Source organism: Bacillus sp. AR13-1 (genome assembly GCF_008042285.1).
Classification (GTDB): domain Bacteria; phylum Bacillota; class Bacilli; order Bacillales; family Bacillaceae_G; genus Bacillus_A; species Bacillus_A mycoides.
The window spans coordinates 1-115,343 of record NZ_QNUA01000050.1 but is presented as its reverse complement, the minus strand read 5'-3'; the positions used below and the strand labels follow the sequence as shown (position 1 = coordinate 115,343).

The following is a 115,343-nucleotide window of genomic DNA, read 5'->3' as shown; positions in this document are numbered from 1 at the left end:
AGCGTTTTCCATCATCCGACTAAAATCACGTTCTCCATACATCCCTGCTAATTCACCAATCGTAAAATTAGTAGTAAATAAAGTGCTTTTACCTATACGGCTATCTACGATTTCGTTTGTCTTCGTTTGCTTCCATGTAACGCCTTCTTTATCTTTCTCTGTGAATTCCGCTCCAAAATCATCGATAATCAAGACATCAACTTTTGCTAGAAGGGACATAAGCTTGTCCTCTGTCATTTCACTGTTTTTATTCCAAGTTGATTTGATTTTGGTAAATAGCTTATTCATTTGAATAAACATTGCACTGTGACCTTTTTTCATAAGTTCTTTGATGGCTGCCACACACAAATGACTTTTTCCTACTCCATAATCACCCGTAATAATGATGCTTGTTGGCTCTTCTTTATTAAATGAAGTAACAAAGTTCATAATCATTTCTTTCGCATCAGCCAATTCTTTTTTAGGTGGTAAATAATTTTCGAATGTGGCTTTTTTGAGTTTGTCATTTATTAAACTGTTATCAGCAAATGAATCATATAAATGAATGATTTCGTTTTTCTTTTTTATAGCTAGTGTTTCTATAGCTAATTTCTGATCTTCTTTTTCTACCGATCTACATTGAGGACAAAATTCCTCATTTGTTTCTATATCTATCAACATGCGCTTACTGCAAACGTCTTTAAATTTTTCTTTCCCTACTAAAAAGACATTCGTGCATCTATTAGATGAAAGTACATATCTTTGACTAGCGTTTTGAGAAGTCGTATTTTTGAATGAATTCATTGTTTTTGTGCTTTTTAGAGCTTGCATTTGAATTCTCTCCTTTTACAGTTTCATTTAAATAATTATCAAAGTGTTTCTGCGCAAATAATGTACTTGGTCTTAAATACTGTTCAAGTGTCTTTCCATCTTTATCAAATTTCCCTAACCACTGCGGCACTTTGTTATCAATGACTGTCTTAAAATCATCAACTGTATAGTCTTCATTCCATCTAGCACGAATGAACTTTCTATGACCTTCTGATTTATGGTTATACTTTTTCTTTGCTTTTTCGTTTAAGTAATCGAGAATTTCCTTATAAGGGATTGCTATTGGCTGTTCAGATTCGTCCGAAGATGAGTCTTCTTCTTCTTCTTCTTCTTCTTCTTCTTCTTCTTCTTCTTGTCCACGATACGTACCACGATTCGTGATACGCTTCGTGGATTCGTGATTAGATAAGAAATCAGCAAATATATTTTTTATAGATGGCTGTTCTATGTGGTTATAAATTGGAACGAGTAACTCAACGTTCTTGACGTCTTTCAATTCTTTTTTTATTAAATCCTCAATTGGTTTACCAGCTCTCTTTAGGTTGTATTTTCCCCAATTAAATATCACCATTTCTCTTGTTTGATCATCATATTTAATCAATTTATGATACTCTTCAAATCGCTGCATCAACGCTCGTACACTTTCCTGCGAGTATCCAGTTTCAAAAGCTATTTGCTTTTTGGTTATTTGATATACACCAATTTGTTTTGTTTGTGGGTTTGTTAATAAATATAGAAAAAAATACTTATCTTCCGGTGTGAATTCTTCTTGTACTTTGACATCATTCCAAAATGATGTATGTACCTGCCTAAATATAGCCATATTAGTTAATCCTCCCTTATGCAAATTGCTATACGTGATTGTCCACTTTTGATAATTCGTTTAATTTCATAATGCGGATAACCAGCCTTGAAATACTGTTCAATCATTTGCTTTAATTCATCCTTGCTCTCTGTTAAGTTCCAAAACCTATTAGGTAATAGCACTTGATATTCAGTTAAACGCATGTACTATTTCCCTACTTTCCGTGATATACTTATAACAAGTGTTTTTTCTTAAAGGACCCATTGCCGTGGGTCTTTTTATTTTGTTTTACGTCACTCCAAGCCCATCTTTTTATCGGTTCGTAAGTAATGTAAAGTAACAACGTGCTACACGCGATAAACATTGCGAATATAACTAATGATGTTGTATCTTCCACTAGATCACCTCCTTTTGCGTTTCAAGCCAAGCTTCTAAATCCTTTTGTAGGAAAAGTAGTTTACGTCCATCTCTAATCACTGGAAACTGTGGGTGGTTTGCTAATTCGTACATTCGACAAACTGCTATGTTTAGATAAGCTGCCGCTTCTTTCACTCTCATTACTTTATTTGGTTGTGCTTGTTGTTGAAATGAAGCTAATGCTGCTTGTATCTCCTCTCGAACAACTTCGCGGATTGATTCTTTAATGATTTGATCTAATCCCATATCGTTTTGCTCCTTCCCAAATTGTATTAATGGTAGTTAATCATACTAACCTTGGTCGCCATGCATTTATGTATGATATCGCCTCATTGAAGTCTTTCTGTAAAATGTTGCAATAACTGTTTACCGCAAATGCTGACTTTACATCTCTCCAGGCTGCTGCAAAAAGTTTCTTTCTGCTGTTATGAACAACTTGATTAATTGTTCCATCATCCCAAAGCTTGTACACTCTTCGATTTAATGCACTTCTTATTACTTGTTGCTGACCGTAATCTACTGTTAATCTTTCATCAAAGAATACTTCTAGCTTTTCTACTCGTCTGTTGAGTTGTGTTGTACCTGTCGCAATTAGTTCTATTTGGCTAAATGGGTCTTGTTTTCTTAATGAATTCTCCATCTCTTCGAATCGAGTTACATAAGCTGCTGTGAAGAGAACTCCTTTTTCTCCAGTTAATTTGTTAGCTACCATGTCACAACCTTTTCGTGTTAGAAGGTAATTTTTATAAGTCTTGTTATTACCTTCAGTTGTGTAGTTTGTTTCAATAAAGAAGTCATGAGAACGCAATTTTGCGTTTTCTAAAACATATATGTAATTCTCGATGCTTCGAAGTAGATCGGAATGTCTTTTTCCAATCATTTCAGCAATTTCTCGACTTTCTACTAGGAGTTGTCCATTCTTGTTAATGATTTGTAATTGATTCATTTTCTTTCACCTCCCTCTCGAACGTTGTCGATATGACAACATTTTGGTCAAAAAAAAGGGCATCTATTGATACTCCAAGAGCTTTTGCTAAAGTAGGTATCTTTTCAGCATCCAATCTTCTCTTGCCATTTTCAATGAAAGAAATCGCTGAAGCATGTCTGAAATCAAGCTCCTTGGCTAGCTTATCTTGTGTTATATTTTTTTGTTTGCGAATATCTCGGACTCTATTACCGAATGTCATATCCGCCTCACCTCCCACTGTTGTCGTTATGACAACTTCTTGTATTCATTATATGTTGTCAATTCGTAAATGTAAACCCTCTTTTGTCATTTTGTAAAAAAAATTTTTACAGATAGTGAAATGTTGTCAGAAAGTATATATACTGTAATTAATGGACAATACTTTGCAATGCGAAATGTTGCAAACTACACATTGGGATATTTTTTATAAAGGGGAATAATATTATTATGAACTTAAACGAAAGATTGAAAGCGTGTCGCGAAAAGAAAGGTTACACACAAACTTTCATCTCTGAGAAACTAGACGTAAACAAAGCAACTTTATCTAGTTATGAATCTGGAAGACGTAAACCTGACTATGGGACATTAACTAAATTAGCAGACATATATGAGGTTTCTGTTGATTATTTATTAGGAAGAGCAATTCATGAGAAGTTAACAGTTAAAGAATCAGAGGAAATCGGTAAAGAAACTAACGAATGGATGAAACTAATCAACCAACTTTCAGAGGAAAACAAAGACTTATTTAAATCGACAATACAAAGCTTTATATCTAAAAATAAAACTCCGTGAGACTTCCAATTGTCTACGGAGTTTTATTTTACCCTTTTTCTTTTTCAGAAAGTTCTTTCAATAAATTGCGTAAATGTTCAACATTTACCCCCTCAGTTTTTTCCATCAATAAAACTTGATTGATCATATCTTCCATTTGTTCTTCCCCCTACATCCTCTTTTAGTTATACACATATTGGAAAGTTTTTGACCATTCGGTCATTTACTTTCCACTCCTTATAAAACACGAATGACGCTATCTATATGATAGCGTCATTATTTATTTTCAGCCGCCTCCTGCTCCAGGATCGACCATCATTCTATATTCAATTGGAGTTTTAGATTGTTGTGATGATTCTTTTTCATTATGTATTGGTGTAAAACCTACACAAGCAATAATTGCTGCTGCTATTACTATTTTTATAGCTTTTAACTTCAAATCTTATCACTCCTTTTCATGATTTTATTATATCATTTTAAGCACTCTCTTGATAGCCCGGAATAGAAAAAATCCCCTAATTTTTCAAAATCTGCAATTGATTCTTTGAAATACTTTTGACCACCCGTTGCTAAGCCTTTATAGTATTTTTGAATTGGACTTAACTTTTTGTTTTCTCTTTCTAACTTATCTAACAAGAGTAAAGCTTGTTCTTTACGATCGGTTACTGCATATAAAAACGCCTCTTCAGCTATATCCGTAGGAGTGATATTTTCCAATTCCTTTCTCCAATAAATTTTCAAGAAATTAAGTGTGTTCTCTATAGCTTTTTTTCTAACTATGCATTTTCGATTTGAAGGATTTTCTAATGTTACTATTCCTTGTTCAAAATAATACTTAGCTATACTATAGTCTTCGAAAATATAGGTTTCTCCTAAAATACAATAAGCTAACGCCTTCATGCATTCGTATTTATTTAAAGGTTCATTAATGATTTCAAAACAATATTTTCTAGCTTGTTCTAAATCATTTGCATGATGGCTACTTGTAGCTAACATCTCTTTCGCTCTAAGAGTAAAAGAGGTTTTCAAAGTTCCTTTTTTTATATCCTCAATATACGGAATCAATTGTTTTGTATATTTCATAACCATTTTATGATCATTAAAATTAAGATGTGAATATATTAACGCAAAGTCAGAAATTATCTTTAATTCATTAGTAGATATTTTCTTTGTTTTTCTAAACTCATCAACCGCTCGAAAAAACTCATGTTTGTTTATAAACCCTTCATTGCGCATTGATAATAATTGATATATTTCTGCTATCTTTTTATTCAATCTTGCATTTTTATTGATATCATTCCGATTTAAAATTTTTGAAATTAAAAACTTTTGCAATTCAAATTCACCATACATATTCAATACTTCAAGTCCCAATCTTTCGTTATTAGGTGACAAATATTCAAAAGACTTCAATAACGATTCTCTTCTAAAGTTAAGATTATTCGGTTCATATAATCTTAATGTTTCGACATAATGCATAAAATCAAATTTAGTACTTTGAGAAAAATAACTATTCACTGTAGTGTGACTAACATTAAATAAAGTTGCTAATTTACGATTCGTGTAACCATTAGATTTTAAGTCTTCGTGCATCTTTTTTAATAGCACTTCCATTTTGTCCTCCCTTTGGACAAAAAAGACACGTCACCCCATTTTTTTACATAAAAAGGAGAACGTGTCACTCTCACTCTAAGTTGTGTTATAATAGTTATGTACAAGATCCGCGACAATGTTCCCTAGTCTGGTTAGGGGGCAGTGTAAGAGTGCTGGTAACACTACTTACACCGTGGGTCTTTTTTCACGTCCAGTTATATTTTATTTTCATAATAACACAAATTTCCCAAAATTCGGTCATGCAGTAATCAGACAATTGTTGAGAAAGTCCGAAAAACGCTATATAACAACGTTTCTCGTGTTAAAAGTAATAAAATATGTAATTTTGCATTTCGTGTTTTAGAACCCTATATGCATATATTACCACTAATCACCCCAAAATAGAACACAAGTTCTCATTTTATTCATTAAAAAAGAGCCGTTAGGCTCCTCCTATGTATACTATATACCTGTTCCTGGGTCTAATTCTGCCTTCCAGCCACCAGAATAAATTACTTTATGCCCACCTGGATCCTTTGTGAATTCTCTCATAGTCTTCTTCCCCCTTTATCTAATCGTATTAATATTTTACTATTATTTAACAATGGATGACAATCATATCCTATAACTGAATTTATTCATATATGGTAGAATATATCCATCGCTGATATGTCCAACTATGTAATTTTCATAGCAGCAAAATTACAACTAGACTTATACAACATGATTCAAAACAAAATGAAGGAGTGTTTTAAGTGAAAGGACATATTCGAAAAAGAGGAAATAAGTACTGTATCGTTATTGATATCGGTCCTGATCCAGAGACAGGAAAAAGAAGACAAAAGTGGTTTTCTGGTTATAAAACAAAAAAAGAAGCTGAAAATGATATAGCGAAGAAGATAACGGAGTTGAATGAAGGTACGTTTGTAGAGCCATCTAAGGTTACTTTAAAAGACTATTTGATTCAATGGTTAGAAATTAAAAAGATGAGTGTAGAAAAGAGTAGCTTATCTAGATATCAGTCTAGTATAAACACACATATTATACCTAGTATAGGCATGATTCCACTTCATAAATTAAATGTTATGCACATACAAAAATGCTATCAATCTGGAGTGAATAGTGGCATTGCAAACAACACTATACTCTTTCAACATCGGGTCCTAAGAGCAGCTTTAAATCTAGCTGTAAAACAAAATATTATTTCTAGAAATCCGGCTACTTTAGCTGTGATACCCAAAACAGAAAAAAGCTCCATCCAGACTTGGACAGAGAAAGAAGTAAAACAGTTTTTATTACATTCACAAGAATCACGATATCATATTGGATATCTTCTTGCAATAACTACAGGCATGCGTTTGGGAGAAGTTCTAGGGTTACGCTGGCAAGATGTTGATTTCAATAACCATACAGTTACAATTAACCAAACATTAGGTCATGATAATAAAATTAAAGCCAGTGCAAAAAATAATTCTTCAAAGCGAACAATCCCTATCCCTTTAGAGGTAATTGAAGAATTAAAGAAGCGCAAACTTCAAATAAATAAAGATAAATTACGAATCGGTCCAGCCTACCATGATTTAGATTTAATCACTTGTAACAATTTAGGGAAAGTCACAACAAGATCAACTTTTACTAGTCACTTTAATAAGGTAATCGAAAATGCTGGGATTAAGAAAATTAAATTTCATGACACAAGACATACACACGCAACTCTATTATTAAAACAAGGAGTCCATCCAAAAGTTGTGAGTGAACGTTTGGGTCATTCGGATATCTCTTTAACTTTAAGAATCTATTCTCATGTTTTACCAAATATGCAAGAAGATGCGGTGAAAGTATTCGCAAAAAACATATTTTGATGCTAATGTTTGCAAAATGTTTGCAAACCCTTTTAAAAACACTTAAAAACATTGATTTAAAGGGGTTTGTAGGCTCACTTTTGTAAAACGATATGTTCTGTATGAACTGATACATCCTTTACTTTATCTTTTATAAACGCTGGCTGTAAGTTATATGCATGTAACTCTTCTACCGGCACCCACTTAAATAAATATTTTCTACCTGCTTCTTCAAGAATATATTGATCCGCCCCATTTGCAGGTAATTCATGCAATTCTACTTCATAATAAAAACTAATCTCATGAAACTTTCGCTCAGAAAGTGTAAAGAAGTTTTCTACTGACCATATTAATCTCTTCACTTCAATAGGTACGCCTAGTTCTTCTGCAAGCTCTCGTTTTAATGCATCTTCACTATTTTCTAGCATTTTCACTCTTCCGCCTGGTACGTACCAATACTCTTCACCTTCATCTTGAAGGATAAGTATTTTACTACCTTGTTTGCAAATTGCTCCGACTCGGTAATTAAAACATGTTTCCTCTACTTTAAACGTAAGATCCACAACAAACCCCTCCAATGTATCATTACAAAACTATTATGTATGTGCTGTACAAATAAGATTACTAAATTTTTCTATTTCATTCAATGATTTTCGAACTTTCCGAAAACTGCACTTACCTTTTTGTCATTACAGGTATTTATACATATGTTACAATCACAATGCATACTAGAAAAGCAATATGGGGGTACGAATGGAAACGTTATTAATCCAGCAAACTGAGAAATCAAATAAGTTTTGGAAAATCGTTGTGAAAGATAGAGACTACGTTGTGTTTTACGGAAAAATTGGCACAGCTGGTAGTGTGAAAGCGAAAGAGTTTGAAACAGAAGAAGAATGCATAAAAGAAGCTAACAAACTAATCGCTTCCAAACGAAAAAAAGGATATACCGACCCTATTCTAGGGGAAGATTACATAAAAGAAAAAACGATAACAGAAGAAGAATTTTGGGAACTACTCGCTCGTGCAAAATCGAAAGGCGAAGACCAAGAAGAACAAATAGAATGGCTCACTTCTCATATCGCCAAACGTACAGTACATGAAATTGTAGCTTTTGACACACATATGCACCATATTTTAAAAGCTTCCTATACGTCTCACTTATGGGCGGTTGTTCGGATGATAGTTTTGATTACTTCCGCGGGTGGTTATTATATCAAGGAAAAGAAACATACGAAGCGTGTATTGAAGATCCAGAACGGTTAATTCCTGTATTAGAAAATTTGAGCGAGTTTGATGTTCCAGAAATAGAAGAACTTACGCTATATTTCGGACAAGAAGTATATTTGGAGAAGACTGGGGATGAAGATGATACATACTTTACACTATACCATGTCTTATCAAATGAAGAATTTGAGGAAGTTGATATCGAGTTAGACTGGGATGAAGATGACGAAGAAGGTTTGAAAAAGATGTTTCCTAAGCTATGGGAAATGTACGGGGAAGAACCGATTGAGTGGTAGACTAATATTAGGACTCTGTTTAACCAATAGACAGAGTCCTTTTTTCATAAGATTCCTATTTAAGCTCTCTTTATTTCATACCACTTATCTAACAGCACCTTTTCTCTTTCAATTGAAATACCTGCCTTTAATTCCCTATCTTTCGTTTCTCTCATCCACTCATACACGTCTGTAACTGTGTCTTCTAACCTTCTAAAAGTAAGACCCTCTTTAACTGCGCTCTCTATATTAATAGAGAATCCACCTTTCCACGGATCTGTTTCACCTTCTAATGAAAAAGTTTCTGGAAGCCACAATGGCATTTCCGTCCATGGCTGTACTTTATTCTCATGCATAAACGATTCATCAACCCAAACGAATGCAGCGTCGCTATTCGTAACCTTTTTACTCATATTTAATAGCTCTTCCATCGTCAGCTCATCTTTCGGACCCGTTACATTAAATGTACCTACTTTATTGTTTTCTGCCATGTTTAGTCCAAAGCTTGCGACGTCTTTTATATCAACGAACTGCACTGGACGGTCTTTCCTTCCTGGAACTAACACTTTTCCTCCCTTTGCTACGCGCTGAATCCAGTATGGAAGCCGATCTGTATAATCAAACATTCCTGAAAGAAGTCCTGCTCTTACATGTAAAACACGCCCCGGCCAATACTTCTCTGCTTCTTTTTCACATAATACTTTAAGCGCACCGTAATACTCATAAGGAGATATTTCACCATTCTCTACAGCTTTTACCTTATCACTTGGTGGTTCAGGTAGTAATTTATAATCTTCTTTTATGTGATGCGGGATCCAATCTTTATATACGGAAAGGCTTGAGATGAATGTATAGTGCTTTATATTATCTTTAAGTACTTCTCCTACATTCCTAATGTGATGAGGAGAAAATCCACATGTATCTATGACCATATCCCATTTTCGATTTTCTAAACTTGAAACATCATCAGTTCTATCACCAATTAACTGCTCCACTTCAGGAAAAATTTCTTTATTTGTTCCACGATTGAATAATGTAACTTCATGCCCTCTATTCAAAGCCTCTTCTACGAAAGCCCTTCCTAAAAAACGTGTACCGCCCAGTATTAGAATCTTCATTCTTTTTCCCCCATTCAATCAAGCGCATGATTAAAAACCTTTTCTTTTGTTTAACGATTTTCCCTTGTAAAAAGTTACGGGTATTTTTCATTTTTTTCTATAGTTAATATAACGTCATCCAAATTTGCAACTTGTGACATAACTTTTTATCGAATTCGACAGTAATGAAGACGATAAAGAGGGGTTGAAAAATATTTCAACTAAGTCATAGTGATAAGTACACATCTACGAAAATACTTATTTATACGAGCAATGCTCCTGTCAATTTGGCAGGAGCATTGTTTTTTCAACCTCTATTTACTTTTATATACTTGAATTGAAATGATCGAAATTAAACTGAGCAACCCCATAAATAAACAAGTCGCGCCTAGAATTGTATAAGAATTTCCGTATCCTTGTAATAAAGCTAAATACGTACTTGTATCCATATGACCGTCCTGATCTGCAACAGATTCACTTGTTGCCTTACTCCCCATTTCTGGTGCATTTATTAGTACATACACACCGATAATAGCTACTAAAGCTGAAATGATTTCTACAACATTAGACTTTGTCATCATACCCTCACCTTTCAAACAACGTCTTTTATCCATCTAGTGAAATCTCTTACTTATATATAATAGCAAAAAATATGGTATAAAATTCCAATTCATACCATATTTTAAACTAAATTTAATTATTTGACTGTACACTAGAAAGAATATATTTTGAAATTAGCTCCCCCCATATATCCTTCGCTTCCGGTATAATCTCAGATGCAATCGCCACCACCAATTCCTTCTCCGGAATACAACAAATCATATTCCCACCATCACCCATGGCACAGTATGAAAAGACCCCATCTTCTTCTCGTAACCACCATAAGTAACCGTATTGATTTGAATTCATCGCTATTGATTCTTGTACCCACGATTTTGAAAGAATTTCCTTTCCATTATGAATACCTTCATTCAAATACATCTGTCCAAACTTAGTCATATCTTTAACTGTTAACGTTAGTCCCCATCCGCCCGTCGAAATACCATTTGGATCGTGAACCCATCCTTTCACATCTTTTCCGAATAAGTCATCGAATTCAAAAGATTTCATATTGTAGTTTGGAATTTCTCTCATGCCAAGCGGCTGAAATAAGTATTCATTCGCAAATTCACGCGCACTTTTTCCTGTTGCGCTCGTAATAATTGCTGATAATAAATGAGCTCCTGCAGATGAATATTTAAAAAATCCAATTTCTCCGCCTTTCCCTACCCTATTTAACGTATACTGCACCCAATCCTTTTGTGTGCATAATTCTTCTAACGGTTCCTGCCAATCTACGAAAGGATGTGGCGCTGTCATTGTAAGAAGGTGTCGTACTGTTATTTCAGATGAATTACAATTATATTCTGGGAAAAATTCTATTACTTTTTGATCAACGCTCTTTATATACCCTTTATCTACACATATCCCAATTAACGCGGAGATTATCGTCTTTGTGACAGATGCTACATGACGTGCATCATCTGGACCGTAACCATTATAATAATTTTCAAAAGTAACATTACCTTTTTGTACAACGAATACACCATTTATATTTTTATAGTTTTCTTTTATAGTCCAATCTAACTGTTCAGCAGTTTTCATCGTTCTTCCCCCTTAATCTATGATTAAAAAGGTTCGATAGGTACATATATATCAACTATATGTTTATGTTCGGGATGCTGCCTTGGATCATTTCTATATACTTCGAAAGGATACGAATCTTTCGGTTTATATCCGCTATTTGGCAACCATTCACCGTACAAGAAATTCCATACTCCTTTATATTCATCTTGGAATATTTCAAAATGACCTACCGCATACTTGCCTGAAGGTATTACCATTATTCCAATGTCGCTCGTTTCTACTGCGGACTCATCTGGAATTGTTATACATAGACTTGTTCTTAAATGATAGTCCTCAGTAAATTCATGATGATCGTGGTAAATGGTTAATACTTTCGTATCCTCAAATACATGATAGTTTTGCTCCGATGCGTAATGAAATAGTTTTTCTATCATTTTCGGAAAATCTATAGCTAAATCTTTATATGTACCTACATGTCTTATGTATGCGACGTTTACTTTGTCCGCTGTTACAATTTCGACCTCTCCTCGAACCTTCTTACACTCATTGTATTGAGAAGTTTCACTTACGTCTTTGCAATTCTTGCTATTGTGATTTCTATAGTGAGACGGACTTACTCCGTAATAACTTTTAAATGTCCGGGAGAAAACTGCTGAATCTGTGAACCCGAAGTAATACGCAATGTCTGTAATCGTCATATCTGTACGATAAGTAAGAAGGTGTGTTGCCCTCTCTAATTTCAAACGATTCACATACCGAGATAACGGCTCATCCATCATCCCTTTAAAAATTCTATGAAAATGAAATTTTGAAAAGCCTGCCACATTAGCTAAATCTTCAATTGAAAGTGAATCATTTATATGTGATTCTATATAGTCTTGCACTTTATAAACACGTCGTAAATACTCGTTTCTACTTTGAGAACTCTCCATATTTATCCCTCCTCACAACAAAAAGGCTAACTTTACGTCAGCCTACTTTACACATTTTTTAAAAATAATACTCTACTCCCGCCGTTCCCATCATAATTTGTATGTACGGATACACCTTCTATTTCATCATCCCCATCTTCAATTTGAAATCCGATTTCTTGATGAAATTCAATTGACTTTTTATTAACTGGTGACGTTATCGCTTTTACAACTTTACGGTTATTTGCACGAGCGACATCGAAGAAATAAGAATATAACGTCGATGCGATTCCTTTTCGTCTAAACTTCGGATTTACACCGATAAAATGAACATATGCTTCATCTTTATATGTTTGTGAAAAGAATCCACATAAGAAACCTAACGTTTCGCCATCTTCTTCAATGATAAAACTCGTTTCTTGAAAGTGAACGAAAAACAACTTCGGCAACATACTAGCCATATCTCTTCCGCCCCACCAATCATTTAATACAGAATGAATCTTTACATAATCTTCCCCTTGAATGTTTCTTACTCGCATGTATTTCTCCCTCTCACTCACTTCATTTTTTCATATATTTTAATAACCGTTTCGACTAACAGAATGAATACCCAAATACCTGAAAATACAAGAACAGACTGGAATATCGATCCAATTATCATAACACCAACTGCACCTGTTATTGAAAATGATATTCCACCAAGCCCTGGATCCTGTATAAGTGCTCCAGCAGAAAAAGCAGTTATAATAGATACTATTAAATAAATAACACTCATTATTTTTAATATTTTTATAGAAAGATACGAGGTTTGTTCTTGCTCCACTTGTGATAATTCGATTTCCCCACTCGCAATTCCTTTTTGCAAACAGTCTTCACATAGAAATTCTTCTTTAATTTTTTTACCACCATGCAATGTACCTGTTATTTCTTTACATCGTGAACACTTTCGATTTATCATGTTGATATCACTCCACTCATATAAGATTATACTTACATAATTCTACATTTACCTTAATATCCCTTTTATGTATTTTATAGAGAAAGGTCGTGTTTTATGATTTCGAAACCGACATTTATCTCTAAAAACCCTACCGTCCAGTATGTATTACGGCCTAGTTGCTATGCGGTTATTTTTAACAATACTTGCTCAAAAATAGCTATCATCGAAAAAGGAGAACATTACTTTTTACCTGGTGACGGTATGGAAAGTACGGAAACGAAAGAAGCATGTTTACATCGTGAATTACTAGAGGAATTAGGTTGGGCGATTGAAATTGATCGTTCTATCGGTAATGCAGCACGATATTTTTATGCCGAAAAAGAAGATACATGAAGTTGAAGTTCATGAAGAAGACCATATTTTACAATGGATGTCTCCATCGCTTGCTATAGAACATTTAATTCATGATCATCAAAAATGGGCTGTTGAACAAGCACTTTTACTACTAAATAAAAAAGGATCTCCTTCTATATGAAAGAGATCCTTTTTACTGTTAGCTTACTTTTTTCAAATTGAGAGCTGTCTTTTTGATTCCGCCTTTTTTTACAACATATAAACCGATAAAGATAATAAGACCGCCAACAAGTTGCATCATATTGATTTGCTCTCCAATTGTTACAGCTGCAAAGATAACTGCGAACAATGGTACGAGATACATATAAACCATTACTTTCGTTGAACCGATTTTACTAATACCGACATACCACATTGCAAGTCCGAAGATTGTCGCAAAGACGATTGAATATGCTAGTGATCCCCAGCTTGGCGTATCTACTGGCCACGTTAATGTATTTACGTTGAATAAACAGTATATAACGAGAGGTACAATTCCAATTAAAGTAGACCATGATGTGACTCTCATTGCGGAGTATTTTGTGATAAGTGGTTGCGCTAAAATGGGATACCATCCCCACGCAATTGCTGCGACTAATCCAATTACATTTCCGAGCCACGCATACTCGTATGTAGCTCCTCCCGTATGCCCTGTTAATAAAACGAATGCTGCACCAATAAACGCTACTATTGAACCAATTTGTACTTTCATCGAAAAACGTTCTTGTTTGTGCAATACTGCTAATATCCCTGTAAATATAGGTGACATCGCAATTAATAATGAGGCGTTCGTTGCTGAAGTATATTTTACAGATAGCATAAACATCGTTTGATACATTGTCGTTCCAACGATACCGACTGCTAGTAATCGTAACCAATCTTTTCTTTCAATACGTAATGAGCGTTCCATTAAAAATGTAATAAGTAATAATACCGGTGATGCTACTAAAAATCGTAAACTATTAAATTGAATGGATGACATATATGCCACGCCATACTTTCCAATTGTATAATTTGCTCCCCATACTAATGCTACTGATACTAGGAGCCATTCCATTTGCCATCGTTTCATCCGAATCTCCCCTTCCCTATTTAGCATAGTAAAATTGGCTGGATATAACACCGTCCAATTGGCTGTTTTTTTACCCAGCCAATTTGTTATACTTAATGTATATAAGATTTGCGGAGGCGTTTGTATGGAATGGAAGCTAGATAACGACAGTAAAATCCCAATTTATCAGCAAGTAGTTGACTTTATTGAGAAACGTATTACATACGGAGAACTTCCTCCAGGAAGCTTCCTCCCTTCAGAACGGAAATTAGCTACACAGTTAAATGTAAACCGAAGTACGGTTACGACTGCTTATAATGAACTACGTGCTATGGGAATTGTAGAAAGTACGACTGGTAAAGGTACACGTGTAAGTACACATATGTGGGGCGTTTCTCCAACATTAACGCCGAATTGGAGAAATTTCGTAGAAGGTGGTACTTTCTTACCAAACTTACCGTTACTTCGCCATATTCGGGCAGAAGTACAACAAAATGAGAACATTATAGATTTCGCAAACGGAGAGCTCGGTTGTAATCTCTATCCTCACGATCAACTACAAACGATTTTACGAGAACAACCGTTAACGCAGTCATTAAGTTACGATCATCCCCAGGGGTATCTCCCGCTAAGACAAGCGGTAGTAAAATATATGAAGGAATATTTAAAAGTTGAAGCGACCGAACAATCGATTATGATTACATCCGGCGCCCAACAAGCACTTCACCTTATCGTACAATGTTTATTAAATCCAGGTGACGCAGTCGCTTTCGAAAGCCCTTCACACTGTTATTCATTACCGTTATTCCAATCGGCAGGTATTCGTATTTTTCCATTACCTGTCGATGAACACGGTATTAATCCAGACGATGTGCAAGAGTTATATAGAAAGCATCGTATTAAAATGATCTTTCTAAATCCAAATTTCCAAAACCCTACGGGAACGATGCTGCATCCAAACCGTAGAAAGAAACTGCTATCACTTTGCGCAGACTTACGAATTGCGATCGTTGAAGATGATCCGTCTAGTTTACTTACGCTAGAAAATAAACAACCTTGCCCTACTTTAAAATCGATTGATGAAAACGGAACTGTCATTTATGTTCATTCCTTATCAAAAATGATTGCGCCAGGGTTACGAGTTGGCTGGCTTGTCGCTCCGCAGTCTGTCGTAGAGCGATTATCAGATGCGCGTCACCAAATGGAATTAGGAATGAGTATATTCCCGCAGTGGCTTATACAACAATTTTTCGAAACTGTACCATTTCAGTCGCATATCGTACCGTTACGAAAACAACTTGCAGAAAAAAGAGACATTATCGTTCGTGCCCTAAACGAGCAACTTCACGATAAAATCTCTTTCTCAAGCCCGACCGGTGGTATATACATATGGGGAAAATTAAACGAACCGATAAACGAAAAACAACTCATTATGCAAAGCTTAAAACAAGAAATCGCCTTTATGCCGGGTAGTATTTTCGGTGCTAAAGACGGTTATATTCGTTTATCTTACGGGAAAGTGAATATTGATCAAATTGAAAAAGGTATTTCTCGTTTGCGTGAGGCTATTTTGGTTTGTGGGAAATAACATTATGTAAAGAAGTCTCGTTTGACAAAAGCAAAATCTACCATTATTATCAACACGAACCTATTCATAGGAGTGATAAAATGAAGATCTACGTTGATGCAGATGCTTGTCCTGTAAAAGATGTAATTATTTTAGAGGCTACGAATGCAGAAATTCCCGTTACCCTCGTTACTAGCTTTTCTCATTATTCTAATGCGGAACAACCAAAAGGTGTAGAAACAATTTATGTTGATTCCGGAGCGGATGCTGCGGATTACCGGATTATGCAGTTAGCAAAAAAAGAAGATTTAATCGTAACGCAAGATTACGGTCTTGCTTCGCTTGCTTTAGCAAAAGGCTGTATCGTTCTACACCATAAAGGCTATAAGTATACGAATGAAAACATTGAACAATTGTTACAAACACGGTATTTAAGTGCAATGGTTCGAAAAAGCGGTAAGCGTACAAAGGGACCGAAACCATTTACAGCAGAAGATAAAGAGAAGTTTAGAGTGCTCTTTAAAAGTATAATCGCACTTTAAAAATGAACCGTCTATTTGCAAGGAAAACTTCGCAAAACAAAGAAGAGAATATCCAAATGAACATTCTCTTCTTGAGGTTTACCTGTTTAAAATGAAGGTAAATTATCTAAGTTATTTTCCTTTATTCCATCAGGTTCACTACGTATAATATCTCTACCATACTTATGAAATACGTCCACATGAACTAACTTCCCTGATTTCGCTTCACTAAGAGCAGTAATATAATCTAACTCTCTCCCGCTACTTGTCTTAAAAGCAATTAAATCCCCATCATCATTTTTACGAACGGCAACAATTTGTTCTGCTCCTGAATTGACTTCATTGTCTACTTCAAATTGAGCTTGCTCTTCTCCTTGATGTAAGTAATCATTATAAACTTTTTCAAAGTCTTTTTTGTCCATAAAACTCACCTCCAAAATATTTTATTAGTATGTTTGGAAGGTGTTGGTTTTATGTGCTTCCTCCATCAAGTTCACAAAAACACACTCCCTCAAAAAGATAACCCGGATCATAATTTTTCAATCTATTACAAATTTATTTTAGAACTTTATAGAGTACCTCTCAATATAAGATACTCAAAACTGATAATATTATATCGAAAACATTTAAGAAATAGAGCTGTTCAGATGAATATCAAATGGAATAGTGAAAACATTATATTTGAGACATTGAGAGAAGCTGAAGTATGGACGGACTCAATCGGGAATGAAATATATGGACGTGTTTATGATGGTTATGTAACACCTGATTATAAGATTGCCTATGTTCTATTGGCTGAGGTCCCTCATTTTAAAGTTCATACAGAAATAGACGTAAATAATGAACCTTAGCTATATAAAGTATGGGTTATTTCATCTGCTAAAACACCATAGCAATTAGTCTACAGTGCTGTTTATTTTAACCTGTATTATAAATACCGATTCCTTAACGTACAGGGAATCGGTTAATTTGCGTCCAAATTGTGTCTAAACGTACAATTTCCCCGAAATGGTATGGTGACCCATGCGCATCAACTTAAGAAAAGTAAACACCCCAAAAAAGAAAAAAATGTACTTTTTTGTTACAGACTAACAAAAAATTACGTTCTAAGGGCGCTATGAACCTTTAAGCTGATGGAGATGTGATGCTACCCAGGAAGTTTCTAAAAAAAATTATTACTCTGAGTTCTTGTTACTTGATTGTACCCATTCCACCAATTTTAACATGTACATTAACTTTAACATCAGCCTTCGATAATGCTTTTCCCCATTTCTTTTGGACTCTTTTCCAATCTTTATATGTATAAGCTCGTGCATACAACCCCAATCCTATAGGATCAATTTCTGCTTTTTGTATTTTCTTTATTAAACGTTCTAAATCACTTTTTAACTGTTTTTCAATGCTTCTTTCTAATCTTTCTCCATCATTCCTAACATTAAAAGGAAACAGTCGTTCTGAAATTGAAATTCTCATATGTACATTTATATTAAACATAAAATGATTTTTGTATTGTACGTTTGTTTTTACTTTGGTACTTTGAGTATTAAAGCTTAACCAATGTTTTTCTTTGCTTTCAGATTGTAGCGGTACGGCAATAGTAAATGGAAATTCTCCCTGTATGTGATTCTGTAAGATACTTAATAATAAATTTTCTTTTGGTGTAATAGTTAGCTTATATCTATTCTGTTCATCAAGTAATGCTGAACCTATCAACTTTATATTGTTATTCTTTTTAAGTGCGCTAACACTCGCCGTCATTCCTTTTTCTTTTGTTTGGTTATGAAAATCTTGAAGAGTAGTTTTTACAGTAATATTTCTTCTATGTGCAGTCTCAATTAATTTTGCCAAATATATAGGAAGACGTGGTTTATTTTTGGGAGCATAATAAATTATGTCTGAAACAGGTCCATCCACAGCAACAATTCTTGTAGTAACCGTATTTTTGGGATCTCGATAAAAAGGATCTAAATAATCCGCCCACTTCTTTTGTTTTAAAAGTCGCTTACCAATCAAAATAAGTTGTGTCTTGCTTCCCGATGTCAAAGCCATAGCCATGGTGTCGAATTTTTCACGAGAGTTTCGCACTGTAACAGATTTCACACCATATTGTTCCTCTTTAATCTTGGCTTCTTTATTGAAAACAGGACTGGATAAGTATACTTTCAAATTATCATTTTCGTCCAAATCTAAACCCAGTATAAGCGTGAGTGTAACATCTTCTACATTCATTTGGTCTAAACACCCAGTGAGCAATATTAGCGGAATTAAAACACTGCATAATATTTTCTGCTTCAATGTGCTTCCCTCCGAAAGTATTTTTTGTGGATTAAGTTATATATCCATAAAAATACAGGGAATAAGAAAGCTAATACAAGTCCAGCTTTCGATGTAAGCTTTTGAAATAGTTCAGATTCATTCCATGAGGGATGGATCCAAAACGTTACTATAATTACTGCCAATAATAAAATAGCTACATGAAGAGTATGATCTTGTTTTCCAATTAGTTGACTAGAACAAAATACAGCACCGTATACACAAGGAATCCATGCAGTAGAGACGACAATTAGATAAATAGCCAATAAAATCATATCAAACCGTTCTAAAAAACGAAATTCAATAACTTTAAGCAAGTTTAGTACAGGTTGATTAAACTCTAAAATTGCATCTGGACTGAAGTACGAAAAGCAGATAAGGATAGTAAATAGATAAAATATAAATGTTAAGGTATTTGCTATAATAATTCCTTGCGTTGCATATTGCTTTTTTTGCAAAAAAGGATAAAGAAAAAATGCAATTTCAAATCCTATAAAGGAAAAGATAGTAGACGGAACAGCCGAAAAGACAGGTTTCCAACCCTCCTTTAATACTGGAAGAAAGTGTAACCAATTGCTATCTTTTAATGGTATGAAGAAAAAAAATGGAATCCACATTGTCATATAAAAGCATAATTCGCAGTATCGACCTATTATCCGAACACCATTGCGTGCAACCAAAAAGGTTGGAATAGAGAATAGAAACACAATAATATAGTCGGGTGTTTTTGGAAGAAGCCAGCCCTTAATATAAAGCATGCCATTAATTAGAACTGTCCATGCGTAAAAAGCAAAATATATCATATAAAGAATAATTACCATGGTACCAATGATTTTCCCAAACAATCGAATAAGAATTTCATATAAGGTATCATTTGGATAGTGTTTGGCTGTTTGAATTAGCAAAATACTGGCAGTCATAGCGCAAAACCAACCAATAAATAGTGCTATCCAGCTATCTGTTCCAGCTTTTTCTGCAAGTACCCTTGGAAGGGACAGAATTCCAGTTCCTACTTGTGAGGCATTAATAATAAAGATGTATTGCATGACAGTGATGTCATTATATGCATATTTTTTCATATTTTCACCCTTTATCAGGATTGGTTTCTTTGTGATTCTTCGTAATATTTTTAGATTTTCTCTTCATTGACCACAAAGGAAAGCGAACGAACGTGTCCTTCATACCTGATATTCGAAAAGGTGACAAAGGACTACCATAAGGAGTACCTAAAGACTCTAAACTTATAAGATGTGCAATTATAGTCATCCAGCCGATAATAATTCCTACAATTCCAAATAAAGCAGCTAATAACATCATAGGAAAACGCAGTAATCTTATTGCCAAACCCATTTCAAAATTAGGAACAATAGAAGAAGCTATAGTTGTAATAGCAACAATAATAATCATGATATTACTCACAATCCCTGCTTGAACAGCAGCTTGTCCAATCACAATACCTCCAACAATCCCTACGGTCTGGCTAATGGGAGTGGGTAAACGAAGGGCAGCCTCTCTCATCATTTCTAAGGTAATCTCCATAAGTAAAGCTTCTATCACCGGAAGAAACGGAACGCGTTCTCTCGATTCTGCAATTGATAAATAGAGCTGTACAGGAATAACTTCATAATTAAATGAAATAAACGCTACATATGTTGCAGGTAACAATAAGGCTATAAAAAAACTTATAAAACGTAGTAATCGAACAGAGGAAGATACTAACCAACGTGTGTTGTAGTCATCTACCCATTGAAAGAAGGAAATGAAATTTATGGGGGCAATCAAAACATTGGGACTTCGATCCACAACAATGGCGAATCTCCCCTGAAGGATGTGTGATACAGTTGAATCTGGTCTTTCGGTCAAGATAAACTGCGGAAAGGGTGAATATGGATTATCTTCAATAAATTCAATTATTTCGCCAGTATTAATAATCGAGTCCACCTTAATATTTTGAAATCTAGTTTCCAATTCCTTAAGTACATCTTGAGAAGCTACATCTCTTAAATATAAAATAGATACTTTGGTCTTCCCTCTACTTCCAATTAAAACCTCTTTTAATACTAACTCTCTATTAGGAATATATCTTCGTATTAAAGCTATATTCTGACTAGATGTTTCTACAAACCCTTGATGCGTCCCTTTTAGAGATATTTCATTTCTAGGTTCTGTTATATCTCTTTGTGGCCATCCTTTTGTATTTAGTTGATACCCTGTGTTTTGACCGTGAATTAATAAAATACTATCCCCTTGAAAAATAGCATTTTCGACTTGATTCCAAGTATTGATTGTTTGAATTTCTCCTATTGTGACAGGTAGACCATTACTAACATCAAATGGGTTATGCATCAAAGGGGGCAGTATATTATTATGAATAGATTGTTTATCTGTTAATCCAGATAAGTATATCAAAGCGGCTTCTGATTTATTTACTAGTTGAAATTGACGAATTACCAAATCAGGAGCTTGTTGAAAAAGCTTTTGAAGATCATTTGTGTTTTGGAATAAGTCACAGCTGATATTATGATTTCCCATAGTTTCTTTCTGAACATTTGAATTTCTGTTCTCCGAATCATTTATAGAATAACGTCCTTGTTTTAAAAATTTAAATATAGAAAACACAACATTGACTCCCCTCGAAAAGACTTTTCAGTATTTTTATTGTGTATAGTTTAAAAGGATTTATACCACTATTTACTTCAGCAGCAATTTTGTTCTTCAAGCAAAATTCCAACTTTGTAAACAATCTATTTTCACCATATCTTTACACTGTATTATAAAATATTTTAAGATTTTATGAATTTGCTTCTACATATCAGGATTGGATCGGAGTAGCCAAAATGCTAGTGTAAAATTTCAACTAGAGTATGCTTTACCAAGTGGTCAGTTTCTACATGTTCATGTAGGATCAGGAAAGTAAAATGAGAAAATTTATGGTTCCATTTGTTTAACGAGAATGCTTTGTGAATAGATCAATTGTTTTTTCAGATACATAGTCCTAATCTTTATCAAACGTCTCTTATTATTGTATATTCTTTAATAAGAATTCTGTAATCTCTTCATTTAGTTCATGATGGAAATATTCTCGATTAAAACCAGGTGGATCTTGCGACGGAAGAAAAGACGCATTCGTCATTTCTTTTGGAAACGGGCTAAGAAACGAAAAATGTCCTGCGTTCTCAACTATTTTATGTTGAATTTTAGTACTGTCAGTTATCCCGTTCAATATAATTTCCGCATGAAAATAAGGTGTAAATCGATTTTTCTCCCCAACAAGCATCAAAATAGGGATGTTTATGCCTTCCAAAGCCCCTTTTGTTTTAAACCAAACTGAAGCTGGCGCTAAAAGAACTAAAGATTTTATTCTGTAATCAGGTGTAACATTGATAAGATGAGATTTCTCATCAAAAGACTCATAAGGGAAAGAGGTTGATATTCCTCCTGATGCTGCTAATGCTGTGTATCCTCCCATAGAATGTCCGATGACTGAAACAGAATCAGGTTTTAAAACCTTTGTAAAATCTTCACTATTAAAGAACCAATCAATCGCCATAGAAATATGTTTTGGCCTAATAGTTAGATTATCGACTGTACCTTCTACTGTATTGTCGTTTCGATTATTGAATGGATGCTCAAGCATTTCCACAACAAATCCGTTACGAGCCAAGTGACGAGCAATCGTTCGATAAACTAATGGTGAACCACCAGTGCCATGAGATATTAAGACCAATGATACTTTAAATACATTTTTACTTTATTTGGATATGTACAATTACATAAAATTATGTATAATTTCGTCTAAAAAAGTCTTTCCATGTCGATTTATGTAGATTAAACTTTAAATATAATAGTTTAATGTTTTTGCTTCACCCTCTTCATAGGAGAAATGAAGGGTTGTTGTCATTTTCGTAATAGTAAGCGCTTATAAAATGTCCAATCATTTCGATATGTAATATTTCATAAAACATTGTTGGTTTATTTTTTAAAATATTCAGGGAAAATAGACGGAATTCAACAGAATAATTTATCAGACAGGGAGAAAATGATCGTATGTATCCAAAATTTATTGATAAAATAGCGTTTTCGAAGGCGCATAAAGAGTTATTAATTAAACTATATAATAAAGAAATTTCAAGAAGCGAGTATAATCAATTGGTAGATGCTTTTTATCGTCCACAACAAAAGTAAATATGAAGTACGTGTTTATTGTTTTATGTCTTTTGTAGAAACAAAGTTCGTTTTTATCATTTTTGGGACAAGCTCTTCTGCTAGGTTGATGGGCATGTGGAGGTACCCCTACTTCAAAATGTTATCTCCAACTTTTTGACACATTGTTTTTCATAGAAATCACGCCACTTCAAAAGGTGTACCCTTTGATACGAAAATAATTCACATTAAATTATTGTAATTTTATATAAATTGTTTAAAATATAACATATATATATCAATGTTATTCAATTGACTTTATAGGATCCACAATGGTGATATTCAGTCTTTGTACAATTGGATTATTAAGTAATATAGTGAAAATAATGAATGGCACAGCGAAAATATTTAACTATGTATTATTTGTATTTATCTTATCAGCAATAATTTATTATTTATAAACTTCTTATCAAGATGGAAGTGCTCTTTTCTAGTCTAATAAAAGTAATATATCGTTTTATTGCAACAAAACTTGAAGAAAGAAATCTTCTCGAAAAGACAGAAGTACTGTATAAATTCCAAAGCACTCGGCAGAAATCAACATTCTATTTTAACAGCAATCTTATTTAGTCTGAAATTTCAATTTAACTACAAAAACGATCCTTTTTGTAGGAACCTACAGAAAAGATCGTTTTTTTAATTCTTATTCTTTGCTGAAATGCTCATTTATGATGGGATCGAGTGATGGACCAAATATTCCCCCTTTTTTAAAACCTACGCGATTTCTTCAAAGTTTCCAATATATCATCTGTAAAGGCAGTATCCCCCTCTGCTTCAGTAAAAAGGTTTGGGTTCCGTAACGACATGATAGGCGTTATTAATAAAACTTAAACTAGAAATTCAAAATGAAATTTATATATTTTTTTGAGTGTTCTTAAAAGAAAGCATCGTCCCCTCACTATTTGATTGTAAAGTGTATTTTATATTGAACATCTTTGATATATCTTCAATATTTTTTAATCCTATTCCCGTTCCTTTGACATTTATATCAAAGCCAATTCCATTATCTCTAAAGGAAACAATATCTTCATCTATAATGATTTTGAGTTTTTTAGCTTGTGAATGTTTAAGCACATTTTGAAAAATATTATCGAATAGCCTTTGAATCCATAACTCATTACTATCCCATATCAACTCTTTATCTTGTGGATTATATACTAATTCAATTTTATGAATGCTATACAAATAGCTCCATTTTTTCATCATATTTTCTATTAAATTATGTATATTCACTTCATCGTTCACAATATAAGTATTCTCTAAGGTCTCTGTAGATTGAATATTAAATTCGTTAGTTAAATTACTTATATATTGTATCTGCTCATACAGTGATTCAAGTACTGGTGCTTGTTCCTCGTACTCACCTTCTAAATAATATAATTGTAATCTAACCGCAGTTAAGGGTGTATTAATATCATGCCGTAATTTATTTAATAGTTCTTTTTTTATTTGTTCCTGTTGTTGTAGTTCTAATTCTCGATAAGTCGTTCTTTCTATAAGCAAGTTTACTGATTTAATCAGTTCCCCCATCTCATCATCGATTTTGACATCTATTATATTAGGGATTTTTTTATCACTTGCTAAATCTCGAATCGTTTGATTTAATACATTAATTTTATTTAATAATGAGTTAATCGATTTTGAAAATAAAAAAGCTAATACTAATAGTGATAATAAAAATATGATTAACATAGTAGGATATGCAAAGGATTCGTGAAAAGGAATGTTTTTGTTTTTAGTTTTAAAGACAACATTATAAATAACTGATACAAAGATACTAATCGACAACAATAACAGTGGTACGCTAACAATAGCGGAGAATAGTAGTAACTGATATTTCTTCTTTAATTTCATTTCTTCATAAAGGTATTTAATCTATACCCTTCTCCATATATGTTCTGAATAATGTTACCTGTTTTATCATCGATTTTGGTCCTGATTTTCTTTATATGTACGTTCATGATATTTTGATTTCTATCTTCGAGTTGCCATAAGTAATCAAAGAAGTGTTCTTTTGTTAGAATTCTATCCCTATTTTCATACAAATAGAAAAATATTTTACGCTCAATCGCTGTAAACACAACTTCATCACGCAAACCATTAATGCAAACCCTTTTATATTCTGCATCTATAAATAAATGTTTAATTTGCGTGAAAGTACCATATTGATTATCTAACATTTTCTGAATTCTTAACAATAATTCTCGAGGATCAAAAGGTTTTATCATGTATTCTTCTCCAATGATAAGACCTTTTAGTTTACTATCCATATCATTCCGAGCTGATAGAAATATGATTGGAATATTTAATCCTAGATTTTTTATTTTCTTTGTAATTTGATAACCATCTTCACCTGGTAACATAACATCCATTATGACTAAATCTATTTCATGAATTACATCAAGAACATTCTTTCCTTCTTTCTCCCAATACACTTTATACTTCTCACGCTGCAAAATTTTTTGTAATAAATCTCCTATCATCAAATCATCTTCAACAATTAATATGTTATATTCTTTCATTATGTAGACCTTCCATCACTAAAATAACAATAGCTTAGTTCTTCACTACTTTATTATTAATAAAATCCGTAGCAAGTTTGTATATTTCATCAGGAGCGTGTAAATAAATACTATGTGTACTTTCAATTTTTTTCACATCAGCTATCAATAACTTGCTAGCAAACTCCTCATAATCTCTGTTTTTTTGCTTTGTATATTTCGAGTTTTTATTTTCCCTAGCAATCGCATCTATAAATAAAATTGGTGTTTCTTTTGGGAATGATAAGGAATTAGATTTGTTACTGTTATTGTAACTTTGTAAAAGTTCTTGCTTCATATCATCATTAAAAGCTTGTTTATATGAGAGCGCTTTATAAATATTTTTTTCCTGTTCGGTTAAAAAGGATTGCTGAATTACTTCGGGATTATAAGTAATAGAAGGAACTAATCGCTGAAAACCAATTTTCGTTAAAATATTCATTCCTTTTATTCTTAATGAATCAACCTCGTCTATTTTATGAGTTACGTACTGATTAGGTAAACCAATATCTAACGCAATAATCCCTTTTACTTCACTTGGGTATTTTTGTGCCCAATAAATAGCCTCTATACCCGATAGAGAGTGTGGCACTAAAATATAGGGAGGTTTATTTCCACTTCTAATAAGCGCTTTTCTCGTTTGTTCTAATATCTTATCAATATCTCTATCATCATGAAAAACATCACTGTATCCATAACCAGCTCTCTCAATTACAGAAATCTTGTTTTCTTTCGAAAATTTACTATATAGGCCTTTCAATTCATAAACAGGAGCGGCAATTCCAGATCCGGCCATAAATACAAACGTATCCTTCCCGCTCCCCTCATTATAAACATTCACATTTTTATTATTGAAATTAACAAGTTCACCTTCATTATTAATTAATTTCGATTCCATTCTTAATTGATAGTTATGATATATAAATACAGCGCCTATTCCAAGAAAAATAATGCTAATACACACAAAAAATATAATCTTTCCTATCTTCAATAATTTTTTCATTTGACACCCCTTTCAACTTATACTGAAAGGGTACAATGTAAAAATAAATTTCTAATAAATTTTTGAAAATTATTATTTTCTCTTTGTTTCTAAAGTATTGGTCATTTTTAATACCTACGCAATTTCTCCAAAGTCTCCAATATATCATCTATAAAGGCAGTAGCGCCCTCTTTCTCTAAAGCTCTGAAATATAAACTTCTTAAGAAAGCTCTAATATTTTGTACTAAAATATCATGTTGAGGATGTGGGATATCTTCAACAATTGCTATACTATGTAGCCAATTGCTCCACTCTTCTTCAGTTAAAATATTTTGGTTACGCAACGACATAATTGGCGTTACTAATCTCTCATCCTCAAAGTGTATGTATACGTAGTCATTCAATCGAATCTTCTGACGAACAGCAGCTAGTATTGCATATGAAAACTCACGATTTTGTATTGTACGTGCTAAAGCATCTAGTGCATCTGCCGCATGTGCAGTAGAATGCGCCCAGCCTTTTCCTTCTACGTAACCCCTTACATCTTCTTCTAAATAGACATATTCCAGAACTTGTTCTGCTACACTGTACAGTTGTTCTTCAGATAACAATGGTTCTCTTTCATGAACAGATAAAATAAGTGGTGGAATTAAAACAGAGAACGCACGTTTAAAAACAGAATCTGTGCCCTTTTCACCAATTTTATAAAATAAATAATCAGGACTAATTGCTTGTAACATTAATCCTCGTAATTCTTTTTGTCTAAATACATCATTTGTAATCCATTTGTGAAGCGTACTATAAATCAAATCATCACGTAATTCAGCATCAGGTGATCCGATATAATCTAACATCCACTGTGCATATGGATATGCGTCTACGTCTTCTGGCACAGCATAATTATTATTTTGAATTTGTTGTAATTCTTCTTTTAGTTCTAGCACTTCTGTCATTATATTCCCTGTCCCCTTTTTACGTTTTTTAACTTATTTTCGCCTTATCCCCTGTAATTCCCCTCATAAATTAAGTCGACTTTTAATATAGTTTTAGTCCCTATCTTTCTATGAACTTGATTCAATTATATAAATTTCTCCCGAGAAATAAAAGGAAATACATTGGAACACCAAAGCTTCTCACTTTGTTTACATGCATTTCATGTAAGTTTAGGCTATAAAATAAAGTATTTTTTTCATTTATATTCAAACGCAGTTACAATCAAAAATTAAATCATTTTAGAACTTGTTTAATAAATTCTGTTTTAGCTTTTGTGTATGCTTCTCTATCTTGGTTAAACTTTTTTGCTAACTCTTGCTTTAGATTTGAATAATCATAAACTAATTGTGGATTTTCTCGTAAGCGGTTACGAAATAAAAGTTGTTGCTCCCATCGTTCAGTTCCTTTAACCATCAAATGCAGATGAGCTACACGCCTATTATTCTTCACTTTCACAAAGAACCTTCTCCAAGGTCTTTCATCTAATTCCGGGCCTACATAATGCCAATCATATATAGCCAATTTTGCTGAAATATCGAGCACTCTATCAAATGAGTCTGTTTCAGCCATTAGATCAATGATAGGTTTTGCAGGTAAACCAGGTATGGATGTACTTCCTATATGTATTACTTTGCTAATACCGAGAGGAGTAAGCAGTTCATAAAGTTGCCGTTCTTCATATCGGCCTTTATCTTGCCAATCAGGATTTGCATTAACTATCTCTACTGACTCATTCGCCCATACAGGCCAATCGTTCGGATTATCTTCTTTATCCACCCGACGCATCCCCTTTCACGAACTTTTTGTTATATAAAAGATTTTAAATTCCTTTAAATACAACTACCGGATCATCAAAATTACTATTCTGAAATATAACATTTGCACATTCTTTCGCATTATGCTCATCTATATACATCTTACAAGCCGCATGATATCTGTTTATAAACATTTTCTCTGCTTCTTCATAACTTCCAAAAGCCTCAGTCTCGCGCTCTGCACCACGTTTTCTCGCAATCTCAAAATCTGTATCTATGAAAATTTTATAGTCAAATAGATACTCAATTTCTTTTTTCAATAAAAATGTTCCATCTACTATTAGCACCATATTTGGCGAGGCCACTAGCGGCGTATTATGTACAGGGATGTCCGTTATTAAGTTATGAGAAATCGTTTCATACTGTAAATTCCCGTTAGGTCCTAAAGGTTTTAATAGCCTTTCTTTGAAAGCTGTATAATCGTGTGCATCTTCATAATACCCTCTTGCTGATTCTTTGCCTTGTGTATAGCGAATCACTCTAGGGTTATGAAAATCGTCAATGCTGGCGCGTATTACTTGTACTCCCCGATTTTTCATTTCCTCTGCCAGTTCGTTTGCAAATGTTGTCTTTCCTGAAGCTGTAATACCACTCACTCCAACTCTTGTTGGATGAGTTAAATTTAAATTTAAAATATGATCAGCAATTTCTTTCATGTATTGTTTTCGGAGCATGACATTCCCTCCTGTATATTGTTTACATAATATAATTGCAGTAAATTAAATTCATCGCTATTTGTTGGTAAATCGATATATTTAAAAAAATCGTTGATATATTTTAAGTTATGATAGATATATTTTTATTGATTTATATTTTCCTTATTTCCCCTTAAACCCTCGATATAAAGCCGTCCGTAACTCTTGTTTGTATTCTTCAATTTCTGGCATATCGAGTTCTTCTGCTAGTCTGATGGCTAGTTCAATATCATATGGTACACGTACGAGTTGAATGGAAAAGCTTGCTGCTTCTTTTTCATTGTATGTTCCTTCAAAAATTAAATAGGAAGCTTGTGTAATTTCAAGTGGATTACCTACACTACCAGCATTACATAACGTTTTCCCTCTAAAATTTTGCACATACGCCTGATGAACGTCACCGTAACAAACGACATCTGGTTTTCTTTCCCCTTCTATATTCTCTGTGAGCTCACTATTTTCGAACATACTAATACGCTCTTCTCTTGTTGCATGTGGTTGAATTCTTTCATACAAACTTCTCGGTGAAGCGTGGAACATACGAATCAGTTTCCCACTCATATAAAACTCGATTGAAAATGGTAAGCTTCTTAAATACTCATTTTGTTCTTCTGACAATTGTTTTTGATGCCATTTTAACGCTTCAAATTCAGTCGGTTTTGTAATGAAATCATCCCAGTTTCCCATTACGGTTCCTTCACATTCTTTACGAACGATTTCAATTACTTCGCTAGAATGCGGACCTTTTCCTACTAAATCTCCAAGACAAATAATACGTTCAATTCCTCTTAATTTAATATCTTTCAGTACTGATTCTAATGCCGGAATATTACCATGTATATCTGAAATTACCGCAATTTTATCCAAATGAATCCCTCCGTTATTTATTGTTTATTATATCCTCATGTTGTAATTGATACCATTTTGGAATATAAGATGAAAAATGATTATGATCTTCTATAATTCGGTTCAATCTTTCTTTCATATCCTCTACTAAATGTGGTGTAGTTCGGTTTGTCCATACGATATCCGCTGGGAATGTCATCGCTGCATATAATGAATACAGTTTCCAAAAGTGGATTGACGGATCGCCTCCGCAATAACCGTGAACTTGTCCAACCGCAAATGGTTTGCTTATTCTTGTAGTAAAAATCGCTACGTTATAAAAATCGTGTATTGGATCGCCAAAATCATATCCACTAAAATCGATAACGATAAATTCATTATTATGAATCATACTATTTGCTGGGTGGTAATCATCGTGTAAAAATGTGATAGGCCGATTTTTCAATAAGTCTTTATGATTTTCTACAAAGGTTAATACTGGCTTCAAATCCAGAAAATTCACCTCATAATCTGCTAATGCCTCTATGTACCTTTCATACTTATTCCACCTAAATATTTCCCATTTATTACTTGCACTTTCTCTTTCTATCGAGTGAATTCTCTTTAATATTTCCCCTGCTTTTCTTCCTGCATTATACTGTTCTTCCACCGATAGCTTGCTTAAGCTCTCTTGACCATTTACACCTTGGGTCCATTCAAATACTTGAACACATTTATTTAATCCCTCAAGTTTTATGAAATGAATTAACTTCGGCGTTGGAATATGTAATAACTCCAATTGTTTCATATACATATATTCTTCTTGTTTTCGTTCATAATTAGAAGAATCACACACTTTTACAAAATAAGTTTCTCGATTCTCTAGGTCAATTTTATACTTCTCTTCATGTGAAAAACCTTTTGTAATAGCTGTACATTTTACAATACGTGACCACTCTAGTTTTCTTTCTATCTCTCTTAACATTTCTTCCACAAAACTCACCTCTATTAATATACGAACAAACTACCTAACACTTCATACTCTCGTTTATTTTCCCCTTTAAACTCCACTGCAAATGGATATTCGCCATGATGCTTCAAACGTTCTAGTACTAGCCCTTCTCCAACTGGTTCACAAAACTGCACATGAACATCACCAAACGATACACTTTGACACTCAGCATTCCATTCTTCATTTTGTATGATTGAATTTGCAGTTAGCTCCATTACTTCTTTCCATTTCCGCACTGTTTCTCGAACATTTTTCACCGTATAATGAATCGTTTCAATTTCTTGTACTTTATTTTTATGTTCAGTGATCGTCCCTATTTTACGTAAATCGTTTCTTCTTTCTTCATCCGTTTCATTCCACTGTATAAAGAATGGTAATTTCGGTCCATTCTCTTCTTGCTTTACAAATAACATTTTCCATTCTAAAAGCCGGCCATCTTTTCTCATCCGTTTCCCTTCAAATGGTCCTATCATATGTAAGCCGTGCTTACTAAATTTAACTGCTAGTTCTTCAATTGCATCTGTTCGAATTGCGATTTGTAGCATCCCTTCTCCATTTTTTAATTTCACCACTGTTTCTTGTACTAATGGATTTTCTGCTTCTTTCGCTTTTTCTTCATGCTGAACTGCTAAAAATTCTATATATGATAAATCAAAATAACATAAACTATTCCAAGTACCCCAAGTCGTATGCTCACCGCCTAATGCAGTATGAAATCCATGCTCCTGCATTTGTTTTGTTGCTTCCTCCGGTGTACAATGCACTGCGTGAACGAGATGATCAAATGCTAACATAGTCTTTCTCCCCTTTCTCTCCATCCTTTTATTGTATATTTTATTTTTCTTTCGTTCAATTCAAAAAACTTTAAAACCCAGTTGATTTATACGATTAATGTGTATTATAATAAAACAAATTTAATTATTGCTGATTGGAAAAACCAAAGGCACTTTTCTCATACGGGAAAAGTGTCTTTTTCATTTATTATTACAGGGGGATTATTTATGCAGAAATTAATTGTCTTTGCTATTATTGGATTTTTCGCTCAATTGATTGATGGCGCACTTGGTATGGCGTACGGGGTAACGTCTACCTCACTATTATTAATGTTTGGTATCGCACCAGCTGTAGCTTCCGCATCAGTTCATTTAGCTGAAGTCGTTACAACCGCCGCTTCTGGTGCATCTCATATCAAATTTGGAAACGTTGATAAATATACAGTTTCCAGACTTACATTACCAGGAGCAATTGGCGCATTTATTGGGGCATGTTTTTTAAGCAATTTACCTGGTGATGTAATTAAACCGTACATTTCCATATTTTTATTTACTTTAGGGGTTTATATTTTATTACGATTCATCATTCAAAAACAAATTGTTTCTTCAAATAAGCGTATGTCTGCTAAACAACTTGTACCACTTGGCTTATTCGCTGGATTCGTCGATTCAACTGGCGGCGGTGGTTGGGGGCCGATTACGACACCTGTTCTTCTTGCAAGAGGAAATGAAGCTAGAAAAGTTATTGGATCTGTAGATACGAGTGAATTTCCTGTTTCACTCGCTGCAACGATTGGCTTTTTCATTTCACTTGGCTGGGAACAAGTAAGCTGGGTTTGGGTATTTGCCCTCATGCTTGGTGGTATTGTTGCCGCACCAATCGCCGCATGGTTAGTACGCATCGTTCCTTCTCATTTACTTGGCGTACTCGTTGGCGGACTTATTATCTTTACGAATATACGTACACTGCTTACTACATTTAAAGTAGATCCAACTATTATTTCACTTTCTTACGTTGCAGTTGGTCTTGTCGTTATTATATCTATTTTTATTGCTGTTCGTAATCATTCCAATCGTTCTAACGTATCGACAGCCGGCTATCCGAAAGATCAAAAACAAATGCTACCATAATTAATAATAATACCGCCCGATTTACTTCGAGCGGTATTTTTTATTTTTCTATTTTCCAATTGACCATCGTTTCAGTACTATTTACTCTTTTCATATGTAATTTCTCTAAGACACGAATAGAGCTATAATTATCAAGGAGTGTCTCCGCTATAATCGTTTCCACTTCCCCTGTTTGAAAAGCCCATTTCATTAATTCACTAACTGCTTCTGTTGCATACCCTTTATTCCAATATTTCTCAATAAATCCGTAACCAATTTCTACCGTATGTTGCTCATTCGGTTTCCCTTTAAATCCTATATCACCTAGAACAACATCATCCTCTTTCCGAATAACATACCACGGTCCCCACGGTAATGAAGCCGCATCTCGTTTCATATTTTCTATATGTCCTACAATATGCGGACCACTATTGTATCCTTGATTATCCGCAATTTGAATCCATTCTTCTGTACACGGTACTATATATAATCTTTCCGTTTCTAATTTCATAATGATATCCCCTTTTCAATTAAACAATACCTCAATTTTATCAGAAATAAAAAGAATATTCATTCTATTTATCGAATTTATACTTATTCTTTGAAACGAATTTAAGGAATAATCCTCTTCTGATAGTTATGTCGAATTATATTTTCTGAATTTTCTTTTAATTTTAAAGGGTTTTCAATATTTTTTGCGAAACATTTGTATAACAATTTTTTCTTTGCTTATTGCTACATAATAGTAGGTTCGGGTGGAGTTTTGCAAGCGTTTCCTATACAATAACCGATATTTTTTGACTTTTCCTAACAAAATTCCTTGCAATATATTCAGAAAGTCATTACAATTGCCATATATTAAATATCTTAGCAATATATAAATCCTCATCAATCCGATGAGGTAGAGGTTGCGACTTTTAAAAGTAAAATGGACGAGACACAGCGAATGTCACTGACTCCGTTTGAAAGGAAAAGTTGCCGAAGTTTATATTTCTTCTCTGGAAATATGAGCTGGGGCTGTCTCCGAAAGGAACAGAACTGTCACGTTTACAAAATTACCGTGTAAACGTGGTGTGCTATCTTAACGGAAGGGTATGATGGGGTGGTTATTTGTGAAACGTTCCGCCTAATTCCTTTGGCGGTTTTTTGTATTTTTCTCCCCCGCTCCTTCCTAACCTACAAGAAAAGGAGTGTTGAACATGAATAGCGCAACAAATCAATCTACCTCTAAAACGCAAACTACACAAGGACAAGGTGAATTAAAACGCGGATTAAAATCTCGTCACCTTACGATGATTTCTCTCGGTGGTACAATCGGTACCGGATTATTTCTTGCCAGTGGTGGTGTTATCCATTCAGCTGGTCCTGGCGGTGCATTAGTCGCATATGCCGCAATTGGAATTATGGTTTATTTTTTAATGACAAGCTTAGCAGAACTCGCGGCTTACATGCCTGTTACTGGATCTTTTAGTACTTATGCAACAAAATTTGTTGATCCATCACTTGGTTTTGCACTTGGATGGAACTATTGGTATAACTGGGCGATTACGATTGCAGCTGAACTAGCGGCCGTAACATTAATTATGAAATTTTGGTTCCCAGATACCCCTTCTCTTATTTGGAGTGGACTTTGTTTAGCTATTATTTTTCTCTTAAACTATTTATCTGTTAAAGGTTTTGGTGAATCTGAATATTGGTTCGCACTTATTAAAGTAGTTACTATTATTATCTTTTTAATTGTCGGTTTTATGATGATTTTTGGAATTATGGGCAGCGAATCTGTTGGCTTTAAAAACTTCACTGTTGCAGATGCACCATTTAATGGCGGCATCATGGCAATTATCGGTGTATTTATGGCTGCTGGTTTCTCATTCCAAGGAACTGAATTATTAGGAGTAGCTGCTGGTGAAACTGCTGATCCAGAACGCAATATTCCGAAAGCAATTCGTTCTATCTTTTGGCGCATTTTATTATTCTATATTTTAGCAATTCTCGTTATCGGTTTATTAATTCCTTATACGACTGAAAGCCTTGCAGCAAGTGATGTTACAGTAAGTCCATTTACACTTGTATTTGAAAAAGCGGGCGTTGCCTTCGCTGCTTCTGTTATGAACGCTGTTATTTTAACTGCAGTACTTTCTGCTGGTAACTCTGGAATGTATGCATCAACTCGTATGCTTTGGGATTTAGCTCGCCAAGGAAAAGCACCAAAGTTCTTAGGGAAATTAGATAGCCGCGGTGTACCTGTTAACGCATTAATCGCAACATCAGTAGTTGGTAGCGTCGCTTTCATCGCTTCTTTATTCGGTGACGGTGTTGTATACATTTGGTTATTAAATGCTTCAGGGATGTCAGGATTTATTGCTTGGGTAGGGATTGCTATTAGTCATTACCGTTTCCGTAAAGCCTATATTGCACAAGGGAAAGATTTGAAAGATTTACCATATCAAGCGAAATGGTTCCCGTTCGGTCCAATCTTTGCATTTACACTTTGTGTTATTGTTATTTTAGGTCAAAACTACGGAGCATTTACAGGAGCATCTATCGACTGGAACGGTGTACTCGTTTCTTACATCGGTTTACCACTCTTCTTAGTACTATGGTTAGGTTATAAATTTACTAAGAAAACGAAAGTCATTCCACTTGATAAATGTGAACTGAAATAAAGTAAAACGAGCAAACAAAATTGTTTGCTCGTTTTTTTAATGCAATGCTTCTCCCTTCCCTATTTCTCCTGTTTTTGCAATAATAGAGGAAATATAAATAAAGGTTGGGATTACATGAACATTCGTATTACTGATGAAGCAAAAGCAGCTATACATAGACTAGTACGTGAAGACAAAAAGATCATTCGCATTAGAGGAACTATGACAAACTCTTGCAGTATTTTCGTTGATGTCGATTTAATTTGGGATACATATAATGCGGATGATGTTGTATATGAAGATGCGGAGCTTATCGTACAAATGGATTCATTCACGACAGATTACACTGGTGATACGGTGAAACTTGATTATAAGACGACAGGTTTTAGTATTACGACTCCTAGTGAGACTTTGGTGTATGGATTGTCGATTAAAAAATAAACATTGTTTTTATCCGACCAATGGGGTGAAAAAATGGGCAAATATGTTCCGTTAAAATTTTTATTTAACAAAGAATTAGCAGAAAAAATGGCTGATTCTATTTGTAAACACGATCCTAATTTCTCTAAAAGAAACTTTGTATCTACCGTAACATATAAAGTTGAAAATTTAGAGTTAAAGCAACGTATAGAAGTAATAGCAGATGAATTACACAATGCATTACAAAAAGATTTTAATGAAGCAATACATATATTACTGAAAACATTAGGACCAGAAAATACAACAGAAGTCGGCACATTTACAAAGGGTTATATGTATATGCCTATCGCAAAATACGTTGAAAAATATGGGCTTAACGATTTTGACTCCTCATTCAACGCAATGTATGAAATAACAAAAAGAAATACTGCTGAATATGCCATTCGTCCTTATCTTGAAAAATACCATGAAGAAACCTTGGACATATTGCAGCAATGGTTACGTGATGAAAACAGCCACATTAGAAGATTAGCTTCAGAAGGTACTAGGCCAAGACTTCCTTGGGCAAAAAAAATAGGAGCTTTGAAAGGTGACTTCAGAAATAATTTAAAGCTTCTTGAGCCATTAATGAATGACCCTTCTAATTATGTTCAAAAATCTGTAGCCAATCACATTAATGATATTACGAAAGAAGATAAAGAACTCGTTTTTCGATGGTTGCGAGAATTACTCGATAAAAACCATCCTGTTAATCCTTGGATTATGAAACATGGATTAAGAACGGTGATAAAAAATGGCACTTTACCAAAAGATTTTTATTTTTAAGTATTTGTAAAGAAAGCAACAATCTATATGAAAACAGCTAATAATAAAAACGTTTATACTTCATTTGGAAGTATAAACGTTTTTTCTCTTTTAAACATTAACCCTGCCTTAAAATCTTATGAAACATTTCCGGTTTATGTTGATCAAAAGCATCTATTAATTCTTTTCCAAATATCGTTATACTCTCCTCCCACGGATGCCCTAAATACCCCCACTTAAAGTCCTTCTGAATAAAGAAATAGTAATCTCCAGTTGGAAAAATCGGGATTGTCCACTCATCAAATTCATTTCTATCGAACTTTAAATGTGAATTTACCCAGTAACATTCATGTTGCCAATCAAGTGCCATTATATATTCATTCGATACTGTATTCTCTTTAAAAACTAGTAATGCTTTTTCTTCCAGATCGTCATATACATTTAAATCTACCGATTCTCCAAAGTAATGAGAAATATCATATGTTATAAAAGGACTTGGCACCTTAAATGATGGGAATATAGACATACTTGGTGAAAACTCAAAATCACTATATACCCTATCCCATATTCGGTCGTACTCTTTGTCTGTAAACTCAATCCAATTCTTCATTAAATATCTACCTTCCCTTTATAGTTCAAAGGATTTTCACTCGATTATCCCGAATATATAAATAATTATTCTCGCAAGGAGCGAATTTGTATGAATCTATTCGAACACGAAACGTAAAACCTCTTCATCTTTACAAGAGGTCCTCCATTTCTCTGTTCTTACTATATCATTCATTAACGAAATAGGAGGACATATTATGAAACGTGATCCATTATTTTCAGCACTATTAGAAAGTGCAAAGACTAACTTTAGCGGCTGGGATTTTTCTTTCATTTCAGAAACTGGCCGTATGAATAGCGAGCCCCTATCATGGTCATACGGTAGCACTGCTTTCCAGCTTATGCAACGTGCAAAATCAATGCTAGATATGGGGACTGGTGGCGGAGAGTTTTTATCTATGTTACAACCGTTCCCGTCAACTATTTATGCGACTGAGGGCTATGCTCCGAATGTCCCAATTGCACGAAAGAAATTAGAACCTTTAGGAGTTATAGTCGTAGAAGTGACTGATGATACTGCTTTACCATTTCAAGATGGTCAGTTTGATTTAATTGTGAATCAACATGAATCCTATTCTGCTTCTGAAGTGAAAAGAAGTCTTTCCACCAATGGAACATTTCTTACACAACAAGTCGGTGGTCTTGATTGTGCGGAACTGAATGAGCAGTTTGGCACACCGCTGAATAGCGAATTTTCAAGTTGGTCACTCGAAACGGCATGTAGTGAATTGAGAAAAAGCGGATTTACAATTTTAGAAGCGAAGGAAGAGTTCCCTCTTCAGCGTTTTTATGATGTCGGTTCTGTTGTCTATTACTTGCAAGCAATTCCGTGGCAAATTCCTGAATTTACAGTAGACAGCTATACCGAGGAATTGTATCGTATACATGAAATCATCTTGCAAAAAGGATATTTCGATGTGAAGCAACACCGCTTTATTATTAAAGCAAATTATGAAGAGTAAAATTTGAATTAGCATTCCCTACAAAAAAGCCAAGTCCCAATAAAGGACTTGGCTTTTTCTTATTATTTTAACGCATCTTATCCTATTGAGAAATGAGATGTTTTTCATATCGTTTTTTCGTATCATCTTCTGTCAAAAGTGTAGTTGTGTAATCAATAATATTCCGGTTATCATATGTGAATGTATGCTCTAAATTGTTTTCTTCTTTTAATACTCTTGGTAAATATCTTTGCAAATTGCTAACTACACCTCTATTATCACCATCTAATATCCAATCAATTGACTTCCATTCTAATATACCTTCATCTGTGCTTACTGGCGTATCAATATGTACTCCATCTGGTAAATCAGTAAGGAATACATACATTCCCTCACTACCCAAAGGTTCGTCTTTAACTTGAAACATAACATTCCCTTTATACGTTACACTTGGAAGCTCTATTCCCGTTTCCTCAAACGTTTCTCTAATAACTCCTTCGTATGGCGTTTCATACTCTTCTATTTTCCCTCCGACACCATTCCACATTCCCATTGTCGGCTTTTTGTTTCTATTTAATAGCAGTATATTATCTCCTTTTCTAATGAAGCAAATTGTGTACTTATACATACGATCATTTCCTTTCATTTACATCTTCTTTTATAAGCAATTCATTTTCCACATGTGTTATTTGACTTATTTTCACGTGAAAACACTCGCCTTATAATCCCTTACCACATAATATATAGTACAACTTTCATACGTAAACTCTTTACGTATGAAAGAATCCTTTTTAGAAAGGAGAATTCAAAATCGATAACATTAGTAGCGAATTTCTAAAACAATATTACGACAGCAACGTTTGGTTACATGGTACACACTGGTTCGGGGTTCCAATCTGCAAACTTCCTTCTGATCTCTTTTTGTATCAAGAAATATTATACGAATTAAAGCCTGATTTAATTATTGAATGCGGAACTTTTTACGGTGGTAGTGCACTGTTTTTAGCTTCTATGTTAGATTTAATTGGAAAAGGTCACGTACTTACTATCGATATAACTCCGCAACCAAATCGGCCATCCCATAATCGAATTACGTATTTAACAGCTTCATCTGTTTCTGTACAGGCCGTCCAATCAATATTAAGTATGCGCAAACCTGATGATGTGATTTTAGTTATTTTAGATTCTGATCATAGTAAAGAACATGTATCGAAAGAACTCTTACTTTATAAATCTATTGTAACCACTGGCAGTTACATTATTGTAGAAGATACAAGTATTAACGGAAATCCTCTCCTTCCTGATTGGGGCCCTGGCCCAATGGAAGCTGTGGAAGAGTTTTTAACTAAAAATAGCAATTTCATAATCGATGAATCTAAACATAAGTTTTTCATATCATTTAATCCAAAAGGTTTTTTAAAGAAGATAAAGTGAAACTTTAATAAGTGGGTTTTTGTGAATCCCCACTTATTTTATGATTTTCATTTTCGAAAAAGGATAGTACACAAATTTCACTTTTCCTATTATATTATCTTCTTCAATATATCCTAAACCATTTCGACTATCCTTACTTTGTTCACGATTGTCTCCCATTACAAATAACTTATTTGGCGGAATCTTTGTCTTTTGAAAATTATAAAACACTTGTGTATTGTTATATAAATCTTTATTTATATAAGGTTCATCTTGCTTTTTGTCATTTACGTATACAGTTCCATTCGTTATGTTAATTATGTCACCAGGAAGCCCTATTACACGTTTCACATAATATTTCGACTCATCCTCTTCCTTAATAATGACGATTTCTCCATGCTGTAAGCTAGAAAAGTGTACAGCGGCTTTATTTACAAATACGTAGTCTTCTTCATGTAAAGTTGGCTACATTGATTTTCCTTCCACCTTACATAAAGTAAAAGACTGGTACGCTCCTACTAGGACAAATATAAATAGTATGTACTTTCCCCAACCTCTCTTAATCTCCTCTTTCATATCCATTCCCACCTTATCAAAACACTTTTCAACTCAAAAATATATCACTGCACCTGTTCATTTGCGCAGTGATATGCTACAATTTGAAGTTTTTATTGTGCCTTACTCGGCTATTGTGCTACTGGGACTGGACTTGCACCCGATCTCTGCGTTTTTAAGTCAAAATATGCATCCAAAACCTCTTTACCAATTGCAGAATTAATACCTGATTTATCATTATTTACCCATGGCACAACAACAGAAAAAGCAACTTCCGGATCAGCATCATATGGCGCATACCCGGCGAGAGTTAAATTATAACATTTTTTTCGATAGTTGTTTTCATCTCTTCCAATATCACTTTCTCCACCGTACACTGTTTCTGCTGTTCCTGTTTTCCCAGCCGGTTTATACGGTAAACCTTTAAAAGTTCCAGCACCGGTCCCATCTACCTCTTGGAAAACTCTTCTAAACCCTTCTTTCACATGATTTATATATGAAAGATCCATATCCACTCGATTTAACACGACTGGTTCCATCGATTGCATAACTTTCCCGACTTCCTCTGGTCTATTCGGTTGCTCTCTAATTTCTTGTACAATTTGTGGTTTCATTCGGTAACCACCATTTGCAATCGTTGACATATATTGCGCAAGCTGAAGCGGCGTATATGTATCATATTGTCCAATGGCATAGTCAAGTAAAAAACCAGGTATATTATCTGTTCTACCCATTTGACCAATCGATTCATTTGGAAGGTCAATACCGGTTGGTACACCTAAACCAAATTGTCTAAAGTAATAGCGCATTTTATTGAATGTTTCTTGCCTAATATCTAACGGATTGTTTGGTACATAATCAATCCCCGCAATCTTTAACGCCGTATTAAACATGTAGACATTGGATGAAACTTGCAATGCTCTTAAATCATCAATATCTCCAAAGTCTTTCCACGATTTCTTCGGCTTCGAACTTCCTTTAAAGTACATTGGTGCATCCAAGAAATGCGTATATGGCTTAATCGCTTCTGTTTGATATCCCGCTAATACCGTAGCTCCTTTCACCGTTGATCCTAACTCGTAAGAACTTATCATCGTTCCTAAAGCGTAGTCTTCTATTTGCATCCCGCCATCTTTATTTACAATTTTCTTTCCTGCTAATGATAGAATTTGACCATTTTTCGGATTCATCATAACGACGAATGCACGATCCATCATCGGTTCAGAAGAATGAAATGCCCTTAAATTCCTTTCAAGACTTTCCTCCACCTTTTTCTGTAAATCCATATCAACTGTTAACATTAAATTATTTCCACTTTTTCCTTTTGTCACTTTTTCAGTCCGAATAATATTTCCAGCTTTATCCGTAATATTTTTAGACTGTTCTTTCGTTCCATGTAACACATCTTCGTATTGTTTTTCGATGTAACTCTTACCAATACGATCATTTCGGTTATAATCTCGCACTAAATAATAGTCTAATTGCTCCCTTGGTAATCCCTCATTCTCAGTAGAAACACTACCAAGTACAGAACGTAGTATTTTGTCATTTGGATATTCGCGCTCCCAATCCACAGTCGTATCTACGCCTGGCAAGCTCGATAATCCTTCACTCACTACTGCATATTCATTTTGACTTACATCTTTTTTGACGATTTGTGGCGTCATTTTATATCCCGCATTCATTTTGCTTTTAATTGCTAGTACTTCTATATCCTCTTTCGAAAGCTCGTTTAATTCTTCTTGTGTAATTCTTTCTCGTCTCAACTCTTCTACTTTCTTATCTAAGTCTTTCTCTTCTATTTCCTGTTTCCTAAATTTACTCTCATCTTCTTTCGTTACTTTTGTTGCTGCACGTTTTTCATTTAACTGCATCCAAAAGTCTTTTTTATCTGTCTCTGTTAACTTGTCCATATCTTCTTGCGGCATTTCAATTAGCTTTGCTAAATTTCTTGCCACTATTAAAACCTCTTTTGAGTCCACTCCTTTCATCTTCGTATATGTAACAGTTCGTAACGGTTTATTATTTACAATAACTTTCCCTTCCCGGTCAAACATCTTCCCTCTCGGAACTGGAGTACTCACCGTTACATCTTCCTTTTTATTCACTTCATTTCGATACGTTTCTCCGTCGATGATTTGTACTTTACCTAATTGAATAATAATAGCTGAAAATAAAAGAAAAACGATAAAAAATAGTACATTTAACCGAAATGGAATATGAGTCTTTTTCTTTTTCGACTGTTTCTGTTTCTCCTTTTTCTGTCTCATTTTGCTCCCTCGCTTCATTCTATTAACATTTCTCTACATAGAACATACGTTCACTACAGTGCAATCAAATACATCATTATGTATCAAATTTAATTTTATGATATATATAGAATTTTATATTAATTACAAAAGAAATAAAAGATTTAATTTTCAGTTTTTGTATTTCATATCCTATTTATTACCATTCCCCTTAATACGCAATAACATGAATATAATTCATACAAAAAAACTGAGGTGGACATCATCCACCTCAGTTTCTTTACGAAAACAAAAACTTATTTAATCGAAGATAACCCTTTGGCAAATTCACCAATCTTATTTTGAAAAATAAAATCAAAATTGTATTCTTGTCCCGTTAATTCTTCATTTACTAAAATTGTTGTTGCGCCTACTTCCCTCTTTGCGATTTCTGGGAATGACGCGACAGGCTGTACTTTGAGTGACGTCCCCATTACAAGAAGTACATCTGTTTCATATAAACGTTTGATCGCATTTTGATACTGAGGTAACGTATCTCCGTATAAAACAACATCTGGATTTAGTATGAAATTACACTTCTCACAACGCGGCACTTCATGATCAATCATATATTGTAAATCATACCCCGTTTTACACTTTGGACAATGCGCTGTTTGCAGTGTTCCATGTAAATCAATTACATGTTTACTACCACCTACTTGATGTAAACCATCAATATTTTGCGTTAAAATCGTTATGTCTTTTCCTTGTTCTTCTATCTCTGCTAAAAAGCGATGCCCAAGATTTGGTTTATATTGATGAAACGTATTAATTTGAAAGATTTCTTTATAATGCTTCCAAAACTCTTTCGGATTTCTATTATAATAGCCTCTCGACAAATACATCTCTATATTCGCATCAGCATATAATCCATTTGCTGAACGAAAATCAGGGATTCCACTTTCCGTACTTGCACCAGCCCCTGTTAACACTGTAATTTTCTTTGCTTTTTCTAATATCGAACGTACTTCCTCATATTGCTGCACAAAAATCACCTCTATGTATTTTCCTATACTTATTATACCAGTTGTTTACAGTAGGTGTTGTACAATTCGGTTTACTTACTACGTTGCATTATCTAAACCCAAACCAATTTAATGGTGTAAGAAAGTTATATTGGGATCAACCATCCTACACTATCACTTCTCATATTGCAAAGGATGGTAGAGAGTTTATTCATCCACAAGAAAATAGAAGGTTAACCGTTCGAGAATGCTTAAGATTAATGAGTGTTCCAGATACATACGTTATTCCGCCTCATATACCATTAAATCAACAATATACACTTATTTTAGTAATGGCGTAGCATTCTTAATAGCTAAAGCACTCTCACAATCAATTCTGGATTGTTTAGAGGTAGATTCAGTGAAAGGTGTGTCTAATGAGTAAATGACGATTTTTCAATTCATTTAGAAAGCAGCCAGAAGGCTGCTTTTCTTCATCGACGGGCTTAGATAGTTATGGACTACTGGGAACCTCTTAAGTTATACTTGTATAATATAAAAATTAATAAGGGGTAATATTAACATTATGAAAGAAAAAAACGAACTTGTTCAAAGTATTCCTCAAACAGGATTTTTTGGGCATCCAAAAGGATTATTCTCTTTATTCTTTACTGAGTTTTGGGAAAGGTTTTCTCATTACGGGATGAGAGCTATTTTACTGTATTATATGTACTATTCGGTCTCAAAAGGTGGATTAGGAATTGATCAATCTACCGCAACCTCGATAATGGCAATTTACGGTTCCTTACTGTTCATGTCTAGTATTATCGGTGGATGGATATCCGATCGTTTATTTGGTCCAAGTAAAACCGTATTCTTTGGTGGCGTTTTAATTATGATTGGCCATCTTATTTTAGCTTTACCGGGTAGTAAAAGTGCGTTATTTATCTCTATGGTCTTCTTAGTTCTAGGAACAGGGTTGTTAAAGCCTAACATATCGAACATCGTAGGAAGTTTATACAGTGAAACAGATGCGCGTCGTGACTCAGGGTTCAGTATATTCTACATGGGTATTAACTTAGGTGCCTTACTTGCACCTTTAGTTGTCGGAACATTAGGTCAGCAATATAATTTCCACCTTGGTTTTGGAGTTGCGGCAATTGGTATGGCAATTGGGTTAGGGGTATTTGTTGGAACAAAAAAGAAAAACCTTGGTCTAATCGGTACACAAGTACCTAATCCATTATCAGATTCGGAAAGAAAAAAGACTATTAAGTATTTCAGTGTTGGTCTGGTTGTATTAATATTGCTAGGTGTGGTTACAATTCCAACTGGGTTGTTAACTATAAATCGTTTTACATTCCTGATTAGTATCTTAGGGATTGTTATTCCAGCCTATTATTTCATTTATATGTATCGTAGTCCTAAAACAACAAAAATAGAGCAATCTCGTCTTCTTGCGTATATACCACTCTTTATTGCAGCTACAATATTTTGGTCTATACAAGAACAAGGTGCTATTATCTTAGCGACATACGCGGATCAACGAACTCAATTACAGTTCAATGGAATTACATTGCATTCCGCTTGGTTCCAATCATTAAGTCCAATCTTTATCGTAACGCTTGCACCGATTTTTGCATGGATTTGGATAAAGTTAGGCAAGAAGCAGCCTTCAACGGCAAAAAAATTCGCTATTGGATTGCTATTTGCAGGTTTATCATTCTTAGTTATGATTATTCCGGCTTTAATCAACGGTACTCACTCTTTAGTGAACCCTATGTGGTTAGTCCTTAGCTTCTTTTTAATTGTAATTGGAGAAGTTTGTTTATCTCCTTCAGGGTTATCAATAACGACGAAGCTGGCTCCAGCTGCTTTCTCTTCGCAAACCATGAGCTTATGGTTCTTATCAACTGCGTCTGCGCAAGCAATAAATGCCCAAGTTGTTAAACTGTATAATCCTGCAACAGAATCAATTTACTTTGGTGTTATTGGTGCTATCTCCATTTTAGTTAGCATCCTGCTGTTTGCATTATCATCAAAAATCCAAAGTTTCATGAAGGGACTTCAATAACGGTCTCTTATTGAAATAAACAAATACAAGTTTCTATGTGAAGAGTAGCCAAACGGGTTACTCTTTTTTGTAAAGGTTAGATAAATATTGCATTCTTACCGTACTTATATTTAAATTTATCAGTTTTGAAAAATCATAGTACAATTAACAATTCTGATGATTATCTCTTACCCAGTTATACTTTACTAATGGAAAAAATTCACTCTGTTTGTTTTACATAAAAATGGTGTGATATTTTTATCACACCATTTTAAAATCATTACTTTGTATATCTTTGAGTTTATCAGAACTTAACTTTTTATCCATTCATATAGACGAAAATTCTACATCATTAAGAAACTATTTAAAAAGTTGCCTTTTATTTGGAACAATTCCATATTTGTTAGAATACTCCCATTGCAACCTTTCCCTTTATATTCTATACTGCATCTTCAATTACAAAATACAAACACACAAAGAGGGCTGCATCAGCCCTCTTTAATTAACATGCTTTTTACTTAATGCGTCGCACCGCCGCACGCTACAATATCTACTTCCACTTCCGTCGCTACCTCAATTGCCAACTCTATCCCTTTACGAATCGTAGAAAGTGACATACTCGGTTGCCCTGGATAATTGCTCGCTTGCTCTGGCAAGAACGGAATATGAACAAATCCGCCTTTTATTTTCTTATCATGTTTCTCTAGTTCGTGCATGAGACCATAGAATAAATGATTACAAACGAATGTACCTGCGGTTTGTGAAACAGATGACGGTATACCTTCTTCGCGAAGTTTTTTCACGATTGCTTTCATCGGAAGTGTAGACCAATACGCAATAGGTCCTTCTTCTACAACCGGCATATCCACCGGCTTGTTCCCTTCATTATCAGCAATTCTTGCATCATCAACATTAATTGCTATTCGCTCTATCGTAACATCTGGTCTGCCCCCAGCTTGTCCAATACATATAATAATGTCAGGCGACAACTCTTCTATATACGCTTTTAATACTTGTATCGATTTATGAAATACCGTTGGAACTTGTTTACTTATAATCTTGTATTCTCCAATTGTTTTTTCATGTAAACTTTTTGCGACTTCCCAAGCTGGGTTGATGCTTTCTCCGCCAAACGGATCAAATCCTGTTACTAATACTGTTTTCATAGTTTCACTCTCCTAATTAGAAACGATATACAAGGCCGTACATTATAAACATATTTATAATGAAAATGGACAGAGCAATTGGTACTTGCGCCTTAATGACAGCATTCTTATCTTTCAATTCTAAGAGCATTGCCGGAACGATGTTAAAGTTTGCCGCCATTGGAGTAATCAGTGTTCCGCAATATCCAGCAAACATACCGAGTGCTGCCATAATTGCTGGGTTCCCGCCGTGCATTTGAACAATTAAAGGCAAGCCAATTCCGCCAGTAATAACCGCAAACGCAGCGAAAGCATTTCCCATTACAACTGTGAATAGCATCATTCCTAAACAGTACGCCATAACAGCAACGAATGGATACTCTGTTGGTAACACTTGTCCGACTAAATCAGAAACGACCTGGCCAACGCCAGATTTTGCGAAAATACCGCCAAGCGCTGCTAACATTTGTGGTAAAATAACAGCCCAGCCGACAGCCTGTAGTAATCTGCTTCCTTCTTGAACAGGCGTTGTTATTTTCGCTTTTGTAATACGCATCGCTGCAACGAATGCGAGTAATGCACCTAACGCTAATGCAACTAACGTTACTTTATCAGGATCAACAAGAGAGACATTTCCCCATTTGATTTTCCCTAATGTCAGTGTACCGATAATTGTAAAAATAGGTATTAACAGTGCAGGCATAAAAATTTTATTCTTTAATTTCTCAGCATGTTTCACACGTTCTTGCACTGGTACTTCTTTCTCCTCGGATTTTGTTACTTTATTTAATGAAGCTAACACGACCATAGCGAGTACGATACAGCCAACGTAAAACGAAGGTATTACATTTCCAAATAAAAATGTAACTGCAAACAATGCCCAAAATAAGCTAGAACCGAATCGGTTTGGATGCTCACGATCAAATGCAATACGAACAGCGATAAATGCAACAATTATACCTAATACATAATAAATTGTATCCATTGTTATGATGTTCATCTTATATAGCCTCCTTCTCTTGTTTTTCTTCTGCCTTCATTGTTTTCTCTATATACTTATCAAACCTTCTAAACCTAATCCAGCTCACAATAAGGGCAGATATCGCAGTTGGAATACCCCAAAGCGCCATATCCCATACACCGACATGCATACCTACTGAATCGAAGAATCCTTTCATTAATAAAATGGCACCAGTTGCGATAAAAATATCTTCTCCGAAAAACCAAGCTGTGTTTTCCGTAGCTGCTGCGTTTGCTTTAATCTTTTCTCTCAATTTTTCAGGAAGTTTACCATATTTACCTTGCGCAGCTCCTTCTGCCATTGGCACAACAAGTGGTCTTACCGTTTGCGCATGACCACCAATATTCAGTCCAAGTGCTGCTGATGATTCTCTTATCGTAAAATATGACATTAATACTCTTCCAGTTGTTGCTCCTTTTGATTTCGTTATAAGTGCTTCTGCTCTTTCTTTTAAACCATAACGCTCTAAAATTCCGATTACCGGTAAAGTTAATATGATTGGCATAGACATATATCTGTTTTCTATGAAAAATTTACCGAACATGCTAATCACATCATAAAAACTTAAGCCTGAAACCATACCAGTAACAATACCCGCAACCATAACTACTAACAGTGTATTTAGCCTAAATAAAAACCCAACCGCAACAAGTAAAATCCCAATTAATTTCACCAATTTTAACACTTCCTCTCATTTTTAATCCCGCTAATTAAAGTTTCACTTTATTTGGTGCGCATATAGAAATACCATTAAGTTCGAATGTTCTGTATATTTTTTCCGCAAATTGGACTGCTTTCTCTCCGTCCCCGTGTAAACATATCGTTTGCGCTTGAACTGCTACTTTATCCCCATTAACCGATTCTACATACCCTTCCTTTACCATTTGAAGTACTTGTTTTATCGCTTCATCTTCATTTTTTATAAGAGCATTTTCTTCTGTACGGCTCGTTAAAGTTCCATCCTGCTTATACGTGCGATCAGCAAAAGCTTCTTGTACGAGAGTTATATTATATTTTTCTGTTGCCTTTATAAATGCCTCACTATTCGCTAATCCGTAAAGTAATAATCCAGGATTAATATGATAAATTGCCTTTGCGATTGCATCCGCAATTTCCGAATCAGTTGCCGCCATATTATATAAGGCACCGTGCGGTTTTACATGTTGCATTTTCCCTCCAGCAGCTTTAACAAATCCGTCTAATGCGCCAATTTGATATAAAACATAATCGTATACTTCACTTGCTGAAACATGCATGTTCCTTCTCCCAAATCCAATTAAATCAGGAAATCCAGGATGTGCCCCTATTGCTACGTTATGCTGCAGAGCTTTTTCAACCGTTTGCCGCATAACGGCCGGATCACCAGCATGAAAACCACAAGCAACGTTTATAGAGGAAACGAACGGAAGAATTTCATCATCATTCCCCATTTTATAAGCTCCAAAACTTTCTCCTAAATCACAGTTTAAATCGATTGTAGTCACGATGTTTTCCTCCTAATCTCAGCTTCGTAAAGCGATGAATTTCTTTAATAGACTCATACTTGTTTCCTGCTTTATATATAATTGTGCAGCGTCTTCCATAGTTATTTTTTCAAAAGTTACATAGTCTCCTGGTTTCAGCTGCGCTAGAAGAGGTAAATCTACTGAAATTACATTTCCAATTCTCGGATAACCACCTGTCGTTTGTCTATCCGCCATTAATATAATAGGCTGTCCACCATTTGGTACTTGAATTGTTCCGAATGTAACTGGGCTCGATAAAATTTCTATCTCTTCAACTCTATTTAAAACATCTCCGTCAAGCCTATATCCCATGCGATCAGCATAATTGGACACTTTATACTCTTTTGAAAAAAACGACTTTATACTTTCTTCTGTAAATTGATCATATTCAAAGTCTGTTATGACGCGAAGAATAGGATGCTTCTTATATTTTGGTAAAGCATTGTTACAAATTGCCCACTTCGTTTTTATACGCTTTTCTTCTTGTAAATTTTGAATGAAACGACTTGCAACTTCTGCCCCTGTACCAATTTGAAAATAATCTCCTTTTTTCAGCATTCTCCCTTCAATACCGCCAAGAGCAGCACGTATGTAAGTACTTTTACTTCCCATCGTACGATTAATATTTATACCGCCCGCAAAAGTCACATATGCTCTGCAACCGCTTTTCGCTTTTCCGAGGCAAAGCATGCTTCCTTCTTCAGCTAATATAGGGTGCCATAATGGAATGCGTTCTCCATTTAATAACGGTTCCATATCCGCACCGCCAATCGCGAGCAATGTCGTTTTCTTTATTAACAATTTAGGTCCCATTATTGTAATTTCGAGTCCAGCCTCATTCTCCTCATTACCTACTAACATATTAATCATCCTGAGCGCATTTTTATCCATAGCCCCGCCAACAGGTACACCGTATTGTTGATAATGAAATCGTCCTAAATCTTGGACTGTTGTAAACATTCCTGCATGCAAAATCTCTACATCCATTCTTTAGCCCCCTCAAGCGATACGTACTCTCCTTTTGTTATTGGTATAAATCGTAAATACATACCACTTTGAATATATGTTGGTGTTTCTTCTTTTGGATTAAATAGAGAAATAGGTGTTCGGCCGATAATATTCCAGCCTCCTGGTGTTTCAAGCGGATAAATACCCGTTTGATTTCCGCCAATCCCTACTGAACCAGGAGCGATTTGTAACCGTGGTGTTTCTTTTCTAGGTGTTTCTAGTTCTTTTGATAATCCCCCTAAATAAGGGAATCCAGGTGTAAAACCTAACATGTACACGAAATATGTTGTTTCACTATGTATTCGAATAACATCCTCTACTTGTAATCCTTGATAATGCGCAACTTCTTCTAAATCAGGTCCATATTCTCCCCCGTAACACACTGGTATAGAAATATGTTTCACATCTCGGTTCACTTCTTCTTTATAAGAATCAGACAGCTCCCGTATATACTGGCAAACGTAATCATATGTTCTTATATTTCTATCATTTTCCTTCCATACTTCGTACAAATTGTAGTACACCGCTAATGAAGTAAACGACGGAACGCATTCAACCATTCCTGCAAATGGATGCCGCCTCAGCGCTTGAAATAACCGTTGCACTTTTTCGTATATATCCATCCCAATTTCTTCACCAAATGTAACAATAATTGCTTGATCCCCTAACGCAGAAAATTTCATCCCACTCCCTCTTTCTATGCCAAAAAGCCGAGTTCTTTCGAAATGCGGTATGCTGTTTCTTTCACTTTCGCAGTAAAATATGAAATGTTACTTTCGCTATACTCAATTGCTAATCCCGAAATACTAATGCCGGCTACAACCGTTCCATCACTTGCAAAAATTGGTGCTGCTATAGCTGCTGTATGATTTTCTAATTCAGAATAACTAATTGTATATCCAGCTTGTTTTGCCATATGTAATACTTCTAACAAATGCTCCTTATTCACAATCGTTCCATCTGCAAACTGCTTTAAATCCGTTTCCTCTATGTACTTTCTTTTCTCTTCCTCAGAAAAATACGATAGTAAAATTCTCGGACATGCACCCGCATACAGTGGAGCCCTTCTTCCAACCGCCGTATAAACACGTACTGGCTGAGCTCCTTCCATCTTCTCAACATAAATCGCGTCATTACCATCTTGAATAATTAAATTTACTGCTTGCCCTAAACTATCTCTAAGCTCTTTCATATAAGGAATCGCAATATTTCTTACGGATAACCTTTGTGAAACAAGTTGACCAAATCGTAAAAAAACGACTCCGAGACGATACTTGCCCTTTTCTGTTTTTTGTAAAAAGTCCATTTCTTCTAACGAGCCAATTAAACGATAAACAGATGTTTTCGGCATATTCGTAAGCTGAACCATCTCTGTCAAACTTAGCTCCTCATGCTCATAAAACAACTCTAAAATATCCATTGTCTTAACTGCCGTTTTATTTATACTCATTCTATCTCCTTCTCGTTCCGAATTTCGGAACTTCAATTCCGTTTTTCGAAACAAATATATAATTTAAAATTATAAAATATTCTTTCAATTCTATCAATATTTTTTTTACAAACAAAAAAAGTATTGAAGAATATTTCTCCCATACTTTCGCTTTACTTTATAACGCTCTCACTTGTTTCAACGGCCAGAAAACAGCTTGTCCTTTTCCGACAATTTCATCTTCTGAAATAAATCCAAACATACGACCGTCTTTAGAAACTTCACGATTATCTCCTAAAACAAACACTTGGCCTTCTGGCACTTTCGTTTTCCCTGTGATTTGTTCTAACGTAAAATCAGGAGTTAATACACGACCAGACGCCTTTTCTTTAAATTCTTTTAAATACGGTTCTTCCATCGCTTTTCCGTTTACATATAAAACATCATCTTTATACTCAACTGTATCACCCGGTAAACCAATTACTCGTTTTACTAAATCGTATCCTTCTTTTCCGTGGAAGACGATAACGTCAAAACGGTCTAATCCACTTATACTATAACCAATCTTATTCACGAGAACTCGTTCGTTATTTTCTAAAGTGGGCATCATCGATTCCCCTTGTACTAATGAAGGTGTAAATAAAACACCGCGAATAATAGCGATTAATACAAGGGTAAATCCTATCGTTTTAGCCCATGAGAATAATTCTTTCTTCGTATTTTCCTTCATCGTTTCTCCTCTTTCTTAAGTGTTTATTTTATTATTTGAACTAATTCTTGTACTAAATTAGGATCAATTTCAGAAAAACATGATTTCCCTTCTCTTACCGCTGTACCGACATGAGCTTGAGAAATTCCAGTTTCATCTAGCAATTGCTTTACATTCTCTTTCGTTACTCCACTTCCGACAACAAGCTGTATATTCCCTTCACTTCCCTTCTGCATCTCTCGAAGCACCGGAATATTATCTACTACATTTCCTTGTCCGCCTGAAGTTAACACGTGAGTAACTTTATTGAATTTCTTCAAAACTTTCATCGCTTCTACTGGATTTTCTGTATCATCTATCGCACGGTGATACGTTACATTTATTCCATCTACAACAGATAATAAATCTACTAATTTCTCTTCATCAACTTCATTTTGTTCATTTAACACACCTAATACAACACCAGCAGCTCCAAGATTTTGAGCAACTACAATATCTGCTTTCATCATTTCAATTTCTTCTTCCGTATATGTAAAAGACTTCGCATGCGGACGAATCATAACATGAACTGGTATTTGCACTGCTTCTACTGCTTTTTTTATAAAAGCATAGCTCGGTGTTAAACCACCTTCTGTATATGATGAAATGAGTTCAATTCGATTTCCACCAGCCTTTTCAATTCGCTTCACATCTTCTAAACAAGTTGCAATAACCTCTAGCATGAGATAACCTCTTTTCGTACTTTTTTCTTATTATACAGTAGGTGAAATAAGAAACATAGCATTCCACTATAAAACTATAAAAAGAAGAATGAAAAGAAAGATTTATTGAATTGATAATAAATATCATATATGTTATGTTTTTCTTAAAATTATACATTCTTATATTCTTATAAAAGGATAGAAATATATACTTCTTACAAAAAAACGGTTCGTTATCTCTAGTTCATTTATTGTAATTGCATCACTTTGCGCGATTACTTTATTAACAAAACCAAATACAAAACTAGCCTCCTCACCTTCAAGTATAGAAACAGAAACGATTACCCTTTCATCAATCAATAAAGAAGAAACTCAAACCTTTCGTTCATCTTCATTTAATAACTCAACTGTATTCAGAGGCGATACTGGTACAGGCTTTGACTTTAGCGGCCAAGGTGACTTACATATTACGATTAAAAATACTGGTACAAACAGTTTTACCTATTCAATTAAATTCAAAGAAGATCGTTTAGTAAAACACACGTTACAGCCAAATGAAAGTAAATCCTTTCCTTTACGTTCACTCATCGCCAATCCTTTACCAGGTGAGTATTCATTATTTGCACATAATCAAGACGGTTCTGAAAGTAGTATGAATCTTGAAGTGCAGCCACAATAGAACAAAATAAAAAAGCTATCCTCTTATCAAAAGGATAGCCTTTTTATTTTGTAAAACGAGAATTCCCTCTTCTTTGAACAATGACATAATACATGGAATTATATCAACGATTCACCGACAACGAAAAGCCTGTTCCTGAACGGAACAGACTTTATATTTCTTCATTACGACCGAAACGCCGCATCCGCCAGCATAGACAGTGTTACATCATCCATCGGCGGATTGTGTAGTCCTGCTCTGACGTTTAAATAATAGTGATGAAGCGGATTTTTTTCTGATAAACTTTTCGCTCCTACGATGCGCATTGCTTTATCTACAATAGATATCGCCGCATTTGTTACCGCGTATTTCACTGCCGCAAGTTCTGCTTGCAATGATAATTTATCTTCTGCCTCATCGTATTTTTTCGCAATTTGATATAAAAAGACACGAGCTTGCATAAGCTCAAGTTCTAATTCTCCAACTAACCTTCTAACATTCGGTAATAAACTTATAGAATGATTTAAACTGTTTGGCTTGTATGATACCGCAAACTGAACTGCATAATTTCTTGCTGATTGTGCAATTCCTAAATAACATGCTGGTATATGTAGCAACCAGCCAATACCCTTAGCTTTAACTTTTGAACCCTTTATATCAGTGAAAAAGCGATCTGGTATCTCTACATTTTGTAAAACGAGATCATGGCTCGCAGTTCCTCGCATTGCGATGCTATCCCACGTTTCTTCAATTGTCACGCCTTGCGTATTCTTTGGAATGACAAACTCTCCGATACCTTCCTGGCCTTCAATACTTGCTGAAATGATAAAATAATCAAGTACCGGTGCCATTGTCGTAAACGTTTTTCTTCCATTTATAATCCACTTCTCACCTTTTTTGACAGCTAACGTCTCTGGTTTCCCGCCGCGCGTAGGACTACCTGTATTCGGCTCTGTCGCTGCTCGATTAAAAAGCGCACCATTACGCACTTCTTCACAAAACCAAGTGAACATTTCCTCATTCCAAGAACGATTTTCAGCTAATTCCTTTACAATGCCAAGGTGCCATCCAATCGATAATGCGGTAGCACCGCAGCCTTCTGCTATTTTCTCTTGAAATAAAACGAAGTCATATAAAGAAATCGCATTGCCTCCCAATTCTTTTGGCAACGTTAATTTCGTATATCCGATATCTTTCAAATTATTAATATTTTCATACGGAAATGATCCTAATTCACTTAGTTGATGCTCCCTTTCCATGAACTTCGGAATCAATTTATTTATTTTCTCAATAACTAAAGATTGTTCTTCTGTTTCAACAAATGAGAGTGCCATACATAATCTCCTTTATGTTCGATTCATAAACCGTTCATTTTGTCATTATGATTATATGAAGTTACTTCTCTATTGTTTCACTATTCCGATAAAAATACAATGCTTTTGAACAATAAGAAAAGTTCCTATAAAAAGGATAGGTTCTTTTCTTATATTAATCCCCTTTCAATGCCTTTAATGGCAAAGAGGTTACATATCCAATATACGAGCATAATTCTTTAAAAAAGAAAGGGATTTCTGTATCTAACGTTTTATACGCTGACGTTGGAGTTGGTGATGCATACGCTTCAATTTTAATATGTTTTGCAATTTTCATTGCACGTTTCATATGAAGTGGATCACTCACAATCGTATATGTGCGTATTCCGTTCTCTATTCCAACTTGCTTTGCATTCTTTAAATTGTCCTCTGTGAAAAGGGATTTTGTTTCAATTAGAATATCCTCTTCTTTCACACCATGTTTCAGTGCATACACTCTAGCAGTACGCGCTTCCTCAAGCTCTGCCTCAAACTTTGTACCACCTGTGAAAATAATCTTTTTAATATTACCGTTCTTATATAAGGAAATTGCATGATTAATTCTTTCTTTAAATACAGGAGATGGTTTTCCGTTCCATGAAGCTGCTCCCAGCACGATACCAGCATCTGTCTTCACACCATCATCTGTTTTAAAGCGATAACTCCAAATATCGTAAGCTGCATAACTTACATATAAAATAATAGAACAAATCATAAGCAAGAATACTTGCAAGATTTTTCTTTTCTTACTTTTCTTATTTTCTTTCATTTATAACTGCCTCCGTACATCATCCATACTTCTATATAAAAACGTATATATCAAATCATTTTGTTTGAATTTGTTTAAAAGAAGGAATTTTTCTTATCATATATATGCATTAAAGGGTTTTCATTTAAAATTGAGGATTATCAATTCATTTTTCGTTTGCGGTTTTCATTACATTTGTGTAATTTATAAGTTTATTACCATACAACTACATTGTAACGAATTTTTTATCATAATGGAATGATGAAACAAAAGAAGTAACTGTTTTGTAAGAAAAAAGGTATATTTTTCATCTTGACGATCAATACACCTTTAATAATATGAATTATCGTTTTTCTTTATATGACTCTAATTTTTCTAATAACCTTTCCTTTACAGCTGGCCATTCATTTGCAATAACACTATATACAACTGCATCTCTAACATGCCCACTCGGTAATTTTCTTTCGTTTCTAAGTACACCCTCTTTTACTGCGCCGAGTCTTTCAATTGCTCTTTGTGCTTTTTCATTTCGTGCATCCGTCTTAATTTGTACCCTCCGCATATGCAACTTTTCAAAAGCATATTGTAATAACATATACTTACATTCTGTATTCATACTCGTACGTTGCACACTTGGGTCATACCACGTTTTCCCTAATTCCACCGTCTTATCTTCAACTGAAATGTTATATAAGCGTGTACTTCCTACTATTTCATTTGTCTTTTGATCAACAACAACAAATGGCAAATCCTTCCCTGCCCCATAAGCTTTTATCGCCTTTTGAACATATTGCTGCATATCTTGAACAGTATCCATTTTAGAGATTAAATACGCCCAAATATCTCGATTTCCTTCCACGATTGAAAACATTTTTTCGACATCATTGCTATCCATTAACCGTAACTTTGCTCTTTCGTGAATAATTTCCATTTGTAAGCCCCCTTTGTTGTAACTATATCACACTCCGTCACCGTTATATCTTTATATAAGAACATAAAATTATTTTTATATTAAGTAATAAAAATATATATTTAAAATAAAAAGTGCGATGCCTTTTATTCAAGCATCGCACTCATAAATTGAATTGAAATTTACTTCTTTTCCATTACTGCAAAATAATTATTTTCGCTATCTGCAAAATTAAATATTCTACCTGAAGGCATATTTACAATTTCTCCGACTGTAACGTTTTTGTTTACTAAATCACTATATAAACGATCGAATTCTTTTGAGAAGAACATTAAAGAAGGTGTGCCAAGATTTAACTCCGGCTGCATTTTAGCAATTAGCTCCTTATTATGGAGAATAATACTTGTTTCAGCTTCTTTAGTTGGAGCAATTTCAATCCATCGCATTCCTTGACCGTTATCTTCCTCTGAAATGACACTAAACCCTACTTTCTCTGTCCAAAACTCCTTCACTTCATCTTGGTTATTCACATACAACATGATTTGACCAACATTATTAATCATTTATTTTAACGCTCCTTTATAAACAATTTTTATTAAACTCCATACACTTATACCTAATTATCACCGAAAATAAAGTTGCGGTGCAAAAATCTATTTCAGCGACTCCAATCGCTCATTCAAACGATCCCAAGTTTCGGTGATACCTTGTAGCATGCCCATGTCCATAACGGTCTTAAGGGCTTCTTCGGAAACATATTCAGCACGGTTTATTAGCTTTGTCTTTCCACCTAAATCGATGAATTCCAATGTCATCTCGGTTGACGGCATAGAATCATTTACATTGCCTTCAGCATCTGAAAAGTAATCAGTGTAGACGATTTTTTCTGGCTCAATAATCTCTTTATAGACTGCTTTTCCCCATGATTCCATACCAAAAAATTGCTCCAAGTTCTGATTGACACACTTCATACAGTAGTGCCAAACGCCTCCCGGACGGAAGTCGACAGTGCATGCTGGAATTTCCCAACCTCTTGGTCCCCACCAATGTTTCAAATGCTCTGGTTCTTTAAACATACTGAATACAAGATCACGCGGCGCATCGAAAACGCGCTCCAGTACTAATACCCGATCGTTCTCTACTCTTGATACCATTGTATTGTTTGACATGTTAATTCCTCCTTAAATATGAACTGATTTTATGACTTTTCCTTGTTTTGCAATTCCTTCAAATACTCATCTAAATTATCGAATCTCTCTTCCATCACACGCTTAAATGACTGCACCCAACAATCAAGTGCTTGGAAAGGCTCAGGTCGGAGTTTGTAAATCCGGCGATTAGCTTCAGCCTGCACTTCCACAATCCCTGTATCGCTTAACACTTTTAGGTGTTTCGAAGTTTGTGGTTGCCTTAATCCCAAATGTTCGGCGATTTCCCCAACGGTTAAGGGACCGTCACGCAAGAGTTCAACGATATTCATACGATTCGGTTCAGATAAAGCGCTCAACGTCGTCATATTCACGCCCGGAATTTTCCCCGACATATCACTCACCTCGTTAAGTGATGGTCTCCGGTTATAACACATCAATATCATCACTAATATTTTTTTCCTGTTGAATCGATTATAACCAAATAGGAATATTCCCGTCAAGGAATATTCGGAAACTAAAGTAATACCAAATCGTTACTTAATAATAAAAATGGATTAAAAACATTTCACAAGCCTATGTTTTACGATAAAGTGATGCTTTAGTCAGTGGGTTTTGGAACGATTTCCGCGAAGGCTTTGTTTTTATCTGGTCCAAGAAAGCTTTAACACTTTTAATACTATTTAACGCTACAGTATTTTTTTTCATATTTTTATTTGATAGTTTAGTTGTTTTATTGGCAAAAGAAATGGACATACGTGATAGTTTGTTTGGAATCTTTATAAGTATCGTTGGGTTAGACGCTTTAGTCAGAGCTATAACCATTGGAAAATAGGGAAATACAGTAAACAAAATGAATATCTTAAACGGTTCAGCTATATTACTTGGAGGAATGTTGATCCTTACTGGACTTGGAGGGTTCGGCTTTTTATCGAGTAATTTATTTTTATCGTTAATCATTTGGTTTTTTATTGGTATATTTATCGCTTCTATCTCTGTATGCTATAGTTACTTACTTCAAACCCCTGCAAGATTAATGGGAAGAGTAACTAGTACCGCAAATACAATGGTGCACGGCGCTATGGTGATTTCACCTACATTAGGTTCACTTTTAGCCCTATGGATAAAAGTAAGCGGAGTTTTTCTACTCGCAGGAGTATTAATCACACGTATTGGTATGATTATATACTTAGCTCATACGTTATTTATGAAAAAATCATCTAGAGTTACTTTAGAACATAATTAACGTTATGCCATTTTCTGATTTTAATAATCAGAAAATGGCATAACTTCAGAAACTTAACTCTACATGTTTAAAGCAACAAATAAGCAATCGGCGTAATAATAAGCAACGTTAAAATCGTTCTTTGCACATATAAAATAATAAGTTCAGATACTTTTAACGGAATATCTGTCGATAATATGCAAGGGATTGATGCGGAGAAAAACAAAATGGATGAAACGGACACAACCGCAATAACAAACTTTGTAACAAGCGGTGCACTTACAACTAAAAGAGAAGGTAAAAACATTTCTGCAATACCAACTGATACTGCTTTAGCAGCTAGGTCTGCTTCTGGTAATTGTAATAGCCACGTAAATGGATAGAAAATGTAACTTACCCAATCAAATATTGGCGTAAACTTTGCTAAGACGATACCAATTAATCCTACTGACATAATTGATGGTAAAATCCCCATCGTCATTATAAATCCGTCTTTTAAATTCACTGCGATATTTTTCATAATACTTGGCGCAGACTTCGATACTTCTAATGCATCTTCCCAAGCTCGCTCTAACATTTTCTCTTTATAAACGGGCTCTGGGAACCCTTCTTTCGTAATATATGTATCTGGTTTTCTACTAAGAGGCGGGATTCTTACGGTGATAGCGGTCACGATGAATGTTACAACAAGAGTAGTCCAAAAGTAAACATTCCATAAATGCATAATATCTAATGTTTTTGCGATGATGATCATAAATGTTGCGGATACTGTTGAAAAACCTGTTGCGATAATTGCTGCTTCTTTCGTCGTATACTTTCCTTCTTTGTAAACACGGTTCGTAATTAATAAGGCTAACGAATAGCTTCCTACAAAGGAAGCAACCGCATCAATTGCTGATCGCCCAGGTGTTTTCCATAACGGTCTCATAATTGGACGACAAAACGTGCCGATAAACTCAAGCAATCCGTACCCGACTAATAACGCTAAAAATGCTGAGCCAATTGGAACGAGTAAACTTACTGATATAACTAACTTCTCATACAAAAACGGTCCAACATCTGGCGCAAAGAACCATGCTGGTCCTACTTTCAAACAATATAATACGCCGAAAACAACACCTACTACTTTTAAAATAGAAAAACAAATGTCTACAATAGATGCATTCCATTTCTTCGTATAAAACGGATAAATCGCACCCATTGCCATAACAAGTAGTGCGTAATAAGGTACTACGCTCGGAACCGAAGTCCTAATCCATGATACGATATGATCAATCATAATAGACGAAGCACCGTTTATCGTAACAGGAACAAAAAACATAAACACACCAACTAGACTAGCAAGTATAAAGCGAAGTATAATCCCCTTCTCTCGCCCTGTCTTAATTACATTACTTTTTAACTCAATTTCATTCAAAATTAGACACCTCCTATCATCTAAATATTCTGTATATTAACGTCAGATTCCTTCTTTTAATTCGAATATTTAATCATGTAAAAAAGCCTATTTTGAAATATACAATCAAAATAAGCTTTTTCTATTACCTCTTATAATCATCCACAATTACTTGAATTACACGATAAGATTCTTCTGCCACTATCTTATTACTAGTCTTATTCGCATCATATGTAATTAACGCCTTCCAAAGCGCCCATCCTCTCGCTCTATTCCACGTTTCTTCATCCATGCGTAATACTTCTTTAAATACGTTTCTACTATTCTTATCAAAAAACGTCCATGCCATCGCTGCATCACAAGCCGGATCTCCTACTCCTAAAATACCAAAATCAATTACGGCACAAAGTTTTCCATCCTTAACGAGTAAGTTTCCTGGTGCAACATCTCCATGAATCCAAACTGGTTTGTGGTCCCATGTTGAACGAAGTGCTACATTCCAAAGATGCTTTAATAATGTCTCATCAAAAACATCCTTATTATTTTCAATAGCCACTCTCGCTTCTTCATCGTATACAGATATAAGCCCGCCTCGGTAAAAATTATGTTCTCCAGCTATTGGCCCGTTACTCGCATCAATTGATTGTAACTCTATTAAAAACGAGCCTAAGTCCGCCGCAAATTCATTTAAGTCACGAACATTTTCTTTCGTAACGGTCTCCCCCTCGATCCACTTATTAATAGACCAAGGCCATAGATATTCTTCAGATGGACTCCCTTTCACAATTGGTGCAGAAATTGGTAAAGAAAGTTCCTTACTTAATATTGGAAGCCACTTATTTTCTTTCTCTACTTGCGGTGCATATGCTGCATCACTTGGTAATCTGACACTCATCTCGTCCCCTAGGTGAAACGTTCTATTATCATGACCGCTAAGCTTTACAGGTTTCACTTCTAAATGGGCCCATTCGGGAAACTGTTGTTGTATTAACTGTTCAACTAAACTTACGTTAATTTGATTCATTCACTCTCCTCTTTTCTTTTGAAACTTACTAAGTCCATCCGTACTACCGATATATTCAAAACCGCATCGCTTATAAAAACCATTCAACGTTTGGTTATGCCCAACACAATCTAACTTCAAATACTCTTTATCACTTTGCACATTCTCTTCTATCCAATGCAAAATCCATTCTCCTATTCCATGCCTCTTATACTTCCGTTTCACCGCAAATCTATGAATATATAACGAATTAGGAATTTCCTCTTTACCAAAAATATATTTATCCCAATCATTTTGTTTAGGTGATACGGTAACCGTACCGACAATCTCATCTTCTTTCACAATAACGTACGTATATTTCTCTCTTATACCTTCTAATATTTCAGCGGTAGCTTCTCCTCCTAAAAGATACTGCCACTGATCCACTTCTTTATGTTGTAACCATTGTGCTACTTCTTTTAATAGAGTGATAATGCTATTACTTTCTTCTTCTGCAGCAATTCGAATTGTATATTCTTTACTTATATTTCTCTCCATATTGCCATTCCCCCTTCAAATTACTACCATACTGACATACGAGTCCTTCCATCATTCTCGTCTGTAACATATTCAACATAAAACCCTTGATCAATTGCGTTTTCATACATCATTTCAATCTCTTCTTGGTTTTTCGCATAAACCTGTATGTAATCACCATCCGCTACTAATACGACTACTTTACACTTACTCTCTTTAAATTCTTCATATGTTTCAATATCTACTACTTCCTCTCCTTTTGGATACGCTTTTAAATCTGCAAAAATGAGATAATATATGTTGTCTTTTATTAATTTTTTCAATTCTAATCCACTCATTACCTTGTTATCTTCTGAAAATAATTCTGTTCCTAATCCATCAGGCAATATGAAATAAGATTCCTCGTTTTCCACTCGCCAATCAAATGAAGTAATATCAATTGGCTTTAACACTTTCCAAAGTAAATTATCATTTTCATTTGGAATATCTACAAAAATTCCTCTTTTCATTTGTTTGCTCCTAGCTTATTTATTTTCGTTCCATACATTATATACCAAATTCAACTACTATATTTTGTCGATACCTATGTAACTTGTATTTCACCGCGAAAAAACCGTCCCACTACTTATGAAACGGTTTCTTTCTACTTACATTTAAGTTTTTCATTAAATTATTGCACTGCGTTTTAAAATAATTTCTAATATGTTCAGCACATCAGCCATTCATTTTGAACACTCACTTCGACTTCACAAAATAATATAAAAACCACACCGCATGATTTTGTTCATCTGCAGCTATTCTGCGCAATAACTCTTTCATAGATGCATCTGCTGCTTCATCTGAAATTTCCAAGTAAAAATCTACGGTCTTTTGCTCATCTTGTATAGCGAACTCTAATCCCTGTAAGTACGTATTAGGGCAATTTTCCGTAATCTGTGGTTTCGGCTGTCTGCCAGTTAAATTCGTATAGATTTGTACAAAATGATGAAAATGCCTTATTTCATCATTACGGATTTCAAGAATTTGTTTTTGTTCTACTTGATTTGGAGCCATGTTAGCTAATTTTGCATAGCAGCTTATAGCGCTATACTCTCCGTTTATAGCTTTTTCAATATCACTAATTAGCTTATCATTCTGTCTATACCAATTATCATAATTCGAATTATACATCGTATCCCCTCCATTATTTCGCATAACATTTTATGCATTTTGAAATAGTAGGAGCATGTATACAAAAAAGAACCGCAAATCCAAACTCTTCGATTACCTTTAAAATATTGAAGAACCTATCTATCACTGCTTTATTTTCTTATAGAGTAATAATGAGTTCACAAAAAAAACGGTTCACTATTAGTGAACCGTTTTTTATCTATTACACGTATCATTCCATTTTATTTATACACAATTTTAAAATACGAATAAATAGTTAACACATAATATCCAACATAAATTATACAATATGCACCACTACTAATTAAAATAGGAATAATGATGTTATATATAGGCATGTTGTTTATTATTGGTATCGCAAATAAGCTATGAACAAGTCCGACTATTAGAGGTGAAATAAAACTAAAGCTAACTTGCTTCGAAATTGACTTTCTTACCTCTTTTTTCGTAACACCTATTTTACGAAGAGTTTCATAATATCTCTGATTAGCATACGCTTCAGATAATTGTTTATAATATATAATTGAACCTGTCGCCAATACAAATATAACCCCTAAAAAACTTCCAATAAATAACGCAACTCCATACAGTTGCATAAAATCTCCATTTGTTTCAGATTGCCCTACATAATACCCTGCTGCGACTGTACTAATTGCAGTTAAAGCTGTAGCGCTTAATATAGCAATTATTGCAAGTAACTTAGCGTTTCCTTTTACTCGGTATAGTAATTGCGAAATGTTTATTATATTTATACCGCTATAAAATATTTCTCTTTTACTTCTAATTTTCTTTAAAACAATAACTGTATAAGAAGTGAATAGAAAATATGTCCCAAAAACAACTAAAAACAAAATAAAAACTGGAATCATTATAGGATTTATAATAGGGTTCATAGGATCAATGGGATTCCGCACAATATTTACTACTTCACGGAAGAAGCCTGCTAGTATATATCCTAATCCCATTAAAATAAGACCTATATACGCCCTAGGTACAGAACCTTTTGGCATCCGTTCTCCTTGATGATTAGCTTGAAACATTTCAATCAATGGAAATTTATAAATAATGCGAGAGTTTTTCCATGCTGTATATAATAAAATAGATAAAAAGACGATGAACGTGTCTATTATCGCTTTTATAGATAACTCGAAATGAATAGGTACATTTAATTTCATTAAACTCATTAGCAGTTCTAAAAATAACTTAAAACTCATACTGCCAATCAGTATGCCAACTACTAAAGCAACGCCTCCCATTATCATAGTCTCACAAAATAACATCGTACCAATTTGTTTTTTAGTTATTCCTAGTAAAGAATATAATCCTACCTCTTTTTTTCGTTTCCTTATAAAAAAATTAGTAGAATAAATAATAAATATAGCTATAAAAATAATGAGAATCACTTTTGAAGATTGAAGAACACTATTAATCATCACATTATTAACCATTTCTTTTTTTATTTGAGTACTATATCGAAGTGATGCAAATATAAAATAGATAAGCATACTTGAAGCTAACGATACAAAATAGAGTATATACTCTTTAAAATTACGCCGTATGTTACGTTGAACTATATTAAATAAATTCATTTATCTTAACCTCCAGGAAATGATTGATGCAAAATATTACAAAGGGCAATGCTAGATAAGGTCACCAGCCATCCCTCCAGAAATGGAAGACATTACATCAATGATTTGTTGAAAAAAAGAGTGAATACTCGCAGGAGTATTTACTCTTTTTTGAAAACACCTTACTAAAAAATTACCCTTTTCACTTATTCATACCGCAGACACTCAATCGGATCCAATTTAGCCGCTTTATTAGCCGGCAGTATGCCAAAGACAATACCAATTGACATCGATATTCCAACTGAGAGTAATCCAAGACTTACAGAAATAACTAGTGGCCATTCACCTATTGACGAAGCGATCCAAGCAAAAAACATACCTAATCCAAAACCAACCGTCCCGCCTAATGACGTTAAAATACATGCTTCGATGAGAAATTGTGTTAATATTTTTCCTCTCGTTGCACCGAGCGCTTTTCGAATACCTATTTCACGTGTACGCTCTGTAACGGATACAAGCATGATATTCATCACACCAATACCACCTACGATTAAGGAAATTCCAGCAATACTAGCAAATACTATTTTCATCGTTCGTGTTGACTCTTCTATTTTTTGACCATATGCTTTCGTATCCTCGACTGTAAAAGAATGCTCAAATTCTGGGGATTTCAATTCATCCAATACAGATATAGCTTGTTTTTCTACAGCCTCTCGCTCACTTGGAGAAGTTAACTTAATTTTCACTGTATCGTATTCCTCAATCCCTGCAATTAAAGGTGCATTGTCGATAGATGTATATCCTTCATACAATTTAAATTGACGTTGAAAACCGTCTTCATATTTGTACACCCCAACAACCTTATATGGTTTTCCTTTTATATCTATATACAAATCATCTTTCCAATTATCAAATAGTGTTTTAAATAAATCTTCAGCTACAATTACAACAGGAATTGGCTTTTTTAGTTCATCCGGTGTTAACTCTCGCCCATGTACCATTTTCATTTTAGAGTCCTGCATAAAGTTTCCTGTTCCCCCATTTAAACTAAAGGAAACATTTTTTGATCCCGTATATACTTTTACGTCCATATGCACATTGGGATACACATCTTTTACACCTCGTATCACTTGCAATTGCTTTACCATATGTGGTGTAATTTTTGCTTTTTCTGTCGGAGAATCCGGGTTGAAGTATTCTATTTTAAGTTCATCCATATGCTGATTCTCTGCAAGTTCCTTTTGCATCTTTGCAGTCTGTCCATCTCCCATTGAAATAATTGTAATAATTGCACTGATTCCAATAATAATGCCTAGCATTGTTAATATAGATCGCATTTTATGCGCAAAAATAGAAGATATGGCCATGCGTATATTTTCATTCGTATTCAAATTTATTCTCTCCAATCTTGTACGATATTGCCGTCACGAATTACAATTTGACGTACTGCTGCTTCTCCGATTTCACGATCGTGAGTAATCATAATAATCGTTGAACCTTGTTTATTTAATTCGTAAAAGAGCTCCATAATTTGTTCACTCGTTTTCGTATCAAGTGCACCAGTTGGTTCATCGGCTAAAATAAATTTCGGATTATTTACAATCGCACGCGCTACAGCAACGCGCTGTTTTTGACCACCTGATAGCTCACTTGGAAGATGGGTAGCACGGTCAGCTAACCCAACTTTCGTTAAAGCAGCTAACGAACGCTCACGTCTTTCTTTTTTATCAACTCCTGCATAAATAAGAGGTAATTCTACATTTTGAAGTGCTGTAAGCCTTGGTAGTAACATGAAATTTTGAAATACAAAGCCGATTTCTTTATTACGAACGTGTGCAAGTTCTGTTTCAGACATGGTTGAAATATTTTGACCAGCTAGCTCATACGTATCTGCCGTTGGTTTATCTAAACAACCGATAATGTTCATTAAGGTTGACTTACCAGAACCAGATGGTCCCATAATGGAAGTGAATTCCCCCTGGTTCAGTATTATATCGATTCCATGTAATATTTGGACGGACTCTGTACCGTTTTGAAAAGATTTCATGATGCCTTTTAAATGAATCATTTTGTGTTAACCTCCATACCATCTTTTACATTTTTCATAGGTTCAGAGATAATTTGTACACCTTTTTTCACTCCAGAAACTTTTGCTTCATGATTCGTTTCAAATTCAACCGTAACCACTTGTTCTTTCACTTTTCCATCTTTTACAACGAAGACAACATCTTTGTCACCTTTTTTCACCATACTGCTTTTCGGAACGATTGTACCTGTTGCTTCACCTGTTTTGTTTGTCACGTTTACGTGGAAACCGATTTGTAATCCTTCACTATCGTTCAATGTAACAGTGAATGGATAGCTGGAAACTGTTTTATTTTCATCCATATTTTTTAATGGTGTGGATCCGATTTCTGTAACTTTTCCTGTCCACGTCTTACTAGATACAGTTTTTGATGAAACTGTTACTTCTTGCCCAATCTTCACACTCGCAAGCTCATATTCAGACAGTTGGCCTTTTACTTTAAATGGACCAGCGTGACGAAGCGTAATTCCGCTCATACCAGCATCATTATTTTTGACAATGCCATCAATTACACCATCAGCCGGGCTCGTTACAGAAAGTGTGTTCACTTTCTCTTTTGCTGATTTAATTATTTCATCAGCTTTTTCTACTTCAAACTTTTTCATTTCAAGTTGCGATTCTAATTGTTGCACTTCGATTTCTGATGCTTTTAACGCTTCCTCAGGAAGGCCAGCGTTTTTATCTTTTTTTAGTTTCTGCTTCGCTGCATCCATTTGTTTCTGATGCAATGTTACTTCTTTTTGTGCGATTTTCTTTTGCATTTCCGCTTTTGTTACACCTTGTTTAGTAATAGGGTCATTATATTTAAAAAGAAGCTGTCCTTTTTTACTTCATCACCTTTTTTAACAGCTAATTCATTCGTACCTTTTGTTGGATCGAATGAAATTGCTTCTATACCATTTGGGATAACTTCGCCACCTAATTTTTGCTCATTCTCTATTTGTTTTTCTGTCACTTCATATATTTTATAAGTTTTAACTGGTTCAGATTCTCCTGCAAATGTCATATAAGACCCGACCCCTAAACCAATTGTAATTACACCAACGATGACTAGTTTTTTTGCTTTCTTCATAATATCCTCACTTTTTCATGTGTTTTATTTTTAGAAACTGTATGTCCTCTTCTTTAATAGTTTTTGATATATAAAGCCCCGTAAATACTATGTACAATATAAAAAGCCCCACTTTTTCATTACCAGTTCCTCCTTGACCTAACCTACGTATAGGATAGAAAAAACTAGTTAAATAAAAAGCGGGGTAAACATTAAATTTTTATTAAATTCTTGAACTCTCTTTTTTTGGCAATCTTACTTCAAATATTGTTCTAATTATATTACTTTCTGCTGAAATCGTCCCATTATGCTGTTCAACAATATTTTTAGCAATAAATAACCCAAGGCCCGTACCGCCCTGCTGCCCTGTTCTTGCTTTATCACCTGTATAAAGCATGTCAAAAAGATAAGGCAAATCTTCTTCTGGAATGCTATCTCCGTAATTAATAATTTGTACGATAACCTCTCCATTATCAATATATCCATTCATATCAACAAATTGTCCATTATCTCCGTATCTAACTGCATTTGTTACAAGATTTTCAAATACTCGAGCTAACAAATTCCCGTCACCGTAAATATATAAATGAGGATTAACATTCAACCTATCTTCTAAATGATGTTTCTCCAATAATGGATACAATTCCTCATCTAACTGTATAAGCAGCTCACTTATATTAATTGTTTTTTTTTCTAACTTTAGCACGCCATAATTCATTCGCGTAATTTCAAATAACTCATCAATTAAACTTTCAAGTCGCTGCGATTTCGCAAATGCAATCATAGAAAAACGTTTAATCTGCTCCTTTGACAAATTCTCATCTTTAAGAATTAAATCTAAATAACCTAAAACTGATGTTAAAGGCGTTCTTAAATCATGTGCTAAGTTAACAATGAGCTGATCTTTACTACTTTCTGCAAAATCACCTCTCTCAACCGCCTCTTTTAATTTTTCACTCGCTATATTAATTTCACGCGCAATCTCGCCAAATTCATCATTTGAAGTAATATGAACTTTCTTTGTAAAATCACCGTTAGCAAGATGGTGAATACCATTAGAAATTTCATTAAAATATTTTAAGTATGGTTTTGTTAAAAAGAAAAAGAATACAACAGATAGTGGGATAAAACACATTAAAAAGAATTTAATATCTACGATTGGTCTAAATTGGGCTAAGTAATCTTCGTAATGTACCATCGTTCTATAATAAAGCTGTAATACTTTATAGATTATATATGTTCCGCCAGCTGCTAACACCATGCTTAGCGCAAACAAAGCAATCATTTTAAAACGAAAACTTCTCATCATGTTAGCCATTGAAAGTATAACCTACCCCCCATACCGTTTTTATTAACTTATTCTTTCTTGTATCCTCCCCAATTTTTTTTCGTAAAGTACGAATATGTACCGCAACTGTACTTCCCCCATCATAATAATCATCCGCCCACACTTGCTGAAGGATATTTTCCACACTGTACACTTTTTTCGGATGGCTCACTAATAAATATAAAATATCAAACTCTTTTGGGGGTTAATTCAATTTGTTCTCCGTATACATTTAGCTTTCGTTGCTCAAGATTAATAACCACTCCGCCTACTTCTAAAACGGATTTGTTCTCCTCTACTTTCGGTTGATTTAACGTAAGAAATCGACGTAGTTGTGCATTTACACGCGCAACTAATTCAATTGGGGCAAAAGGCTTTGTCATATAATCATCCGCACCTAGTACAAGACCTGTCACCTTATCAAAATCAGATGTTTTCGCGCTTAGAAAAATGATTGGCATATTATACTTCACACGAATTTGTCGCGTTACTTCATAACCATCCATTTTTGGCATCATAATATCTAAAATAACTAAATCAATTGGTTGCGATTGAATAATAAGAACAGCTTCTTCTCCATCAGTAGCTTTCACAACATGATAACCTTCTTTCTCTAAATGTATCCCAATTAATTCAGCAATTTCCACCTCATCATCCGCTATTAAAATTGAAATCTGCTTCATTTTGCTCTTCCCCTCATTCCTTTTTCATACGTCCAATTTTAAACTAGTCTATTTTGTTTATATCATCTTAAAAGAACATTATTATGAGATTCTTACTTTTTAGAGATAACTTCGAGTACTATATTTCTTCTGCATTTTTTTTGCATGTTTATGTTTTGTTAACTTTGCAACACCCTCTACGATTTCACATTTTATGGTAGAAAATGTAGAAAAACTAACAAAACTAAAGTATATCAGAGATAATAATTATATAGTACAACAGATTTTACAGTAGGATCCCTTCATATCAAGCCTAGCTAAGTGACAGTTAGTTTCACAAATAACTAACTTCCTTTCATTATATCAATATATTTTGTACCCTTACTTGTATTTCAACATAAAAACCGCTCCACTACTAGTGAAACGGTTTTTCCTTTACTTATTTTTATGCATTCACTTCAGTTTTTTGCTCCTTTACTACACTACGTTTGAAAGCTGTTCCAAGTATAATAACCACGCTTACTACACCAATCCAAACGAGTACAGTAAGAGGAGTATTCCAAGCTAATCCTTTTCCAAAGAAGAATATTTCTCTAAGCCCTTCAATCATAAATCGCATTGGCAACCATGCGTACACCCAATCTTGATAAAATGGTGACATCATTTCAGGCGCTAATGCTAATAGCGGTGCCCCAAAGAAAAGTAATAGAGCGAATATACCTATACCCTTTAGTCCAACTAATGAAAGCACCGCAGAAATCATTAAGAAGAAACAAAAAGAAGTAATGGATAAGAACAAAGCCGTATCCGTGAAATTCGGGATATTTAATCCTACCATTCCATCCGCAATCCATGTAAGACCAAATCCAATTACAAGTGTAGCAATTGCTCCTGTTACTATTTGTTTTAGTTTCAATACGAAGTTCTCTTTTCTTGTACCCACTTGCGTTTTACTTATCGCAATAAAGATAATTGCTGCGCTCGCTAAACTTGCAATCCATAACGGCTGGAATAAAGACATTGGCGAGTTACCGTTCGCACTATTTTTGCCGATTTCATTCACATTTGTCACTTTCTTCGTAATAGGTGTTACTACATTTGAAACTTGGTCTGCTGTTAATGTAGCTCCTTTTGCTTTCAATCCTTCTAATAGTTGTGTACGAACAGTATTGTTCATATTATCAACGATCGCATTTAACATTTGTCCTGCCATAGTTGATGCTGCTGTATTCATTCCTTGATTGATGAATATTTCTACCTCTGGCGAAGATGGCTGTGGTGTTCGTAATGATGCTTGTTTTGTGCTAAAGTCTTTCGGAATAACCAATGCTGCATAATATTCTTGATTATTTAAGCCTTTTTGAACTGCTTCTTTATTTTGCACTTCTACCCACTTTACCGCAGGTTCTTCCTCTGATTTTGATGTCTTTTTCATATTATCAACAATCGTTTGCCCCATATTCATCTTCGGTTGATTCGGAATTTCTACTCCTTGATCCTCATTTACAATTGCGATTGGTAAGTTTTTCGGCTTAGGTTGAACGGTTGGAAATAATGTTAATGAAAAAATAAAAACAACAAGTAGTGCAATAACTGGAGATAACAATAAAAGTTTGTTTTTAAACATTTTCTTTTCTCCTCCTTTAATTTGATTTATAATAACCAACAACGTGTTGTTTATTTATATTTGAATTATATGTTCGAGTTGAACCTTATACAATAATCAAAAATCGTGAATGTGTCGGTTATAAGACACATCCTTGAAATGTGTTGGCTAAAATTAAGGAGGGACATACTTTGCGCGATAGTAATTTAGATTTACGTGTTATTCGTACGAAAACTGCCATACGAAATGCATTAGTGGAATTAATTGAGGAAAAAGGTTTTGACGCCATTACAGTGAAAGATATTACTACGAAAGCAAACATAAATCGTGGTACATTTTATACACATTACCAAGATAAATTTGATTTAATGACAAAATGCCAAGAAGAAATTATGTATGAATTTTCTAGCATTGCTAAACAGAGATTACCGGAAGTTATTGCTGATCTTGGATCAAGCCCTTCCCCAACAATGCCATTTATACTTATCGCTTCTATTCTTGAATTTCTAAATGAAAATAGTGATTTTATGAAAGCTGTACTAAGCCCAAAAGGAGATTTATCTTTCCAAACGAAACTGAAAGACTTTATGTGGAAAACACTATTTGAAGATACGAATGGTCCTCTCATTAATAAGGAGAATTTACTTGTCCCAAGCCAATACTTAGCTTCTTATATGGCATCTGCTCATATAGGTGTCATTCAACAATGGTTAAATAACGGACAAAAAGAAACACCTGAGGAGATTGCTCGTATTTTATCAACAATCGCAGTTCATGGACCTTTTTATGCGGCTGGTTTAAAGAAATAAGTCCGCTATATAATAAAAGATCATCCACTATAATAGCGGATGATCTTTTATTTCATTACAACACTTCAATATAGCCTTCTGTTCCATGTACCCGAATTCGTTGTCCGTCTTTTATTAATTTCGTAGCATTCTCTACCCCGACGACTGCTGGTAATCCATATTCACGTGCAATAACTGCTCCGTGTGTCATCAGTCCGCCAACTTCAGTGACTAACCCTTTTATAGACACAAACAATGGTGTCCAGCCAGGATCAGTAAAGGCAGTAACTAATAAATCTCCATCTTCTAAATTCGCATCTTCCATATTTAAAATAACGCGTGCTCTCCCCTCAATCACTCCTGAAGAAACAGGCAGACCTACGATTGCTTCAGCCGGGAGATTTTCTCGTTTGTACTTCCCAGTAATGATTTCTCCATCAGACGTCATTACACGTGGAGGCGTTAGTTTTTCATATAATTTGTAATCATTTTTTTGTTTATGAATAAGCTCGTAATCTAGTTTATTCGTAAGGACAACTTCGTGAAGTTCTTCAAAAGTTAGATAGTATATATCTTCTACTTCATCAATAACTTTATTTTGCACGAGTTGCTCGGCTTCTTTCAATATTGCCTGCTTATATATAAAATAGCGATTAATCATACCGTATTTTGGATATTCACGATAACCGATAAAATTCCGGATGTTACGAATCATTCGCTTCGTCTCTTCTACTTTTTGTTTACCATCCGGCAAATGCTGCAATCGATCTACTAACTCTTCTTCTTTTTTCAAAGCTTCCTGCAGTCCTTCTTCAAATTTCCGTTTACTAGCACCATCTTCAAAATCTCTTATATTATTTAAAATCATCGGGATAATGGTTGTTGGCTTTTCACTCCAGCGCGTTTTCGTAATGTCGATTTCTCCGCTGCATCTCATTCCGTATTTATTTAGAAAAGTTAGAATGGCATCTCTAGCTTTTTCTCCGCCTTTAAATTGAACGAATTCATCTAAAAAGTTATCATTTTCTACATGTTGTAAATACGCAATAACTTCTGGATATGGCCGAATCACATCAGCAACATCGAGTAATGCTAGCCCCATTTCAGACGTAATATTGTTTTGTACTGATTGAGAAAGTGTGTCTGCTGCATTCTTTTCGCCTAGCCATTGCTCCATTTTTTCATTGATCCATGTTGAAGCATCCATACCTGCCATAATGACAGCCATACTTTGCGGATGAAATAATATTTTCTTTAATTGCTGCATATCTTCCAAAATAAAATCAAGTACATCCACCCCTGATTTCGTTTGCATGTTTCGTTTTAACTCTTCGATTGATGCTTGATTCATCTTTATTAAATCCGTAACGATTGCTCGATTGTTTTCGATTTTTGGTTGTGAACTTGCAGGTGGTCCACTTTTACCAACACTCTTTTCTTTTTCATCATCTGGTAACAATGTAATAAAATCATCTCGCTCGACTACAGTTGTTAATGCATCTTTAATAAGCGGTTCCGAACTCCCTATCATATTTAATAAAAGTTCTCTACTAGTAGGCGAAGCCAATCTTTGTGCAACATCAACAAACAACCTTCCTCCAGCTTGAAACCTCTGTCCAAAAGATGTTAACTGGAATAAAGACATTCCTAATGGCTTCAAGGGGTCGGTCATCATTTGCTGGTGACCAACCGATACATACACATGATTTTCCCCATCATTTACTTCTGGTATTGGATATAAAGTCGTGATTGGGCGACTTTGGACAATATAAAATGTATCATCCACTAAACACCATTCAATATCTTGCGGACAACCAAAATAAGCTTCAATCTGTCTTCCAATCTGTGCTAGTTGTAATATTTGTGGTTCAGACAATGTTTGAAGCTTTTGCAGAGCCGGATCAATCTGTTTCGTCTCCGTTCCGCCATCTTTTAAAGCATAAATAGCTAATTTTTTAGTTGCTATCATCTTTCCGGTAATTTTGCCTTCTTTTACTTTATAATTATCGGCAGAGACCAGTCCTGATACTAATGCCTCACCAAGTCCAAAACTGGCATCGATTGATACTATCTTTCGGTTAGAAGTAACCGGATCAGCAGTAAATAAAATGCCCGAAGCCTCAGGGAAAACCATTTTTTGAACGACAACACATATAGAAACTTGATTATGTTCAAAATCATTTTGCATGCGGTACATAACTGCTCGCTCTGTAAATAAAGAAGCCCAGCACTTTCTTACATGCTGCAAAATCGCTTCTTCTCCGATAATATTTAAATACGTATCTTGTTGACCAGCAAATGAGGCATACGGTAAATCTTCAGCCGTAGCACTAGAACGCACGGCATACGCATGTTCATTTCCAAAACGTGAGAGATAATGAGCTACCGCTTCCACTACTTCAGAAGGGATTTCTACTGCCATAATGACTTCTCTAATCTTCTTACTAATTCCACCGATTTGGGATCGCTCTTCCATTTTCAACTTTGTTAGCTGCTGCAACAAAGTTTGAAGCTCGTCATTTTGCTCGATGGTCTTTTCATACCCTACCGTTGTAACACAAAAACCTTCTGGCACTTGTATACCTTGAATGTTTGATAATGCCCCTAAATTCAATCCTTTTCCGCCAACGAGCGAAAGCTGCGTTTTTTCTATTTCCTGAAAATCGAGAACGAAAGAACTCATGTAACATCTCTCCTTACTATGTGTGTGTTCTTGATTGTAGCAGTAGTAAATGAGAATAAACAGTCTATTTCGAACTTGATTTACATGATATAATTAAGTTAGGAAGAGATGATTTTTTATTTCTCCCCCTCTAATTCACTTCAATTACATCAACAAACTTAAACATCCTTTGATTATGAAAAGCATCGGTACAAGTAATCGTCTTATTTAATGGATTTATATCAGCTACTGTTATGTAATTTTTATATAGATAGCCCTCTTTATAATATGTAAGTAAAACCTCTTCTTCACCTAAATATGAAATTAACAGCTTATTTTCAATCCTTTCTTTTGCATCTTGCGTTAAAATTGGACGCGGGACTTTTGTTTGCTCCTGTATCATTTCTTTAATACAGACGAACTGTTCTGGCATACTAGCAAACGGTTGCCACTTTACCATTCCTCTTCCTTTTGGCATATTAGCATTCTTCACGATTTGTGCCCTCCTAGTAATGTGTTTCTATATCTTGCTGTTGCGACGCTTGTGTAAGAAACCCCACGTAAAATACTGTTCTTACCAAATCGTGTTCGAATTTCGTCCATAACCTTCGTTAATCTCATTTCTTTTTCTCTTTGTATAATGTTATCGAAAAGCGAAATTTGCTCTTCTCCTTCATGTATTAAATTTGTTAAGGAAAGACTTATCGAGCGAATCGGCTCTCCTGTATGCCGTTCGTATAAAAAATATGTACAAACGTTGTAAATATCCATCGTTAAATTTGTTGCTCTGTTTAACGTATATGCTTTTTTTATTCCTCCTCCGTATTCCTTGCTATACCCGACTGAAAAATGTATCGTTTGCGCGTATTTCTTTTCCCTTCTCAACCTATAACAAACTTCTTCTATATGCTCTAATAAAATAACTATGAACTCTTCTATCGAATAATCCGTAATAATATTTGGCTTTTCGCTATAGATGTTGTCGCTGGAACGTATTTCTCTGCTATTCTGCTAAAATCAATCCCGTTACTATGTAGATGTAATTCTTCCCCTATTACACCGAAAGATTGCTTTAAATATTTCAAAGGATACTGAGCTAATTCTCCAATTGTATGTATACCTTTTCGATTCAATTTCATTTCAGTTTTATACGATATACCCCAAAATTTACTGAGTGGTCTAATACTCCATAACTTCTCGGGTATATCGTCATACGTCCACTGTTCTATTCCATCTTTATTCTTTTTCGCCTCAACATCCATCGCTACTTTACTCAATAATAAATTCGGACCAATACCAATCGTACTTTCAATCCGTGTACGTTCATATATTTCTCGCTTGAACTTTAATGCAAACTCGCACGGATTACTCACAAATAAATGAATACTTGCAGTCATATCCATGAAAAACTCATCGATACTATATTGATGAAAATCTTCCGGCGCAACATACTGTAAAGCTAAGCCTGTTATGTAAGTTGAACACTTCATATACGTATGCATAATCGGATTCACAATAATAATATCTGGCCGCTTCGGTATTTCGTACAACCGTGCCATTTTCTTAATTCCTAACGCTTTTAATGGCGGTGTTGCCGCTAATACGATTGATCCACTACGGTTTACATCTCCTACGACAGCCAATTTTGTATATCGTGGATCAAGTCCTTTTTTAATGCAGGATACACTTGCATAAAAGCTACGAAGATCTACACATAAAATAATACGATTCGGTAAAAGAGAATAATCATACAAGGTTATCACTCCTCACGAAAGAACATTCGTTCTCATTATATACGAACTTACGTTCTTTTTAAAGGTATTTTCATGAAAATTTTGGTTAAAATAACCTTACTTAAAAAAATTTTTTAAGAAAAACTTAAGAAATTCCCCGCTATATTCATAAGAAGTTTTTTCTATACTGAAAAACGTAAATACGTAAAAGGAGAAACAATCATGAAGAAATTTGTACTTTACATAATAGGAATAGGCCTCCCTATATACTTACTACCTTTCATATTACGCGGAGATTTAGACAGATTTAATCCGATTGCTGAAGAAAAAAATGTATACGCTATTACGGAGGAATATGGCGTTCCAGATTACCATCATAAAGGAAGAGCTATGTACTCGCTAAAAGGTGTTGATGAATTAAGGAATGAGAAGGAATATAAAGTAGGAACGAACACTCCTAATGATTTTATAAGAAAAACTTACTTAAAAATTCATGTGAAAGGTAAGTATGTCTATTCCTACGACATTATTTCTGAAAAGGACATTCCGGAGAAAATAAGGGGCCAATTGGAGATAGCAAATAAATAAAAGAGCCAATTCGTACGAGTTGGCTCTTTATTATCTCTCCCACCTACCGTTAGGCTATCTTCCTACACATGCTTGAGATGGGAGAATCCTTTCGGTAAATTTATTACATTCGCTATCATTGTTTTAATAACCATTCTTCAATTACTTTCACTGTTTCATCTCGTTGTGCTTTTGACGTAATTAAGCTCGCATTATCACCTTTTTGCTCACCATACATGCCAAAATGAGCATGGTTTCCGCCTTTTATCATGTGCATAGCTGTATTCTTTGACATTAACTTTTTATTGCTCTCTATTTTTTCTACAGTTGCTAAAGCATCTACTTCCCCATAAATTGATAACATTGGAATCGATTTAGTAGAGAAATCATCTGCAGGATACGAACCTAAGAAAATGATCCCGTCTACCTTGTCTTCATGTTGAAAGGCATACTTAGAAATCATAGCTCCTCCCATTGAATGCCCCGCAACATACCATTTTTGAACTTCAGGATACTGTTCAATTACACTGTCTACTGCATTGATTCCAAGTATCGCTAAATTTAATGGTAACTTAGGCATTACTACAACATGCCCCTCTTTTGCAAGAGCTTTTCCTAAGTAACTATAAGCCTCAGCTTCTACTTTAGCTCCTTGATAAAAAATAACCCCTATTTTAGCATCTTTCTCTCCAAATACTATATTACCTTCATCTTTTTTATCATCTACTAACGACAAAGCCTCTTTCGTTGGTTTATAAGTAAACTGAGACCAAGTCAAAAACGTAATACTTCCTATAAGTAAAATACCTAGTAAAGAGTAAAGAACAATTTTCATCCACTTCTTCACATATATGCCCTCCCTAAGATGTGTATATTTTATACTTTAAATGATTATTTATATAATTGTCGAATAATCTTAACTAATAAATTTAGAAAAAATAATACGAGCCCTCAAATGCCGTTTTAAAATGAGTTCAATATATTCATCCTAAAACACAGGCTTCATACACAAAGTAAAATTCCATAAAGAAAAAGCCGATTTCTTTATCGTATAGGAAATCGACTTTTGGCTTAATTATTGATTTAGTAATAAAAACACCTTTTAAAATAACTATGTTTATACTATAGACGTTGATCTTTTTGGAAGTTTAGACGAAAATGATCCTCATCATTATATACCCCAAATTCATACCCTTGCTCTTTATAAAATTTAATAATTTCAGGAAGAGCTTGTAATGTTTGTGCTTTTTCATGCATTAAAACAACTTCTACTTCTTCTGTTGTCTGTTTTTTTACATTTTCGATAATCTGAGTTGGATTATCTTTTAATTTCCAATCATTTGAGTCTACTGTCCAATCCCAAACTTTTATTGCTGCTTCTACAATTTGATTCCGAATTTCCTCTCCCTTTAATCCTGGTGCAGATCCATATGGCGGACGGACTAGTTTAGGAGTTGTGCCCGTAATATTATGGATAAGATCTAACGTTTCTTTCATCTCTGGTACAAATTGTCCCTTTTTGTATAGCTTATCACTATTATGTGTCATACTATGTGCACCAATATAATGTCCTTCTTTTACTGCTCGTTTTACATTTTCCTGAAAACCTGTATTTTGTAAATTACTACCTTGCATAAAAAATGTCGAAGCAACATTTTGCTCTTTTAGTACATCTAAAAATTTCCCAGTCAATTCGCTAGGACCGTCATCAAATGTTAAATAGACAACTTTTCCTACCGGTTTTCCATCAGGTCTTTTTTGTTTTGCTGGTGATGTTTCCTTTTTCTTTTCTTGTTGTTGCGTATTAACTTGTTTCATACTTTCATTAGCTACTCCCTTCGCTGGGATAGAGTGCCATTTTCCAATTAAAAAGAAGGTGAAAAAGGTCGTTGCTAAAACAACTCCTAGAGATATTATTACCTTAGTTAATCGACTTGTTTTTTTCTTATTTTGTGATTCTTTCATTATTTTTCGATCCTTTCCCTATTAATTTTCATATTCATTATTTATAAGGCTGAGCCTTTACTCGACTGAATCATTAGTTTCACCCGGTGTTTACAATAAATAGATTAATAGAGATGGATAAAGATAAAATGCAGATAATGTCGAAATCAGTTAAAGAATAGCGTATTGCATCCACTCTTTAGAAAAATATTTGTTTTTAATTTGAAAACTGGATATACACCCAAAATAAAAAATACTACTCTTCCTAATTAAGATTTAGAAAGAATAGTATTTTTCTATTTGCCTATTTTATTACATCGTAAAATAATTAATAATGCCATCCACAATTCCTTTTTGCGATTTTGCTTGGAATTCTTCTGAATTCATTCTTTTTTCATCACTCGCATTAGATGTAAACCCTAATTCTATTAGGATAGCCGGAGAAGAATTTTCTCGTAAGACAAGAAAATCACTGCCTTGAACACCTCGATCTCGGCTGTCTATATTTTGATCAAAAATAGCTTCTTGTACGATCTTAGCTAATTTTTTATCTTTCCTTTTATTAGATCCATAATGAGTTGTTATTCCTTTTACATTTGTATCCTCAAAAGCATCATGATGAATGCTAATATAAAGATCCCCCGCATGTTCTTTCACTACTTTGACACGCGCTTGCAATTCTTCCTTTTGTTTTGTTTCTGAAAGTAAACTCGCATCTTTTTCACGCGTCAATATAACTTTTGCATCCGTTCTTTCTTCTAATTCTTTCTTTATATTTTGTGCTACTTTTAAATTAAGCTCTTTTTCAATCGTTCCAAATTTCTTTCCTTTCGTCCCTCTATCTCCTCCACCATGCCCTGGATCAATTACAATTGTTTTTCCTCTTAATCGTAAATCCTCTTGTGATATATTTTTATGCCCCTTAGCATGTATGAAACTAACTCCTGTGCCCATTATTAATATTATAAATAAAAGCAATGTCACTCTTTTTTTCATTTTAACAATCTCCTTATCAGCTTTTCATTCCCTTTCTAATGAAGATATTAATGAATGCTGATAAAGATAAAATGCAGATAATGTCGATTTTGTTTAAAAATGATAAAAACGTGTAGAATGAAAATTCTACACGTTTTTATTTAAGTAGAAGAAAAATAACACTCCATCTTCTGTATTCGAAACACCATATTCCGCACCATGCAGCTCTAATATATTTTTTGAAATAGCAAGGCCCAATCCTGTTCCACCTTTGGAGCGTTGACGAGACGTATCTCCTCGATAAAAACGATCCCATATTTTCTCTAAATGTTCTAGTTCAATATGTGCTCCTTTATTTTCTACACATACTTTTACACGTTCATTCTCTTCTATTGTAGAAATAATAATATTCTCCTGTTCTGGTGTGTAACGAATCGCATTCGTAATAAAGTTAGTAACCACCTGTTCTATTCGATGTGGATTTGCAACTACCTCAATTTTAGAAAGTTGTTTATGCACATGTAATTGCTTAGCTGTTATATCCGAGGTTAATTGCTCACATATATAATCAATCATCTCATCAATATGGAAAACATCCATTTCCATTTTATACGTACCAGACTCGAATTTTGCTAACTCCAGCATATCAATAATGAGCATATCCATTTTATCTACTTCTTTTGACATTGCTTTAAAGTAATAATCCTTTTTATTACTAGCAACACCATCCTCCAAAATTGAAATACAGCTCTTCATAATACTTAAAGGTGTTTTTAACTCATGTGAAACACCCGCGATAAATTCTTTACGTGTATTTTCTAATTGCTTTTCTTTCTCTATATCTTGCTGCAATTGATTAATATACGAATGCAAAGCCTTAGAAAGTGTATTAATATTTTGTGATAAAGCACCTATTTCATCCTTTGTAGTAATAGGTATCGTCTCTGAGAAATCTAAACCAGCGATTTTTTTTGTAGTATCATTTATTTGTAATAGTGGTTTGGCGATTTTATTTGAATAATAGAACGATATCAAAACGATTAAAATCAAAACAAAGATAATTAAATATACATAATAATCCTTTATCATTTGCACAGCTTCATCAACTGGTTGCAATGATGTCATAGCAAATATATAATTTACCTTACCATCTGCATCTATTGTTGGTTTGATTAATAGTTTATATTTAATATCATTTTCTTCATAATCCACTATTTCTGTAGAAGTAATATTATTTGGTTTTTGATTTAATATTAAATCAACCTGAAATTGTTTTATTCTATCTATTAACACACGATTTCCATAAATAGAGTTACTTCCTACAGTACCCTCTGGTAACTGCACGTTCTTAATACTTCCTGCTAAATATAACTGTGAATTTTCTTTTGAAGATGCGACTTTTGGGCCATATAACTTCTCTGACAACTGCTTGTTCTCCAAACCAATATTCTTCTCTTTTATTGTTAACATCGCAGGGACTACTGCATCACCTTCCTGCACTCCATCGATAATAATATGACTCCCCTGTTCTAAACTATCTTTTATCCTTTGTATATCTTCTAAATTAACAAAACTATACAACGGTATCTGAATTAAACGTTCAGAAAAGGTGTTATTTCCGTTAGGATCTAACTGAATTTCTAAAGAAAAATCACTTGCATATTTTATATTCCCTACCCTATCTAGCGTTGTAATCCATGTCGCATTATCTTGGTAGAAATTTTGTTCCAACTCTTGAATCCTTTTCGCGTCATCTCCAGCTTTTATATATGCCTTTTCAAAGGATTGAATATTCGTTTTAATATCATTAACTTTTCGATTCGAATAATATTGCTTAAAAAATATGGTTTGTCCAATAAAAATAGTCACTAAAATAAGTGTGCATAATGCCGTAGTTAATATAAATAACTTTAATACAATTCCTTTTTTCATACCTGTCCCTCAAATTTATAACCAGTTCGCACAACGGTTACAATACAAGTCGCTTTTTGTCCTAATTTATGACGCAAATTACGGATATGACTATTAACAGTACGATCATCCCCAGCGAATTCATAACCCCAAATTTTAGTGATTAGTTGTTCTCTCGAAATCACAATCCCTTGATTTTGCATGAAATACGTTAATATTTCAAATTCTGTATGTGTCATACTTATGTCTTCCCCATCTACAGTTACTGTACGAGAAGGGAAATGTACATGGATACCACTACTAGTTAATGTGTCTTCAGTAGATACATTAATAGTGGAAGAATATCGGCTTTCAATTAATCGTTTTGCCCTTGCCAATAAAATAGGAGGACTATATGGTTTTGTAACATAATCATCCGCTCCCATTTCAAATCCGAGTAAGGTATCATCTTCATCCACCCGAGCCGTTAGCATAATAATAGGTACATTAGATTTCTTCCGAATTCGCCGGCAAACCGCCCAACCATCTAATTCCGGTAACATAATGTCTAGAATAATTAAATGTACCTCATGTTCTTCAAATATAGATAACGCTTCTTTCCCATCAATCGCCTCTAAGACGTTATACCCTTCGTTTAGTAGGTAATCCTTCATGATTTCACGTAAAATATCTTCATCTTCTACAATTAAAATTGTTCTTTGCATATTTCATCTTCCCCACGATTAATTTTATTTTTATAAAGAAATAGTTCATTTTATATTTTAACCAATTAGAAATCTTTCACTATTTCTGTCACTACTAAATGCAACATAGTTATATCAAGATAATAGCATACTGATATAAAGATAAAATGCAGAGATAACTGTAATTCTTCAACAAATAATGAAACTCATCTTGAATCAAAAAATCCATACAAAAACGCCATCCTTTCTGTATATTTCTACAAACAGGATAGCGCTTTTTCATTTTAAAGGTCGCATTCTATGATAAATTATATTAATAAAGTAATATCAACTATACGTAATAATCGATATTTAATCGATATTAGAACTTATTACTTTATATTTATCTTCTTTTGCAACATCTATAATTGCATCAATTTTTTGTTGTTCATTATTCAGCTCATGTCCTTCGATCCAAACTTTATATCCTATTTCTCCCACTACTCCAACTTTAGTTATAACAACATCTAACTGTTTTTCTTTTTGAAAATATTCAATAGCAGTTGCCTTTGCTTTTTCTTGAGTTTTTGGAAATTCTTTGTCACTTAATGGATCTTTCGTTGTTAATGTAATGTAAGAGACAAAACCAATAATAATTAAAGTTATGGTAGAAAGTCCAACTAAAACTATTTTTTTCATTCTTCTTCATCCTTGTCTATCTTTTTTTAAAGATCAACATAACATTTATCGTTTTTCAATAAAAAAATATTGTATTTTACTATTTTTTTATTGAAAATCTCTATAACTTAGACAAGTATAAAAAGCATTCCTCTCACTATCCTGATCTTTATCTCAACTAATCTATTAAATAATGTAGATTTATAATAGAGTTTGATCATTATTAAAGAAATACAAAAATAAAAACCCCAATTTCTCTATATTAAAATCGAGAAATCGGGGTTTAGTCACTTAAAAATATTTTTTATTTAAAACCAGTAACTAATTAATAGTCCTGCTGATAATAAGAAGCCAAAAATCGTATTTGTCATCGCTGTTGATTTCATTGCGATGCGCATATACCCGGGATCCTTTTTGGAAGCTTTGAATAGCAGAGATTGGCTTTTTCAAACCTAGGAACATAACTAATGCCCAAGGGCTTATATAACCCATCAACACAATTACGGCAATCCATAAATAAGCAATTAAAAAGGCTACAGCTAGTGTTACCACTGCTTTTTCTCTCCCAAGGAGGATTACCAACGTCTTTCTTCCACCTTTAATATCTTCTTCGATATCTCGGATGTTATTCGACATGTTAATTGCACCTACTAAAATTCCAATTGGAATGGAAATCAATATACTTTCAATCGTTATAGTATTCGTTTGAATAAAGAAAGCAATGAGTACAAAACATGTCCCCATTAACAATCCAGAAACTAATTCTCCAAATGGAGTGTACGCAATTGGTAATGGACCACCTGTATATAAATAGCCAACCGCCATCCCAATTAAACCAATGACAACTAACCACCAGCTGCTATTCATACAAATATAAATGCCAATAAATGCTGCTACCACATACAATAAAAGCGCAACTGCTAATACATTTTTTGGCTTCAATCCATGACGGACAATTCCACCACCGATGCCAACAGAATCAGCGGTATCTAATCCACGTTTGAAATCATAGTACTCGTTAAATAAATTCGTTGCTATTTGCAACGCTAAACATGCAACCATCATCGCAATAAATAATAGCCAATGAATTTCGGCAACATAAAGTGATGACACTGTCCCTAAAATTACAGGAGAAAACGTCGCCGTTAATGTATGTGGGCGCGTCATCTTCCATATTAATTTAGCGGAACTAATTTCTTTTTCATTCCCCATAACTCTGTTCAATCTCCCTACATTTTAAGTATAAATTACTAGCAGTATCTTTCTATCTATTTCTTGATTCACATCCATTAATTATATCAAATAAATGATACCCCTCCTAACAAATCTAATAATAGTAAAGTGAAAAATTAAAAGTTGAATTACTATTAAGCTAACAAAACTAAATTTCTTTAAATGTGGTACCGTCACCTGCCCATCAACTTAAGAAAACAGATCCACCTTAAACGAAAAAACGAGCTTTTTTATTGCAAGTTAGGGCAAAACCTCATTCTGGAGGTAGCTCTATTTTCTTAGCTTGATAGCGATGTGATGTAAAATTAAGATTGTTCAAGTCGGAGCAAGGCACTCTATGATTGATTTCATTTTATAAGAAATCCACTGCAGAAAAAGAAAAATTTTATTTAGGAACTAATACCTCACATCCAAAAACAAGTGATACATGTACTAATTCTTATTTAATTTCATTTTTTATTAAGGCAGATTAAAAATGAATTAAAGGTGTGTGAAAAAATGGAGGAATTAAATCAAGTTTTAAACACTTCTGAAAAAATTCAGATAGATAATGAAAGTACATCAGATGTAGAACAATTATTAGACTGTTCTACTCCTTGTCAAAACGTCATAAATACTTCTGGGACAATTAGATTAACGGCCGGTACGAGTAATCCTTCATCAATTATTTTTCCAGAGCCATTACATGTTGGTGATACTTTCCCTGTAATTACAGATCCATTTTATTTAAAACTTAATGTTGCTCAATGTGATGCTCAAGCATCTGTAACTACTCCTTGTGGTGTTATAGAATGTAATGTTTCTGTATCTCAAATTACTGCAGTTGGAAATTTACCATTCTATTTTGGATTTCCAGCTCAATTTTTTCCATGTACAGGTCCAAGAACAGGATTTAGTGCATATTTAAATGATGTTGTACAAATAAACAATGTTCTTTGCTATAACTGTGATGGATCTTTACCTCTATTATGTGTAAATGGACTTTCACAAGTAAATGGTACAGCAACTTTAGTAAGCATTCGTCGAGATAGTTCTTATATATATTTTGATTTTAATGTGGAGATTGTCTTACCTGGTTGCTAAAAAATAAAAAGCACTTATCTTTTTTTGAAGTGACCCCCAAAATCGGAACACATATCAAAATACCTAAACCACCTGTTCCCTATATTCTTTAGGGGATAGGGAACAGGTGGTTTGATTTTTCTTGAATTCGCACACAATTGTAGTATTTTTAATTCCAAGTGTCTCTATAATGGTACGATTTGAATACCCATTCTTTTTCATTTGAATCACTTTCCACTTTATTTCTTCAGAGTAATGAACTCTTGTCTTCAAACGAAAAACACCTCCTGAATTCGCATACTTAATATGCAAATTCAGGAGGTGTTTTTTCATGTACCACTATTCGGATTCACTTCACTACAGCAAGCACCCTATTATTACGCCAATAAAAAAGAATTCAAATTACTTCCAAACAACACCTCGCCTCTCGTATTCCATTCTATATTCAACAGCAGCTGCAATTTTTGGACTTGCAAACCTTTCCGTGATCCAAAGACCTAAATCAATTCCTGAAGTAACTCCTCTTGCAGTAATAATATCGCCTTGATCCACAATTCTGTAATGAAGAAGTTCTGCTCCATATTGACTAATTTCATTTTGCGCCAAATGATGCATTGTTGCCTTTTTATCATTCAATATACCGGATACAGCTAGTAACATACCTCCTGTACAAACTCCAGCAACAATTGTTCCTTCATCGTGCATCTCTCTAATCATTTTGGTCAAATTACCAAGCTCTGCTTGCTTTCGTGCCCCATGTTCAGCTTTATGATTCCAGCCACCACCAGGTACAATTAACAAATCTGGACGATTATCCATTCGTAAAAAATCATGTAATTTAACCGTAACTCCAAACGAAGTAGTAACCTCTTGTTTTGGTTCACTAGAAACTAATTCAACCGTAAACGGAGCCCCTTCTTCTATCGCTCTTTTCAATACCTCAAAAGGTGCAAAGGAGACAAGCTCTCCAAAACCGTCAAACACTACAATTTGTATTTTCATTTTTAGAACACCTCATATGCTTTGTTTTATAAATCCCAAAAGAGAAGAAATGTTATCTACAAATTAAAACAATGAAGACAACCTTTCTCCCCTTACTCTATAAACTTTCAAATGTTCCTCTAATTCTCTCCCGTCACCTAATAGACTCATCGTCTTTTTAACGAAGTTCCAATTTAAACTACCGGATAACCATAGCAACGAAGAAAGTCTTTTATAATCATTTGAAGTTAAAATGTTATTAGCTTTATACCCTTCTAAAAATGCTCTAGCAACTTCCGGACATACTTTATGCGACTGTATTCCTTTCGTTCGAGAGTACCATTTTATTAAAAAGGCTAACCCTTCAATACGGTCAACATAACTAATAGATTCAAAATCTACAATTCCTTTTACCTGTTGACTTGAGCCCCATAAAACATTCAAAGGATTTAAGTCTGTTTGTACAATAAACTCTAATTCACTCGTATATGCGCAGTCTATATGATATTTAGCAAGATCTATATACTCCCGCAATTCCTTACATGCGCTTGTCTTGCTTTCTAACATATTAATAAACTCAACATACCCATCCAAATGAGATTTCTTCTGAAAAATCGCGCTTTGAAATGCACTAGAAATATCATGAACCTTTCTTGCTTCCTTTCCAAATGCTTCTGCGATAGCTTCCGTACAGAGTGTAATATGTTCTCCTTCAATCCAATTAGACAATATAAATCGGTATTGTTCATCATTCCAAGCGACTAATGTAAATGACTCCCCTGACCTATTTTTATTAATTTGCATAAAAAGGACTCCATGCTCGCGTAAATAATACGTAAAACGTACTTGCTCTATCAGTTGTTCGTTTGATAACGCCCCAAAAGCTGGATTGATTGTTCGCTTGCTATTGATAAACCGTGCGGAATATCGCTTTCCATTCACCATAATTTTATAGTGTAAATCTGTATTCCAGCTATTTTTATGTAGCTCTTCTTCCACTGCTAGTGAATGAATTTCTTTAAAATAATTTATTAATACGTCTTTTATTATGTGTTTCACCCTTTTTTCCTTTCATGTGAAAAAATTTTTATTACACGCTATTTTTTATGATTACTATCTCGATTACTCTAAAAACCAAAATTTTATTCATTGTTAATTACCAATAGTGTTTTTTTCTATATATAAATTTAATAGAGACAGACTACCATTCTAACTATATCATTCTTACATAATATTCTGCATTCGTTGAGATAGTTGTTGTAAACCAATGCAGTAGTGACTATGTATAGAAAAAGAGCCAATCCCCTATACGATAGAAGATTGGCTCTTTCCTTTATTTACTCCCCTGTTTCAGAAAATCGCTTTATACGTTCTCCAATTTCATCGCGAACACGTTGAAATTCAGACCATTCTTTTCCTGCTGGATCATCAAATCCCCAGTGAACACGATTAACGTGAGGAGGTGTCGAAGGACAAACAGAATCCGCATGGCTACAAAGGGTAACAACTAAATCAGCGTTATTTAAAATATTTACATCAATTATATCCGATGTTTGATTCGTTATATCGATATTTACTTCTTTCATCGCTTTAATAGCATTTGGATTTACTCCGTGTGCTTCGATTCCTGCAGAATATACATTCCACTTATCGCCTAAATATTGTTTGCCCCATGCTTCTGCCATTTGGCTTCGGCATGAATTTCCTGTGCATAAGAAATAGATTGTCTTTTTGTTTTTCATGTTGTTTTCCGCCTTTATTTTTAAATTATACTGGTTGATCATTAAAATATTTACGCTTAAACCAAAAAGCAACGTTTACAAGTGCAATCATTACAGGTACTTCAACTAACGGCCCGATAACAGCTGCAAATGCTGCGCCTGAATGAATACCAAACACACCAACTGCTACAGCAATCGCTAACTCAAAGTTATTACTACCTGCTGTAAATGCTAACGTTGTAGTCACCGGATAGTTTGCACCAATTTTTCTTCCCATAAAGAAAGAAACAAAAAACATTACAATAAAATAGATTAATAACGGAATTGCTATTCTTACTACATCTAATGGTACGCTAACAATCATTTCCCCTTTTAAAGAGAACATAACGATGATTGTAAATAGTAATGCAAGTAATGTAAGTGGACTAATCTTCGGTATAAACACCTTTTCATACCATTGTCTTCCTTTTAACTTAACGAGTACAAAACGTGTCAACATACCTGCTATAAAAGGAATTCCCAAATAGATAAATACTGATTTCGCTACTTCTCCCATTGTAATATCGACAATAGCCCCTTCAATTCCTAACCATTCTGGAATGACTGTTACAAACACGTATGCATAAACAGAGAAGAATAACATTTGGAATACGGAGTTAAAAGCCACTAAACCTGCTGCATACTCTTTATCCCCATCTGCAAGGTCGTTCCAAACAATTACCATTGCAATGCAGCGTGCTAAACCAATCATAATGAGTCCGACCATGTATTCTGGCTTATCTGGAAGAAAAATAATTGCTAAAACAAACATAAGTACAGGACCAATAATCCAGTTTTGCACTAAAGATAAAACCAATACTTTTACATCTTTAAATACCCGGCCCATTTCCTCGTAACGAACTTTCGCCAACGGTGGATACATCATGACAATTAAACCAACAGCGAGCGGGATGGACGTCGTTCCAACTTGTAATGTATTTAGTCCGTCTACTACACTAGGAAACACAAACCCTAAACCAATCCCAACAGCCATAGCTAGAAAAATCCATAGTGTTAAATATCGATCTAGAAAAGATAAACGTTTCATTTTATTTTCCATCTCCTATTAACAACAAGAATTTTTATCTACTACGTTAGAAGTCGTGCAACAAGATGGATCTTCAATTTTATGAACATCACTATGTGCTTTTGTATAAAAGAATTCCCACTCGTTACCATCAGGATCCGTTACCCAAAACTTATCTTGAACTGCATAGCAACAAGTCGTATCCATCTCATCACGCGCAAAGAAACCTTCTTTTTCTAATCTTTCTTTATGTAATGTAATTTCTTCAGCAGTATCCACTTGGAAACCGAAATGATTTACCTGATTTCCCTTCACTTCATCTCGTACGTTCAGCGTGAAATTAAGTCCTGGCATCTCTAATAAAAATTTTGCATAATCTACTTTCACCTTAACTGGTGACACATCAAATACCTTTTCGTAGAATTCGATAGACTCCTCTAAATCCGTAACATTTATACCAACGTGAACATATCTCATAGCTTACTCCTCCTCTTTATATGTTATTAATCAATTTTTTTTGATTAATAGTATAAAATTTTAACAACAGCTACCTTTTCCTGTTTTTCTAAAAATACAGCACAATTCTTCTGATAATAAATTATTTACTTCCGCATCATTTAAATCATAATAACTCCACGTGCCTTTTGTTTCTTTTACAATTAAACCTGCATCTAATAAAATCTTTAAATGATATGACAACTTAGATTGCGTCATTTCAAAAATCTCTGTTAAATCACATACACACGTCTGGCCTCGCTGACAAAGCTCATACATAATCTCTAAACGCTTTTGATCCGCCAACGCTTTAAACTTTTTTTCATAGAGCTGAAAATCTTGTGCCACCGTAGTTCACTTCCCTTCATCAACTTTTTTTGATATTTATAGTATATACGCTGATTAATTTATTACGCAACTAATTAATCAAATTTTTTTGATTTATAAAAACTTCCTCACATCATATCTTTGCTACAACTAAAAAGGACCATAGCCTTTTCAAAAATAAAAAACTATGGTTCTTTTTACAACTTGATAGTTACAATATTTCCGAGGAATGGAGTCTCTATAACTGTTTTAAATTTTAATTTGACCATTATAGAGTAGTGCCCCATCACCATCAAGCTAAGAAAAACAAATACCCCCAAATGAAAAAAATCGATATAACTCTTCGGCAAATAAAGATAACTCTTGTTTTTGGTGCATATTCATAAAAAGCACGTCACCCTTTCTCATTAACATAAGAGAATAGTAATGTGCTTTTAATTTCAAAAATAGTCTAAATCCTTAAGTTGATGGTTGTGGGGCGGGACCCCATACCCATCAACTTAAGAAAAAGAAATGCCCCCAAAACGAAAAAATGAGCGGCTTCTCAAAATAGCTATCTGTAGAGAAAGAAAATTTTAATTTAGGGGGATATGAAAATATTAGCTTGATGGGTATGAAGTAGTGCCCCTATAAACAAAATCCTCCAGAAACATCTAAAATTTGCCCTGTTACCCAGCGGCTATCAGAAGAAGCAAGGAATGCTACTACATCTGCAATATCTTCAACTTGCCCTATTCGTCCGAACACAGATGAATTCGTAGCAAAATTTCGTATTTCCGGATTATCTAGCAATTTCGCATTTATATCTGTCTTCGTATATCCAGGCATAATTGCATTCACTGTTATACCTCTTTCTCCAAGATGTTTAGCTAGAGGAAGTGTCATCGTATTTAGTGCACCTTTACTTAAACCGTATGCAATGGACCCTGCAAAACCAAGTCTTACTTCAGCTGATGAAATGTTAACAACTCGCCCCTCCGCTCGTAATAACGGTAATGTTTGCTGAATTAAGAAGAACGGTGCTTTAATATTTACAGACATAATTTCATCAAAAACTTCTTCTGTCGTATTTTCAATTGTTCCTTGTGTACCTATCCCTGCATTGTTTACTAAAATATCAATCTCTGATGTACCAACTCTTATTTGTAATTCATTCTTCAATTGTTCTACTATCTTTTTGACACCATCAATTGAATTGAAATCCGCTTCAATTAAGAATGCCTTTCCTCCATTTGATTCAATCTCACTAATTGTTTCATCTGCAGCTGCTTTATTTCGGCCATAGTGAATTGCAACTAATACACCGTCGTTTGCCAATCTCATCGCAATCGCACGACCAATACCGCGACTCGCCCCTGTTACTAACGCTACTTTCCCATCAAGATTCTTCATTTTTTCCACCCTTCCTAAATTTCCGTTTGATAAAGTGAAACTTTAATCAGTGGGGGTTTTCTTCATCCCCCACTGATTATCAGCCCTCACCAATCGGGCTTTTACGGGCAGTTAATCTCTCACCTAACCACTTTGCTCCAGCTGAATTTTGAGGTGGGAGTTTTACTGCCCGCAAATAGCGGGATAAATCCTATACTTATATTTTTAAGCAAATACTAATAATTTTAAATATAGATTTATAGGTAATTTAGTTCCTTCACTTATGATATTATAGTTATAATTTACGATTTACTTTAGAAAATAAAAAGGGGGGCTATCCAATGCAAAACGCAGTAAAACTAGATGAAATTGACCATAAAATTATGAACTTGTTGTATGAAAATGCGAGAATTTCTGTTTCAGAAATAGGACGTATTATATCCATGACGCAGCCTGCTGTAAAAGAACGCATTAACAAGCTTGAAGATCAAGGGGTTATAGCTGCTTACCGAACGAAATTTGAGCCTTCCAAAATTAATAAAAACATCCAAGCATTTATTATGTTCAAAACGAGTCAATGCTCTGATTTCATCCAATATTGTAATGCCGCTCCTGAAGTAACAGATTTATATCGAATTAGCGGGGAATTTAATTATATGATGAAAGTCATGAGCGATTCGATGGATTCTCTCGCTGCATTTTTAGACTCTTTAATGCAATTTGGATTATCATCTCCTTTAATTGTTTTAAAGAGTGAATTTGAAGAGAAATTGTCGTTCTGATAAAAGGATACGTATTAACCTCCGCTAACATTAAAAGTTGCTTCTTTGTGAGAGAAATCAAAAAACAAATGATATAATCTATTTAAAATCAAATGATCAAACACAATTGTTATAGATGGTTAGGAGAAAATTAATGAACGAAAAAACAGGCTATGTTTGTAAATTTTGCGGAGTATTTCACGATGAACTCCCTATATGTTATGGGAATGAGGCTCCCGATTATTTTTACTATATCCCTGAAGAAGAGCTAGAGAGTCGAGTTGAAATGGATGAAGATCTATGTGTAATTGATGATGAATATTTCTTTATGAAAGGTTGTATTGAAATTCCAGTTTTAGATGGAGAGGGACCTTTTATATGGGATGTATGGGTATCTTTAAGTGAAACAAACTTCCAAAAGACGCTTGATTACTGGGAAACGAAAGGAAGAGAAAACGAATTAGAGCCAATGTTTGGTTGGTTATCTACCCAACTTCCTTGTTATCCAGATACAGTAAGTTTAAAAACAATGGTTCATACTAGAGAAATCGGTTACAAACCTTATATTCAACTCGAACTAACAGACCATCCATTATCTATTGAACAAAAAGATGGTATTAAACTAGATCGCATCCAAGAAATTGCTGAAGAAATTTGTTATCAAAATAACGAAGAAATAAATGATTAGTAAATAAAAAAGAACATTGAAAAATCAATGTTCTTTTTTATTGCATTTTCACTTATTAATCAGATTTCTCTTTGAAAAGAGAACACTCAACTGTATTTTAACCACCTACCCCTGATTCCTCTGCTCCTCCCTAAACTCCTCCTTCACCTTTTCTAACAAACCTTCTTCTGTAATTAATCGATACGCCGTATTTGCTAGTGCTTTTGCGGATGTAATTAGCGCTTTATCTCCTAATTCTGAACGTGCCGCTTCTCTAAATTCATTCGTATGTGCAATTAAGTCATCTGGACCGATTTTAATGTACGGATGAATTGTCGGTACGACTTGGCTTACATTTCCTGCATCTGTTGAGCCAATTCCTACTCTTTCTTTACGGTTTACATCTTCACCTAGTAGTTCTAACTCTTCCGCTACAACGTCATTAAATGTTTTTGTTACGAGTAGTTCATCGATTTCATTTTGGAATTGATGAATTTTTACTTTTGTACCTGTTGCTAACGCTGCTCCTTGTGCGATGTTTCTTACTTTCTCTGTTACTTCCGCACATCTTTTTCTCGTTGCTGCGCGGATGAAGAACCTTGCTGCGGCGTAGTCAGGAATAATATTAGGTGCTTTCCCGCCCTCAGTAATAACACCATGAATTCTCACATCTGATGGGAGTTGTTGGCGAAGTGCATTAATACTGTTATACAGCTGGATAATCGCATCTAATGCGTTAATTCCTTCTTCTGGTGAGGCCGCTGCGTGAGCTGTTTTTCCGTAAAAATGAAAATCTAGTGGATCAACTGCTAGTGACGGACTCGTTGGAGCTGTTTTTCCGCTCGGATGAATCATAAGCGCCGCATCAATGTTTTTAAATAAGCCAGCTTTCACATAACTCGATTTTGCGCTACCATTTGGCCCGCCCTCTTCTGCTGGTGTTCCGAACACGACAACTTCTCCGCCGATTTCCTCAAGCGTTTCTGATAACGCGATCGCTGCTGCAACGCTAATTGTTCCGATTAAATTGTGACCACACGCATGACCGAGTCCTGGTAAAGCATCATACTCAGCTAAAAATGCGATAACTGGTCCTTGTTTCCCGGAACTTTTTCGCGCGATAAATCCTGTTTCATGACCAGCTATATTGTGCTGCAATTGAAATCCTGCGCTTCCTAACAACAAACTTAACGTTCTTGATGCGTAAAACTCTTGGTTACCAATCTCCGGATTCGCATGAATATTATGACTTGTTTCTATGTACTTTTCCTTATTTCTTTCTATACTCTCTTCAATTGTTTTTCTTTGTGACGTTACTCCTGTCGCTCCCATTTTTCTTCCTCCTTTTATTTTCACGTAAAAAAGCCTCTTTCTAAAAGATAGAAAGAGGCTTCTGTATATACAGTCAAAATGAGCTTCTTTCTTATCTTTCAAGTTACCTTGCTGGAATTGGCACAGTATTCATAAAGAATCCGCTGCCGAGGTGTCATAGGGCCAGTCCCTCTACCTCTCGTGATAAGAATTTTCATAAAATTATATTAAATTATTTTCATTCTAAGTTCATTCCAGACAAAAGTCAAGGAATTCCTATATGAATTTACCGAATATCTAAAAACCCTTTTAATACGCCAATTGTTTCAGGTGCTTGTAATCTTGCACATATGTACGGAAATTCCATACTACCTTCAAACATCATTTGAGATGTAAGAGGTGCTCCTGCCCAAAAGATTTCATCATCGATTACGATAAACGGGAATGCTTTATTTTGTCTTTGTAACTTTACATTTTTTAACGGAACTGGTCCATCACTATACACTGTTATTTGCGCATTTGTACGCATTAACGCTTGCCAGACTCGCTTATCCACTTGCTTTGTACTTGGAAGTGAAATAATAATTTTTCGTTTTGCGGCTAAAATATCTTTCAATAACCCTTTCGGCTCTTCAAGATTCATTTCCATAAACCAGCGTAAACGTTTCGAAATTTTCCGCTCCCACAATTGTCTTGATGTCGTGCGATCATATACATCTCCGTGACGTTCTATATGAGCTGTTAATTGTGATAACGCTTGTTTTCTCGAAAGATTTTTACGCATGTAGTGGCAATCTGATAATTGAATGAACTTCCCTCTCGCTCTCGTAACTGCAACGTTGACGAGGCGATGATTTTTATGGTCAAAGAATAACACGCCAGGTCGTTCTTGCGGATAACTATCTACCGTATCAAAAATCATCATATCTCTTTCAGACCCTTGAAACTTATGAACTGTCGCCGCTAAAACTGGTATGTTTTGATATTTCGTTTTCTGCAACATTTCTCTAATGCACGTTGATAAAAAGCGGGACTGTGCCCTGTAAGGCGTAACTACACCGATAGATTGAACACCGTCTAACAATCCAATTAACATCATTTGCATCGCTACTAAACCAGACATAATATTAAAACGAGAACCGGAAGCAGCGTCTTTTAAAGAAAAGGCTCCCATTAAGCTCGTATCAAATAAAACACTCGCCTCATTTGCGAACGGTTGCAGTTTCGCAAGTTCTTTACGCTCTGAAACAGATGGATGATCGTATACTCTGTTTTTATAAATAAATGAATTCGTAAACTTCGATATATCCGTATGCATACGTCTTTGCTCCTGCAGCATAAAAAGGTTCGGATGTGCTTCTGATTTATTTACAGAATCAACAATCCCTGCATGATAAAACATATCTTCACCGAGCCATTTTCGAACGAGTTCATGGTTCGCCATCGCAATCGGAGGTAACTGTAAAAAGTCACCACAAACGACAATACGTTTCCCAAGTGAAGCAGCTAATGCGATTTGCGGAACATAAGCCATACTTACTTCATCTACGACAACTAAATCAAATGTACGCTCATAAATAAGTGAATCAATTGCACATTTCGATAAAGTCGCACCGATTACTTTCGCATTTTCAATGTATTCTTTTTCTACTTCTTTAATTTTCGCTTTTTGCTTTCGAAGATCACTTTCAATCTCTTGTATACGCTTCTTATCAGCAGAAGTCGCTTTATATGATAAAATCTTTTCACGAAGATCTTGTCGTGTCTCTTCTAAATAGAGTCTTTCTTCTCCCCAAGATCCATTCGTCGTTTCAACTAACTTCGATGCAAGTAACGTTTCATGATTTCGTATATGTTCATGTTGACTATAACCGTAACGAACAATTTCGCCAGGCGTCCATTTCTTTTTCTTCTCAATTTGCTTCGTTACCTCGCTCATTAATACGTCTACTGCCGCATTACTATGAGCTAACACAAGTACCGATTTTCCTTTTTGATAATGAGCCGAAATAATACGTGATAAATTGTACGACTTCCCTGTTCCCGGTGGTCCCCACACGTACGTTGTTGGATTGTAAAAAGAACGATACGCCAATTCATTTTTCGTATTTTTCATCTTTTCAAGATGTTTCGGACTGCTCGTCCCATCAACAAGACGCTTTATACGATTACGTTTTAGCTTATCTTTATGTGCCTCTTTCAATCGCTCTTGTAGTTGTTCTAACAATTGCCACGGTTCACTGTATAAAACCGCTTCTCGTATTTCACCTTGTATATAATCATTTAATTTCAGTTCTATTTCTAATCCATGTACAGATAATACTTCCCCCGTCGCTTCCTCACCATCGAACTCAATTCGAATTGGTGAACCTTCAGGTAAGCTTACTTCCGAAATAAGCTGAAATACGTATACTGTACTTTCATAATCTGTATATAAAAAACGACCGTTCATGATAGAAATTTTACTACCACCTATCGTTTTCCAATGTTTAATTTCATACGCTAATGCATAATGCCACTCTTTCATCGTTGCCGATAATGAAGGAGTTTGAGTAGTTGTATTCATCGTATAATCTCCTTCCTTCTCCCCAAACATACTTTCTCACTATACCATATAACACGCTAAAATTTGTAAGGTTTTTATCTTGCTTATTTTCTTAATTTTCAATAATATATTGTATATAATTTTCAGAAAGAAGGAATCTACATGCCAGTTAGAAGAATAGAACACGTTGGACTTATGGTTGCAAACTTAGAAACATCTATTTCATTTTATGAAGAAGTAGTCGGCTTACAGCTCATTAAACGTATGGGGCACCCGAATCCAGACTTAAAACTCGCTTTTTTAGGTGTAGAAGAATCGAAGGAAACGATACTCGAACTCATTGAAGGCTACAACTCTTCTCTTCCGGCAGAAGGAAAAGCACATCATATTTGCTTTAAAGTGGATTCATTAGAGGATGAAATCGAAAGACTAAAGAAACACAAAGTAACCTTTCTACTAGGAGAAGAAATTGAAACATTACCAGATGGAACACGTTACATATTCTTCGCTGGCCCTGACGGAGAGTGGATTGAGTTTTTTGAGACGGAGAGATAAAGTGAAACTTTAATGAGGTGGGTGTCCATTCCTCCTTTTTTATCCCACACCAATCGGGCTTTTGTGGGATAAAAAAGAGCCGGAATTTGGTCTTATCCCTGTCAAGTAGACAGTATTAAAAACCCCTTCAACCTGAAGACTCACCTAGATTAAAAAACAATCATTTTGTTAGGAGTAAGGAATGATAAATACAATCTATATTATTGTTTTTTGGATACTTATACTATTCCCAATCCTGTATGTAATCATGATAAAGCATTGGAATATAAAAGTAGTTGCCGTATTTATTGGAAGGATTCTATTAAGTATCGTCTTTTTCTTAAATGGAATGTATGTAGGACTGCAACGAAATTGGGCAGAGCCCCCTATGAAACAGAATGGGATTTCTTTATAAAGTCTTTATTAAATGGAAAAACTGATGCACTTATACACTTGTTACTTCTAATTATTATCGTTACTTTCGGCTTAATAATTATATTTTTTCATAGAAATAAAAAGAAATAGGGTGTTTTCCCTATTTCTTTCTTTACTGGGGTACCGCCCATAACCATCAAGCTAAGAAAAGCGAATACCCCAAAACGAAAAAAATGACCTGAATTCTCATAAATAACTGTTGTAGTGATATAAAATTTTCGTTTTAGGGATACTTCAAAATATTAGCTTGATGAACATGGGGACGAGCCACTAAAATACAATTCCGCTAGAAATTTCCGCTCTATATTCCCTTTTATTTATGATAGTTGATTAACAACACTTTCCAAAAATTTGTCTACCTCTTCTTTTGATGTATCCGGTGTATGATAACCAATCGTAAATGTAAGTCTCCCATTATAAAAGCTTGCACCCATTGAAAAGAATGGCGCATACATAATGGGTGATGTCATATACCCGTCCTCAGCTTGAACTTCACCAAACTGAATAGGTTCATCAGCGATCACCCCGAAATTTGTCAGTAACGGCAACGCCATCCCCATCTGTAAAGCCTGCTCGTATTGCTGATTATACATTTCCTTCACCACAGATAGCTTCATACCTGCCAGTAGCTCCATTCCTGCTGCTGAAGACAGACCTGGATTTTGAGACTTTATTTTATCCATTGATTGTTTAATTCGAACGAGAGTCTGATTAAATGATTCATTATCCTCCATTTTAATCACTGGCATTTCCATGCCGGATAAGTTGCAAATAGCACCAGTTGTATAATTAGGCAGATATCGACGTAAATCAATTGTTAAACCGATCATTTTTTCTGCGGTGCGAGGTTCTGCATACACAGTGAAATGTGATAAAGCTCGGAAGTAGGCAGTCATGATTACATCATTCAAGGTAGCCTGTTGTGCTTTTGTCCATTGGGTTAGACGTAGAGATTGCTCATGGCTCAACCGCCGTACAGACATTTGAGGGGATTTATTTTTGTTGGGTTGAGATGGAAAAGACCATAACGATGCCTGTTGTTCTTGGCTAGGACGATACGCGCTTTTTATGTCCGATATTCCAGCATATTTGAATACATGTGATTGATCTCGAAAACTCTCATTTCCCTCACCAAATTCCTTCATAATTTGATTCTTAGATTGTCCCAAGGAAAGTTGAGTATAAATTGCTCCAAGCAAATTAATATATTCCTTGACCCCTGCGCCATCTGAACATAGATGAGATAATTTCACAACTAACATATCTGTTGTAGTACCTCGTAATAATTTTGTTTGAACCATAGGCCCCTGAATACGATCACCGGGTTCCTTAATAAAATCTATTGCCATTATTTCAAGTTCTTGATTATTTCCTTCTGCAAAAAGGCAAATAGGTGAGTTAGTGGCAGATGAATGTTCCTCCCAGTAAGGGATATCATTTTCTACAAACCGGCTGTTCAAAACCGGCTGCAATTGTAACGTTATCCTTACTGATTGTTCAAGTATTTCCTTTGATATACCTACAGGAAAATAAAGAACTGCATTAATTTGTTGATCTGCAGAATAAAGACCTAATACATAATTCATTCGATCTTGAGGTGTTACTGAAAACTTTCTTTGTTCCATAATTCCGTCCCCCTTTTAAGACTTTTTTTGCATAACCTTATTCTCCATATGGTTGTAAATTTTCTTCAAGAGTAAATAATTATTATTTTTTGAACTTTTCACAAAAGTATCTTTTCCGTACTGGTTCCATTCTTTTTACGGCTCTTTGTAGGTGATATAACCATTATTTTATTATTATTAACACTTCCTACCTCCCTCTTAAAATCAAACGAAAATCGATTTAGTTTATATATATACAAACATTTTACAATGTCGTTTGGTAATTATCAATAAAAACAAATTATTTTTATGTCTGTTAATAAAAAAAATAATATAATACGTTTAGGTGTTACTTCATAATAAAAAGGTTGATGGGCATGGAGGACCACCAACCTTTTATCATATTGCTTTAGATGTTTGTATTCATTATTACATTGTTTACGAATAACTCCTGTTTGCACTTGTATCACCTCATCATTTTCAAACTTCCAAACTAACTAGGTCTTCATAAAGTGAAACTTTAATCAGTGGGGGGTTTTGTCCATCCCCACTGATTATTAGCCTTCGCCAATCGGGCGTTTACGGCCAGCAGGGCTCCCACCTAACTCCTTTGCTCCAGCTGAATTTTGAGGTGGGAGTTTTACTGCCCACAAATAGCGAAAAAAAGGAGCCGGAATTTTGGCCCCTTTTTTCGCAAGTGCAGCAATGGTTTGAAGAACCGTAACCTTCAACCTAAAAATTTACCCAGATTAAAAAACAATCATTTTGTGAGGAGTAGAAAATGATGAATACAGTCTATATTTTTGTTTTTTAGATGAGTGTATTTCTTAACTTGATAGCGATGTAGCTGGCCCCTTTTAGAATAGTAGAGTATAAACGTGAAAAAACTTCTAACAAATTTTGTTAGAAGTTTTTTAAAATACGTGATATTTTATTTATCAATATTTCTTCAGTCTTCATTATTGATTTCTATCGTGCCTGTTCTAGCACTAACCTTTAAAATATTTAATAGATTCTCAGGTGTCTTGATTTCCACTTCATATTCAAATTTAGATTGTGCTAAGTTGTCATCTTCTAATTCGAATTCTTTTTTCACATTAATAATTTCTCCATTTGTATGAGCTAAAGAAATTTCACGAACTTGTTTCTCTGTATAGTTTTCATTCTTTTTCGCATAATTGTAACCCATACCATAATATCCACCAACAATAGCGATACCGATTATTAAAATAGCAATTACACTTATAATTATTTTCTTTTTATGTTTTAACATTTCCATCCACTCCTTAATAATTAATCATTTATTCCAAATCTTGCTTCAAGTACATTTTCTGCTTGCTCTAATTGATCTTCAAGTATATCTTGTTCTCTTTCTTGTATTTGATATTGTTCAACAGTTATCGTCCCAGCGTGAAAATCTGCTTCTAGCTGATCATCAGATAGATCTATCTTGTCATCTAATTGGTCAATTTCTTTTTTTGCTGCTAAGTACGTATTTAAGTTATCTTCTTTTGCTCCAACTGGTTTCGTATTATTTGCCTTTTCTACAATAGATGTGACTTCGTTTTTGAAATCTTGTGTTTGCTTAGTATCATTCATAGCAGGCCCTGTTTTGTGTGGTTCGTGTTGTAGTTGCGTACCTTCTTTTTGTGATGTATCGTTTTCTACTTTCAGTTGTTGTATTTCTGTATCGTTATCAGCTTGAGTAGAACAAGCTGTTAAGAATAAACAAGACATTGCTCCAATCATCATCCATTTTCCCATTATGTTCTCCTCCCTTTACATGTGCACCTTATCCATGTCCTTATATTACTGAACAAACATTAAAGGAAGATTAATGTGCCAAAAAATAAAGTGAAACTTTAATCAATGGGGGTTTTGTCCATCCCCCACTGATTATCAGCCCTCACCAATCGGGCTTTTACGGGCAGCAGGGCTCCCACCTAACTCTCTCGCATTCGCCGAATTTTGAGGTAGGAGTCTTACTGCCCGTTAATGCGGGATAAAATGATATAATTAAATAGTTTCTAATCTTTCTTTAATGTTTCGGAATTATAGTGATACATATAAATAAGAAGAAAAGGAGAATGTTAATGCGAGTTCTTATTGTCGAAGATGAAAAAGACTTACAAAATATATTGGTAAAACGATTAAATGCAGAATATTATAGTGTCGATGGATGTGGGAATGGAGAAGATGCTTTGGATTATATAAGCATGGCTACCTACGATTTGATTGTGCTTGACATTATGATTCCCGGAATAGATGGTTTACAAGTATTACAAAGATTACGTGCGGACAATAATACAACTCCTGTCTTGCTTCTTACAGCTAAAGATACAATTGATGATCGCGTAACAGGACTCGACTTAGGTGCGGACGATTATTTAGTAAAGCCCTTTGCTTTTGATGAGCTGTTAGCAAGAATTCGAGTGTTGATGCGAAGAAAAACAGGAAATACATCTAATGTGTTTGAAATCGCTGACCTAGTGGTGGATTGCAATATGCATAAAGTAACAAGAGGAGATCAAGTTATCAATCTTTCCAGTAAAGAATTTGCTATTTTAGAATATATGATTCGTAATAAAGAAGTTGTGTTGACACGAGATAAAATTGAGCAACATGTGTGGAATTACGACTATGAAGGTGGCTCGAATATTATTGATGTTTACGTCCGCTATCTTCGCAAAAAAATTGATAGCCAGTTTGAAACGAAGTTAATTCATACAGTACGAGGAACTGGTTACGTATTGCGAGTAGAATCATGAAAAGACTATCAATAAAAATGAGAGTGACCCTATGGTATACGGGGCTAGTTGTAATTATTATGGCACTCGTGTTAGCTTTTATTTTAACTTCTTCAGATAAAGTTTTGCTTTTTAATATGAAAAATCAATTGAAGAGCACAGTAAAAGAAAGCATTGAAGATATCGAATATAAGCATGGACAGTTAAAGATTGACGATGAATTTGAGGCCTTAGAAGATGGAGTAAATATCATCATTTATAGTAAACAAGGTGAGCTGATGGCAGGACATAATCCAACAACCTTTAATAAAAAGGTATCGCTTAAATCCGATGAAATACAAACCATTAAAGACGGTAATAAGGAATGGATAGTATATGATTTTCTCCATAATGTAGGCGGCGATGAGCAAGTCTGGATTCGTGGCATAATGACCATGAATCAATTATCATCAACCATGAATACGCTTATTGTGGTAACACTCATCTCATTTCCATTACTTATTCTCATTGCGGCAGTGGGAGGATATTTTATTACGCAAAGAGCGTTTCGACCTGTGCAACAAATGAGTGATTCAGCCAGTGAAATTGGTGATGGTAAAGACCTTTCGAAGAGAATTAATTTACAAGGTTCATCGAAAGACGAAATGTATCATTTAGCACAAACCTTTGACAAAATGTTTGAGCGATTGGAGACATCATTCGAAAGTGAAAAACAATTTACATCTGACGCATCTCATGAATTAAGAACACCAACATCTGTTATTATTTCGCAATGCGAATACGCTTTATCGCAGAGGAATAATCCGAAAGAAATGGAAGAATCGTTAGAAGTAATTTTAAGGCAATCGCGTAAAATGTCCGTGTTAATCTCGCAACTCTTATTATTAGCACGAGTTGACCAAGAAAAGCATAATACTTTTCAATTTGAATGTATCAATATGAGTGAATTAACGGAAATCGTTGTAGAAGAGCTTTCATTAATGGTTCAAGAAGCTTCGATTAATATAACAACACATATAGAGGAAGACCTGTTTATTAAAGCAGATCAAACATTGATGATGCGTTTATTAATGAATTTACTAACGAATGCGATTGCTTATAGCAAAGCGAACGGCACTGTGAATATGCAACTGTTCCGGGATGAAACCAACATAATAGGTAAAGTCTCCGATAATGGCATAGGCATCAGCGAGCAACATATTGCGAAAATATGGGACCGCTTCTATCGAGTTGACGCAGCACGAACATCTTCAAACAATGGAAACACAGGTTTAGGATTGTCGATGGTAAAATGGATTATAGAACTACACGGAGGAGAAATTACCGTTGAAAGTGAATTAGGAGAAGGCAGTACTTTTACATTTAAACTACCAATTGAAAACCGAGCATAATGTATGCTCGGTTTTAGCTTTAGAATACAGATTGATTAAAAATCTCTCTTCAGTCCTTATTTAAAAGTAAATACAAAAACTCCATTTTGAAAAAAAGCGATCAAAATGGAGTTACTCTTTTTAGCTATATATGAGATTTTATAAAACCATCTACTTAAATCTATTTTCCAAGTATACCATTCAACAATCTGAAATATTCTAATCAGCACAATCACTCATTTAACTAAAAAAATTGGTTAATTGCATAATGCTCTTCTGACTTTCCTTGCAAAAATTAGTGGATCATCAACGTCTTCGATATTAACGTAAATTAAATTTGGATCATCACATAACCACTCATTGTGTATAGACGAAACAATTATTCCTTGTTTAATAATTGTAGCAACAAATTCAGTGACTTCCTTTTGTAAGAGTGCTACCCGCCCTAGACATAATGCCCGTCCAGTTTTATTATCTCGTGATTCGAATGAGAAGGAAGTTGTTACTCTAAAACGTTTCCCCAAGATTGTTGCTTGTATTTCATCTCGATTTATTGTTGCCACGCATTTTCCACCGGCGAATCCTTCTTGGCCGCCGATAATTCTTGCAAACTGTTGACAAATTGATTCCTCATTAATCGCCATACCTTCAATCATCCCCCCTTTTACTGTTAGGTTATGAATGAATACATAGGTCTGAAACGGTAATGAATCTATTCTATTACAAAAAAGATAATGGCAATCTAACGAAAACTGTTAGCTCAATTATTCTTGATCATTTGAATTAACTCGGCTATATATGTTAAGACATTTTTAGAGAGCATAAAAAAGACACCCTAAGGTGCCATCCTCCGACTTGAGAATCATATCTATGTATGGAGAAATTTAGAAAAGAGAAACTTCTAACTATAACTTATAGAGCTCTTATACCATGAATTACTTACATACATATTTCCTTATTTACCGGAAGAATAATCCCCGTTATATTACTTTCTGATCAGTCTCGTTAAAGCCATCCCAATAAATCCAGCACCCATCCCTATTAGCCATCCAGCATGAGTATCACCTAATATAGATCCCACTCCTCCGCCAAGAAACATGCAGCCAACGAATACTAATCCTCCAATTCCCCAATTCGGCCGTTCCATAATTCAATCACATCCCTTCAATAAAACATATGCGATTAACTAGCCTAACTTTCTTGCATGAGATAGTTAATTATTTTGCTTAGGTTTAGCACTTTCAGGGAATTCAAAAGATGCGGAAATTGAGCCATTTGAATGGATTGCAGAAGGTGAATTTAATTTTTTTATATTATAATAACTTAACGAAATCTGTTAGCTCAATTATTCTTGATCATATGAATTGTTACCAGAGTTTAAATAGTGCAGAATTTTTTTGTTATAAGGTGTTTTTCCTTTTCAGCTTGATGGGTATGGGGTGCTACTCCATCGCTATTAAGTTAAGAAACACATTCTTTCCCAAATGTTCAGTTAAAAAATGTCTTAGACTGCATTTAGTTGGTATAACTAGATTCCTCTATTCTAGTTTTCTAAATGTAATACTGGAAAAGATTTAACCTTGTCATTGGAGGGCACATATATTCATGACAATTAATTAAAATAGATCCTGCACTATGAAATAAATTTTTAGATAAACCAAAATAACAAGCAAAAAGCCCCTTCAAATTTGAAGGGGCTTTTTAGTATATAGAAATTAGCTTAAATCAAAGATAACATTTCTTGAAAAGGGGGCATTTTTATATTATTCAGGTTTATTGAGGAGCCTTCGTTTGAAGCAACTTTAACCCCATACCAATAAAAATCATTCCAGTTACTTTATTTAGAATCATCCCTACCTTTTGATTTCCTCTTAATTTTTTTGTGACATATGAAGAGAAATAAGCAACAAATAAACACCACAATAATCCAGTGACTGTAAAAGTAATTCCTAAAATGATAAAAGGCATAGGGCCTGAAGCCTTTGTATCTATAAATTGCGGAAGAAACGCAATAAAGAATAAAGAGACTTTTGGATTCGTGAGACTTGTTAAGAGTCCTTGTAAATATATCTTTCTAATGTTCAATTTATTGGATGAGGCTTGGAAAGCTACATTTGTTTTATCAAGTATCATTTTAATCCCTAAATATACAAGATAGATAACACCTATAACCTTAATGGTGTTAAATAACACAATGGATTTTGTAAGTATAATAGATAAACCAAAAGCAACCAATAATGTATGAACTAAAGAACCAGTAATACTACCAAAAACAGAATACACACCTGCTTTTCTACCTTGTGAAATACTTCTTCCCACAATATACATGGTGTCTGCGCCAGGAATTAGATTTAATAAAATCCCTGTTAGTAAAAACACTTCGTAATTAATAATACCGTACATTCTAGCACCCCTATCTATTTTTTTGGTGCCCTTATTGATATTAAATTAAATAAAAGAAAAAGAAAAGTGTTTTCTATTTATTCAATAAAATTAATGTTTTTTTAATTTACAACCAATAAAACTGATGGAGTGTATCATTCGTATCGCGGACCTAAAACTCACTATTGAATAAGTAAAACCCCAGAAATCCAAAGGTCTCTGGGGCTTCATTATATATTTAGCTCTTTTTGCTTTTTGTTTTGTTTGTGTCTATGCAGCAATTTTCGACTTATGAGAGAAATCAGTAATAAGATCAGTATTAGTACGAAAAGTTGCATAAATGATAAATCAAAATATTTGGCACCTGTAACTATTAAAAGTGTAGAAATCGTACCTTTTACAATGAAAAAAATAATAATCCATAATCCGCCTTTTTTCCAGTTCATTTTTATTTTACCCTTTCCTACGCTTAAATTCTTAAATGGGACACCTTAATAGAAATCTATTATATTAATAAAAAAGTAAACTTTTTCACAAAAATCATGTCCAATTACATGCGACGATTTCATAATAAATGAAAATGATATTCAGTGTCAATTTTATTGACTATTTGAATATCTATTTATCATCTCAATCTCTTTCTACTTCGTTTCTTATAGGCAATGAACTCTTGTTTTCAAACAAAAACACCTCCATTGAATTTGCACACTAAATATGCGAATTCAAGAGGTGTTTTTTCATGTACCATCAGATAAGATTTCCTGCTTTATTTATTTCTTGATACGTAGCTATTTTCTAGTACACAATAACTGGATCATTAGTGTTCAAACTATCATATACAGTTTTTGCAACATTAGGAAGAAGGTTTACACACCCGCCTGATCCCCCTGTTAAATAAGCATTATTTGCCCAGTCTTTTCGCCAGCCTGCATCATGGAATCCTTGGCCGCTATTTGTGAATGGAACCCAGTAATCTACCTTAACTGCATAATCAGCTTTACCTACTGCGCTGCCTTTGAGCGTGTATGGTGTTCGTTTATATAAGACGTACCACACACCTGGTGATGTATCTTCACTCGTGCTATGTTTACCAGTTACTACATTTGTTGTGACGACTAATTTCCCATCTTTATAAATCCAAATTTGTTGATCTGCAATTGAAACTTCCGCATACGTGTCTCCGATGCCATTATTCGATGTTGTTTCATAACCGATACCTTCCTTCTCCCAACCATTTCCATGGATATTAGAAGCAGATAGCGATTTTTCACCCTTTTCAAAAGCTTGTTGAACTTGTTTTGTTTCTTTTTCAACATCTAGTGCCCAGCCGTAGCCTTGTCCTTTTACTGATATGACCGAACCGGAATGGGTTTTAAAGCTGAAATTTTTATTTAATGTTGATTTAGCATTATTAATTTCAGCAATCTTATTTTTAATGTCGCTCGCATCGATTGTAACTTTCATATCCTTTGACATAGAGGCATTCTGAATTAAATCTTTCGCTTTTAAAGGATACACTTCATTCTGCACTTTATACTCAACAGACTGCCCAAGAAGATTCTGTAGTGCTTTCTCCTCTTTTTTGACAATCGGATCGTCTTCTTTAATAGGCTGTATGTATGTAGACTTCAGATGAATTTCACTTTTATACTTCTGCTTGTCGTAATCTTTCAGTAGACTAGTAACGTCATACTGTTTTCCATCAACGCTCTTCGAAATAACAACTTTTCCTTGTTCAAGCTTCGCCATAGCATCTTGAGGCGCTTTTAATTTTTCATTCATAGAGATGAGCTTTTCTTCTACAAGTTTTTTCATCGTTTCACTACGATACTGATCCGCCTTTTCCGGTAGCACTGAATATTTTTTTTCCTTTGAGGAAGGGAAAAATGTCCACTGGCTTTTTAATAGTTTCTTAACTTGAGGCAAATCTTTTTCCGTAAGTTCCGTTTTTGTATCTTTTTCATCTAAAATTTGTTGTTGATCAACATAGACTTTGTTTTCTAGTCCAGATGTTTTTAATTTCTGTATTGCCTGATCAGCGTTCAGACCACCGACTTTTGTGTCATTAATCGTAACATTTGAATTGAAGTGAGTTGTCTGATAATAACTCATTCCTCCAATGAGAAGTACAATTACACCAACACCCGCTGCAATAAGCTTCCAATTTGTAAAACGTTTGCTTGATCTTACTCGTTTTCTCTCAACTTCTTCAACTGATTCATTTATTGGATTATTGTTCATCAATCTTTCCCCCGTATACATTAACGTCAATCGATTTTACACTAAAACCATTGACTAGTGTACCTTATTTTTCCTAAAATTTCATTATTTTTAAAAAGATTTTATCGCATTTAATTAATTAAATTCGGGTTTTTCAATAGTACGATACATTGAATAACCCTTTACAAGTAATAAACTGAAACTTTAATCAACTGTTACACCAAGGGATTTAGCTAAATCTCTTGTGAAAGCTTTTTCTCTTTACGTAAAATACGAAGTATGTTCTCCATTTTTATGAACATCACCCCTAATTTTGCCAAAAACTTTTACATTATTAGTTTATATAATTCTGTTATTAATGTTAATTTTTTTTACATATCAAAAAAATAAACGATAATCCTTCTACATCTTAGATAGAAAGAATACCGTTTTTTCGTTTAGAGTATTTGTATATACTTCCAAATATTAAGACGCTAGCATGGATGATGCCCCCAGGTATGAGAATCTAAAGTATTTGAATAAGAAACTTTACTCCGTTCGTTATAGTTATTTACATCATAATATAATTATATATATTTCTATCTTAAGGACTGAAAATAGCTATTTAAAAATATAGTTGCTAATTTTATTTCAATCTTCCTTGCACCCAAGTAGCAATATCATTTATAACATACTCAGGGATATTAGCAGGACTATAATATTCATCCGATTTACTTAATTCTCCATCTTCTTCTGTAAAGAAGTGATTTAACTTTGAATATAGTCGATAATCAACGTTATCTCGCTCTTTTAATTGTTCTTTCCAAAAGGGAATTTCAATTTTTGAAGGAACTCGATAGTCTCTTTCTCCTTGAAGAATAAGAAGCGGTGTTTTTTGTTCTTTTGACATTTCTGCTGCTTTAATTTTACGGATTGAATCCCAATATACTGGTGGTCCTAAAGAAAAATCCTTTGGAGGATTCTGACTAGAGAAATTAGGATCCTTTAATAATTCAAATTGCGATTTGTAAAATTTATATTCTTCTGGTTTCATTTCTCCAATAGAAAGACGATACTCAAATTGATCTAAAACATTGTCTATGAATGCCTTGGCCGCCCCTCCCATCACAATTGCCCCAGCAATATTTTGATTTTGATTTTTTTCAATTATCCTCGGAATCATCATTCCACCTTGACTATGACCAAGAATATAAATTTGATTCTTATCTATCATAGGTTCATTTTGAAGAAAATAAGTCACCAAAAGAGCATCATCTGTTGTCTCTTTATCAACTGTATAAAAAGGACTAAGTTCTGTTTTCAATCCATGTTCATAGGTTCGTTTATTATAGCGAAGGACAGCAATTCCTTTCGAAGCAAGACCTTCAGCTAGATCGCGAAATGGTTTTAAAGCATACGTTGCTGAATCCTGATCGACTGCTCCAGCTCCATGAACAAGAATAACCGCTGGAAAAGGGCCCTTTCCCTTTGGAACAGATAATGTTCCTGGTAATGGAAATGCACCACTTCCAACTACTACTTCTTTATCAATAAATGATTCAGGTTTACTATATGATGGCCGATCTGCAACAGGACTAAACGACATACTGAGTTGAAAATCATCTATTTTTCCAGATGGATCTAGTTTAATTAATAAAGGTACTGTAAATTGTTCAAAAACTAATTTAATCTCAACATTTGTATGAACAGAATTCGTCTCTTTTTGTGTCACCTCTCCAATTCCCATAAAAGAACCTGCTGGTAATTTCGTAGGAAGTTCCTCCCAATAGTTCTTCAGCCATTTTTCAGATATTATTTTCTGTAATGATCGAGAAGTTAAATCAAATGCAGATTTATAATCTTCAGTATGCATAGAACGGATAAATGAAAGAGCAGTAGATATAACAGGATTTTCATCGTCAATATTGTCTATTTTTTTTATATTTGTGTTTGTTTCCTTTAATTTCGATTTAATTTGGTGGTTGAACGGATTATTATATGTATTTTGATATAAACTTGTTTTCAATACGTCCTTATTCCGTCCCTCATACAAGTTTGAATAATCCTCGAAATTTTTAGGTGAAATTACTTCCTCCGCATATGAAACCGAAGGAATGGTTATTGCACACATTGCACTGACAAGTAATAACTTACTCCCTATTCTTTTTTTCGTGCTCATATTTATTAATTCTCCCTTCACAATTAAAATTTTTAATACAGCATGCCTAGTACTATAAGGAAATAGAAATTTTACAGGCGATTAATAATCTATTTTACAATCCCCTCTAACGGGTTAAAAAGCTATTATAAACAAACTTTAATATAAAATGCCTTCTCCCTCTTTTTCCACATGTATGTTAACTCTAGAAATTACTTCTTTTCTTTAAAACACTCTTTTTACTGGTTTATTTTTCATATATAAGTCGTACCTGTTTCCCCCTTCGTGCTACTTTATATTTTTATCATATACAATGAAAATCTCTTTTTCCTTACCTATTCCTTACAAATCCCTTACATTCGAAATCGCTTTTATAATAGTGCTGTATGAACCTCTGTGCCTGAAAGCGCAAAAAAAAGAAACACCAATGTTATTTGCTTTGGTGCTTCTTTTTCACGCTTTAAATTTTGATTATTTTTCTTGCTATGTAACACAAATTACATTGTGCTGTCTGGAACACTCCTAACGTTGTTAAAATCACTTGTTTCAATAGTAAAATTTATACTAGAGGGTACTCATATCCAACAGTTTAAGAAAAAGAAACGCCTCAAAACAAAAAATGAGCTGACTTCTCAAAATAACTAAATGTAGAGACAGAAAATTTTCATTTAAGGGTGACTTCAAAACCATTAACTTAAGAAACGGATATTCTCCAGAACGAAAAATAAGAAGGATTCTTTCAAAATACTAGCTTGATGTACATTAATTGGCACCATAATATGATTGAATTAAACTCATTACAAACAGCTAAGAAAGTGATTGCTGGAATAGAAGTTATGCTTATAATCAAAAAAGGACAAACTCCCCAAGGGGAAAAGTTTGTCCAATACCATAATCGCTCTGGTTTAATAATATTTAATTCAGTTCCGCTAGGAATTTTTCATTCTTTTTTCATATCCCACTATTTTTGCATCAGAACTAACAATAGTAAATTAGAATAACGACTTAATACTCGCTAGGACAGTAAGGATACCTATAACAATAACAAATACATTGCTCATCTTCCCTCTATATTTAGCTAGTACAGGCACTTTACGAATTGCATACATTGGTAATAGACATAAGATAGCCGCAACTAACGGACCGCTAAGGGCATCAATGATTCCAAGAATACTTGGATTTGTATAAGCAACATACCAGCATGTTAATACGACAAAAGTAAGAATCATTGTCTTAACTGTTTTTTCTCCTATATCTTTCCCACGTTTTTTACCGGACTTGATAATCATGTCACGCATTACCTCATACGCCCCTATATAATGGCCAAGGAAAGACTTTGTAATAGCCACAAATGCAATGATAGGAGCCGCAATAGTGATTACTGGTGAATTAAGCTCATTAGCAAGATATGATAGGATTGACAAGTTCTGTTCTTTTGCCACCTTAAGATCATCTGGAGTCAAACTTAAAGTACTGCTCCAAACAAAGAACATAACAACAGCGAATGTCATGATATAACAAACTTTTTGTATTTGAGCACACTTGGCATCAGTAGCATCTATTCCATACGTAGCTCTCTGTTTCATAACGAATGACGAAATCATAGGAGAATGATTAAACGAGAATACGATGATTGGTAGTATCATCCATATTGTTCCAAAATATCCCGTTCCAGTTGAAGCAGTAGAAACACTTGAAAAACTTAGCATTGACGTATTCCACTGTGGAATTAAAGATATTGCGATAAAAAGTAGAGAAACAATGAAAGGATATACTAGCATGCTCATTATCTTTACAGTAATATCTTGACCAAAATTTAGTATAGCGATAAGACCGAGTACTAATACAAGCGATAAAATGGCCCTTGGAGGCTCCTGCATGTGCAATTGATGCACGATAAAACTACTTGCAGTATTTGTAAGTGCAACCGAATACATCAGCACGATCGTATAAATTGAGACGAAATATACTATGTTAAAAATGATACTTGCCTTATTTCCGAAATACTCTCTTATAGTACCCGTAATCCCCTCATCAGCAGAATTAGAAGCGTATATCATTTTAGCAAGCGCCCTATGTGAGTAATACATAACTGGATATGCAAGTATGGTAATTAACAGTAATGATAATAAACCACCTGAACCTGCATTAATAGGTAAGAAGAGTACTCCTGCTCCAATTGCTGTTCCAAAAAGACTCAATGCCCAGGTAGTATCCTGTTTATGCCACTTTTTAGGGTCTGGATATTTCTCATTTTTTACTGCAGTATTATCAGCTTGAAATTCTATGTTTTTTGCAGTATTCCCATTCATATAATAATTCCTCCTAGTTTCCTATTCTTACTTCTCTATTTAAGGCATCGGAATATAGACCGTTCTTGAAAAATGAATTGCTTATAAAGTGCGCCACATCGTATATCCTTCTTCTAAGTTAATCAAAATCAAAAAATTAGCGAAGCATCAATCTGACGGGGTTGTTACAACTTGCAAAATATTCCAATTGTATAGTAGTATATTTTATTAGTAATTCCCCCAATATACAGACATCCTTAGGCGAACAATAGAGAATAGATTGTTAACTATTTCACAATATACCCGATGATTGTTCATTGATTTGATTGTTTCTCTCCAAAGATTTTATTTTTAATGGCAATCCCTGTAGGTGTTGCTGCAATTCCACCTAAACCTGTCTCTCTTAATTCGCGAGGCATCTGTCTTCCAACTCTATACATCGCTTCAATAACTTCGTCAGCATTGATGATATTGTTTACGCCGGCTAATGCGATGTCCGCTGCTGCTAAAGCATTTGCCGTTCCAATGGCGTTTCTCTTTACACAAGGAATTTCTACCAAACCAGCGACCGGATCACAAACTAAACCGAGTAAATTTTGTAATGCAATCGAAAAAGCTACAGAAGATTGCTGTGGCGTTCCACCTGCAGCTTCTACCGCAGCTGCAGCCGCCATCGCTGAGGCACTGCCTACTTCAGCTTGACATCCTCCGTACGCTCCTGAAATACAAGCGTTGTTTGCGACTATCGTTCCAAATAACGCTGAAGTAAATAGAAAATGAATCATATCTTCATGACTTAACTGCAACGTATCTTTAATACTAAATAGGACTCCCGGAATCGTCCCACTCGCACCTGCTGTTGGAGTTGCACAAATAGCTCCTAATGCAGCATTTACTTCATTAACACCGATAGCACTTTGGATCCCTAACACCATCAAATCTCCAGAAAGGGTTTTCCTATTTTCTCGATAGTTTTTAATTTTAACAGCATCACCTCCGGTTAAACCAGTTGGAGAAAATACACCGTCGCCCTCGATACTTTTATTTATAGCATTTTGCATAGTCGCTAAATTTCGTTCCATTTTACTCCAAACTTCTTCATAAGTAGATTTAGTTTGTTCAATTTCCTGTTCAATTGCTAATTCATAAATTGTCTTTTGGCTTTTATTAGCTGCATCCACAATTTCTTTTATGGCCATATACATATTTTTTCACTCCCTAATGTAACTAAAGAATAATGAGCTTAGCTATATTGCTTAAATTTCCTAATTCCTCCTGGAGATTACCAGGCAATAGCGAATCCAATGCGAATGCATATAAATATTTCCTATTTCCTTCTAAACTATGAAAGTTATTAATTTCTACATCATATTGTTTAAAGATCCTGCGTAAAACAAATTCAAAGTCAGCTCTTTCGGAAATTGCAATAATGACTGGCAATGGCCCCTGCAGATCTAAACTAAATCCGTCAATTTCAACATGTTTGATTTCAATTAATCCACCGCCGACAGAAATACCCATCGTTCTAATACTTCGACTTTCATCCTCTAAATATACATCTGCCGTATTTGGATGATCAGCAGGACTATCACCCGCTTTTTCAATAAAGGTAATGTCGATTCCTTTAGATTCTGCTATTTTAATAGCATCTGGCACTTCGCTGTCATCGGCTGCAAATCCTAGTATCCCAGCAATAATCGCAAAATCAGTTCCATGTCCTTTATGGGTTTCAGCAAATGATTCATAATACCTTACCACGACTTTTTTTGGAAGACCTTGAAATAATTTATTGGCTACTGTTCCAATAGCCAAAGCACCTGCAGTATGTGAACTTGAAGGACCTATCATTATGGGCCCAATCACATCAAAACAACTTTTGTATTTAACAACCTTTTTTTCTTTAATAGATGCTACATTCATGTTCATATAAGCACCCCCATAATTTATTATTTTTAATTGCAGTTGAATCTAAGTTACTAAAATGACTGATTCAAAACAAGACCTTATTGAAGGCGCTTTCATTCTCGTGTCAAATACACTTTTCCTTTTGATCACATACCTTTCTTAGAGTAATCATGTCAGTATGTCCAAATTTAAAAGGTTATTTACAATGTCATTAGGATTTTTGCAAAAAAACTAGGTTTGATACTTTCTCTAGAGGTAATAAATTCTTTCTCGACGCCCTCATTATAGCTTGTATATTTATAGCTTGTATATTTATGATTTCTATAATTTTTTTATTTTTAGAAAGATTGAATAAACAGAATCTTGAATGGGTAATAGATTACACTTAGCATGTAGCAATTGTGTCCTTTGTTTGAAGCTGTATTAGTTAGTAGAAAAGCAAAAATAACACAGAGTTCCTTTCATTAACACATTGATTATATTGGAAAATCATTATAATGATACTTATATTATCCTTTGTTGAAACATTTAATTTTGGACATGAAAGCTGTTGCAATAAATGATTAATA

Annotated in this window: 115 protein-coding genes, 11 pseudogenes and 2 riboswitches (1 of these 128 running past the window's edge); of the genes and pseudogenes, 28 read left to right on the top strand and 98 right to left on the bottom strand. The window is 34.5% G+C overall.

The genetic code is table 11. The annotated features are described in order from the left end of the window. The 7 genes in view from DN408_RS28695 to DN408_RS28670 are tightly spaced (at most 40 nt apart) and all read right to left on the bottom strand, a layout consistent with a single transcriptional unit that may run on beyond the window. Window positions 1-783: the 5' portion of an ATP-binding protein gene (locus DN408_RS28695; protein ID WP_370458405.1), read on the bottom strand. It extends 60 nt beyond the left edge of the window; the window shows 783 of its 843 coding nt (coding positions 1-783); the start codon lies at window positions 781-783; its stop codon lies off the left edge, out of view. Continuing rightward, window positions 746-1,633, bottom strand: a complete 888-nt coding sequence (locus tag DN408_RS28690; protein WP_147740485.1) for a conserved phage C-terminal domain-containing protein — start codon at window positions 1,631-1,633, stop codon at window positions 746-748. Before DN408_RS28690 ends, DN408_RS28695 begins: the two co-directional genes overlap by 38 nt. Before the next feature lie 5 nt (window positions 1,634-1,638). Then, window positions 1,639-1,818 carry a hypothetical protein gene (locus DN408_RS28685; protein ID WP_147740484.1) on the bottom strand — a complete coding sequence of 60 codons (180 nt, stop codon included), beginning with the start codon at window positions 1,816-1,818 and terminating at the stop codon, window positions 1,639-1,641. 29 nt (window positions 1,819-1,847) lie between these two features. After that, entirely contained in the window at window positions 1,848-2,012 is a 165-nt protein-coding gene (locus DN408_RS31685; protein WP_179957920.1) for a hypothetical protein, read from the bottom strand. Then, a complete protein-coding gene (locus DN408_RS28680) occupies window positions 2,012-2,278 on the bottom strand; it encodes a helix-turn-helix domain-containing protein (protein WP_147740483.1) in 267 nt (88 codons plus the stop codon). The genes DN408_RS31685 and DN408_RS28680 overlap by 1 nt, the downstream gene beginning before the upstream one ends. Window positions 2,279-2,318: 40 nt before the next feature. Further along, the gene (locus tag DN408_RS28675; RefSeq protein WP_147740482.1) at window positions 2,319-2,978 is read right to left on the bottom strand and encodes a Rha family transcriptional regulator; all 660 of its coding nucleotides are present in this window, start codon (window positions 2,976-2,978) and stop codon (window positions 2,319-2,321) included. After that, a complete protein-coding gene (locus DN408_RS28670) occupies window positions 2,956-3,219 on the bottom strand; it encodes a helix-turn-helix domain-containing protein (RefSeq protein WP_147740481.1) in 264 nt (87 codons plus the stop codon). The genes DN408_RS28675 and DN408_RS28670 overlap by 23 nt, the downstream gene beginning before the upstream one ends. Window positions 3,220-3,446: 227 nt before the next feature. Here DN408_RS28670 and DN408_RS28665 point away from each other — a divergent pair, with 227 nt between their 5' ends. Next, window positions 3,447-3,791: a helix-turn-helix domain-containing protein gene (locus DN408_RS28665; RefSeq protein WP_147740480.1), complete on the top strand. Its 345-nt coding sequence runs from the start codon at window positions 3,447-3,449 to the stop codon at window positions 3,789-3,791. A gap of 265 nt (window positions 3,792-4,056) precedes the next feature. On the opposite strand, the gene DN408_RS31680 is transcribed toward DN408_RS28665, so the two are convergent. After that, complete coding sequence (locus tag DN408_RS31680) at window positions 4,057-4,209, bottom strand: hypothetical protein (RefSeq protein WP_179957919.1); 153 nt, start codon at window positions 4,207-4,209, stop codon at window positions 4,057-4,059. A 32-nt stretch (window positions 4,210-4,241) separates the two neighbouring features. Further along, window positions 4,242-5,384 carry an AimR family lysis-lysogeny pheromone receptor gene (locus DN408_RS28660; RefSeq protein ID WP_147740479.1) on the bottom strand — a complete coding sequence of 381 codons (1,143 nt, stop codon included), beginning with the start codon at window positions 5,382-5,384 and terminating at the stop codon, window positions 4,242-4,244. A 734-nt stretch (window positions 5,385-6,118) separates the two neighbouring features. Between DN408_RS28660 and DN408_RS28655 the strand changes: the two genes are divergently transcribed. Next, the gene (locus DN408_RS28655; protein WP_147740478.1) at window positions 6,119-7,225 is read left to right on the top strand and encodes a site-specific integrase; all 1,107 of its coding nucleotides are present in this window, start codon (window positions 6,119-6,121) and stop codon (window positions 7,223-7,225) included. A gap of 74 nt (window positions 7,226-7,299) precedes the next feature. Here the strand turns inward: DN408_RS28655 and DN408_RS28650 are convergent, their stop codons facing one another. Next, window positions 7,300-7,767 (bottom strand): NUDIX hydrolase, encoded by a 468-nt coding sequence (locus DN408_RS28650; RefSeq protein ID WP_002013562.1) that lies wholly within the window; start codon window positions 7,765-7,767, stop codon window positions 7,300-7,302. Between the two features lie 178 nt (window positions 7,768-7,945). On the opposite strand from DN408_RS28650, the pseudogene DN408_RS28645 reads away from it, so the two are divergent. After that, a pseudogene (locus DN408_RS28645) lies at window positions 7,946-8,727 on the top strand (DUF4240 domain-containing protein). A gap of 59 nt (window positions 8,728-8,786) precedes the next feature. Here the strand turns inward: DN408_RS28645 and DN408_RS28640 are convergent. The 6 genes from DN408_RS28640 to DN408_RS28615 all read right to left on the bottom strand — a co-directional run bounded on the left by DN408_RS28640 (window position 8,787) and on the right by DN408_RS28615 (window position 13,298). Then, window positions 8,787-9,824: an SDR family oxidoreductase gene (locus tag DN408_RS28640; protein WP_078178772.1), complete on the bottom strand. Its 1,038-nt coding sequence runs from the start codon at window positions 9,822-9,824 to the stop codon at window positions 8,787-8,789. 293 nt (window positions 9,825-10,117) lie between these two features. After that, window positions 10,118-10,417, bottom strand: coding sequence for a hypothetical protein (locus tag DN408_RS28635; RefSeq protein WP_078178773.1), 300 nt, complete (start codon window positions 10,415-10,417; stop codon window positions 10,118-10,120). Between the two features lie 79 nt (window positions 10,418-10,496). After that, complete coding sequence (locus DN408_RS28630; RefSeq protein WP_003190155.1) at window positions 10,497-11,447, bottom strand: serine hydrolase domain-containing protein; 951 nt, start codon at window positions 11,445-11,447, stop codon at window positions 10,497-10,499. Between the two features lie 23 nt (window positions 11,448-11,470). Continuing rightward, window positions 11,471-12,361 (bottom strand): AraC family transcriptional regulator, encoded by an 891-nt coding sequence (locus DN408_RS28625; RefSeq protein WP_002013572.1) that lies wholly within the window; start codon window positions 12,359-12,361, stop codon window positions 11,471-11,473. A gap of 47 nt (window positions 12,362-12,408) precedes the next feature. After that, the gene (locus DN408_RS28620) at window positions 12,409-12,879 is read right to left on the bottom strand and encodes a GNAT family N-acetyltransferase (RefSeq protein ID WP_033730739.1); all 471 of its coding nucleotides are present in this window, start codon (window positions 12,877-12,879) and stop codon (window positions 12,409-12,411) included. Between the two features lie 17 nt (window positions 12,880-12,896). After that, a complete protein-coding gene (locus tag DN408_RS28615; RefSeq protein WP_002013574.1) occupies window positions 12,897-13,298 on the bottom strand; it encodes a DUF3980 domain-containing protein in 402 nt (133 codons plus the stop codon). A gap of 96 nt (window positions 13,299-13,394) precedes the next feature. On the opposite strand from DN408_RS28615, the pseudogene DN408_RS28610 reads away from it, so the two are divergent. After that, window positions 13,395-13,815, top strand: a pseudogene (locus DN408_RS28610) (NUDIX domain-containing protein). A gap of 18 nt (window positions 13,816-13,833) precedes the next feature. Here the strand turns inward: DN408_RS28610 and DN408_RS28605 are convergent. Then, entirely contained in the window at window positions 13,834-14,745 is a 912-nt protein-coding gene (locus DN408_RS28605; RefSeq protein WP_002120365.1) for a DMT family transporter, read from the bottom strand. Between the two features lie 124 nt (window positions 14,746-14,869). Between DN408_RS28605 and pdxR the strand changes: the two genes are divergently transcribed. Both pdxR and DN408_RS28595 read left to right on the top strand, forming a co-directional pair. Next, window positions 14,870-16,312 (top strand): MocR-like pyridoxine biosynthesis transcription factor PdxR, encoded by a 1,443-nt coding sequence (gene pdxR, locus DN408_RS28600; protein WP_002168109.1) that lies wholly within the window; start codon window positions 14,870-14,872, stop codon window positions 16,310-16,312. Window positions 16,313-16,392: 80 nt separating this feature from the next. Continuing rightward, window positions 16,393-16,833 (top strand): YaiI/YqxD family protein, encoded by a 441-nt coding sequence (locus DN408_RS28595; protein WP_002127967.1) that lies wholly within the window; start codon window positions 16,393-16,395, stop codon window positions 16,831-16,833. Window positions 16,834-16,919: 86 nt separating this feature from the next. Here DN408_RS28595 and DN408_RS28590 read toward each other — a convergent pair whose 3' ends face one another. Then, complete coding sequence (locus tag DN408_RS28590; protein ID WP_016101130.1) at window positions 16,920-17,234, bottom strand: DUF3892 domain-containing protein; 315 nt, start codon at window positions 17,232-17,234, stop codon at window positions 16,920-16,922. A gap of 231 nt (window positions 17,235-17,465) precedes the next feature. On the opposite strand from DN408_RS28590, the gene DN408_RS28585 reads away from it, so the two are divergent. Continuing rightward, window positions 17,466-17,663, top strand: coding sequence for a hypothetical protein (locus tag DN408_RS28585; protein WP_033712249.1), 198 nt, complete (start codon window positions 17,466-17,468; stop codon window positions 17,661-17,663). A gap of 340 nt (window positions 17,664-18,003) precedes the next feature. On the opposite strand, the gene DN408_RS28575 is transcribed toward DN408_RS28585, so the two are convergent. From DN408_RS28575 to DN408_RS28565, 3 genes are read right to left on the bottom strand one after another with little or no spacing between them, the layout of a single operon-like run. After that, on the bottom strand, window positions 18,004-19,107 hold the full coding sequence (locus DN408_RS28575; protein ID WP_002168107.1) for a Ger(x)C family spore germination protein: 1,104 nt from the start codon (window positions 19,105-19,107) through the stop codon (window positions 18,004-18,006). Next, a complete protein-coding gene (locus DN408_RS28570; protein WP_103458768.1) occupies window positions 19,104-20,204 on the bottom strand; it encodes a GerAB/ArcD/ProY family transporter in 1,101 nt (366 codons plus the stop codon). Before DN408_RS28570 ends, DN408_RS28575 begins: the two co-directional genes overlap by 4 nt. Before the next feature lie 4 nt (window positions 20,205-20,208). Further along, window positions 20,209-21,744 (bottom strand): spore germination protein, encoded by a 1,536-nt coding sequence (locus tag DN408_RS28565; RefSeq protein ID WP_002120381.1) that lies wholly within the window; start codon window positions 21,742-21,744, stop codon window positions 20,209-20,211. Window positions 21,745-21,813: 69 nt separating this feature from the next. On the opposite strand from DN408_RS28565, the pseudogene DN408_RS32590 reads away from it, so the two are divergent. Beyond that, window positions 21,814-22,039, top strand: a pseudogene (locus DN408_RS32590) (IS4 family transposase); the annotation flags it as partial. 105 nt (window positions 22,040-22,144) lie between these two features. Here the strand turns inward: DN408_RS32590 and DN408_RS28560 are convergent. Beyond that, complete coding sequence (locus DN408_RS28560; protein ID WP_002168106.1) at window positions 22,145-22,852, bottom strand: alpha/beta hydrolase family protein; 708 nt, start codon at window positions 22,850-22,852, stop codon at window positions 22,145-22,147. Between the two features lie 320 nt (window positions 22,853-23,172). Here DN408_RS28560 and DN408_RS31675 point away from each other — a divergent pair, with 320 nt between their 5' ends. Then, a complete protein-coding gene (locus tag DN408_RS31675) occupies window positions 23,173-23,310 on the top strand; it encodes a hypothetical protein (protein ID WP_000283272.1) in 138 nt (45 codons plus the stop codon). Window positions 23,311-24,180: 870 nt separating this feature from the next. Here DN408_RS31675 and DN408_RS28555 read toward each other — a convergent pair. The 9 genes from DN408_RS28555 to DN408_RS28515 all read right to left on the bottom strand — a co-directional run bounded on the left by DN408_RS28555 (window position 24,181) and on the right by DN408_RS28515 (window position 31,984). After that, window positions 24,181-25,182: a sensor histidine kinase gene (locus DN408_RS28555; RefSeq protein WP_033734115.1), complete on the bottom strand. Its 1,002-nt coding sequence runs from the start codon at window positions 25,180-25,182 to the stop codon at window positions 24,181-24,183. Further along, window positions 25,179-25,850, bottom strand: a complete 672-nt coding sequence (locus DN408_RS28550; RefSeq protein ID WP_078179244.1) for a response regulator transcription factor — start codon at window positions 25,848-25,850, stop codon at window positions 25,179-25,181. Before DN408_RS28550 ends, DN408_RS28555 begins: the two co-directional genes overlap by 4 nt. A gap of 34 nt (window positions 25,851-25,884) precedes the next feature. Continuing rightward, window positions 25,885-26,871, bottom strand: coding sequence for an alpha/beta fold hydrolase (locus DN408_RS28545; protein WP_003190124.1), 987 nt, complete (start codon window positions 26,869-26,871; stop codon window positions 25,885-25,887). Window positions 26,872-26,978: 107 nt separating this feature from the next. After that, the gene (locus tag DN408_RS28540; RefSeq protein WP_016127204.1) at window positions 26,979-27,803 is read right to left on the bottom strand and encodes a DUF2785 domain-containing protein; all 825 of its coding nucleotides are present in this window, start codon (window positions 27,801-27,803) and stop codon (window positions 26,979-26,981) included. A gap of 274 nt (window positions 27,804-28,077) precedes the next feature. Then, complete coding sequence (locus DN408_RS28535; RefSeq protein ID WP_078178854.1) at window positions 28,078-28,620, bottom strand: GrpB family protein; 543 nt, start codon at window positions 28,618-28,620, stop codon at window positions 28,078-28,080. Window positions 28,621-28,663: 43 nt separating this feature from the next. Next, entirely contained in the window at window positions 28,664-29,332 is a 669-nt protein-coding gene (locus tag DN408_RS28530) for an AAA family ATPase (RefSeq protein WP_016127206.1), read from the bottom strand. Window positions 29,333-29,476: 144 nt separating this feature from the next. Beyond that, on the bottom strand, window positions 29,477-30,220 hold the full coding sequence (locus DN408_RS28525) for a metallophosphoesterase family protein (protein WP_002013591.1): 744 nt from the start codon (window positions 30,218-30,220) through the stop codon (window positions 29,477-29,479). A gap of 13 nt (window positions 30,221-30,233) precedes the next feature. Beyond that, window positions 30,234-31,172, bottom strand: a complete 939-nt coding sequence (locus DN408_RS28520; RefSeq protein WP_078178855.1) for an aminoglycoside phosphotransferase family protein — start codon at window positions 31,170-31,172, stop codon at window positions 30,234-30,236. 14 nt (window positions 31,173-31,186) lie between these two features. Continuing rightward, window positions 31,187-31,984, bottom strand: a complete 798-nt coding sequence (locus DN408_RS28515) for a VOC family protein (RefSeq protein WP_059038078.1) — start codon at window positions 31,982-31,984, stop codon at window positions 31,187-31,189. Between the two features lie 207 nt (window positions 31,985-32,191). Here DN408_RS28515 and DN408_RS28510 point away from each other — a divergent pair, with 207 nt between their 5' ends. After that, window positions 32,192-33,094, top strand: coding sequence for a sulfite exporter TauE/SafE family protein (locus DN408_RS28510; RefSeq protein ID WP_002127976.1), 903 nt, complete (start codon window positions 32,192-32,194; stop codon window positions 33,092-33,094). A gap of 40 nt (window positions 33,095-33,134) precedes the next feature. Here the strand turns inward: DN408_RS28510 and DN408_RS28505 are convergent, their stop codons facing one another. Beyond that, window positions 33,135-33,584, bottom strand: a complete 450-nt coding sequence (locus tag DN408_RS28505; protein ID WP_002127978.1) for a GNAT family N-acetyltransferase — start codon at window positions 33,582-33,584, stop codon at window positions 33,135-33,137. A gap of 383 nt (window positions 33,585-33,967) precedes the next feature. Continuing rightward, window positions 33,968-34,160, top strand: a riboswitch (Lysine riboswitch). A 112-nt stretch (window positions 34,161-34,272) separates the two neighbouring features. On the opposite strand from DN408_RS28505, the gene DN408_RS28500 reads away from it, so the two are divergent. The 3 genes from DN408_RS28500 (at window position 34,273) to DN408_RS28490 (ending at window position 36,963) form a co-directional block, all read left to right on the top strand. After that, complete coding sequence (locus DN408_RS28500; RefSeq protein WP_050000600.1) at window positions 34,273-35,739, top strand: amino acid permease; 1,467 nt, start codon at window positions 34,273-34,275, stop codon at window positions 35,737-35,739. A gap of 114 nt (window positions 35,740-35,853) precedes the next feature. Continuing rightward, window positions 35,854-36,159 carry an iron-sulfur cluster biosynthesis family protein gene (locus tag DN408_RS28495; RefSeq protein ID WP_002127979.1) on the top strand — a complete coding sequence of 102 codons (306 nt, stop codon included), beginning with the start codon at window positions 35,854-35,856 and terminating at the stop codon, window positions 36,157-36,159. Window positions 36,160-36,192: 33 nt separating this feature from the next. Then, window positions 36,193-36,963: a DNA alkylation repair protein gene (locus tag DN408_RS28490; RefSeq protein WP_016127208.1), complete on the top strand. Its 771-nt coding sequence runs from the start codon at window positions 36,193-36,195 to the stop codon at window positions 36,961-36,963. A 97-nt stretch (window positions 36,964-37,060) separates the two neighbouring features. Here DN408_RS28490 and DN408_RS28485 read toward each other — a convergent pair whose 3' ends face one another. Continuing rightward, window positions 37,061-37,552, bottom strand: coding sequence for a DUF2716 domain-containing protein (locus DN408_RS28485; protein WP_002165521.1), 492 nt, complete (start codon window positions 37,550-37,552; stop codon window positions 37,061-37,063). Window positions 37,553-37,748: 196 nt separating this feature from the next. On the opposite strand from DN408_RS28485, the gene DN408_RS28480 reads away from it, so the two are divergent. After that, on the top strand, window positions 37,749-38,513 hold the full coding sequence (locus tag DN408_RS28480) for a class I SAM-dependent methyltransferase (RefSeq protein ID WP_002127984.1): 765 nt from the start codon (window positions 37,749-37,751) through the stop codon (window positions 38,511-38,513). 82 nt (window positions 38,514-38,595) lie between these two features. Here DN408_RS28480 and DN408_RS28475 read toward each other — a convergent pair whose 3' ends face one another. After that, entirely contained in the window at window positions 38,596-39,120 is a 525-nt protein-coding gene (locus DN408_RS28475; RefSeq protein WP_002127986.1) for an NUDIX hydrolase, read from the bottom strand. A 182-nt stretch (window positions 39,121-39,302) separates the two neighbouring features. Here DN408_RS28475 and DN408_RS28465 point away from each other — a divergent pair, with 182 nt between their 5' ends. Further along, window positions 39,303-39,926 (top strand): cephalosporin hydroxylase family protein, encoded by a 624-nt coding sequence (locus DN408_RS28465; RefSeq protein WP_078178857.1) that lies wholly within the window; start codon window positions 39,303-39,305, stop codon window positions 39,924-39,926. A 33-nt stretch (window positions 39,927-39,959) separates the two neighbouring features. Here the strand turns inward: DN408_RS28465 and lepB (DN408_RS28460) are convergent. The 3 genes and pseudogenes from lepB (DN408_RS28460) to DN408_RS28450 form a co-directional block, all read right to left on the bottom strand. Beyond that, a pseudogene (gene lepB / locus DN408_RS28460) lies at window positions 39,960-40,481 on the bottom strand (signal peptidase I). 110 nt (window positions 40,482-40,591) lie between these two features. Continuing rightward, window positions 40,592-42,748: a peptidoglycan D,D-transpeptidase FtsI family protein gene (locus tag DN408_RS28455; RefSeq protein ID WP_179957918.1), complete on the bottom strand. Its 2,157-nt coding sequence runs from the start codon at window positions 42,746-42,748 to the stop codon at window positions 40,592-40,594. A gap of 257 nt (window positions 42,749-43,005) precedes the next feature. After that, window positions 43,006-43,734, bottom strand: a complete 729-nt coding sequence (locus DN408_RS28450; RefSeq protein WP_002127990.1) for an NAD-dependent protein deacylase — start codon at window positions 43,732-43,734, stop codon at window positions 43,006-43,008. A gap of 41 nt (window positions 43,735-43,775) precedes the next feature. Between DN408_RS28450 and DN408_RS28445 the strand changes: the two genes are divergently transcribed. Both DN408_RS28445 and DN408_RS28440 read left to right on the top strand, forming a co-directional pair. Continuing rightward, complete coding sequence (locus DN408_RS28445; RefSeq protein WP_033708078.1) at window positions 43,776-44,054, top strand: DNA cytosine methyltransferase; 279 nt, start codon at window positions 43,776-43,778, stop codon at window positions 44,052-44,054. 224 nt (window positions 44,055-44,278) lie between these two features. Next, entirely contained in the window at window positions 44,279-45,766 is a 1,488-nt protein-coding gene (locus DN408_RS28440) for a peptide MFS transporter (RefSeq protein WP_002127991.1), read from the top strand. Window positions 45,767-46,263: 497 nt separating this feature from the next. On the opposite strand, the gene pcp is transcribed toward DN408_RS28440, so the two are convergent. From pcp to DN408_RS28360, 16 genes are all read right to left on the bottom strand, one after another. Continuing rightward, the gene (gene pcp, locus DN408_RS28435; RefSeq protein WP_002127993.1) at window positions 46,264-46,911 is read right to left on the bottom strand and encodes a pyroglutamyl-peptidase I; all 648 of its coding nucleotides are present in this window, start codon (window positions 46,909-46,911) and stop codon (window positions 46,264-46,266) included. A 16-nt stretch (window positions 46,912-46,927) separates the two neighbouring features. Further along, window positions 46,928-47,890 (bottom strand): DUF979 domain-containing protein, encoded by a 963-nt coding sequence (locus DN408_RS28430; RefSeq protein WP_001021656.1) that lies wholly within the window; start codon window positions 47,888-47,890, stop codon window positions 46,928-46,930. A 1-nt stretch (window position 47,891) separates the two neighbouring features. Then, the gene (locus DN408_RS28425; RefSeq protein WP_147740476.1) at window positions 47,892-48,587 is read right to left on the bottom strand and encodes a DUF969 domain-containing protein; all 696 of its coding nucleotides are present in this window, start codon (window positions 48,585-48,587) and stop codon (window positions 47,892-47,894) included. A 34-nt stretch (window positions 48,588-48,621) separates the two neighbouring features. Next, window positions 48,622-49,395 carry a 5-oxoprolinase subunit PxpA gene (pxpA, locus tag DN408_RS28420; protein WP_078178936.1) on the bottom strand — a complete coding sequence of 258 codons (774 nt, stop codon included), beginning with the start codon at window positions 49,393-49,395 and terminating at the stop codon, window positions 48,622-48,624. Window positions 49,396-49,413: 18 nt separating this feature from the next. After that, a complete protein-coding gene (locus tag DN408_RS28415) occupies window positions 49,414-50,403 on the bottom strand; it encodes a 5-oxoprolinase subunit C family protein (RefSeq protein WP_016120458.1) in 990 nt (329 codons plus the stop codon). Then, the gene (gene pxpB, locus DN408_RS28410) at window positions 50,394-51,107 is read right to left on the bottom strand and encodes a 5-oxoprolinase subunit PxpB (RefSeq protein ID WP_002168087.1); all 714 of its coding nucleotides are present in this window, start codon (window positions 51,105-51,107) and stop codon (window positions 50,394-50,396) included. The genes DN408_RS28415 and pxpB overlap by 10 nt, the downstream gene beginning before the upstream one ends. A 14-nt stretch (window positions 51,108-51,121) precedes the next feature. After that, window positions 51,122-51,874, bottom strand: coding sequence for an IclR family transcriptional regulator (locus DN408_RS28405; protein ID WP_002137090.1), 753 nt, complete (start codon window positions 51,872-51,874; stop codon window positions 51,122-51,124). 157 nt (window positions 51,875-52,031) lie between these two features. Continuing rightward, window positions 52,032-52,583, bottom strand: coding sequence for a signal peptidase I (gene lepB, locus DN408_RS28400; protein ID WP_002013664.1), 552 nt, complete (start codon window positions 52,581-52,583; stop codon window positions 52,032-52,034). A gap of 23 nt (window positions 52,584-52,606) precedes the next feature. Continuing rightward, on the bottom strand, window positions 52,607-53,284 hold the full coding sequence (locus tag DN408_RS28395) for a copper homeostasis protein CutC (protein ID WP_078178935.1): 678 nt from the start codon (window positions 53,282-53,284) through the stop codon (window positions 52,607-52,609). 159 nt (window positions 53,285-53,443) lie between these two features. Further along, the gene (locus DN408_RS31670; protein WP_033730751.1) at window positions 53,444-53,623 is read right to left on the bottom strand and encodes a hypothetical protein; all 180 of its coding nucleotides are present in this window, start codon (window positions 53,621-53,623) and stop codon (window positions 53,444-53,446) included. 483 nt (window positions 53,624-54,106) lie between these two features. Continuing rightward, window positions 54,107-55,255 (bottom strand): acyl-CoA dehydrogenase family protein, encoded by a 1,149-nt coding sequence (locus DN408_RS28385; RefSeq protein WP_078178934.1) that lies wholly within the window; start codon window positions 55,253-55,255, stop codon window positions 54,107-54,109. A 154-nt stretch (window positions 55,256-55,409) separates the two neighbouring features. Beyond that, window positions 55,410-56,042, bottom strand: a complete 633-nt coding sequence (locus DN408_RS28380) for a YdcF family protein (protein ID WP_002128006.1) — start codon at window positions 56,040-56,042, stop codon at window positions 55,410-55,412. Window positions 56,043-56,364: 322 nt separating this feature from the next. After that, complete coding sequence (locus tag DN408_RS28375; protein WP_002185500.1) at window positions 56,365-56,952, bottom strand: GNAT family N-acetyltransferase; 588 nt, start codon at window positions 56,950-56,952, stop codon at window positions 56,365-56,367. Between the two features lie 161 nt (window positions 56,953-57,113). Next, window positions 57,114-57,494 carry a VOC family protein gene (locus tag DN408_RS28370; RefSeq protein WP_002013657.1) on the bottom strand — a complete coding sequence of 127 codons (381 nt, stop codon included), beginning with the start codon at window positions 57,492-57,494 and terminating at the stop codon, window positions 57,114-57,116. Window positions 57,495-57,584: 90 nt separating this feature from the next. After that, window positions 57,585-58,100 carry an SRPBCC domain-containing protein gene (locus DN408_RS28365; RefSeq protein ID WP_002013656.1) on the bottom strand — a complete coding sequence of 172 codons (516 nt, stop codon included), beginning with the start codon at window positions 58,098-58,100 and terminating at the stop codon, window positions 57,585-57,587. Window positions 58,101-58,129: 29 nt separating this feature from the next. After that, window positions 58,130-58,474, bottom strand: a complete 345-nt coding sequence (locus tag DN408_RS28360) for an ArsR/SmtB family transcription factor (RefSeq protein WP_000014568.1) — start codon at window positions 58,472-58,474, stop codon at window positions 58,130-58,132. A gap of 458 nt (window positions 58,475-58,932) precedes the next feature. Between DN408_RS28360 and DN408_RS28355 the strand changes: the two genes are divergently transcribed. After that, complete coding sequence (locus tag DN408_RS28355; protein ID WP_002128009.1) at window positions 58,933-59,325, top strand: MFS transporter; 393 nt, start codon at window positions 58,933-58,935, stop codon at window positions 59,323-59,325. Window positions 59,326-59,392: 67 nt separating this feature from the next. Here the strand turns inward: DN408_RS28355 and DN408_RS28350 are convergent, their stop codons facing one another. From DN408_RS28350 to DN408_RS28290, 12 genes and pseudogenes are all read right to left on the bottom strand, one after another. Then, window positions 59,393-60,721 (bottom strand): YjiH family protein, encoded by a 1,329-nt coding sequence (locus DN408_RS28350; RefSeq protein ID WP_002128010.1) that lies wholly within the window; start codon window positions 60,719-60,721, stop codon window positions 59,393-59,395. A 124-nt stretch (window positions 60,722-60,845) separates the two neighbouring features. Further along, complete coding sequence (locus tag DN408_RS28345) at window positions 60,846-61,724, bottom strand: aminoglycoside phosphotransferase family protein (protein ID WP_003190061.1); 879 nt, start codon at window positions 61,722-61,724, stop codon at window positions 60,846-60,848. Then, window positions 61,725-62,240, bottom strand: a complete 516-nt coding sequence (locus tag DN408_RS28340; protein WP_003190059.1) for a GNAT family N-acetyltransferase — start codon at window positions 62,238-62,240, stop codon at window positions 61,725-61,727. Between the two features lie 23 nt (window positions 62,241-62,263). Continuing rightward, entirely contained in the window at window positions 62,264-62,728 is a 465-nt protein-coding gene (locus DN408_RS28335) for a DUF2691 family protein (protein WP_003190057.1), read from the bottom strand. Between the two features lie 226 nt (window positions 62,729-62,954). Next, window positions 62,955-63,389: a ferritin-like domain-containing protein gene (locus DN408_RS28330; RefSeq protein WP_002013647.1), complete on the bottom strand. Its 435-nt coding sequence runs from the start codon at window positions 63,387-63,389 to the stop codon at window positions 62,955-62,957. Between the two features lie 221 nt (window positions 63,390-63,610). Next, on the bottom strand, window positions 63,611-64,978 hold the full coding sequence (locus DN408_RS28325) for an FtsX-like permease family protein (protein WP_078206970.1): 1,368 nt from the start codon (window positions 64,976-64,978) through the stop codon (window positions 63,611-63,613). A 185-nt stretch (window positions 64,979-65,163) separates the two neighbouring features. Continuing rightward, window positions 65,164-66,348, bottom strand: coding sequence for an ABC transporter permease (locus DN408_RS28320; protein ID WP_033730761.1), 1,185 nt, complete (start codon window positions 66,346-66,348; stop codon window positions 65,164-65,166). A gap of 2 nt (window positions 66,349-66,350) precedes the next feature. Continuing rightward, entirely contained in the window at window positions 66,351-67,025 is a 675-nt protein-coding gene (locus DN408_RS28315) for an ABC transporter ATP-binding protein (protein ID WP_078178908.1), read from the bottom strand. After that, window positions 67,022-68,115: pseudogene (locus tag DN408_RS28310) on the bottom strand (efflux RND transporter periplasmic adaptor subunit). Before DN408_RS28310 ends, DN408_RS28315 begins: the two are co-directional and overlap by 4 nt. A gap of 202 nt (window positions 68,116-68,317) precedes the next feature. Further along, window positions 68,318-69,412 carry a HAMP domain-containing sensor histidine kinase gene (locus DN408_RS28300; protein ID WP_147740475.1) on the bottom strand — a complete coding sequence of 365 codons (1,095 nt, stop codon included), beginning with the start codon at window positions 69,410-69,412 and terminating at the stop codon, window positions 68,318-68,320. Next, window positions 69,405-70,104 (bottom strand): annotated as a pseudogene (locus DN408_RS28295) (response regulator transcription factor). Before DN408_RS28295 ends, DN408_RS28300 begins: the two are co-directional and overlap by 8 nt. 424 nt (window positions 70,105-70,528) lie before the next feature. Continuing rightward, a complete protein-coding gene (locus DN408_RS28290; RefSeq protein ID WP_016127223.1) occupies window positions 70,529-71,710 on the bottom strand; it encodes a YhgE/Pip domain-containing protein in 1,182 nt (393 codons plus the stop codon). 170 nt (window positions 71,711-71,880) lie between these two features. Between DN408_RS28290 and DN408_RS28285 the strand changes: the two genes are divergently transcribed. Further along, entirely contained in the window at window positions 71,881-72,498 is a 618-nt protein-coding gene (locus DN408_RS28285) for a TetR/AcrR family transcriptional regulator (RefSeq protein WP_002084688.1), read from the top strand. 55 nt (window positions 72,499-72,553) lie between these two features. Here the strand turns inward: DN408_RS28285 and ppsA are convergent, their stop codons facing one another. The 3 genes and pseudogenes from ppsA to DN408_RS28270 all read right to left on the bottom strand — a co-directional run bounded on the left by ppsA (window position 72,554) and on the right by DN408_RS28270 (window position 76,893). Then, window positions 72,554-75,160, bottom strand: a complete 2,607-nt coding sequence (ppsA, locus tag DN408_RS28280) for a phosphoenolpyruvate synthase (protein WP_147740474.1) — start codon at window positions 75,158-75,160, stop codon at window positions 72,554-72,556. A gap of 130 nt (window positions 75,161-75,290) precedes the next feature. Further along, a complete protein-coding gene (locus tag DN408_RS28275) occupies window positions 75,291-75,632 on the bottom strand; it encodes a YolD-like family protein (RefSeq protein ID WP_002165494.1) in 342 nt (113 codons plus the stop codon). Beyond that, window positions 75,629-76,893 (bottom strand): annotated as a pseudogene (locus DN408_RS28270) (Y-family DNA polymerase). Before DN408_RS28270 ends, DN408_RS28275 begins: the two are co-directional and overlap by 4 nt. 201 nt (window positions 76,894-77,094) lie before the next feature. Between DN408_RS28270 and DN408_RS28265 the strand changes: the two are divergent. Continuing rightward, window positions 77,095-77,460 carry a YxeA family protein gene (locus DN408_RS28265; RefSeq protein WP_002168073.1) on the top strand — a complete coding sequence of 122 codons (366 nt, stop codon included), beginning with the start codon at window positions 77,095-77,097 and terminating at the stop codon, window positions 77,458-77,460. 115 nt (window positions 77,461-77,575) lie between these two features. Here DN408_RS28265 and DN408_RS28260 read toward each other — a convergent pair whose 3' ends face one another. The 7 genes and pseudogenes from DN408_RS28260 to menA form a co-directional block, all read right to left on the bottom strand. Then, window positions 77,576-78,286: an alpha/beta hydrolase gene (locus tag DN408_RS28260; RefSeq protein ID WP_002185483.1), complete on the bottom strand. Its 711-nt coding sequence runs from the start codon at window positions 78,284-78,286 to the stop codon at window positions 77,576-77,578. A gap of 275 nt (window positions 78,287-78,561) precedes the next feature. Further along, window positions 78,562-79,404: a polysaccharide deacetylase family protein gene (locus tag DN408_RS28255; RefSeq protein WP_016127227.1), complete on the bottom strand. Its 843-nt coding sequence runs from the start codon at window positions 79,402-79,404 to the stop codon at window positions 78,562-78,564. Window positions 79,405-79,695: 291 nt separating this feature from the next. Beyond that, window positions 79,696-80,379 carry an N-acetylmuramoyl-L-alanine amidase family protein gene (locus DN408_RS28250; protein WP_147740473.1) on the bottom strand — a complete coding sequence of 228 codons (684 nt, stop codon included), beginning with the start codon at window positions 80,377-80,379 and terminating at the stop codon, window positions 79,696-79,698. Window positions 80,380-80,505: 126 nt separating this feature from the next. Continuing rightward, complete coding sequence (locus DN408_RS28245) at window positions 80,506-82,290, bottom strand: sensor histidine kinase (RefSeq protein WP_002128030.1); 1,785 nt, start codon at window positions 82,288-82,290, stop codon at window positions 80,506-80,508. Then, window positions 82,287-82,973: a response regulator transcription factor gene (locus DN408_RS28240; RefSeq protein WP_002128032.1), complete on the bottom strand. Its 687-nt coding sequence runs from the start codon at window positions 82,971-82,973 to the stop codon at window positions 82,287-82,289. The genes DN408_RS28245 and DN408_RS28240 overlap by 4 nt, the downstream gene beginning before the upstream one ends. A gap of 330 nt (window positions 82,974-83,303) precedes the next feature. After that, window positions 83,304-83,630: a hypothetical protein gene (locus DN408_RS28235; RefSeq protein WP_002128033.1), complete on the bottom strand. Its 327-nt coding sequence runs from the start codon at window positions 83,628-83,630 to the stop codon at window positions 83,304-83,306. A gap of 287 nt (window positions 83,631-83,917) precedes the next feature. After that, a pseudogene (gene menA / locus DN408_RS28230) lies at window positions 83,918-84,821 on the bottom strand (1,4-dihydroxy-2-naphthoate polyprenyltransferase). A 519-nt stretch (window positions 84,822-85,340) separates the two neighbouring features. On the opposite strand from menA, the gene DN408_RS28225 reads away from it, so the two are divergent. Further along, entirely contained in the window at window positions 85,341-85,925 is a 585-nt protein-coding gene (locus DN408_RS28225; protein ID WP_003190019.1) for a hypothetical protein, read from the top strand. Between the two features lie 117 nt (window positions 85,926-86,042). Here DN408_RS28225 and DN408_RS28220 read toward each other — a convergent pair. From DN408_RS28220 to DN408_RS28185, 8 genes and pseudogenes are all read right to left on the bottom strand, one after another. Beyond that, a pseudogene (locus tag DN408_RS28220) lies at window positions 86,043-86,177 on the bottom strand (IS3-like element ISBt2 family transposase); the annotation flags it as partial. 129 nt (window positions 86,178-86,306) lie between these two features. Next, window positions 86,307-86,906, bottom strand: a complete 600-nt coding sequence (locus DN408_RS28215; RefSeq protein WP_000701587.1) for a DJ-1/PfpI family protein — start codon at window positions 86,904-86,906, stop codon at window positions 86,307-86,309. A gap of 63 nt (window positions 86,907-86,969) precedes the next feature. Further along, window positions 86,970-87,944, bottom strand: coding sequence for a phosphotransferase enzyme family protein (locus tag DN408_RS28210; protein WP_002013620.1), 975 nt, complete (start codon window positions 87,942-87,944; stop codon window positions 86,970-86,972). Window positions 87,945-88,222: 278 nt separating this feature from the next. After that, window positions 88,223-88,627 carry an arsenate reductase (thioredoxin) gene (gene arsC / locus DN408_RS28205; protein ID WP_002128037.1) on the bottom strand — a complete coding sequence of 135 codons (405 nt, stop codon included), beginning with the start codon at window positions 88,625-88,627 and terminating at the stop codon, window positions 88,223-88,225. Window positions 88,628-88,652: 25 nt separating this feature from the next. Then, window positions 88,653-89,693 carry an ACR3 family arsenite efflux transporter gene (gene arsB / locus DN408_RS28200; protein WP_002128038.1) on the bottom strand — a complete coding sequence of 347 codons (1,041 nt, stop codon included), beginning with the start codon at window positions 89,691-89,693 and terminating at the stop codon, window positions 88,653-88,655. A gap of 18 nt (window positions 89,694-89,711) precedes the next feature. Next, the gene (locus tag DN408_RS28195; RefSeq protein ID WP_002128040.1) at window positions 89,712-90,149 is read right to left on the bottom strand and encodes an ArsI/CadI family heavy metal resistance metalloenzyme; all 438 of its coding nucleotides are present in this window, start codon (window positions 90,147-90,149) and stop codon (window positions 89,712-89,714) included. A 60-nt stretch (window positions 90,150-90,209) separates the two neighbouring features. Next, a complete protein-coding gene (gene arsR / locus DN408_RS28190) occupies window positions 90,210-90,515 on the bottom strand; it encodes an arsenical resistance operon transcriptional regulator ArsR (RefSeq protein ID WP_000046014.1) in 306 nt (101 codons plus the stop codon). Window positions 90,516-91,121: 606 nt separating this feature from the next. Then, window positions 91,122-91,886, bottom strand: coding sequence for an SDR family oxidoreductase (locus DN408_RS28185; RefSeq protein ID WP_078178848.1), 765 nt, complete (start codon window positions 91,884-91,886; stop codon window positions 91,122-91,124). A 320-nt stretch (window positions 91,887-92,206) separates the two neighbouring features. Between DN408_RS28185 and DN408_RS28180 the strand changes: the two genes are divergently transcribed. Together DN408_RS28180 and DN408_RS28175 are read left to right on the top strand one after the other, a co-directional pair. Continuing rightward, entirely contained in the window at window positions 92,207-92,647 is a 441-nt protein-coding gene (locus DN408_RS28180; protein WP_001178569.1) for an Lrp/AsnC family transcriptional regulator, read from the top strand. 133 nt (window positions 92,648-92,780) lie between these two features. Further along, window positions 92,781-93,314 carry a DUF2199 domain-containing protein gene (locus tag DN408_RS28175; protein ID WP_078178847.1) on the top strand — a complete coding sequence of 178 codons (534 nt, stop codon included), beginning with the start codon at window positions 92,781-92,783 and terminating at the stop codon, window positions 93,312-93,314. 105 nt (window positions 93,315-93,419) lie between these two features. On the opposite strand, the gene DN408_RS28170 is transcribed toward DN408_RS28175, so the two are convergent. Together DN408_RS28170 and DN408_RS28165 are read right to left on the bottom strand one after the other, a co-directional pair. After that, on the bottom strand, window positions 93,420-94,625 hold the full coding sequence (locus DN408_RS28170; RefSeq protein WP_033734082.1) for a M20 family metallopeptidase: 1,206 nt from the start codon (window positions 94,623-94,625) through the stop codon (window positions 93,420-93,422). 88 nt (window positions 94,626-94,713) lie between these two features. Continuing rightward, window positions 94,714-94,815: riboswitch (SAM riboswitch) on the bottom strand. Between the two features lie 75 nt (window positions 94,816-94,890). Further along, a complete protein-coding gene (locus DN408_RS28165) occupies window positions 94,891-97,200 on the bottom strand; it encodes an AAA domain-containing protein (protein WP_002142401.1) in 2,310 nt (769 codons plus the stop codon). Window positions 97,201-97,311: 111 nt separating this feature from the next. On the opposite strand from DN408_RS28165, the gene DN408_RS28160 reads away from it, so the two are divergent. Then, window positions 97,312-97,704: a VOC family protein gene (locus DN408_RS28160; protein ID WP_147740472.1), complete on the top strand. Its 393-nt coding sequence runs from the start codon at window positions 97,312-97,314 to the stop codon at window positions 97,702-97,704. A 181-nt stretch (window positions 97,705-97,885) separates the two neighbouring features. Next, window positions 97,886-98,208: pseudogene (locus DN408_RS28155) on the top strand (hypothetical protein). A 227-nt stretch (window positions 98,209-98,435) separates the two neighbouring features. On the opposite strand, the gene DN408_RS28150 reads toward DN408_RS28155, so the two are convergent. The 4 genes from DN408_RS28150 to DN408_RS28135 all read right to left on the bottom strand — a co-directional run bounded on the left by DN408_RS28150 (window position 98,436) and on the right by DN408_RS28135 (window position 101,486). After that, on the bottom strand, window positions 98,436-99,743 hold the full coding sequence (locus tag DN408_RS28150) for a condensation domain-containing protein (protein ID WP_002165467.1): 1,308 nt from the start codon (window positions 99,741-99,743) through the stop codon (window positions 98,436-98,438). 536 nt (window positions 99,744-100,279) lie between these two features. Then, window positions 100,280-100,453, bottom strand: a complete 174-nt coding sequence (locus DN408_RS28145; protein ID WP_142253420.1) for an S-layer homology domain-containing protein — start codon at window positions 100,451-100,453, stop codon at window positions 100,280-100,282. Window positions 100,454-100,671: 218 nt separating this feature from the next. After that, window positions 100,672-100,995 (bottom strand): PepSY domain-containing protein, encoded by a 324-nt coding sequence (locus DN408_RS28140; RefSeq protein ID WP_000912126.1) that lies wholly within the window; start codon window positions 100,993-100,995, stop codon window positions 100,672-100,674. A 20-nt stretch (window positions 100,996-101,015) separates the two neighbouring features. Then, window positions 101,016-101,486 (bottom strand): hypothetical protein, encoded by a 471-nt coding sequence (locus tag DN408_RS28135; RefSeq protein ID WP_002013601.1) that lies wholly within the window; start codon window positions 101,484-101,486, stop codon window positions 101,016-101,018. Between the two features lie 329 nt (window positions 101,487-101,815). Between DN408_RS28135 and DN408_RS28130 the strand changes: the two genes are divergently transcribed. Both DN408_RS28130 and DN408_RS28125 read left to right on the top strand, forming a co-directional pair. Further along, window positions 101,816-102,490: a response regulator transcription factor gene (locus DN408_RS28130; RefSeq protein WP_002128055.1), complete on the top strand. Its 675-nt coding sequence runs from the start codon at window positions 101,816-101,818 to the stop codon at window positions 102,488-102,490. Next, window positions 102,487-103,860 (top strand): sensor histidine kinase, encoded by a 1,374-nt coding sequence (locus DN408_RS28125; protein ID WP_002185472.1) that lies wholly within the window; start codon window positions 102,487-102,489, stop codon window positions 103,858-103,860. The genes DN408_RS28130 and DN408_RS28125 overlap by 4 nt, the downstream gene beginning before the upstream one ends. Window positions 103,861-104,096: 236 nt before the next feature. On the opposite strand, the gene DN408_RS28120 is transcribed toward DN408_RS28125, so the two are convergent. The 6 genes from DN408_RS28120 to DN408_RS28090 all read right to left on the bottom strand — a co-directional run bounded on the left by DN408_RS28120 (window position 104,097) and on the right by DN408_RS28090 (window position 110,599). Then, on the bottom strand, window positions 104,097-104,495 hold the full coding sequence (locus DN408_RS28120) for a DUF1259 domain-containing protein (protein ID WP_003190280.1): 399 nt from the start codon (window positions 104,493-104,495) through the stop codon (window positions 104,097-104,099). 329 nt (window positions 104,496-104,824) lie between these two features. Continuing rightward, window positions 104,825-104,986, bottom strand: a complete 162-nt coding sequence (locus DN408_RS31665; RefSeq protein ID WP_000441003.1) for a hypothetical protein — start codon at window positions 104,984-104,986, stop codon at window positions 104,825-104,827. A gap of 626 nt (window positions 104,987-105,612) precedes the next feature. Next, complete coding sequence (locus tag DN408_RS28110) at window positions 105,613-106,242, bottom strand: LysE family translocator (RefSeq protein ID WP_147740471.1); 630 nt, start codon at window positions 106,240-106,242, stop codon at window positions 105,613-105,615. 209 nt (window positions 106,243-106,451) lie between these two features. Next, window positions 106,452-106,667, bottom strand: a complete 216-nt coding sequence (locus DN408_RS28105) for a hypothetical protein (protein WP_002017170.1) — start codon at window positions 106,665-106,667, stop codon at window positions 106,452-106,454. A gap of 349 nt (window positions 106,668-107,016) precedes the next feature. Continuing rightward, window positions 107,017-108,462 carry a L,D-transpeptidase family protein gene (locus DN408_RS28100; RefSeq protein ID WP_002128059.1) on the bottom strand — a complete coding sequence of 482 codons (1,446 nt, stop codon included), beginning with the start codon at window positions 108,460-108,462 and terminating at the stop codon, window positions 107,017-107,019. Window positions 108,463-109,066: 604 nt separating this feature from the next. Beyond that, complete coding sequence (locus DN408_RS28090) at window positions 109,067-110,599, bottom strand: alpha/beta hydrolase (protein ID WP_078179129.1); 1,533 nt, start codon at window positions 110,597-110,599, stop codon at window positions 109,067-109,069. Window positions 110,600-111,354: 755 nt separating this feature from the next. Here DN408_RS28090 and DN408_RS32270 point away from each other — a divergent pair. Next, a pseudogene (locus DN408_RS32270) lies at window positions 111,355-111,465 on the top strand (IS6 family transposase); the annotation flags it as partial. 105 nt (window positions 111,466-111,570) lie between these two features. Here DN408_RS32270 and DN408_RS28080 read toward each other — a convergent pair. From DN408_RS28080 to sdaAB, 3 genes are all read right to left on the bottom strand, one after another. Continuing rightward, window positions 111,571-112,890: an aromatic amino acid transport family protein gene (locus DN408_RS28080; RefSeq protein WP_002128061.1), complete on the bottom strand. Its 1,320-nt coding sequence runs from the start codon at window positions 112,888-112,890 to the stop codon at window positions 111,571-111,573. A gap of 293 nt (window positions 112,891-113,183) precedes the next feature. Continuing rightward, a complete protein-coding gene (sdaAA, locus tag DN408_RS28075) occupies window positions 113,184-114,074 on the bottom strand; it encodes an L-serine ammonia-lyase, iron-sulfur-dependent, subunit alpha (protein WP_002128063.1) in 891 nt (296 codons plus the stop codon). 22 nt (window positions 114,075-114,096) lie between these two features. After that, window positions 114,097-114,795, bottom strand: coding sequence for an L-serine ammonia-lyase, iron-sulfur-dependent subunit beta (gene sdaAB, locus DN408_RS28070; RefSeq protein WP_002128064.1), 699 nt, complete (start codon window positions 114,793-114,795; stop codon window positions 114,097-114,099). Window positions 114,796-115,343 lie beyond the last annotated feature (548 nt).

Coding starts and splice junctions, on each gene's coding strand:
- DN408_RS28690 (WP_147740485.1), bottom strand. CDS start 1,633: ATGGCTATATTTAGGCAGGTACATACATCATTTTGGAATGATGTCAAA.
- DN408_RS28685 (WP_147740484.1), bottom strand. CDS start 1,818: ATGCGTTTAACTGAATATCAAGTGCTATTACCTAATAGGTTTTGGAAC.
- DN408_RS28680 (WP_147740483.1), bottom strand. CDS start 2,278: ATGGGATTAGATCAAATCATTAAAGAATCAATCCGCGAAGTTGTTCGA.
- DN408_RS28675 (WP_147740482.1), bottom strand. CDS start 2,978: ATGAATCAATTACAAATCATTAACAAGAATGGACAACTCCTAGTAGAA.
- DN408_RS28670 (WP_147740481.1), bottom strand. CDS start 3,219: ATGACATTCGGTAATAGAGTCCGAGATATTCGCAAACAAAAAAATATA.
- DN408_RS28665 (WP_147740480.1), top strand. CDS start 3,447: ATGAACTTAAACGAAAGATTGAAAGCGTGTCGCGAAAAGAAAGGTTAC.
- DN408_RS28660 (WP_147740479.1), bottom strand. CDS start 5,384: ATGGAAGTGCTATTAAAAAAGATGCACGAAGACTTAAAATCTAATGGT.
- DN408_RS28640 (WP_078178772.1), bottom strand. CDS start 9,824: ATGAAGATTCTAATACTGGGCGGTACACGTTTTTTAGGAAGGGCTTTC.
- DN408_RS28635 (WP_078178773.1), bottom strand. CDS start 10,417: ATGGATAAAAGACGTTGTTTGAAAGGTGAGGGTATGATGACAAAGTCT.
- DN408_RS28630 (WP_003190155.1), bottom strand. CDS start 11,447: ATGAAAACTGCTGAACAGTTAGATTGGACTATAAAAGAAAACTATAAA.
- DN408_RS28625 (WP_002013572.1), bottom strand. CDS start 12,361: ATGGAGAGTTCTCAAAGTAGAAACGAGTATTTACGACGTGTTTATAAA.
- DN408_RS28620 (WP_033730739.1), bottom strand. CDS start 12,879: ATGCGAGTAAGAAACATTCAAGGGGAAGATTATGTAAAGATTCATTCT.
- DN408_RS28615 (WP_002013574.1), bottom strand. CDS start 13,298: ATGATAAATCGAAAGTGTTCACGATGTAAAGAAATAACAGGTACATTG.
- DN408_RS28605 (WP_002120365.1), bottom strand. CDS start 14,745: ATGAAACGATGGCAAATGGAATGGCTCCTAGTATCAGTAGCATTAGTA.
- pdxR (WP_002168109.1), top strand. CDS start 14,870: ATGGAATGGAAGCTAGATAACGACAGTAAAATCCCAATTTATCAGCAA.
- DN408_RS28595 (WP_002127967.1), top strand. CDS start 16,393: ATGAAGATCTACGTTGATGCAGATGCTTGTCCTGTAAAAGATGTAATT.
- DN408_RS28590 (WP_016101130.1), bottom strand. CDS start 17,234: ATGGACAAAAAAGACTTTGAAAAAGTTTATAATGATTACTTACATCAA.
- DN408_RS28570 (WP_103458768.1), bottom strand. CDS start 20,204: ATGAAAAAATATGCATATAATGACATCACTGTCATGCAATACATCTTT.
- DN408_RS31675 (WP_000283272.1), top strand. CDS start 23,173: ATGTATCCAAAATTTATTGATAAAATAGCGTTTTCGAAGGCGCATAAA.
- DN408_RS28555 (WP_033734115.1), bottom strand. CDS start 25,182: ATGAAATTAAAGAAGAAATATCAGTTACTACTATTCTCCGCTATTGTT.
- DN408_RS28550 (WP_078179244.1), bottom strand. CDS start 25,850: ATGAAAGAATATAACATATTAATTGTTGAAGATGATTTGATGATAGGA.
- DN408_RS28545 (WP_003190124.1), bottom strand. CDS start 26,871: ATGAAAAAATTATTGAAGATAGGAAAGATTATATTTTTTGTGTGTATT.
- DN408_RS28540 (WP_016127204.1), bottom strand. CDS start 27,803: ATGACAGAAGTGCTAGAACTAAAAGAAGAATTACAACAAATTCAAAAT.
- DN408_RS28530 (WP_016127206.1), bottom strand. CDS start 29,332: ATGCTCCGAAAACAATACATGAAAGAAATTGCTGATCATATTTTAAAT.
- DN408_RS28515 (WP_059038078.1), bottom strand. CDS start 31,984: ATGTTAGCATTTGATCATCTCGTTCACGCAGTGCATTGTACACCGGAG.
- DN408_RS28510 (WP_002127976.1), top strand. CDS start 32,192: ATGCAGAAATTAATTGTCTTTGCTATTATTGGATTTTTCGCTCAATTG.
- DN408_RS28505 (WP_002127978.1), bottom strand. CDS start 33,584: ATGAAATTAGAAACGGAAAGATTATATATAGTACCGTGTACAGAAGAA.
- DN408_RS28500 (WP_050000600.1), top strand. CDS start 34,273: ATGAATAGCGCAACAAATCAATCTACCTCTAAAACGCAAACTACACAA.
- DN408_RS28495 (WP_002127979.1), top strand. CDS start 35,854: ATGAACATTCGTATTACTGATGAAGCAAAAGCAGCTATACATAGACTA.
- DN408_RS28490 (WP_016127208.1), top strand. CDS start 36,193: ATGGGCAAATATGTTCCGTTAAAATTTTTATTTAACAAAGAATTAGCA.
- DN408_RS28485 (WP_002165521.1), bottom strand. CDS start 37,552: ATGAAGAATTGGATTGAGTTTACAGACAAAGAGTACGACCGAATATGG.
- DN408_RS28480 (WP_002127984.1), top strand. CDS start 37,749: ATGAAACGTGATCCATTATTTTCAGCACTATTAGAAAGTGCAAAGACT.
- DN408_RS28475 (WP_002127986.1), bottom strand. CDS start 39,120: ATGTATAAGTACACAATTTGCTTCATTAGAAAAGGAGATAATATACTG.
- DN408_RS28455 (WP_179957918.1), bottom strand. CDS start 42,748: ATGAAGCGAGGGAGCAAAATGAGACAGAAAAAGGAGAAACAGAAACAG.
- DN408_RS28440 (WP_002127991.1), top strand. CDS start 44,279: ATGAAAGAAAAAAACGAACTTGTTCAAAGTATTCCTCAAACAGGATTT.
- pcp (WP_002127993.1), bottom strand. CDS start 46,911: ATGAAAACAGTATTAGTAACAGGATTTGATCCGTTTGGCGGAGAAAGC.
- DN408_RS28430 (WP_001021656.1), bottom strand. CDS start 47,890: ATGAACATCATAACAATGGATACAATTTATTATGTATTAGGTATAATT.
- DN408_RS28415 (WP_016120458.1), bottom strand. CDS start 50,403: ATGGATGTAGAGATTTTGCATGCAGGAATGTTTACAACAGTCCAAGAT.
- pxpB (WP_002168087.1), bottom strand. CDS start 51,107: ATGAAATTTTCTGCGTTAGGGGATCAAGCAATTATTGTTACATTTGGT.
- DN408_RS28405 (WP_002137090.1), bottom strand. CDS start 51,874: ATGAGTATAAATAAAACGGCAGTTAAGACAATGGATATTTTAGAGTTG.
- lepB (WP_002013664.1), bottom strand. CDS start 52,583: ATGAAGGAAAATACGAAGAAAGAATTATTCTCATGGGCTAAAACGATA.
- DN408_RS28395 (WP_078178935.1), bottom strand. CDS start 53,284: ATGCTAGAGGTTATTGCAACTTGTTTAGAAGATGTGAAGCGAATTGAA.
- DN408_RS28385 (WP_078178934.1), bottom strand. CDS start 55,255: ATGGCACTCTCATTTGTTGAAACAGAAGAACAATCTTTAGTTATTGAG.
- DN408_RS28380 (WP_002128006.1), bottom strand. CDS start 56,042: ATGAAAGAAAATAAGAAAAGTAAGAAAAGAAAAATCTTGCAAGTATTC.
- DN408_RS28375 (WP_002185500.1), bottom strand. CDS start 56,952: ATGGAAATTATTCACGAAAGAGCAAAGTTACGGTTAATGGATAGCAAT.
- DN408_RS28370 (WP_002013657.1), bottom strand. CDS start 57,494: ATGATTAATAATGTTGGTCAAATCATGTTGTATGTGAATAACCAAGAT.
- DN408_RS28365 (WP_002013656.1), bottom strand. CDS start 58,100: ATGTCAAACAATACAATGGTATCAAGAGTAGAGAACGATCGGGTATTA.
- DN408_RS28360 (WP_000014568.1), bottom strand. CDS start 58,474: ATGTCGGGGAAAATTCCGGGCGTGAATATGACGACGTTGAGCGCTTTA.
- DN408_RS28355 (WP_002128009.1), top strand. CDS start 58,933: ATGAATATCTTAAACGGTTCAGCTATATTACTTGGAGGAATGTTGATC.
- DN408_RS28345 (WP_003190061.1), bottom strand. CDS start 61,724: ATGAATCAAATTAACGTAAGTTTAGTTGAACAGTTAATACAACAACAG.
- DN408_RS28340 (WP_003190059.1), bottom strand. CDS start 62,240: ATGGAGAGAAATATAAGTAAAGAATATACAATTCGAATTGCTGCAGAA.
- DN408_RS28335 (WP_003190057.1), bottom strand. CDS start 62,728: ATGAAAAGAGGAATTTTTGTAGATATTCCAAATGAAAATGATAATTTA.
- DN408_RS28330 (WP_002013647.1), bottom strand. CDS start 63,389: ATGTATAATTCGAATTATGATAATTGGTATAGACAGAATGATAAGCTA.
- DN408_RS28325 (WP_078206970.1), bottom strand. CDS start 64,978: ATGAATTTATTTAATATAGTTCAACGTAACATACGGCGTAATTTTAAA.
- DN408_RS28315 (WP_078178908.1), bottom strand. CDS start 67,025: ATGATTCATTTAAAAGGCATCATGAAATCTTTTCAAAACGGTACAGAG.
- DN408_RS28300 (WP_147740475.1), bottom strand. CDS start 69,412: ATGGCTAACATGATGAGAAGTTTTCGTTTTAAAATGATTGCTTTGTTT.
- DN408_RS28290 (WP_016127223.1), bottom strand. CDS start 71,710: ATGTTTAAAAACAAACTTTTATTGTTATCTCCAGTTATTGCACTACTT.
- ppsA (WP_147740474.1), bottom strand. CDS start 75,160: ATGAGTTCTTTCGTTCTCGATTTTCAGGAAATAGAAAAAACGCAGCTT.
- DN408_RS28265 (WP_002168073.1), top strand. CDS start 77,095: ATGAAGAAATTTGTACTTTACATAATAGGAATAGGCCTCCCTATATAC.
- DN408_RS28255 (WP_016127227.1), bottom strand. CDS start 79,404: ATGAAAGAATCACAAAATAAGAAAAAAACAAGTCGATTAACTAAGGTA.
- DN408_RS28250 (WP_147740473.1), bottom strand. CDS start 80,379: ATGAAAAAAAGAGTGACATTGCTTTTATTTATAATATTAATAATGGGC.
- DN408_RS28245 (WP_002128030.1), bottom strand. CDS start 82,290: ATGAAAAAAGGAATTGTATTAAAGTTATTTATATTAACTACGGCATTA.
- DN408_RS28240 (WP_002128032.1), bottom strand. CDS start 82,973: ATGCAAAGAACAATTTTAATTGTAGAAGATGAAGATATTTTACGTGAA.
- DN408_RS28235 (WP_002128033.1), bottom strand. CDS start 83,630: ATGAAAAAAATAGTTTTAGTTGGACTTTCTACCATAACTTTAATTATT.
- DN408_RS28225 (WP_003190019.1), top strand. CDS start 85,341: ATGGAGGAATTAAATCAAGTTTTAAACACTTCTGAAAAAATTCAGATA.
- DN408_RS28215 (WP_000701587.1), bottom strand. CDS start 86,906: ATGAAAATACAAATTGTAGTGTTTGACGGTTTTGGAGAGCTTGTCTCC.
- arsC (WP_002128037.1), bottom strand. CDS start 88,627: ATGAAAAACAAAAAGACAATCTATTTCTTATGCACAGGAAATTCATGC.
- arsB (WP_002128038.1), bottom strand. CDS start 89,693: ATGAAACGTTTATCTTTTCTAGATCGATATTTAACACTATGGATTTTT.
- DN408_RS28195 (WP_002128040.1), bottom strand. CDS start 90,149: ATGAGATATGTTCACGTTGGTATAAATGTTACGGATTTAGAGGAGTCT.
- DN408_RS28185 (WP_078178848.1), bottom strand. CDS start 91,886: ATGAAGAATCTTGATGGGAAAGTAGCGTTAGTAACAGGGGCGAGTCGC.
- DN408_RS28180 (WP_001178569.1), top strand. CDS start 92,207: ATGCAAAACGCAGTAAAACTAGATGAAATTGACCATAAAATTATGAAC.
- DN408_RS28175 (WP_078178847.1), top strand. CDS start 92,781: ATGAACGAAAAAACAGGCTATGTTTGTAAATTTTGCGGAGTATTTCAC.
- DN408_RS28170 (WP_033734082.1), bottom strand. CDS start 94,625: ATGGGAGCGACAGGAGTAACGTCACAAAGAAAAACAATTGAAGAGAGT.
- DN408_RS28165 (WP_002142401.1), bottom strand. CDS start 97,200: ATGTTTGGGGAGAAGGAAGGAGATTATACGATGAATACAACTACTCAA.
- DN408_RS28160 (WP_147740472.1), top strand. CDS start 97,312: ATGCCAGTTAGAAGAATAGAACACGTTGGACTTATGGTTGCAAACTTA.
- DN408_RS28150 (WP_002165467.1), bottom strand. CDS start 99,743: ATGGAACAAAGAAAGTTTTCAGTAACACCTCAAGATCGAATGAATTAT.
- DN408_RS28140 (WP_000912126.1), bottom strand. CDS start 100,995: ATGTTAAAACATAAAAAGAAAATAATTATAAGTGTAATTGCTATTTTA.
- DN408_RS28135 (WP_002013601.1), bottom strand. CDS start 101,486: ATGGGAAAATGGATGATGATTGGAGCAATGTCTTGTTTATTCTTAACA.
- DN408_RS28130 (WP_002128055.1), top strand. CDS start 101,816: ATGCGAGTTCTTATTGTCGAAGATGAAAAAGACTTACAAAATATATTG.
- DN408_RS28125 (WP_002185472.1), top strand. CDS start 102,487: ATGAAAAGACTATCAATAAAAATGAGAGTGACCCTATGGTATACGGGG.
- DN408_RS28120 (WP_003190280.1), bottom strand. CDS start 104,495: ATGATTGAAGGTATGGCGATTAATGAGGAATCAATTTGTCAACAGTTT.
- DN408_RS31665 (WP_000441003.1), bottom strand. CDS start 104,986: ATGGAACGGCCGAATTGGGGAATTGGAGGATTAGTATTCGTTGGCTGC.
- DN408_RS28110 (WP_147740471.1), bottom strand. CDS start 106,242: ATGTACGGTATTATTAATTACGAAGTGTTTTTACTAACAGGGATTTTA.
- DN408_RS28105 (WP_002017170.1), bottom strand. CDS start 106,667: ATGAACTGGAAAAAAGGCGGATTATGGATTATTATTTTTTTCATTGTA.
- DN408_RS28100 (WP_002128059.1), bottom strand. CDS start 108,462: ATGAACAATAATCCAATAAATGAATCAGTTGAAGAAGTTGAGAGAAAA.
- DN408_RS28090 (WP_078179129.1), bottom strand. CDS start 110,599: ATGAGCACGAAAAAAAGAATAGGGAGTAAGTTATTACTTGTCAGTGCA.
- DN408_RS28080 (WP_002128061.1), bottom strand. CDS start 112,890: ATGAATGGGAATACTGCAAAAAACATAGAATTTCAAGCTGATAATACT.
- sdaAA (WP_002128063.1), bottom strand. CDS start 114,074: ATGTATATGGCCATAAAAGAAATTGTGGATGCAGCTAATAAAAGCCAA.
- sdaAB (WP_002128064.1), bottom strand. CDS start 114,795: ATGAACATGAATGTAGCATCTATTAAAGAAAAAAAGGTTGTTAAATAC.